At 44.7% G+C, this 115343-nt stretch carries 104 protein-coding genes, 1 tRNA gene, 1 rRNA gene and 1 pseudogene (1 of these 107 running past the window's edge); 58 read left to right on the top strand and 49 right to left on the bottom strand.

What is annotated here, in order from left to right; genetic code table 11:
- Together ppc and L3V23_RS14220 are read left to right on the top strand one after the other, a co-directional pair.
- On the top strand, window positions 1-913 hold the final stretch of the coding sequence (gene ppc, locus L3V23_RS14225; RefSeq protein ID WP_102962920.1) for a phosphoenolpyruvate carboxylase. It extends 1721 nt beyond the left edge of the window; 913 of the gene's 2634 nt are visible here — the last part of the coding sequence; its start codon lies off the left edge, out of view; its stop codon occupies window positions 911-913.
- 388 nt (window positions 914-1301) lie between these two features.
- The gene (locus tag L3V23_RS14220; RefSeq protein WP_042485053.1) at window positions 1302-1841 is read left to right on the top strand and encodes a PadR family transcriptional regulator; all 540 of its coding nucleotides are present in this window, start codon (window positions 1302-1304) and stop codon (window positions 1839-1841) included.
- Window positions 1842-1934: 93 nt separating this feature from the next.
- Here the strand turns inward: L3V23_RS14220 and cysE are convergent, their stop codons facing one another.
- From cysE to epmA, 5 genes are all read right to left on the bottom strand, one after another.
- Complete coding sequence (gene cysE, locus L3V23_RS14215) at window positions 1935-2756, bottom strand: serine O-acetyltransferase (RefSeq protein WP_102966327.1); 822 nt, start codon at window positions 2754-2756, stop codon at window positions 1935-1937.
- A gap of 84 nt (window positions 2757-2840) precedes the next feature.
- Window positions 2841-3875, bottom strand: a complete 1035-nt coding sequence (gpsA, locus tag L3V23_RS14210; protein ID WP_042485046.1) for an NAD(P)H-dependent glycerol-3-phosphate dehydrogenase — start codon at window positions 3873-3875, stop codon at window positions 2841-2843.
- A gap of 187 nt (window positions 3876-4062) precedes the next feature.
- Window positions 4063-4536, bottom strand: coding sequence for a protein-export chaperone SecB (gene secB / locus L3V23_RS14205; protein ID WP_042485043.1), 474 nt, complete (start codon window positions 4534-4536; stop codon window positions 4063-4065).
- 163 nt (window positions 4537-4699) lie between these two features.
- A complete protein-coding gene (locus L3V23_RS14200; protein ID WP_042485040.1) occupies window positions 4700-5134 on the bottom strand; it encodes a rhodanese-like domain-containing protein in 435 nt (144 codons plus the stop codon).
- Between the two features lie 161 nt (window positions 5135-5295).
- Window positions 5296-6270: an elongation factor P--(R)-beta-lysine ligase gene (gene epmA / locus L3V23_RS14195; RefSeq protein WP_102966328.1), complete on the bottom strand. Its 975-nt coding sequence runs from the start codon at window positions 6268-6270 to the stop codon at window positions 5296-5298.
- 306 nt (window positions 6271-6576) lie between these two features.
- Here epmA and frdA point away from each other — a divergent pair, with 306 nt between their 5' ends.
- Genes frdA through frdD form a run of 4 tightly spaced genes read left to right on the top strand, consistent with a single transcriptional unit; the run spans window position 6577 to window position 9914 of the window.
- On the top strand, window positions 6577-8394 hold the full coding sequence (gene frdA / locus L3V23_RS14190; RefSeq protein WP_102953960.1) for a fumarate reductase (quinol) flavoprotein subunit: 1818 nt from the start codon (window positions 6577-6579) through the stop codon (window positions 8392-8394).
- Window positions 8391-9149, top strand: coding sequence for a succinate dehydrogenase/fumarate reductase iron-sulfur subunit (locus tag L3V23_RS14185; protein ID WP_042485030.1), 759 nt, complete (start codon window positions 8391-8393; stop codon window positions 9147-9149). Before frdA ends, L3V23_RS14185 begins: the two co-directional genes overlap by 4 nt.
- A gap of 2 nt (window positions 9150-9151) precedes the next feature.
- Entirely contained in the window at window positions 9152-9535 is a 384-nt protein-coding gene (gene frdC, locus L3V23_RS14180; protein WP_042485027.1) for a fumarate reductase subunit FrdC, read from the top strand.
- Between the two features lie 10 nt (window positions 9536-9545).
- On the top strand, window positions 9546-9914 hold the full coding sequence (gene frdD, locus L3V23_RS14175; RefSeq protein WP_102953958.1) for a fumarate reductase subunit FrdD: 369 nt from the start codon (window positions 9546-9548) through the stop codon (window positions 9912-9914).
- Window positions 9915-10046: 132 nt separating this feature from the next.
- Here frdD and efp read toward each other — a convergent pair whose 3' ends face one another.
- Window positions 10047-10613 (bottom strand): elongation factor P, encoded by a 567-nt coding sequence (gene efp / locus L3V23_RS14170; protein WP_042485020.1) that lies wholly within the window; start codon window positions 10611-10613, stop codon window positions 10047-10049.
- A 31-nt stretch (window positions 10614-10644) separates the two neighbouring features.
- On the opposite strand from efp, the gene epmB reads away from it, so the two are divergent.
- Window positions 10645-11667 (top strand): EF-P beta-lysylation protein EpmB, encoded by a 1023-nt coding sequence (epmB, locus tag L3V23_RS14165; RefSeq protein WP_042485017.1) that lies wholly within the window; start codon window positions 10645-10647, stop codon window positions 11665-11667.
- A 101-nt stretch (window positions 11668-11768) separates the two neighbouring features.
- Window positions 11769-12242 carry an MgtC/SapB family protein gene (locus tag L3V23_RS14160; RefSeq protein ID WP_102941215.1) on the top strand — a complete coding sequence of 158 codons (474 nt, stop codon included), beginning with the start codon at window positions 11769-11771 and terminating at the stop codon, window positions 12240-12242.
- Between the two features lie 42 nt (window positions 12243-12284).
- Here L3V23_RS14160 and modF read toward each other — a convergent pair whose 3' ends face one another.
- From modF to L3V23_RS14145, 3 genes are all read right to left on the bottom strand, one after another.
- Window positions 12285-13736, bottom strand: a complete 1452-nt coding sequence (gene modF, locus L3V23_RS14155) for a molybdate ABC transporter ATP-binding protein ModF (protein WP_102966329.1) — start codon at window positions 13734-13736, stop codon at window positions 12285-12287.
- 222 nt (window positions 13737-13958) lie between these two features.
- Window positions 13959-15596, bottom strand: a complete 1638-nt coding sequence (groL, locus tag L3V23_RS14150; RefSeq protein WP_042485008.1) for a chaperonin GroEL — start codon at window positions 15594-15596, stop codon at window positions 13959-13961.
- Between the two features lie 85 nt (window positions 15597-15681).
- Window positions 15682-15972 (bottom strand): co-chaperone GroES, encoded by a 291-nt coding sequence (locus L3V23_RS14145; protein WP_042485006.1) that lies wholly within the window; start codon window positions 15970-15972, stop codon window positions 15682-15684.
- Window positions 15973-16326: 354 nt separating this feature from the next.
- Here L3V23_RS14145 and L3V23_RS14140 point away from each other — a divergent pair, with 354 nt between their 5' ends.
- Both L3V23_RS14140 and L3V23_RS14135 read left to right on the top strand, forming a co-directional pair.
- Window positions 16327-16944 (top strand): metalloregulator ArsR/SmtB family transcription factor, encoded by a 618-nt coding sequence (locus L3V23_RS14140; protein ID WP_042485003.1) that lies wholly within the window; start codon window positions 16327-16329, stop codon window positions 16942-16944.
- Window positions 16945-17122: 178 nt separating this feature from the next.
- Complete coding sequence (locus L3V23_RS14135) at window positions 17123-17470, top strand: DUF3135 domain-containing protein (RefSeq protein WP_042485000.1); 348 nt, start codon at window positions 17123-17125, stop codon at window positions 17468-17470.
- A 64-nt stretch (window positions 17471-17534) separates the two neighbouring features.
- Here the strand turns inward: L3V23_RS14135 and L3V23_RS14130 are convergent, their stop codons facing one another.
- Together L3V23_RS14130 and L3V23_RS14125 are read right to left on the bottom strand one after the other, a co-directional pair.
- Window positions 17535-17963, bottom strand: a complete 429-nt coding sequence (locus tag L3V23_RS14130; protein WP_102962837.1) for a DUF805 domain-containing protein — start codon at window positions 17961-17963, stop codon at window positions 17535-17537.
- Between the two features lie 5 nt (window positions 17964-17968).
- The gene (locus L3V23_RS14125; RefSeq protein WP_102953954.1) at window positions 17969-18319 is read right to left on the bottom strand and encodes a 5-carboxymethyl-2-hydroxymuconate Delta-isomerase; all 351 of its coding nucleotides are present in this window, start codon (window positions 18317-18319) and stop codon (window positions 17969-17971) included.
- A 250-nt stretch (window positions 18320-18569) separates the two neighbouring features.
- Here L3V23_RS14125 and tpiA point away from each other — a divergent pair, with 250 nt between their 5' ends.
- Together tpiA and L3V23_RS14115 are read left to right on the top strand one after the other, a co-directional pair.
- Complete coding sequence (tpiA, locus tag L3V23_RS14120) at window positions 18570-19340, top strand: triose-phosphate isomerase (protein WP_042484993.1); 771 nt, start codon at window positions 18570-18572, stop codon at window positions 19338-19340.
- Window positions 19341-19475: 135 nt separating this feature from the next.
- Window positions 19476-20840 (top strand): MATE family efflux transporter, encoded by a 1365-nt coding sequence (locus L3V23_RS14115; protein ID WP_102966331.1) that lies wholly within the window; start codon window positions 19476-19478, stop codon window positions 20838-20840.
- Window positions 20841-20923: 83 nt separating this feature from the next.
- Here the strand turns inward: L3V23_RS14115 and rraA are convergent, their stop codons facing one another.
- The 7 genes from rraA to priA form a co-directional block, all read right to left on the bottom strand.
- Window positions 20924-21451: a ribonuclease E activity regulator RraA gene (gene rraA / locus L3V23_RS14110; protein ID WP_102966332.1), complete on the bottom strand. Its 528-nt coding sequence runs from the start codon at window positions 21449-21451 to the stop codon at window positions 20924-20926.
- 75 nt (window positions 21452-21526) lie between these two features.
- A complete protein-coding gene (locus tag L3V23_RS14105) occupies window positions 21527-22444 on the bottom strand; it encodes a 1,4-dihydroxy-2-naphthoate polyprenyltransferase (RefSeq protein WP_102953951.1) in 918 nt (305 codons plus the stop codon).
- A 141-nt stretch (window positions 22445-22585) separates the two neighbouring features.
- A complete protein-coding gene (hslU, locus tag L3V23_RS14100; protein WP_102966333.1) occupies window positions 22586-23917 on the bottom strand; it encodes an HslU--HslV peptidase ATPase subunit in 1332 nt (443 codons plus the stop codon).
- Between the two features lie 31 nt (window positions 23918-23948).
- Entirely contained in the window at window positions 23949-24503 is a 555-nt protein-coding gene (hslV, locus tag L3V23_RS14095; RefSeq protein ID WP_042484980.1) for an ATP-dependent protease subunit HslV, read from the bottom strand.
- 168 nt (window positions 24504-24671) lie between these two features.
- Window positions 24672-25214: a cell division protein FtsN gene (gene ftsN, locus L3V23_RS14090; RefSeq protein WP_042484977.1), complete on the bottom strand. Its 543-nt coding sequence runs from the start codon at window positions 25212-25214 to the stop codon at window positions 24672-24674.
- Between the two features lie 112 nt (window positions 25215-25326).
- Window positions 25327-26334 (bottom strand): DNA-binding transcriptional regulator CytR, encoded by a 1008-nt coding sequence (cytR, locus tag L3V23_RS14085; protein WP_042484975.1) that lies wholly within the window; start codon window positions 26332-26334, stop codon window positions 25327-25329.
- Window positions 26335-26644: 310 nt separating this feature from the next.
- Window positions 26645-28846 carry a primosomal protein N' gene (gene priA, locus L3V23_RS14080; RefSeq protein WP_237292435.1) on the bottom strand — a complete coding sequence of 734 codons (2202 nt, stop codon included), beginning with the start codon at window positions 28844-28846 and terminating at the stop codon, window positions 26645-26647.
- A 246-nt stretch (window positions 28847-29092) separates the two neighbouring features.
- Here priA and rpmE point away from each other — a divergent pair, with 246 nt between their 5' ends.
- Window positions 29093-29311, top strand: coding sequence for a 50S ribosomal protein L31 (gene rpmE / locus L3V23_RS14075; protein ID WP_042484967.1), 219 nt, complete (start codon window positions 29093-29095; stop codon window positions 29309-29311).
- A 191-nt stretch (window positions 29312-29502) separates the two neighbouring features.
- Window positions 29503-30780 carry a malic enzyme-like NAD(P)-binding protein gene (locus tag L3V23_RS14070; RefSeq protein WP_042484965.1) on the top strand — a complete coding sequence of 426 codons (1278 nt, stop codon included), beginning with the start codon at window positions 29503-29505 and terminating at the stop codon, window positions 30778-30780.
- 132 nt (window positions 30781-30912) lie between these two features.
- Here the strand turns inward: L3V23_RS14070 and metJ are convergent, their stop codons facing one another.
- A complete protein-coding gene (gene metJ / locus L3V23_RS14065) occupies window positions 30913-31230 on the bottom strand; it encodes a met regulon transcriptional regulator MetJ (protein ID WP_042484962.1) in 318 nt (105 codons plus the stop codon).
- Between the two features lie 290 nt (window positions 31231-31520).
- Between metJ and L3V23_RS14060 the strand changes: the two genes are divergently transcribed.
- The 3 genes from L3V23_RS14060 (at window position 31521) to metF (ending at window position 36262) form a co-directional block, all read left to right on the top strand.
- The gene (locus L3V23_RS14060) at window positions 31521-32687 is read left to right on the top strand and encodes an O-succinylhomoserine (thiol)-lyase (RefSeq protein ID WP_237292433.1); all 1167 of its coding nucleotides are present in this window, start codon (window positions 31521-31523) and stop codon (window positions 32685-32687) included.
- Entirely contained in the window at window positions 32687-35098 is a 2412-nt protein-coding gene (locus L3V23_RS14055) for a bifunctional aspartate kinase/homoserine dehydrogenase II (protein WP_102987287.1), read from the top strand. The genes L3V23_RS14060 and L3V23_RS14055 overlap by 1 nt, the downstream gene beginning before the upstream one ends.
- Window positions 35099-35374: 276 nt before the next feature.
- Window positions 35375-36262 carry a methylenetetrahydrofolate reductase gene (gene metF, locus L3V23_RS14050; RefSeq protein WP_042484951.1) on the top strand — a complete coding sequence of 296 codons (888 nt, stop codon included), beginning with the start codon at window positions 35375-35377 and terminating at the stop codon, window positions 36260-36262.
- A gap of 89 nt (window positions 36263-36351) precedes the next feature.
- On the opposite strand, the gene zapB is transcribed toward metF, so the two are convergent.
- Window positions 36352-36594, bottom strand: coding sequence for a cell division protein ZapB (gene zapB / locus L3V23_RS14045; RefSeq protein ID WP_042484949.1), 243 nt, complete (start codon window positions 36592-36594; stop codon window positions 36352-36354).
- A gap of 321 nt (window positions 36595-36915) precedes the next feature.
- Here zapB and glpX point away from each other — a divergent pair, with 321 nt between their 5' ends.
- Window positions 36916-37923 (top strand): class II fructose-bisphosphatase, encoded by a 1008-nt coding sequence (glpX, locus tag L3V23_RS14040; RefSeq protein ID WP_042484947.1) that lies wholly within the window; start codon window positions 36916-36918, stop codon window positions 37921-37923.
- 67 nt (window positions 37924-37990) lie between these two features.
- Here glpX and pfkA read toward each other — a convergent pair whose 3' ends face one another.
- The 3 genes from pfkA to L3V23_RS14025 form a co-directional block, all read right to left on the bottom strand.
- Entirely contained in the window at window positions 37991-38953 is a 963-nt protein-coding gene (pfkA, locus tag L3V23_RS14035; protein ID WP_042484945.1) for a 6-phosphofructokinase, read from the bottom strand.
- A 247-nt stretch (window positions 38954-39200) separates the two neighbouring features.
- Window positions 39201-40109: a CDF family cation-efflux transporter FieF gene (gene fieF / locus L3V23_RS14030; RefSeq protein WP_042484942.1), complete on the bottom strand. Its 909-nt coding sequence runs from the start codon at window positions 40107-40109 to the stop codon at window positions 39201-39203.
- A 147-nt stretch (window positions 40110-40256) separates the two neighbouring features.
- Window positions 40257-40841: a CpxP family protein gene (locus tag L3V23_RS14025; RefSeq protein WP_237292431.1), complete on the bottom strand. Its 585-nt coding sequence runs from the start codon at window positions 40839-40841 to the stop codon at window positions 40257-40259.
- 248 nt (window positions 40842-41089) lie between these two features.
- On the opposite strand from L3V23_RS14025, the gene L3V23_RS14020 reads away from it, so the two are divergent.
- The 3 genes from L3V23_RS14020 to L3V23_RS14010 all read left to right on the top strand — a co-directional run bounded on the left by L3V23_RS14020 (window position 41090) and on the right by L3V23_RS14010 (window position 43770).
- Window positions 41090-41773, top strand: coding sequence for a response regulator (locus tag L3V23_RS14020; RefSeq protein WP_237292429.1), 684 nt, complete (start codon window positions 41090-41092; stop codon window positions 41771-41773).
- Window positions 41773-43173 (top strand): envelope stress sensor histidine kinase CpxA, encoded by a 1401-nt coding sequence (gene cpxA / locus L3V23_RS14015; protein ID WP_102966340.1) that lies wholly within the window; start codon window positions 41773-41775, stop codon window positions 43171-43173. The genes L3V23_RS14020 and cpxA overlap by 1 nt, the downstream gene beginning before the upstream one ends.
- Window positions 43174-43296: 123 nt before the next feature.
- Entirely contained in the window at window positions 43297-43770 is a 474-nt protein-coding gene (locus tag L3V23_RS14010) for a tRNA (cytidine(34)-2'-O)-methyltransferase (protein ID WP_042484930.1), read from the top strand.
- Window positions 43771-43859: 89 nt separating this feature from the next.
- Here L3V23_RS14010 and L3V23_RS14005 read toward each other — a convergent pair whose 3' ends face one another.
- Window positions 43860-44360 (bottom strand): FxsA family protein, encoded by a 501-nt coding sequence (locus L3V23_RS14005; RefSeq protein ID WP_042484927.1) that lies wholly within the window; start codon window positions 44358-44360, stop codon window positions 43860-43862.
- Between the two features lie 109 nt (window positions 44361-44469).
- On the opposite strand from L3V23_RS14005, the gene L3V23_RS14000 reads away from it, so the two are divergent.
- From L3V23_RS14000 to L3V23_RS13940, 13 genes and pseudogenes are all read left to right on the top strand, one after another.
- Window positions 44470-46380: a sensor domain-containing diguanylate cyclase gene (locus L3V23_RS14000; RefSeq protein ID WP_102966341.1), complete on the top strand. Its 1911-nt coding sequence runs from the start codon at window positions 44470-44472 to the stop codon at window positions 46378-46380.
- A 178-nt stretch (window positions 46381-46558) separates the two neighbouring features.
- Entirely contained in the window at window positions 46559-48010 is a 1452-nt protein-coding gene (gene aspA, locus L3V23_RS13995; RefSeq protein ID WP_042484923.1) for an aspartate ammonia-lyase, read from the top strand.
- Between the two features lie 503 nt (window positions 48011-48513).
- Window positions 48514-49959, top strand: a complete 1446-nt coding sequence (locus tag L3V23_RS13990) for a YfcC family protein (protein ID WP_102966342.1) — start codon at window positions 48514-48516, stop codon at window positions 49957-49959.
- A gap of 867 nt (window positions 49960-50826) precedes the next feature.
- Window positions 50827-52047 (top strand): arginine deiminase, encoded by a 1221-nt coding sequence (gene arcA / locus L3V23_RS13985; protein WP_042484918.1) that lies wholly within the window; start codon window positions 50827-50829, stop codon window positions 52045-52047.
- Window positions 52048-52110: 63 nt separating this feature from the next.
- Complete coding sequence (arcC, locus tag L3V23_RS13980; protein ID WP_042484915.1) at window positions 52111-53022, top strand: carbamate kinase; 912 nt, start codon at window positions 52111-52113, stop codon at window positions 53020-53022.
- 79 nt (window positions 53023-53101) lie between these two features.
- Window positions 53102-54112, top strand: a complete 1011-nt coding sequence (locus L3V23_RS13975) for an ornithine carbamoyltransferase (protein WP_102953940.1) — start codon at window positions 53102-53104, stop codon at window positions 54110-54112.
- 409 nt (window positions 54113-54521) lie between these two features.
- Window positions 54522-55451 (top strand): aspartate carbamoyltransferase, encoded by a 930-nt coding sequence (pyrB, locus tag L3V23_RS13970; protein ID WP_042484909.1) that lies wholly within the window; start codon window positions 54522-54524, stop codon window positions 55449-55451.
- A gap of 17 nt (window positions 55452-55468) precedes the next feature.
- Window positions 55469-55933 carry an aspartate carbamoyltransferase regulatory subunit gene (gene pyrI / locus L3V23_RS13965; RefSeq protein ID WP_042484905.1) on the top strand — a complete coding sequence of 155 codons (465 nt, stop codon included), beginning with the start codon at window positions 55469-55471 and terminating at the stop codon, window positions 55931-55933.
- A 349-nt stretch (window positions 55934-56282) separates the two neighbouring features.
- Window positions 56283-56777, top strand: coding sequence for an arginine repressor (locus L3V23_RS13960; RefSeq protein WP_042484903.1), 495 nt, complete (start codon window positions 56283-56285; stop codon window positions 56775-56777).
- Window positions 56776-56931, top strand: a pseudogene (gene aspA / locus L3V23_RS13955) (aspartate ammonia-lyase); the annotation flags it as partial. The gene L3V23_RS13960 and the pseudogene aspA (L3V23_RS13955), both read left to right, overlap by 2 nt.
- A gap of 133 nt (window positions 56932-57064) precedes the next feature.
- A complete protein-coding gene (locus L3V23_RS13950) occupies window positions 57065-58372 on the top strand; it encodes an anaerobic C4-dicarboxylate transporter (protein ID WP_042484899.1) in 1308 nt (435 codons plus the stop codon).
- A 188-nt stretch (window positions 58373-58560) separates the two neighbouring features.
- Complete coding sequence (locus L3V23_RS13945) at window positions 58561-60366, top strand: protein-disulfide reductase DsbD (RefSeq protein WP_102966343.1); 1806 nt, start codon at window positions 58561-58563, stop codon at window positions 60364-60366.
- A 175-nt stretch (window positions 60367-60541) separates the two neighbouring features.
- Window positions 60542-61171 (top strand): response regulator transcription factor, encoded by a 630-nt coding sequence (locus tag L3V23_RS13940; protein ID WP_042484894.1) that lies wholly within the window; start codon window positions 60542-60544, stop codon window positions 61169-61171.
- 14 nt (window positions 61172-61185) lie between these two features.
- Here L3V23_RS13940 and L3V23_RS13935 read toward each other — a convergent pair whose 3' ends face one another.
- Complete coding sequence (locus tag L3V23_RS13935) at window positions 61186-62931, bottom strand: potassium/proton antiporter (protein ID WP_102966344.1); 1746 nt, start codon at window positions 62929-62931, stop codon at window positions 61186-61188.
- A 389-nt stretch (window positions 62932-63320) separates the two neighbouring features.
- Between L3V23_RS13935 and L3V23_RS13930 the strand changes: the two genes are divergently transcribed.
- Window positions 63321-63587 carry a DUF4212 domain-containing protein gene (locus L3V23_RS13930; protein WP_020329362.1) on the top strand — a complete coding sequence of 89 codons (267 nt, stop codon included), beginning with the start codon at window positions 63321-63323 and terminating at the stop codon, window positions 63585-63587.
- 12 nt (window positions 63588-63599) lie between these two features.
- Window positions 63600-65303 (top strand): sodium:solute symporter family protein, encoded by a 1704-nt coding sequence (locus L3V23_RS13925; RefSeq protein ID WP_102966345.1) that lies wholly within the window; start codon window positions 63600-63602, stop codon window positions 65301-65303.
- A 95-nt stretch (window positions 65304-65398) separates the two neighbouring features.
- On the opposite strand, the gene L3V23_RS13920 is transcribed toward L3V23_RS13925, so the two are convergent.
- Window positions 65399-66070 (bottom strand): 7-cyano-7-deazaguanine/7-aminomethyl-7-deazaguanine transporter, encoded by a 672-nt coding sequence (locus L3V23_RS13920; protein WP_102966346.1) that lies wholly within the window; start codon window positions 66068-66070, stop codon window positions 65399-65401.
- Window positions 66071-66467: 397 nt separating this feature from the next.
- Between L3V23_RS13920 and gmk the strand changes: the two genes are divergently transcribed.
- From gmk to L3V23_RS13890, 6 genes are all read left to right on the top strand, one after another.
- Window positions 66468-67091, top strand: a complete 624-nt coding sequence (gene gmk, locus L3V23_RS13915; RefSeq protein WP_042484885.1) for a guanylate kinase — start codon at window positions 66468-66470, stop codon at window positions 67089-67091.
- A gap of 97 nt (window positions 67092-67188) precedes the next feature.
- Window positions 67189-67461, top strand: a complete 273-nt coding sequence (gene rpoZ, locus L3V23_RS13910) for a DNA-directed RNA polymerase subunit omega (protein ID WP_004728487.1) — start codon at window positions 67189-67191, stop codon at window positions 67459-67461.
- Window positions 67462-67502: 41 nt separating this feature from the next.
- Window positions 67503-69623 (top strand): bifunctional GTP diphosphokinase/guanosine-3',5'-bis pyrophosphate 3'-pyrophosphohydrolase, encoded by a 2121-nt coding sequence (gene spoT, locus L3V23_RS13905; RefSeq protein ID WP_102966347.1) that lies wholly within the window; start codon window positions 67503-67505, stop codon window positions 69621-69623.
- A gap of 116 nt (window positions 69624-69739) precedes the next feature.
- Window positions 69740-70426, top strand: a complete 687-nt coding sequence (gene trmH, locus L3V23_RS13900; RefSeq protein ID WP_042484880.1) for a tRNA (guanosine(18)-2'-O)-methyltransferase TrmH — start codon at window positions 69740-69742, stop codon at window positions 70424-70426.
- 67 nt (window positions 70427-70493) lie between these two features.
- Window positions 70494-72572, top strand: coding sequence for an ATP-dependent DNA helicase RecG (recG, locus tag L3V23_RS13895; RefSeq protein WP_102966348.1), 2079 nt, complete (start codon window positions 70494-70496; stop codon window positions 72570-72572).
- A gap of 221 nt (window positions 72573-72793) precedes the next feature.
- A complete protein-coding gene (locus tag L3V23_RS13890; RefSeq protein ID WP_042484872.1) occupies window positions 72794-74200 on the top strand; it encodes a uracil-xanthine permease family protein in 1407 nt (468 codons plus the stop codon).
- 70 nt (window positions 74201-74270) lie between these two features.
- On the opposite strand, the gene envZ is transcribed toward L3V23_RS13890, so the two are convergent.
- A complete protein-coding gene (gene envZ / locus L3V23_RS13885; protein WP_102953929.1) occupies window positions 74271-75575 on the bottom strand; it encodes a two-component system sensor histidine kinase EnvZ in 1305 nt (434 codons plus the stop codon).
- Window positions 75576-75768: 193 nt separating this feature from the next.
- Window positions 75769-76488 carry a two-component system response regulator OmpR gene (gene ompR, locus L3V23_RS13880; protein WP_042484867.1) on the bottom strand — a complete coding sequence of 240 codons (720 nt, stop codon included), beginning with the start codon at window positions 76486-76488 and terminating at the stop codon, window positions 75769-75771.
- Window positions 76489-76640: 152 nt separating this feature from the next.
- Here ompR and greB point away from each other — a divergent pair, with 152 nt between their 5' ends.
- Window positions 76641-77117, top strand: coding sequence for a transcription elongation factor GreB (greB, locus tag L3V23_RS13875; protein WP_042484864.1), 477 nt, complete (start codon window positions 76641-76643; stop codon window positions 77115-77117).
- Between the two features lie 101 nt (window positions 77118-77218).
- Window positions 77219-79594 (top strand): Tex family protein, encoded by a 2376-nt coding sequence (locus tag L3V23_RS13870; protein WP_102966350.1) that lies wholly within the window; start codon window positions 77219-77221, stop codon window positions 79592-79594.
- Between the two features lie 117 nt (window positions 79595-79711).
- Here the strand turns inward: L3V23_RS13870 and L3V23_RS13865 are convergent, their stop codons facing one another.
- Together L3V23_RS13865 and bioH are read right to left on the bottom strand one after the other, a co-directional pair.
- Entirely contained in the window at window positions 79712-80182 is a 471-nt protein-coding gene (locus L3V23_RS13865) for a hypothetical protein (RefSeq protein ID WP_042484858.1), read from the bottom strand.
- Window positions 80183-80330: 148 nt separating this feature from the next.
- Window positions 80331-81098 carry a pimeloyl-ACP methyl ester esterase BioH gene (gene bioH / locus L3V23_RS13860; protein WP_042484855.1) on the bottom strand — a complete coding sequence of 256 codons (768 nt, stop codon included), beginning with the start codon at window positions 81096-81098 and terminating at the stop codon, window positions 80331-80333.
- Window positions 81099-81182: 84 nt separating this feature from the next.
- On the opposite strand from bioH, the gene L3V23_RS13855 reads away from it, so the two are divergent.
- The 4 genes from L3V23_RS13855 (at window position 81183) to cysQ (ending at window position 84155) form a co-directional block, all read left to right on the top strand.
- The gene (locus L3V23_RS13855) at window positions 81183-81914 is read left to right on the top strand and encodes a ComF family protein (RefSeq protein WP_042484852.1); all 732 of its coding nucleotides are present in this window, start codon (window positions 81183-81185) and stop codon (window positions 81912-81914) included.
- 101 nt (window positions 81915-82015) lie between these two features.
- On the top strand, window positions 82016-82600 hold the full coding sequence (gene nfuA / locus L3V23_RS13850; protein WP_042485419.1) for a Fe-S biogenesis protein NfuA: 585 nt from the start codon (window positions 82016-82018) through the stop codon (window positions 82598-82600).
- 164 nt (window positions 82601-82764) lie between these two features.
- Window positions 82765-83307 carry an ADP compounds hydrolase NudE gene (gene nudE / locus L3V23_RS13845; RefSeq protein ID WP_042484849.1) on the top strand — a complete coding sequence of 181 codons (543 nt, stop codon included), beginning with the start codon at window positions 82765-82767 and terminating at the stop codon, window positions 83305-83307.
- Window positions 83308-83333: 26 nt separating this feature from the next.
- Window positions 83334-84155, top strand: coding sequence for a 3'(2'),5'-bisphosphate nucleotidase CysQ (gene cysQ, locus L3V23_RS13840; protein WP_042484848.1), 822 nt, complete (start codon window positions 83334-83336; stop codon window positions 84153-84155).
- A 78-nt stretch (window positions 84156-84233) separates the two neighbouring features.
- On the opposite strand, the gene L3V23_RS13835 is transcribed toward cysQ, so the two are convergent.
- The 12 genes from L3V23_RS13835 to gspC form a co-directional block, all read right to left on the bottom strand.
- Entirely contained in the window at window positions 84234-84992 is a 759-nt protein-coding gene (locus tag L3V23_RS13835; protein ID WP_042484845.1) for a type II secretion system protein N, read from the bottom strand.
- A 1-nt stretch (window position 84993) separates the two neighbouring features.
- Entirely contained in the window at window positions 84994-85503 is a 510-nt protein-coding gene (locus tag L3V23_RS13830) for a type II secretion system protein M (RefSeq protein WP_042484844.1), read from the bottom strand.
- Between the two features lie 9 nt (window positions 85504-85512).
- A complete protein-coding gene (gene gspL, locus L3V23_RS13825; protein WP_042484842.1) occupies window positions 85513-86724 on the bottom strand; it encodes a type II secretion system protein GspL in 1212 nt (403 codons plus the stop codon).
- On the bottom strand, window positions 86693-87784 hold the full coding sequence (gene gspK / locus L3V23_RS13820) for a type II secretion system minor pseudopilin GspK (protein ID WP_258006840.1): 1092 nt from the start codon (window positions 87782-87784) through the stop codon (window positions 86693-86695). The genes gspL and gspK overlap by 32 nt, the downstream gene beginning before the upstream one ends.
- Entirely contained in the window at window positions 87774-88415 is a 642-nt protein-coding gene (gene gspJ, locus L3V23_RS13815) for a type II secretion system minor pseudopilin GspJ (RefSeq protein WP_102966351.1), read from the bottom strand. Before gspJ ends, gspK begins: the two co-directional genes overlap by 11 nt.
- Window positions 88402-88755: a type II secretion system minor pseudopilin GspI gene (gspI, locus tag L3V23_RS13810; RefSeq protein WP_102953922.1), complete on the bottom strand. Its 354-nt coding sequence runs from the start codon at window positions 88753-88755 to the stop codon at window positions 88402-88404. The genes gspJ and gspI overlap by 14 nt, the downstream gene beginning before the upstream one ends.
- The gene (gene gspH, locus L3V23_RS13805) at window positions 88742-89311 is read right to left on the bottom strand and encodes a type II secretion system minor pseudopilin GspH (RefSeq protein WP_102966352.1); all 570 of its coding nucleotides are present in this window, start codon (window positions 89309-89311) and stop codon (window positions 88742-88744) included. The genes gspI and gspH overlap by 14 nt, the downstream gene beginning before the upstream one ends.
- 45 nt (window positions 89312-89356) lie before the next feature.
- A complete protein-coding gene (gene gspG / locus L3V23_RS13800; protein ID WP_042484831.1) occupies window positions 89357-89800 on the bottom strand; it encodes a type II secretion system major pseudopilin GspG in 444 nt (147 codons plus the stop codon).
- 80 nt (window positions 89801-89880) lie between these two features.
- Window positions 89881-91101, bottom strand: a complete 1221-nt coding sequence (gene gspF, locus L3V23_RS13795) for a type II secretion system inner membrane protein GspF (protein ID WP_102966353.1) — start codon at window positions 91099-91101, stop codon at window positions 89881-89883.
- Window positions 91101-92597 carry a type II secretion system ATPase GspE gene (gspE, locus tag L3V23_RS13790; RefSeq protein ID WP_102966354.1) on the bottom strand — a complete coding sequence of 499 codons (1497 nt, stop codon included), beginning with the start codon at window positions 92595-92597 and terminating at the stop codon, window positions 91101-91103. Before gspE ends, gspF begins: the two co-directional genes overlap by 1 nt.
- Window positions 92594-94630 carry a type II secretion system secretin GspD gene (gene gspD, locus L3V23_RS13785; RefSeq protein ID WP_102966355.1) on the bottom strand — a complete coding sequence of 679 codons (2037 nt, stop codon included), beginning with the start codon at window positions 94628-94630 and terminating at the stop codon, window positions 92594-92596. The genes gspE and gspD overlap by 4 nt, the downstream gene beginning before the upstream one ends.
- Window positions 94631-94664: 34 nt before the next feature.
- Window positions 94665-95534, bottom strand: coding sequence for a type II secretion system protein GspC (gene gspC, locus L3V23_RS13780; protein ID WP_102966356.1), 870 nt, complete (start codon window positions 95532-95534; stop codon window positions 94665-94667).
- Window positions 95535-95787: 253 nt separating this feature from the next.
- On the opposite strand from gspC, the gene hslR reads away from it, so the two are divergent.
- The 4 genes from hslR to L3V23_RS13760 all read left to right on the top strand — a co-directional run bounded on the left by hslR (window position 95788) and on the right by L3V23_RS13760 (window position 101052).
- Window positions 95788-96174, top strand: a complete 387-nt coding sequence (gene hslR / locus L3V23_RS13775) for a ribosome-associated heat shock protein Hsp15 (protein WP_042484817.1) — start codon at window positions 95788-95790, stop codon at window positions 96172-96174.
- 18 nt (window positions 96175-96192) lie between these two features.
- On the top strand, window positions 96193-97083 hold the full coding sequence (gene hslO / locus L3V23_RS13770; protein WP_042484815.1) for an Hsp33 family molecular chaperone HslO: 891 nt from the start codon (window positions 96193-96195) through the stop codon (window positions 97081-97083).
- Window positions 97084-97421: 338 nt separating this feature from the next.
- A complete protein-coding gene (gene pckA / locus L3V23_RS13765; protein ID WP_042484813.1) occupies window positions 97422-99050 on the top strand; it encodes a phosphoenolpyruvate carboxykinase (ATP) in 1629 nt (542 codons plus the stop codon).
- Window positions 99051-99174: 124 nt separating this feature from the next.
- Window positions 99175-101052, top strand: a complete 1878-nt coding sequence (locus L3V23_RS13760; protein ID WP_102966357.1) for an AsmA family protein — start codon at window positions 99175-99177, stop codon at window positions 101050-101052.
- A 9-nt stretch (window positions 101053-101061) separates the two neighbouring features.
- On the opposite strand, the gene L3V23_RS13755 is transcribed toward L3V23_RS13760, so the two are convergent.
- From L3V23_RS13755 to typA, 5 genes are all read right to left on the bottom strand, one after another.
- Window positions 101062-101991, bottom strand: coding sequence for a bifunctional GNAT family N-acetyltransferase/hotdog fold thioesterase (locus tag L3V23_RS13755; protein ID WP_102953915.1), 930 nt, complete (start codon window positions 101989-101991; stop codon window positions 101062-101064).
- An 18-nt stretch (window positions 101992-102009) separates the two neighbouring features.
- Window positions 102010-102444, bottom strand: coding sequence for a D-aminoacyl-tRNA deacylase (dtd, locus tag L3V23_RS13750; RefSeq protein ID WP_042484802.1), 435 nt, complete (start codon window positions 102442-102444; stop codon window positions 102010-102012).
- Window positions 102416-103330, bottom strand: a complete 915-nt coding sequence (locus L3V23_RS13745; RefSeq protein WP_042484798.1) for a virulence factor BrkB family protein — start codon at window positions 103328-103330, stop codon at window positions 102416-102418. Before L3V23_RS13745 ends, dtd begins: the two co-directional genes overlap by 29 nt.
- Before the next feature lie 144 nt (window positions 103331-103474).
- Window positions 103475-104002 carry an AAA family ATPase gene (locus L3V23_RS13740; RefSeq protein ID WP_102966358.1) on the bottom strand — a complete coding sequence of 176 codons (528 nt, stop codon included), beginning with the start codon at window positions 104000-104002 and terminating at the stop codon, window positions 103475-103477.
- 84 nt (window positions 104003-104086) lie between these two features.
- Window positions 104087-105910 (bottom strand): translational GTPase TypA, encoded by a 1824-nt coding sequence (typA, locus tag L3V23_RS13735; RefSeq protein ID WP_237292427.1) that lies wholly within the window; start codon window positions 105908-105910, stop codon window positions 104087-104089.
- A 503-nt stretch (window positions 105911-106413) separates the two neighbouring features.
- On the opposite strand from typA, the gene glnA reads away from it, so the two are divergent.
- From glnA to add, 6 genes are all read left to right on the top strand, one after another.
- Window positions 106414-107823 (top strand): glutamate--ammonia ligase, encoded by a 1410-nt coding sequence (gene glnA, locus L3V23_RS13730; protein ID WP_102953912.1) that lies wholly within the window; start codon window positions 106414-106416, stop codon window positions 107821-107823.
- A 120-nt stretch (window positions 107824-107943) separates the two neighbouring features.
- Window positions 107944-108456 (top strand): DUF4124 domain-containing protein, encoded by a 513-nt coding sequence (locus tag L3V23_RS13725; RefSeq protein WP_237292425.1) that lies wholly within the window; start codon window positions 107944-107946, stop codon window positions 108454-108456.
- Between the two features lie 134 nt (window positions 108457-108590).
- A complete protein-coding gene (gene glnL, locus L3V23_RS13720) occupies window positions 108591-109637 on the top strand; it encodes a nitrogen regulation protein NR(II) (protein WP_042484782.1) in 1047 nt (348 codons plus the stop codon).
- A 40-nt stretch (window positions 109638-109677) separates the two neighbouring features.
- Window positions 109678-111081, top strand: coding sequence for a nitrogen regulation protein NR(I) (glnG, locus tag L3V23_RS13715; protein WP_042484779.1), 1404 nt, complete (start codon window positions 109678-109680; stop codon window positions 111079-111081).
- Window positions 111082-111155: 74 nt separating this feature from the next.
- On the top strand, window positions 111156-113711 hold the full coding sequence (locus L3V23_RS13710) for a GGDEF and EAL domain-containing protein (RefSeq protein ID WP_237292423.1): 2556 nt from the start codon (window positions 111156-111158) through the stop codon (window positions 113709-113711).
- A gap of 79 nt (window positions 113712-113790) precedes the next feature.
- Entirely contained in the window at window positions 113791-114795 is a 1005-nt protein-coding gene (gene add, locus L3V23_RS13705) for an adenosine deaminase (protein WP_102966362.1), read from the top strand.
- A gap of 323 nt (window positions 114796-115118) precedes the next feature.
- Here the strand turns inward: add and L3V23_RS13700 are convergent.
- Together L3V23_RS13700 and rrf are read right to left on the bottom strand one after the other, a co-directional pair.
- Window positions 115119-115195: transfer RNA gene (locus L3V23_RS13700), tRNA-Asp, on the bottom strand.
- Between the two features lie 30 nt (window positions 115196-115225).
- Window positions 115226-115341: ribosomal RNA gene (rrf, locus tag L3V23_RS13695) — 5S ribosomal RNA — on the bottom strand.
- Window positions 115342-115343 lie beyond the last annotated feature (2 nt).

Here is a 115343-nt window from a genome sequence, read left to right as displayed (position 1 = left end):
TCTATTCCATGGTCGTGGCGGTACAATCGGTCGTGGTGGTGCACCTGCACACGCGGCACTGCTTTCTCAGCCACCGAAGAGTCTTAAAGGTGGTCTGCGTGTAACCGAGCAAGGTGAGATGATTCGCTTTAAGCTTGGCTTACCTGAAATTGCCGTGAATAGCTTCAACATGTACGCAAGTGCAATTCTTGAAGCAAACCTATTGCCACCACCAGAGCCAAAACAAGATTGGCGTGACTTGATGGATGCACTTTCAGAAGTTTCTTGTGAAGCCTATCGTCAAGTGGTTCGCGGTGAGCCTGATTTTGTTCCTTACTTCCGTCAAGCAACACCTGAGCTTGAGCTAGGCAAATTACCTCTGGGCTCTCGTCCTGCCAAACGTAACCCGAATGGCGGCGTAGAAAGCTTACGTGCGATTCCTTGGATCTTCTCTTGGAGTCAAAACCGTTTGATGCTTCCTGCATGGTTAGGCGCTGGTGAGGCAATTCAGTTCTCGATTGATAAAGGTCACCAAGCTCTGCTTGAAGAGATGTGTCGTGAATGGCCATTCTTCTCAACTCGCCTTGGCATGCTTGAAATGGTGTACACCAAATGTAGTGTTGATTTGGCTCGTTACTATGATGAGCGTCTGGTTGATGAGAAGCTACGCCCACTCGGTCAACGTCTGCGTGATCAGCTACAAAAAGACATCAAGACGGTGCTGAATGTAGAGAACAACGAAAACCTGATGCAAAGCGATCCTTGGGGTCAGGAATCCATTCGTCTACGCAGTATCTATGTAGAGCCATTGAACATGCTACAAGCAGAACTGCTGTACCGTACTCGTCAAACGGAAACACCTGCGACAGAGCTGGAAGAAGCTCTGATGGTAACCATTGCAGGTATCGCAGCAGGTATGCGCAACACAGGCTAATTAGCAGTATAATGTTTCATAAAAACACCAAAAGGTCGCAATTTAGCGACCTTTTATTTTGCTTGGAGATTTTATTGAGAATAATATCAGTTTTTTGTATCAAAACGTCCTTGTATTCTACTTTATGCTTATTATTTAGATATACTACTGCACCTCTGCGATACCGAGACTAATAAAAATACATCGTAGCGAGGTATGCATACGCATAACTACCTCTAGGTGATAAACGGCTTTAAAGGTGACATGAACAGCACACTTGTGCTGAATTTGCTTAAGTTTTCTAACTATTAAGTTTTTAACTATTTAAGTTAAAAAAAGCGTGCCAACAGAAGCACAAACGATAGTTAAGCAATTTTTAAACTTACTTAACCAATTTGGATAAAAAGACATGTCATTACCACACGTAATTCTCACTGTTCTTAGCACACGTGATGCGACGGGATACGACATCACTAAAGAGTTTTCAGCAAGTATTGGTTACTTCTGGAAAGCCAGTCATCAACAAGTTTACCGCGAACTAAACAAAATGGGCCAACAAGGTTTGGTCACTTGTGTTTTGGAGCCGCAAGAAGGTAAACCAGATAGAAAAGTCTATTCAATTACAGATTCTGGACGTAGCGCATTGGGCGATTGGTTTGAGCAACCAACAGCTCACCCTACGGTACGAGATGAATTTAGTGCAAAGCTTATTGCTTGCTCGGTTCAACCATCAGCACCTTTTAGATCTCAACTAGGTGAACTGGTTGAAGAGTCTCGCAAACTAGTTGCACACTATCAAGAAATCGAAGCTGCCTACTACGCTACACCTGCGGTACTAGATAAACAGCAACGTTTAGAGCGTTTGACGCTGCGTCGTAATCTACTTCTTCGTCAAACTTGGATTGAGTGGGCAGAAGAAGTCATGGCTGAGCTTGATGCTATTGGCTAATACGCCAGCGTCATACTTAATCTGCTTTACGAGATAAAGAAAAGGGATAATGCTCAGCATTATCCCTTTTTGTTTTTCTGTTTACGCCACGAGCTAAATGCCGTCGCCACCTGTAAATGTCTGCACGCGACCGTTAAACTGCTGATCCATATCGAAGGATGGTTTCTCAGAACGCGGGCGTCCTACGATACGTGCTGGAACACCAGCCACTGTCGTGTGCGGAGGAACAGCTTGCAGTACCACAGAGCACGAGCCAATTTTCGCCCCTTCGCCCACTTCAATGTTGCCCAGAATCTTGGCACCAGCACCAATCATCACACCTTCACGAATTTTCGGATGGCGGTCACCACACTCTTTACCTGTACCACCAAGGGTCACGTCTTGAAGAATAGAAACGTCGTTTTCAACCACAGCCGTTTCACCAATGACAATCCCTGTTGCGTGGTCAAGCATGATGCCTCGGCCAATACGCGCAGCCGGATGGATATCCACTTGGCAAGCAACCGAAATTTGGTTTTGCAGGTAAGTAGCCAGCGCCACACGGCCTTGTTTCCAAAGCCAGTTGGCAACGCGGTATCCTTGCAAAGCATGATAACCTTTGAGGTAAAGCAGGGGCATTGAGTACATCGACACCGCTGGGTCACGGTTAACCGTCGCGCAAATATCACACGCAGCTGCTTCCGTAATACTAGGATCCGCCGCAAAGGCTTCTTCAACTACTTCACGCACTGCCATGGCAGGCATTGAAGAAGTGTTTAATTTATTCGCAAGAATGTAGCTCAATGCAGAAGCCAAACTATCATGCTTAATGATGGTTGCATGATAGAAACTGGCGAGCATTGGCTCCTGTTCAGACTGTTCGCGAGCTTCCTTAACGATGGTCTGCCAAACTTTCTCTTTTTCGCACAATTTCATTGGTTTATGTGTCCCGGACGTTCATTCAAAGTCAGGTCTGTATTTATTGTAATATCGAGTGAGATCCTGACTTATGATACAAGGTTAACGTTCCGCTTTTTTGTCTCGCGCAAGCAAATCTTGTGCGGCTAAGCGTGCATCCTTCCCTTGATACAATACTTGATAAATTTGTTCAACTATAGGCATTTCAATACCAATACGCTGAGCTAGCGCCCACACTTCTTGGGTATTTCTATAACCTTCAACAACTTGACCTATTTCCACCTGGGCAGTATCGACATCTTTGCCTTGGCCTAAAGCCAAACCAAAGCGACGATTTCGTGACTGGTTATCAGTACAGGTCAACACTAAGTCACCTAAACCAGCCATACCCATAAAGGTTTCAGCTTCAGCGCCTAACGCAATACCTAGGCGAGTCATTTCAGCAAGGCCACGAGTAATCAGTGCTGTACGCGCATTGGCACCAAAGCCAATACCATCAGACATCCCCGCACCAATCGCAATAACGTTCTTCACTGCGCCGCCAAGCTGCATGCCAATAAAGTCGCTGTTTGCATAGACTCGGAAAGTTTTACTACAGTGGATTTTCTCTTGCAGATCTTTCACGAACTGCGCATCTGGGGACGCCACTGAAATTGCTGTCGGCATGCCCATTGCCAATTCTTTGGCAAACGTTGGCCCAGATAACACTGCCAATGAGTGAGAGTCACCAATCACATCATTAGCGACATCTTGTAGCAGTCTGCCTGTTTCTGGTTCCAAGCCTTTCGTCGCCCAACAAAGTCGAGTGTCAGGACGCAAATACGGTTTCAAACTTTTCAGTACGATACCAAACACATGGCTCGGCACAACCACCAGCAGATCACGACACGCTTCCACCGCTTTTTTCAAATCAGATTCAACAATCAAAGAGTCAGGGAAATCAATACCCGGTAAAAACGCTTGGTTAGCGCGATCAGCCTGTAATTTAGCCATATGCTCTTCTTCGTGCCCCCAAAGAACAATGTTAGCGCCATTACGTGCTAATGAAATTGCTAGCGAGGTTCCGTAAGAGCCGGCACCAATAACTGTCATGGATACCGTTTTACCGTAAGCATTATTTACTTGTGCGTCTGTCATTGTTCCGCCCGATGAATAATCGTTTGTTAACACTAATTTTATACCCAAAGTTCAATATGCCAATCCTACTTAGGAACAAGTTAATGATTTGGCTGAGTTTGGGTCAAAATAAAAATGCACATAGTACTCATTAAGTACGCTGTGCATTCATTGCCACGAATGGCTACATATTTAAACCGCTATCGCCTTAAGCTTCAGCGCTTTCTGTACCTTGACCAGCGGCTTGCTGTTGTAGGTAGTTCATGAACAATGCATCAAAGTTAACTGGTGCTAGGTTCAATTGTGGGAACGTACCTTTAACCACTAGGCTAGAGATAGTTTCACGCGCATATGGGAATAGAATGTTCGGGCAGAATGCACCTAGACAATGAGCTAGCTGACCTGCATCCATATTCTCAACAGTAAAAATACCACCCTGTTGAACTTCACATAGGAAAGCTGTTTCTTCAGCATTCTTAACGGTTACTGTTAAACGTAGAACAACTTCGTAAACGCCTTCACCCAGTTCACGGCTTTGAGTGTCTAGGTCCAGTTTTACATCTGGGTTCCACTCTTTTTGGAACATTACTGGAGAGTTTGGCGCTTCAAAAGAAACATCTTTTAGGAAAATACGTTGAATTGCGAAGTTTTGTTGTGCGTCTTGTGTTGCTGCTTCAGCCATTTTTGAATCCTTAATACTGATAAATTCCGGTCAAGGTTGATACCTTGAGACTAACCGAGAACGTTCTGAATCACGAGGCTGAGACACCAATACGTGGAAAACATCACATCTCTTTCAATCAAATGCTGCCTTTTTAGACAGCATTTCAAATCGGTTATGGGCGTTATTTCTTACCACGAACAAGCGGAAGTTTTGCATCAACCCAGCCTGTAATACCGTTTTTAAGAACACTGACGTTCTCAAAACCAGCTTTAGTAAGTAAATCTGCACTTTCACGAGCAGTTTGTCCCATCTTACATACCACAATGATTGGGTCAGATTTATGACTTTCAAGCGCACCAAAGTTATTCGCTTTGATATCAGTCGGCAAAATGTGAAGTGCGTCAGTAATGTGACCACGTTTGAATTCGTCTTTCGCACGAATATCGACAACAACACCATTCTCGCGGTTTAAAAGCTGAGTCACTTGTGGTGCTGTGAGCTCTTTGTATGTTGCTGTTGCTGATTTATAAATATTGAAAATCAATGCAACTAAAATACCGACCCAAGCTAGTGATAGGATCATATTTTGTTGGAAAAACTGAATGTATTCTTGCATGTCCTGCGCTCTTACCGTTGTATATCAAAAAATGGTGGTTCAAAATCAGACAAGGAGTATAACGAGGTTAAACGCCTGAGGCGAGTAGTTACCACGTATAATCCTTGGCATGTGTCATGGTTTCAGCTTCTTTCCCCACATTTAAGGCAATATGAAGCAAACTACGCTCGTGGGAAGGGAAATGCTGTCACTTTATCAATATGGTCTTCACCCAATGCCAACATAATCAAACGATCAATACCTAAAGCAACACCTGCGCATTCTGGCAGCCCCGACTCAAGAGCGGCTATCAAGTGATAATCGATAGGTTGTTCCTCCAGCCCCATCTGCAAACGCTTACGGTTATCTTGCTCAAAACGCGCTAACTGTTCTTTCGCGTTGTCCAGCTCATGGAATCCATTCGCCAGTTCAATCCCTTTAAAATAGACCTCAAAACGGTCTGCAACTCTAGGATCGTGCGGGTTAATTTTCGCTAATGCTGCTTGAGATGCAGGGAAGTCGTAAACAAATACTGGTACTTGCTGCCCAATGTGCGGTTCAACACCAATACTGAACAGAAGCTGCAACAAAGTGTCTCTGTCTTCTTCTGGCTCAGCGATATCACTTAAGCCTAATCGCGCAGCCACTTTTTTCAGCTCAACCATAGAACCTTCAAGCGGACAAACCTTTAACACTGTTAAAAATGCATTTTGGTATGTCATACGCTCTGCAGCGCTCACTTTTAATACCATTTGCAACAGGTCATCCATTTCATCCATCAAATCATGATGGTTAAATCCAACACGATACCACTCCAGCATAGTGAACTCAGGGTTGTGATAACGACCATTCTCTTCGTTACGGAACGCTTTGTTGATTTGATAAATAGAGCCACTTCCTGCCGCCAATAATCGCTTCATGTGGAATTCAGGACTTGTCATAAGATGCAGTCGACTTCCTTTAGCATACTCCGGACCGACGAACTCCGTTTGAAAGGTATGCAAGTGGATATCCGTCACCGTAGCGTGACTCATTGCAGGGGTGTCGACTTCCAGCACATCTCTCTGCGCAAAGAAATGACGTATTGACGTTAAGAGCTGTGCACGTTGCTTAAGTTGCTCTATTGATGCTGTTGGCATCCAATCGGACTTATTCATTTGGTTATTCACTTAATCAGGATTGAATAGATTTTACCTTTTCGGATCAAAATACAAAACCCAAACGTGATGCCAATCACACAAGATAAAATTTGTATGCTTATGTTTGCACTACCTAAGCAAAAACCCAACAGAATCAATTTTTTCCTCTCTGACCTCTCCTAAACTGGGTCTACCACTTTATAAGTGGATTTGGTTTGATTCGGAGGCGCGGCAATCCTTTAGCGTTCAACGAACAACCCCCCAATATAACGAGGAATGAGCACCATAGCTCATCATCAACATACAATACACTGGAGGATAACTGTGCAGACAATTACCACAGATATCGCAGTCATCGGCGCAGGTGGTGCGGGTCTTCGTACTGCAATTGCAGCAGCTGAAGCGAACCCGAACCTAGAAGTTGCCCTGATATCTAAAGTTTATCCGATGCGTTCTCACACGGTAGCCGCTGAGGGCGGTTCCGCAGCAGTTATCAAGGAAGAAGACAGCCTAGACAACCACTTCAACGACACCGTTGGCGGGGGCGACTGGCTATGTGAACAGGATGTTGTGGAATATTTTGTGAAAAATTCCACTCGCGAAATGATTCAAATGGAGCAATGGGGTTGCCCATGGAGCCGTAAAGAAAATGGCGAAGTTAACGTTCGTCGTTTTGGCGGTATGAAAGTCGAGCGTACTTGGTTTGCGGCCGACAAAACTGGCTTCCACATGCTACATACACTCTTCCAAACTTCAATTAAGTATCCTCAAATCAAACGATTTGATGAGTATTTTGTTGTCGATCTATTGGTTGTTGATGGTGAAGTTCAAGGGCTAGTTGCCATTCATATGTCTGAGGGTGAATTAGTCCTTATCAAAGCGAAATCAGTTGTATTAGCAACGGGTGGCGCAGGCCGTGTTTATCACTGTAACACTAATGGTGGCATTGTAACTGGCGACGGTATGGCAATGGCGTATCGCCATGGTGTGCCACTGCGTGACATGGAATTCGTTCAATACCACCCAACAGGTCTACCGGGTACTGGTATTCTAATGACCGAAGGTTGTCGTGGTGAAGGCGGTATCATCGTCAATAAGAACGGCTACCGTTACCTGCAAGATTACGGCATGGGTCCAGAGACACCTGTGGGTCAGCCGAAAAACAAATACATGGAACTGGGTCCTCGCGACAAAGTTTCACAAGCATTCTGGCACGAACAGCAAAAAGGCAACACCATCAAACACCCACTCGGTGATGTTGTGCATCTCGACTTACGCCATTTAGGCGAAGAGTACCTGCAAGAGCGTCTGCCATTCATTTGTGAACTGGCAAAAGCCTATGTAAACGTAGACCCAGCGAAAGAGCCAATTCCAATTCGCCCAACAGTGCACTACACCATGGGTGGTATTGAAACCAATGGTCAATGTGAAACTCGTATTAACGGTCTGTTTGCCGTGGGTGAGTGTGCATCTGTAGGTCTTCACGGTGCAAACCGTCTTGGTTCTAACTCACTGGCAGAATTCGTGGTATTTGGTCGAGTTGCAGGCGAACATGCTGTGAAACGCGCGCAAGAATTCAAAGGCTGGAACGACAAAGCTATCGATGAACAAGTGAAAGCCGTTGAAGCTCGTATTCAAGCACTGCTAAACCAAGAAGGCGATGAAAACTGGGCAGATATCCGCACTGAAATGGGTCATACCATGGAAGCGGGTTGTGGTATCTACCGTCAAGAAGACTTGATGCAAGAAACCATCGATAAACTTACCGAGCTTAAAGAGCGCTACAAGAAAATCAGCATCAAAGATAAAGGTAAAGTATTCAACACTGACCTGCTTTATGCGATTGAAGTTGGCTACGGTTTAGAAGTAGCAGAAGCGATGGTTCACTCAGCATTGCTGCGTAAAGAATCTCGCGGTGCCCACCAGCGTTTAGATAACGGTTGTACCGAACGTGATGATGAGAACTTCCTAAAACACTCACTTGCGTTCTATCAAAATGGCGATGCGCCGAAAATTGATTACAGCCCTGTGACCATCACTAAGTCTCAACCTAAAGCACGACTCTACGGTGAAGCTGCAGAAAAAGCCGCAGCTGCAGAAGCGGCGCAAGAAGCAGGTGCAAGTGCGGAGGATCAAGAATAATGGCGAATCGTATTCAAAAAGTAGAGATCTTACGCTACGACCCAGCGAGAGATGCTGAACCTTATCTACAAAAGTTTGAAGTGCCTTTTGACGAAACCATGTCAGTACTAGATGCTATCGGTTATGTGAAAGACAACTTAGATAAAGAGCTTTCATACCGCTGGTCTTGTCGAATGGCGATTTGTGGTTCATGCGGCATTATGGTCAACGGCGTGCCAAAACTGGCGTGTAAGAGCTTCCTTCGTGACTACCCGAATGGCTTAAAAATCGAGCCGCTAGCGAACTTCCCGATTGAAAAAGATTTGATTGTCGATATGACTCCGTTTATCGAACGTCTAGAAGCGATCAAACCTTACATTATCGGTAATGACCGTACACCTGAAGATGGTCCAAACAACCAGACACCTGAGCAGATGGCAAAATACAAACAGTTCGCTGGCTGTATTAACTGTGGTCTGTGTTATGCAGCGTGTCCACAGTTTGGTCTTAACCCAGAGTTTATCGGTCCTGCGGCGCTGACATTGGCTCATCGTTATAACCTAGATTCTCGTGACAATGGTAAAGCAGAACGTATGAAGCTTATCAATGGCGAGAATGGCGCATGGGGTTGTACTTTTGTGGGTTACTGCTCTGAAGTATGTCCTAAACATGTCGACCCTGCGGCGGCGGTAAACCAAGGTAAAGTGGAATCGTCAATGGACTTCGTGATTGCAATGTTGAAACCAGACGGTTCAACAAACAAAGTGGAGGGCTAAGGATGAGTAACCGTAAACCTTATGTTCGTCAGATGAAACGTACTTGGTGGAAAGATCATCCTTTCTATCGCTTTTACATGGTACGTGAAGCAACTGTTCTACCGCTCATTCTTTTCACCTTGTTCCTGACCGCAGGTTTGGGTGCATTAGTTAAAGGCCCTGAAGCTTGGAACACTTGGCTTGCATTTATGGCAAATCCGGTCGTTATCGCAATCAATATTGTTGCGCTGGCAGGTAGCCTATTTCATGCACAAACCTTCTTCAGCATGATGCCGCAAGTAATGCCAATTCGCATCAAAGGCAAATTGTTGGATAAGAAAATCATCGTATTGAGTCAGTGGGCCGCAGTTGCCTTCATCTCTCTCATTGTTCTGATTGTGGTGTAAGGAGCTTATTGTGATTAATACCAATCCAAAACGTTCAGATGAACCTGTATGGTGGGGACTGTTTGGTGCTGGCGGCACTTGGTTCGCTATGATTACCCCGATCACTGTGTTCGTATTAGGTATCTTGGTTCCGCTAGGCATTATTGATGCTGACGCACTGAGCTACGAACGTGTCACCGGCTTTGCGACTAATATTATTGGCGCGCTGTTCATTATTGGTACTCTAGCACTACCAATGTGGCACGCGATGCACCGTGTTCACCACGGTATGCACGACCTAAAATTCCACACTGGTATTATCGGCAAAATTGCCTGTTATGCATTTGCCGGATTCATCACACTGCTTGCAGTCGTGTTTATTGGAATGCTAATGCTGTAGTGGAAATATAGCTGACTTATTGAAACCAAGAGCCAGATATAACACATACAAAAAAAGACCAGCTGAGATAGCTGGTCTTTTTTTGTATTCAATAATTTGTACTAGAAATTTCCGTACAAACTACAGCAATACTTACTTCACGCGGCTTACGTATTCGCCACTACGAGTATCCACTTTCACTACTTCACCGATTTGGATGAATAGAGGTACACGTACAACAGCACCTGTTGCTAACGTTGCTGGTTTACCGCCAGTGCCTTGAGTATCGCCTTTCAGACCTGGATCTGTTTCAGTCACTTCTAACTCTACGAAGTTTGGTGGAGTAACAGAAATTGGGTTACCGTTCCAAAGTGTCAGAGTACAAGTATTGTTTTCTACCAACCACTTAGCGTTTTCGCCAACAGCTGCAACGTCTGCTGCAATTTGTTCGAACGTGGTGTTGTTCATAAAGTGGTAGAATTCGCCATCTGAATATAGATAATCTAGGTCGATATCTACTACGTCCGCAGTTTCTACAGAGTCACCAGACTTAAAAGTTTTCTCTAGAACTTTGCCAGAAAGCAGTTTACGGATTTTTACACGGTTGAAAGCCTGACCTTTGCCCGGTTTTACATACTCGTTTTCGAGAATGACACAAGGCTCATTATCAAGCATAATTTTAAGACCGCCTTTAAATTCATTCGTGCTAACAGTAGCCATATTTCCTCTTACATTCTTCGAGTTAAAATTAATGCCGCACATCATAACCCGAAAAGTCGATTCTGTTGAGCAAAACTGGATCAAACAACTAGCAAATGCTATCTCAGATCCCACTCAATTGCTCAACGAGCTGGGTATTGATCCTACGCCTTGGCAGGACGGGTTTGCTGCGCGCAAATTATTTGCTCAGCGTGTACCGCAAAGTTTCGTCAGCAGAATGGAAAAAGGCAACCCGCACGATCCTTTGCTGCGCCAAGTTTTGCCATTGAGCGAAGAGTTTGAAGTACACCAAGGTTATTCAAACGACCCACTTTCAGAGCAGAACAACGATATCCCCGGATTACTGCATAAATACCGGAACCGCGCGCTCATGATCGTGAAAGGCGGCTGTGCTATTAACTGTCGTTACTGTTTCCGTCGTCATTTTCCTTACGAAGATAACAAAGGCACCAAATCGGTTTGGCAGCAGAGCTTGGATTACATTGCCAAGCATCCTGAACTGAATGAAGTCATTCTCTCTGGCGGTGATCCGTTAATGGCAAAAGATCACGAACTGACTTGGCTGATCGACAAGATCGCAGCGATCTCTCACATCAAGCGTCTGCGCATCCACTCTCGCCTGCCTGTGGTTATCCCTGCGCGTATTACCGATGAGCTGGTAGACACACTGGCCCAGACCCGATTGCAAGTGATACTAGTTACTCACATCAATCACGCTAATGAAATCAACCTTGAGCTAAAGCAACAAATGGCTCGCCTGCGTGCCATTAACGTGACCCTACTCAATCAGGGAGTGATGCTAAAAGGGGTGAACGACTCGGTAGAAGCTCAGGTAAATCTCAGTGAAAGCCTGTTTGATGCTGGAATATTGCCGTACTACATCCATGTTTTGGACAAAGTGCAGGGTGCGGCTCACTTCTTTATTGATGATCACACGGCAAAAACCATCATGGCCGGAGTCATTGAACGTGTCTCGGGTTATTTAGTACCTAAGCTCACCCGTGAAATTGGTGGAAGAAGCAGTAAAACGCCGCTCGATTTGCATCTTGAGTAGTTCTATAGATATTGATTATCTAGCCCATAAAAGCTTTTGTTAGATCGCAAGCCAGATTCGCTGCATACTGCGCTTCTTCACGCCTATGCATTGAGGCTGTCATGCTAACTTTAGATTCTATTTTTGATCTTGGGCCATTCCAATGGTCCGCTTTGCTTTGCTGTATGATCAACGGCTTACTTATCGGTATTGAGCGTCAAACCCGAGGAAAGCCTGTAGGTATCCGCACCTCAATACTGATTATTTCCGGCACTTACTTTTTCATGGCGATGGCGGTATCTCTGTCCCCGAACACCCTTGACCAAGCTCGCGTGCTTGGGCAAATCATCACTGGTGTCGGCTTTTTAGGTGCGGGGGTAATGATGACGTTGGATGGAAAAATTCACGGCGTTACCTCTGCGGCAGTTATCTGGGTATTGGCAGCCTTAGGGTTAATGATCGGTTTGGGCTATTTAACACAGTCCGTCGTCATTACTTTTCTTGCACTTAGTGTGCTTTACGGCGTCGATAAGGCAGAAAACACCTTCCACAGTCTGCGTCGTGGCGTACACCAGAAACTCAGACGTCGTCACTAACCATTGAAAAGCGTTGCTCTGGCAACGCTTTTTTTCTGGGAGTTATGGCTGATTCGAGTAAATGTTGACTCGGTATCCCTCACCTTGTTGGGCAACAAAATCCACAAAGTGATGGATTGCGTCTAGCGCGTCTTCTTCATGATGAGTCACATATAGCAATTGGCTGATATTTGCAGAAGCGATGCGATTTAGCGCTCTGAACACTAACTTGCGGTTGAGGAAGTCCAACCCTTGATAAGGTTCATCCAAAATCAGCAGCGCGGGCTGCTTAATTAAGGCTCGACCAATTAACAGCAGTCGCTGCTGTCCGTAGTCCAGATTTCTAAAACCCACTTTTTCAAACTGACTCATTTCTAACAGCTGCAACCACTCGCGCGCATACAGAATCTCTTTCTTACTCGGCTGCTGATAGAGACCTATTGAGTCGTAGAATCCGGAAATCAACACTTCGAGAGCGGTACAATTGACTCGATATTGAAGATGCAAAGCTGAAGAAACCACACCAATGTGACGTTTCACATCCCAGATAGTTTCACCGCTACCTCGTTTCATGCCCAATACCGTCACATCATTGCTGTAACACTGAGGATGATCGCCAAGAATTAGTCCAAGTAGCGTGCTTTTCCCGCAGCCGTTAGGACCTCGAACTTGCCAATGCTGCCCTTGCTCAATCTGCCAATTCACGCCTGAAAAGATTTTGGCATCCACATATTCCACCGTGACGTCATTCATAATGACCAACGGATTTGGGTACTGATGCTGTGACTGGTGAGCTTGCAGAAGATCGAACATCGCATCACTCTTTTGCTCAGATAACGCCAGCATCTGCGCCATCACAGGATGGTTCAGCCACTCTTCACGACTTAATGTTTGAGCAAGTTTTTGCTCGTCGAACAAGGCTACATGCGTGATAAATGATGGTAACTCGTCTTCACGGGATGTAATGATGACCAGTTGAATATGGTTCGCACACTGTTGTAACAGCTCGGAAAGGTGCTGTCGGTGCGCAATGTCTAAGCCGGAATAAGGCTCATCTAAGATCATCATTTGTGGCTTCAACGCGAGCGCACGGGCGAGCATCACTCGGCGAGTTTCTCCTGTGGAAAGCTGACGAAACCCACGAGCTCTGATGGCTAATAAATCCGTTGTCGCTAATAACGACTCAAGTTCATCACCAGTACAACCCGCTTCTGCCACCAGCTCTTCCACCGTTGAACCGTAGTCAATACGATCCATAAAATCGGTATCATCTTTTTCCAGCTCTAAATCCAGCAATCGTTGCTGCTCATGCAAAGAGACACAGGCAACTTTTTCAGGAAGATCAGAGACCTCACCTTGCTGAGGTTGCAACTCGCCACTCAACACTCGCACCAGTAGCGACGCCGCATGACTATGAGTTGAAAACATGCCCCAATGTTCTCCGGCTTGTAACTGCCAATTATCTATAACCAAAGATACTGATTCTGTTTGATGTTTAAGCTGCTGAATTTGCATTAGTAACCTTCCATGGAAAACCAATCTTCATAGTGCATAACTTAGCGACGAATTTCTAGCTATCCGATAGTCTGAGTGAGTGAAAGCGGCAGATGCGAAGCGACTAAAACGACTGTTTAATGGAACGGAGTCCAATAAAAAAGGCAGAACATGTAAAACACGTTCTGCCTTCAAGAGGTTTATGCTCGACCTAACTATGAGGTCTCGTCAGCATAAGGGGAATTACATCATTCCACCCATACCGCCCATGCCACCCATATCTGGCATCGCTGGACCGTCTGACTTAGGCTTCTCAGTTACCATCGCTTCTGTTGTGATCATTAGACCAGCAACTGACGCTGCGAACTGTAGTGCGCTACGAGTTACTTTAGTTGGATCTAGGATACCCATTTCGATCATATCGCCGTACACGCCAGTTGCCGCGTTGTAACCGTAGTTACCTTCGCCGCCTTTAACGTTGTTCGCAACCACAGATTCTTCATCACCTGCGTTTTTCACGATTTGACGAATTGGTGCTTCCATTGCACGAAGTGCTACGCGGATACCCACGTTTTGCTCTTCGTTGTCACCAGTAAGGTCAGTTAGCATTGAAGCTGCGCGGATAAGTGCAACACCACCACCAGCTACAACACCTTCTTCAACCGCTGCACGAGTCGCGTGTAGAGCGTCTTCTACGCGGTCTTTCTTCTCTTTCATTTCAACTTCAGTTGCTGCACCAACTTTGATTACTGCAACACCGCCTGCTAGCTTAGCAACGCGCTCTTGTAGTTTCTCTTTGTCGTAGTCAGAAGTTGCTTCTTCGATTTGTTGACGAATTTGAGATACACGACCTTTGATCGCGTCTTCTTCGCCAGCACCGTCGATAATAGTAGTGTTTTCTTTAGTGATAGCGACACGCTTAGCTTGACCTAGATCTTCTAGTGTCGCTTTCTCTAGCTCAAGACCGATTTCTTCAGAAATCACAGTACCACCAGTTAGGATAGCAATGTCTTGTAGCATAGCTTTACGACGGTCACCGAAACCTGGAGCTTTAACCGCTGCCACTTTCACAATACCACGCATGTTGTTCACAACTAGCGTTGCTAGTGCTTCACCTTCAACGTCTTCCGCTACGATTAGCAGTGGACGTGAAGCTTTTGCAACACCTTCAAGAACTGGAAGAAGTTCACGGATGTTAGATACTTTCTTATCAACCAATAGGATGAATGGGTTGTCTAGGTCAACACTGCCCGATTCTTGGTTGTTGATGAAGTATGGAGATAGGTAACCACGGTCGAATTGCATGCCTTCAACAACGTCTAGTTCGTCTTGAAGAGCTTGACCTTCTTCAACAGTGATAACACCGTCGCGGCCTACTTTTTCCATTGCTTCAGCAATGATGTTACCCACACTTGAGTCTGAGTTAGCAGAGATAGTACCTACTTGTGCAATCGCCTTAGTATCAGCACATGGTACTGATAGTGCTTTAAGCTGTTCAACGGCTGCTACTACTGCTTTATCAATACCGCGTTTAAGATCCATTGGGTTCATACCCGCAGCTACTGCTTTAAGACCTTCATTAACGATAGATTGTGCTAGTACAGTTGCTGTTGTTGTACCGTCACCCGCTGCATCGTTTGCTTGAGATGCAACTTCTTTAACCATTTGTGCGCCCATGTTTTGGAACTTGTCTTCCAATTCAATTTCACGAGCAACAGATACACCATCTTTAGTGATAGTTGGTGCACCGAAAGATTTGTCTAGAACTACGTTACGACCTTTAGGGCCAAGAGTTACTTTTACAGCGTCAGCTAGAATGTTTACACCTTCCAGCATTTTTACACGTGCGTCATTGCCAAATTTTACGTCTTTAGCAGCCATGTTGTATTTCCTCTTAAGAATTCGTTTATTGATAAATGATAGAGCGAACTTTTAGTTCTTTTGGGAACATAAGAGCTCAGAGCAATTACTCAACGATTGCTAGAATGTCGCTTTCAGACAGAATAAGAACTTCTTTGCCGTCGATCTTTTCTGATTTAGTGCCGTAGCTTTCAGCAAAAATCACAGAATCGCCAACTTTTACGTCCAGTGGAAGAACTGTACCGTTTTCTAGAATGCGGCCTTTACCGACAGCAAGCACTTTACCGCGCGTTGATTTTTCCGCAGCAGAACCAGTAAGAACAATGCCACCAGCAGACTTAGATTCAACTTCTTGGCGTTCAACGATAACTCGATCATGTAATGGACGAATATTCATCGGTCGTCTCTCCTGATTAGATTTCCATTTGGTTAATAAACACTGATTAGTAAATGGGTCACCAGACCCAAACAGCTTGTGAATGATATGTGGGGGATACTCGATGATAACCCAAGGGGCAAACGCGAAAAAAATGTGACGAAATTAACGATTCAATAGAGAAGTACTCTAACTCAACTTGGTGCTGGCACCCGATAAGACATTCCCTGCGATAAAAACGGGCAGATGAAAACAACCGAGAGCAATGACCAGCCAAATCAGCCTAAGTCGAGAGCATAGAAGTCAGGAGCATAGTAAATAATTTGCTTTATTAAGAACTGAATTCATAATAAGCAGTGTCTAGAGAGGGAAATAATGAAAACTATCGATAGGATTTTGCACACCATCAAACGCGAAGGTGCCGTTACTGCCAAACAGCTTGCTGATGATCTTTCCATTACCACAATGGGCGCTCGTCAACATCTGCAAAGTTTGGAAGAAGACGGAATCTTGTCGTTTCATGATGTGAAAGTCAAAGTCGGTCGCCCCACTCGCCACTGGTCCTTAACCAAACAAGGCCACGATCAATTTGCCGACAGACACAGTGAACTCACTATTCAGGTGATGGATGCAGTCGAGCATATCTTTGGCAAAGAAGGGCTCGCTAAAGTTGCAGCAGAGCGCGAAGCTCAAACCTTATCAACGTATAAAAAAGCGCTGGCTGATCTCACGGATATCGAAGAAAAACTGAACGCTCTCGTCACCTTACGTGAGCGGGAAGGTTACATGGCTGAGCTTGAAACAACAGAGCACGGTTTTATGCTGATTGAAAACCATTGCCCTATCTGCAAAGCAGCAACTCGTTGTCCAAATCTGTGTCAATCTGAACTCAATATATTCCAGCACTTGTTAGGCCATGATTATCAGGTCGATCGCCAAGAGCATATTATCCAAGGTGAACGTCGCTGTACGTATCTCATCACCAAAGCATAGTGACTGCTCACACTGGCAAATCTGTCTTAAATTCGAGAATTGGGATTTTCCCCGCACCACGCTAAAAATCCTCGCTTAAGCTTATAGTGTTGATTATTTCATCACTAATTTGTTCTCCCTGCCCTCATATCGGTCATCACAGCGGTTCAATGGGTTGGGAATCGAAGAGGAGCCTTTTATGCCCCAACCTCAGTCGCAACCATATCAACAAGAACTTCCTCCATTTGACGAACTCGTTGCGTTGGCAAAGCAAAATCCGGAGGCTTTCTCTCAATTCAAACGCCAAATGTGTGAAGAGATGATTTCGTCAGCTTCACTGAACATGCAACAGAGATTACGGGCACAACAAAGTCACATTGATTTAGTTGTAAGCCAGTGCAAAAACCCTAATCACATTAACGTCATTTTGATGCGGGAAATGACCATTCAAATGGTGAAATTCCGTGATGCCTTAGAAGGCGAAGTTTCTCAACAACAGGCTGTTGTCATTCCTTTCAGACGCAACAGTGATGAAGAATGGCGCTAAAAACCAAACACTAAGAATATAAAAGGGAGCCTATGCTCCCTTTTGTTGTTTATTCCAGCTGAAACTAAACAGGCTCTTTGCCAAATCGGTTGTCACCATTGGTGCCTTTCATAAAGCCACACTCAATCAGAATCCAACTGCCACAAATCAATGCGGCGACAGAAATAATAGTTTCATACAACATGGGTTCATTGGCAGTTAGAGCGTTAGCGCCAACAGGCACACTCATACGGCCAATAACCAAAGGAATATTCAGCAGTAACCACCAACTATTTTTGTCTCTGTCATGCCAACGCTTCGCCGTGATCGCTAAATCAGGAATCAATATCAGCAGTAGAAAAACCGGTAAAATCAGCGAAGCCAATCCCGGAAAAAGCCGATTCACACCGACAACAAAGCCAAGAATCATGGCATAGTAGCAACAGTTCCAAATCCAATAAGTCTGGCGTCCTATTCGGCCTTGGAAGGAAAAAAGTAAAGTGGTTATTGGCATCAGTGTTACCCGTTAATGACTTTCATAAAGTAGTCTTTATCCATATCACGAACATCTACCGTCAAACTGTAGATATGACTCGCCTGAGATACCAGCACATCCATGAGTTGTTGTGATAATTCTCGTTTTTGCGCAGGAGTTCTGCCCTCAAGCAACTCAAATTGAACATGGATAAAATCTTCGCTATCCGCGACATCACCCACCAACCAATGGTGACATCGTAAAGTGCGAGATTTTACTGAGCTTGTCTCAAAAAGTCCGCTGTTTAATGCTACTTGATGTAAATCTTCAAGCAGTCCCTGAACATTTATTCGCTCTTCAGCGGAGTTGGAGTACTCCAGCACTAAATTGGGCATAGTCACTTCCTTTGTTTATCTTCCACTATAATTGACACTCAGTAATAACAAGGTAACGGGTAAAAACCGAGTATAGACCGCTGATTATGTCAGAGGGATCACGGCGAATGAGGTCTAAGCAGTTATCAAGATCCAAGAAAGTCATGACCCTAGTCATGATTTGCTAAATTTTATCTGCTATATTCTGTCGCAATCACATTTCGTTTATATTTTTATAGACTTTCATTTTTTAGATATTGGAGATCTTTCTATGCGTCGTCCTGTCGTAATGGGTAACTGGAAACTAAATGGCAGCAAAGCAATGGTAACTGAGCTGCTAAATGGCCTTAATGCTGAACTTGAAGGTGTAACGGGTGTTGACGTAGCTATCGCTCCACCAGCGCTTTACATCGATCTAGCTGAGCGTCTAATCGCTGAAGGTGGAAACAAAATCATCCTAGGTGCACAAAACACTGACCTAAACAACAGTGGTGCTTTCACTGGTGATATGTCTCCAGCGATGCTGAAAGATTTCGGTGCTACACACATCATCATCGGTCACTCAGAGCGTCGTGAATACCACAACGAATCTGATGAGTTCATCGCTAAGAAATTCGCATTCCTAAAAGAGAACGGCCTAAAACCTGTTTTCTGTATCGGTGAATCTGAAGCGCAAAACGAAGCTGGCGAAACTGAAGCTGTATGTGCTCGTCAAATCAATGCTGTTATCGATGCATACGGTGTTGAAGCGCTAAACGGTGCAATCATCGCTTACGAACCAATCTGGGCTATCGGTACTGGTAAAGCAGCAACTGCAGAAGATGCACAACGCATCCACGCTTCTATCCGCGCGCTAATCGCAGCGAAAGATGCAGCAGTAGCTGAACAAGTAATAATCCAATACGGCGGTTCTGTTAAGCCAGAAAACGCTGAAGCTTACTTCTCTCAACCAGACATCGACGGTGCTCTAGTTGGTGGTGCATCTCTAGATGCTAAGAGCTTCGCAGCAATTGCTAAAGCAGCAGCGGCAGCAAAAGCTTAATCAAAGCTTTAAAAATATCTAAGGCCAGCATTGCTGGCCTTTTTCATATCCCCGCAACACGCAACCGGACTGGGTAGTCCATAACGCCAAGATAGAGTATTCTAGCAACTACTTTATCGCCAACCTGTTGTCTTTATGCACGATAAACACGGCCTGCTTTCTGCGCCCATTCCCACTGTATTGCGTCAAATGACGGTACCGATGATATTCGGCTTAGTTGCAATACTGATGTTCAACCTGGTCGATACCTTTTTTATCTCCTTACTGGGTACAGAAGCGCTGGCTGCGATCAGCTATACCTTTCCGGTCACCTTTGTCGTCAACTGTATTACCATGGGCATCGGTATTGGCTTATCCACCAATATCGGACGATTACTCGGCCAAGGCTCTGAAAACAATGCCGCCCACTTCTCCAGTCACGGCATTTTGCTAGCTGTCGTCTTGGTTATCGTCGCCTCTTCAATTGGTTTTATCACCATAGAGCCGCTGTTCTTATTACTCGGGGCAAAGCAAGAGCTTATCCCGCTTATCGAGCAATATATGCAGGTGTGGTATCTCACGATTCCTCTTTTAGTTGTTCCTATGACAGGGAACAGCGTAATCCGAGCAACAGGTGATACCAAAACACCGGCGAAGATCATGATGTTGGCAGGCATAATCAACGGCGTATTAGACCCTATGCTTATTTTTGGCTATGGCCCGTTTCCTGAGTTAGGAATCCAAGGTGCTGCCATTTCAAGTGCGTTTTCTTGGCTGGGCGCTCTGATTTGCTCTTTCTATGTACTGATTAAACGAGTGAAATTACTCGCTGTTCCGCACTTCCCGAGTTTGTACAAGGATTGGAATCAAATCTTAAAGATAGGTACGCCTGCTGCGCTCTCAACAGCGATGAATCCAATCTCTGGGGCATTACTCATGATGATGCTTTCTAGCCATGGTACAGCGGCTGTGGCGGCTTACGGTGCAGCGCAGAGAATTGAATCGATTCTGATTCTGGTGTTGATGTCTCTGACTTCTTCTCTGACGCCTTTTATGGCGCAGAATCTAGGTGCGAATAACCCCACTCGAAGTTTCGCTGGACTATTCATCAGTCTGCGGTTTTCTCTGCTTTTCCAGTTAATGATATTTGTCATGATGGTGCCGCTAAGCATTCCACTTTCAAAACTGTTTTCTCAAGAAGCAGCGGTTCAGGATTTGCTTTGGCACTACCTGCTCGTAGTCCCTTTCAGTTACGGCTTCCAAGGGGTGGTTATGATGCTTATCTCTGCCCTCAATGCTCTTCATCTACCAATTAAAGCATTCCAGTGGAGTTTTATGCGTCTGTTTGTGTTCACACTTCCAGTAGCTTGGATAGGTTCTGAAATTTATGGCATTGAAGGGCTATTTATCGGGATTGCGGCAGGGAACATTGCGGGTGGATTACTGGGCTATCTCTACGCGCTTTGGCTGAGAAAAACGCATTGCGTTGAAGCTTCGCCAAGCGAAAACTCAGCGTCTTAAAATCTTTTATCGCCGTTAGGCTCAGCGGTAAAACAACAAAGCCGATGCATGGGCATCGGCTCTGATCTATTTATCGTTGAAGATTACAAAATATCATCTTCTTCAATAACGTCTTCTTCAGTATCAAGATCGACGTTTAGTGGCTCTTGAGAAAGGATTACGCCAGTATTGTCGGCATAAAGGTAGTCTTCAGGCAGGAAAGTTACACCGCCGAAATTCACCGGCACATCCACTTCACCAATACCTTGGTTGTTTGCGCCTACTGGAATTGCAGCCATAGCTTGAATACCGATGCTCATGTCTTCCAGTTCGTCCACTTCGCGGACACAACCGTAAACAACGATACCTTCCCACTCATTTTCTTCCGCAAGCGCTGCTAACTCAGCATCAATCAAAGCACGACGCAGTGAACCGCCACCGTCAATAAGCAGCACGCGTCCCACACCATCTTGCTCTAGTGTTTCACGAATCAGCCCATTGTCTTCAAAACACTTCACTGTTGTGATTTGGCCTGCAAACGATGCACGACCACCAAAGTTACTAAACATAGGTTCTACCACATCAACTTGATCGATGTAGATATCACATAGTGCAGAGGTGTTGTATTCCATAGCCTTGCTCTCTTTACGAAAAGTCTTCCAACGAGTATATCGGGTGATGAAGCCAATGCAATGATACAGCGCAAATTAACTTGTCAGAGTTTGAGCGATAACCACGCCAACAAACAATAAGTTAGTAATCAAAGAACACTTTACTATCACAGGTAGCATAGGTGCGATCTGTGCAGGCTTTTCACTTTGCCACACATCTCGTCCATGTTTCGCCACAAAAATCAGGCTGAGTAAGAACGGCAGGCTAATCCACAGCGGCTTACCTTGCATAAGGAGATAAGCGCCGAAAGCGATCACCGCACCGGATAAAAGCAGGAAGTGATATTTCTTTGCTCTCATCTGCCCTAAACGAACAGGAACCGTGCGTTTGCCACATTCAGCATCATTTTCGATGTCTCGCATATTGTTGACATTAAGCACCGCAACCGCCATCAAACCACAACCGAGTGACGGTAAAAACAGACTCCAGTCTATATTGCCTGTGTGAAGAAAATATGTCCCAGACACTCCCAATAAACCGAAGAACAGGAAAACCGATAAATCGCCTAGTCCCAGATAACCATAAGGTTTGTTTCCTACGGTATAAGCAATCGCCGCCAACATTGCCAACACGCCTAAACCAATAAACGCAAGAATGCTTTGCAGACTATCCAGAGCATAAAAAACCAGCATTAACCCAGCTACAACTGTCATCAATACGTTGATAGCGATCGCCTTCTTCATGTCCCTCAAACTCACAGCACCAGACTGTATTGCGCGCATCGGGCCGATACGTTTTTCGTTATCAGTCCCTTTAACAGCATCACCATAGTCGTTGGCTAAGTTCGATAAAATCTGCAATAGAGTCGCGGTCAGCAGCGCCAGAAGAGCGATCGGCAAAGAGAAGTGTCCAGAAGAAAAAGCTAAAGCACTTCCGGTAAAAATCGATACTAATGCGAGAGGAAGTGTTTTCGGTCGCGCAGCATCAAACCATATTTGCAGAGAGTTATTCATGATTATGCTAAGTAGTTCAAACAATGTTGCCAGTATATACCCAAAGCGCATACGGTGTCAGCGGGCTCAATAGCCTTGGCTCAGAACGAGAAATGGCGAAATGTAAAAAAGCCCGCTTCGACTTCAGCGGGCTTTTGAGATTTACAGGATGAAGCGACTTAAGTCTTCGTCGGCAACTAACTCACCGAGTTTGCTCTTCACGTAAGTCGAATCAATGGTTAGCGATGAACCCGACTTATCCGTTGCATCGAATGAGATTTCGTCCATCAGGCGCTCCATCACAGTATGCAGACGGCGGGCACCGATGTTCTCGGTAGTTTCATTCACTTGCCACGCAGCTTCAGCGATTTGTTTAATACCGTCTTCGGTAAACTCAACATCCACATCTTCCGTCTTCATCAGAGCAATGTATTGTTCGGTCAATGACGCTTTAGGCTCAGTAAGTATGCGTTTGAAGTCATCACTCGAAAGCGCTTCAAGTTCGACACGAATTGGCAGACGACCTTGCAACTCTGGGATCAGATCTGACGGTTTGGCCACTTGGAATGCACCTGAAGCAATGAACAGGATGTGGTCAGTTCGCACCATACCGTGCTTAGTAGACACAGTGCTACCTTCGATAAGAGGCAGTAAGTCACGTTGAACACCTTCACGAGAAACATCTGGACCAGACACTTCACCGCGTTTACAGATCTTATCGATCTCATCAATAAACACGATACCGTTGTTTTCAACGCTGTAGATCGCTTGCTCTTTCAACTCGTCTTGGTTAACCAGCTTCGACGCTTCTTCTTCCGTTAACGCTTTAAAGGCATCTTTAATTTTCAGTTTACGTTTCTTCTTAGTGTTACCCGCTAAGTTCTGGAACATACCCTGTAGCTGGTTAGTCATCTCTTCCATACCCGGAGGCGCCATGATTTCCACGCCCATTTGCGGTACAGCAACGTCTAACTCAATCTCTTTATCGTCTAACTTACCTTCGCGTAATTTCTTACGGAATACCTGACGAGTATTTGAACTCTCTTCATTTTGCTCTGCCTTGCCCCAAGCATCACGGGCAGGAGGAAGAAGAGCATCAAGGATGCGTTCTTCAGCTAACTCTTCAGCACGGAATTTGACTTTTTCGGTGGCTTGTTGATGAGTCAGTTTTACCGCCACATCCGTCAGGTCACGGATAATCGTTTCAACTTCTTTACCTACGTAACCCACTTCTGTGAATTTAGTGGCTTCTACTTTAATGAAAGGGGCATTCGCCAGCTTCGCTAAACGACGAGCAATCTCTGTTTTACCTACACCCGTAGGGCCAATCATTAAAATGTTTTTTGGTGTTACTTCTACGCGCAAGCTCTCTTCAAGCTGCATACGACGCCAGCGGTTACGAAGAGCGATCGCTACAGCGCGCTTAGCTTTATCTTGACCGATGATATGGCGGTTAAGTTCATGAACAATTTCACGAGGAGTCATTTCAGACATAATGAATTCCTTTAATTCTAATCACACGGTTTTATGCTTGGTCTTTAGCGATGAGCTCTTGAGGGATTTCTAGCTCTTCGATGGTGTGGTGATGGTTGGTGAAGACACAAATATCGCCAGCGATGTTTAACGCTTTTTCCGCAATTGAACGTGCGTCTAAGTCAGTATTTTCAATCAGTGCAATCGCAGCGGCTTGAGCGTAATTACCACCTGAACCAATGGCAATTAAATCATGCTCAGGCTGAACCACATCACCGTTACCTGTAATGATCAAAGATGCCGTTTCATCGGCAACCGCCAAAATGGCTTCTAAACGACGTAATGCACGGTCGCTACGCCAATCTTTTGCCAGCTCAACCGCAGCTTTAGTTAAATGACCTTGGTGCATTTGCAGCTTACTTTCAAAGCGTTCAAATAGCGTAAATGCATCCGCTGTACCGCCTGCAAAACCAGCTAATACTTTGTTGTTGTACAAACGACGAACTTTCTTCGCGTTGCCTTTCATTACTGTATTGCCGAGCGATACTTGCCCGTCACCTGCGATGACAACTTTATTGTTACGACGTACAGATACGATGGTAGTCACGAGAGGGCCTCTTAATTATTTTCACGATGGAGATGCAAGTTATATGAGGATAAGAGGAAAAAAAATCAAGGGAGAGAGAAAGCAAAACGCCCAGAACATTGTTAACTTTTGTCGCTAACTGACTGGGCGTCTTCTAAATTTTTACAGGTCAAATTTCAGTGAAAGAATTTACTGCCGCTCTTTCCAGATTGCGCAAGGCTCGATTTTCGCTCGCTGCAGTTTGTGTTTATCACGTTCAGCATCACGCTTAAATTTGTAAGGACCTAATACAACTCGGAACCAACTGCTGTCTTCTTTCTTACGAATTTTACTGTTGATACCCTGGAATGCGATATCCAGCTTCCGTGATTCTGCTTGCTGCATATTCTTGTATGCGCCGCACTGCATGATATATGGAATGTCTGAGACTTCTTGTTCTTTCGGTATCACTTCAATTTCGCGTTTTGGCAGAGTATCCACATAATCCCACTTCTCGGTTGGAGGTGGTGGAATGGTCTCCGTTTTCTTTGGTTTTGGCTTAGGTTCAGTTTTCACCGCAACTGGTTTCTTCGGCTCAGGATCATTACTTAAGGTATATAAACCGTAACCGAGAAGTCCAACTAACACGATTGCAATAAGTCCACTACGCCAAGGTTTACGACGAGATGTTGTTTTCTTAGGGGCCGGCTTTTTCTGACTACGACCGCGTCTTACATAATCTTTATTAGCCACTGGAAAAGTTCAATAGTTATAAAATCTGCCCACATGTTAAAGCAGTTTAAAGCGAGTTAACAGAGTATTCAGGGCAGTACTGTCTTTCGTACTGCCATTCATCTTATTAATTTCAGTGAGAACGAGGAGGTGCAGCACTCTCACGCACAATCAAATGCGTTTCTAATAGGCGAGAACCTGCTTGCACGTCATGACCACGCAATAGCTCCAGCATCATTAACATGGCTTGTCGGCCAATTTCATAACGAGGCTGAGAAATCGTCGTCAACGGTGGATCGCAGTATTGTGAGAACTGAATGTCATCAAATCCAACAACCGAAAGATCACGAGGAATACGTAAACCTAAACGCTTTGCTTCCTGCATGGCACCAATTGCCATAGTATCGTTGTGACAGAAGATGGCAGTTGGAGCGTCTGGTAATGAAAGTAACTGACGTACAGCCTTCACCCCTGACTCAAAAGTGAAATCACCATAAGTTGTATAAGTCGGATTCATAGTGATACCCGCTCTACGCAGTGCTTGTTGGTAACCTTGATGACGGAATTGGCAAAGTGTCGCACTTTCTGGACCAGAGATTTGAGCAATTCGCTTATGTCCAAGCTGAGTCAAATAATTTACAGCTTCAAATGCAGAGGTTAGGTTATCAATGTGAACCGTTGGTAACTCCAGTTCCGGAGCAAATTCACAAGCCATCACCATTGGTGGAAGATTTTTCTGTTCAGGCTTACTCACATCAAATGGTAAATCTGTACCTAGTAACAGCATTCCGTCCGCTTGTTTGGTGAAAACTAGATTAACAAATGAGCTTTCACGTTTCTTTTGCTGACCACTATCCCCCAGCAAAACAAGATATCCGTGCTCCATTGCCGCATCTTCAATACCACGAATAATTTCTGTGAAATAAGGATCACAAATATCCGGGACAATCGCTACGATCGTTTTCGACTCATTTCGACGCAGATTTCTCGCCAAAGAATTCGGTGAATAGCCAGCTTCTAAAACCGCTTCTTCTACGCGTTTGCGAGTCGAAGACGATACTTTCTCAGGATTCATCAGAGCCCGCGACACCGTCGCGGTCGATACGCCAGCAAGCTGGGCAACATCCTTCATTGTCGCCATGTTAAATAGCCCTCTTTTCTATTCCTTTGTGATGCTTAAGCAAACTACGCTTAAAACACCTTTTGTAATTATGTTAATGGCGTATAAGTTGTGGGATACACACCTAGCCTTCCAGTGAGAAAAATACATTTCACAAAACGAAAACGATTCACTGAGGAAATTGTACCGTTAGTCTATTCATTTCTAAGCAGAAAGTTACGGTCAAATTAACAAATATTGCACTACAAGCGTGATTTTTATCACATTAGAGAATCTTTATATAGTACAGCATATTCAGCTCACTATTTTAAGCCATTATAAACTGCCGAAATTAGCTTAAATCTTGAGGCTCTATGTCCAGAGTCCAACGAACTTTGCTCGCCAACGGCAGCATTGAAATAGCAGGTTTAGCGCTCATCAACAATTTTTGCATCACCGATCGAGCTTCCGTTTGCAAAAGAAGTTGCCAGCGATATTTCCCTGCACGTTTGGCCAAAGGCGCGGGGGTTGGCCCTAACACCATACAGTGTTGATCAAACAATGGATGTGCTTCCAACGTTTGCCGCACCTGACGCAAGAAATCTTCCACTATTTGCGATTGATTCGCTTCCGCTCGGAACAAGGTTAAATACGTGTATGGAGGTAGCATTGCCAGTTTGCGCTCAGCCAAAGCAGTCAAAGCGAAATGGTGATAGTCACGTTGCAGAAGATCCTGCAAAAGACTGTGTTCAGGATGGTGCGTTTGCAATATCACTTCACCGGGTTTACTTGCTCGTCCTGCTCGTCCTGCTACCTGAATAAATAACTGAGCGAGTCTCTCAGACGCTCGAAAATCGCTGCTGTAAAGAGAACCGTCCACATCCAGCAACGCCACTAAAGTCACATCCGGAAAGTGATGACCTTTCGCCAGCATTTGAGTGCCAATTAAAATCTTATACTCGCCTTTACGTATCGACTGTAATGCCGACTCTAAACTACCTTTGCGACGAGTACTGTCTCGGTCAATGCGAATGGTTTTGTAATCAGGAAATAGCTCCGCCAGTTGCTTTTCTAGCTGCTCCGTACCAACTCCAACGGTTACTAACTGGGTTGAACCACAACTTTGACACTGATGCACAACGGGTCGCTGTGAGCCGCAATGGTGACAGCGCATTTCATTGCTGTACTGATGGAAGGTGTAATAAGCATCACAACGCTGACAATCTGCAATCCAGCCACATTCGTGACACATCAAAGCGGGTGAAAAACCACGACGATTGAGAAAGAGCAGAACTTGGTTACCCGCCGACAAATGACGACGCATATCGGCAATCAAAGGAGCCGATAAGCCGCTTTCCAGATATAAACCTTTTACATCCAGTACACGGTTGCGAGTGGGTACAGCCACCCCTGCTCGTTCAGTCAGTTGCAAATGATGATATTTACCCGTTAACGCATTATGTAATGTTTCTAACGCTGGCGTTGCAGAGCCTAATACAATCGGAATCTGTTCTTGGTTAGCACGCATCACTGCGACATCGCGAGCATGGTAACGCAGGCTATCCTGCTGCTTATACGAGCTGTCATGCTCTTCATCAACAATGATAATGCCAAGTGAAGCGAACGGCGTTAACAGCGCTGAGCGTGTACCTATCACAATCCCAGCGACCTTATCCCGCGCCGATAACCACGCATTCAAACGCTCAGTATCATTAAGCCCTGAGTGCACCACCTCAACCGGCACATTAAAACGCTTTCTAAAGCGGTTGATGGTTTGTGGTGTTAAACCGATCTCCGGCACAAGCACTAGAGCCTGTTTTCCTTGTTCCAGTACAGGTTTAATCAAATTGAGGTAAACCTCTGTTTTACCTGAACCAGTAACCCCTTCCAACAGATAGCAGCCAAAACCTTTATAACTATTAACTGAAGCAATCGCGATAGCTTGTTCTTGGTTTAATTTCGGCTTTTCAACATCCGCTTCAATCTGCTTAGGCCAGGCTTTGAATTGCGGCTTATGCTCACTAACCTCTATCCACCCCTTCTCTTGCAAAGTTTTAAGCGTGGTTGCACTGACTTCTTCTTCCAGCAGTAAAGAGTGAGATACTGGACCAGATGCAAGAAGATTCATCACCTGAGCCTGTTTGAAGGCTCGGCCAAAGCCTTGCATCATTTTATCTCGACCGCTAGGGGTTATCTGCCACTCTTTACTACTGGCAAAATCTGCGGGCTTTCCTTTTCGTAACGCGCTCGGCATCGCATTAGCAAGAGTGTCGCCCAGAGGAAACTGATAAAACTGACTACACCACTTTAAGAGTGAATAGAGTGTATCTGACCACAGCGGTTGAGAATCTAAGACTTCTTTGATCGATTTAAGCTGATCTGCTGAGAACTCCGACTCCTGCGCGAATTCCGTTACAACCCCCACCAATGTTTGACGGCCGAAAGGCACAGATACTCGCCCACCAATAATCGGAAACAGATGACTTGGAATGAGATAATCAAACTGTTTGTCTAACGGTACAGGTAGTGCAACACGAGCTATCGTTGGGCGCATAATTACTTTAGAGGGTAAAAATCAGAGAAAATACAGTCTACTGGATGACGCCATTAAATTCGAGCAACTAAAGTGGTGAAAATAACAGCGAAAGCGGTTGATCAGTAACTCAGGATTCATTAATATATCGCGCCTTGACGAGACGCTTGTAAGAACGCTCTTCAAGTGTCACCAATTATTTATTAATTTACGTGTGGTGTCCGGCTCAGATTCGGATAGCGACACGGCCTAATTTGAGGTTATCCCATGAAAACTGGTATCCACCCAGAATACAAAGAAGTAAACGCGACTTGCTCTTGTGGCAACTCTTTCGTTTTCAAATCTACTCTAGGTAAAGATTCAATGCACCTAGACGTATGTGACAAATGCCACCCATTCTACTCTGGTAAGCAACGTATCGTTGATACTGGTGGTCGTGTTGATCGCTTCAACAAGCGTTTCGGCGCTCTATCTAGCAAGAAGTAATTTTACTTTACGCAAAGATTTAAAAAAGGACGCTACGGCGTCCTTTTTAGTTTTCGCTTTCTTCAACCAGACACATGTCGAACTCAATAATCTGGTCTTAGGAGCTATATTTCTCACTTATCATAACTATGAAGATCCATTGACATACTCTAGAATGAGTGGCCTTAACAAAAACAATAAGGCTCCACCAAATGTCCAATAATGATCGCCATGAACTCAACGAGGAAGAAGCTTTTCGTCAGCAAGCCCTCGACTACCACGCTCTGCCAATTCCAGGCAAAATTGCCATCGCTCTCACAAAACCAGCAGATTCAGCAAAAGACTTAGCACTCGCCTACAGCCCTGGTGTTGCAGAACCTGTTCGCGAAATCGCACAGAACGTTGATAACGTTTATAAATACACAGCAAAAGGCAATACCGTCGCCGTTATTTCTAACGGTACCGCCATTCTTGGTTTAGGTAATCTTGGACCGATGGCTTCAAAGCCTGTTATGGAAGGTAAAGCTTTGCTGTTCAAACGTTTTGCAAACCTAGATTCCATCGATATCCAAGTAAAACACCGCACTATCGATGAGTTTGTTGATACCGTAGCCAACATTGCCGATACCTTTGGCGGTATCAACCTAGAAGATATTAAAGCACCTGACTGTTTTGAAATTGAACGTCGCCTGATTGAACGTTGTGATGTCCCCGTTTTCCACGATGACCAACACGGTACTGCGATTGTTACGGCCGCAGGTATGCTTAACGCGATTGAACTGCAAGGCAAAGAACTCAACGAATGTACTATTGTTTGTCTAGGCGCAGGTGCAGCGGCCGTCGCGTGTATGGAGCTGCTGATTAAATGTGGTGCTATGCGTGAAAAGATCTACATGCTTGACCGTAAAGGTGTCATTCACACTCGTCGTGATGACATCAATGAATACAAACAGTTATTTGCTAATAACACAGACAAACGCACGCTTGAAGATGTGATTAAAGGCGCAGATCTGTTCTTAGGCGTTTCTGGCCCTAACCTACTGACGGCTGATGAACTCAAATTGATGGCGGATAAACCTGTAGTGTTTGCTTGTTCAAACCCAGATCCAGAAATCAAACCTGCACTGGCCCATGCTGTGCGTGACGATTTGATTATGGGTACAGGCCGAAGCGACTATCCAAACCAAGTTAACAACGTGCTTTGTTTCCCATTTATTTTCCGTGGTGCGTTAGACGTGCGCGCGAAAGTGATCAACGATGAAATGAAACTGGCAGCAGTTGCAGCCATTCGCGAGTTAGCGAAAGAGCCTGTACCTGAAGAAGTGTTAAAAGCCGCTGGTGTTGATACATTAAGTTTTGGCACAGAATACATTATTCCTAAACCAATGGACCCACGCTTGCTTCCTCGTGTGGCAAGAGCTGTGGCTCAAGCGGCTATTGATTCTGGTGTTGCACGTATCGAGATGCCAGAAAACTACATGGCGAACTAGTTTTGAGCCTAGTGGTTTAATTACTCGCTAATGCCACTTGCTAATGCATTGCATCAAAAAAGCCCTGATTCGTATCAGGGCTTTTTATATCTATCTGCACAATTAGGCGTAAAAACAGATTATCGACAACAATTAGTCGTCGTAAGCCTCGAATTCGATACCCATTTCAGTCATTAACGCTTTCACTTCAGCTGGAATATCATCCGGACGGTCTTTACGCAGGTCTTCATCCGTTGGCAGCGGCTGACCGGTATACGCGTGCAAAAACGCCTCACATAAAAGCTCACTGTTGGTCGCATGACGCAGGTTATTGATCTGGCGGCGAGTACGCTCATCTGTGAGTATTTTCAACACCTTAAGAGGAATTGATACGGTAATTTTTTTCACCTGCTCACTTTTCTTCCCATGCTCTGCATAGGGGCTAATATATTCACCGTTCCAGTCTGCCATTGCGCACCTTCATTGTTCGAATTCGAGTAATAATTCCAAAGGCTAGATTTTAGCGGGATTTACCGCCATAAGCAAAGACATATAGACGTCTAGAAGTGTTGACGTCTTTAAATAAGATAAGTAAAGTATGATGCAATTCCCCAATATAGACGAACACATGTATTCTTACTGTAAATTTGGATGTCTATACACAAACTAATTGTAGTTGCAGTTAAGTGACAAGCGAGTCAGCAACAATGCAGCTTCAAATAGGACGGGTATATTTAAGAGTCTTAGGAAAGGAAACACTCATGACCAAACGTAAGTCAGCTACCATCGCAGTTCGTACCGGAATCGAATCAGATACTCAATACCACGCGGTCGTTCCACCCATTTATCTCTCGACTAACTACGGCTTTCCTGCGTTTGGCGAAGTTCCACAATATGACTATACCCGCTCTGGCAACCCTAACAGAGGTCTGCTAGAAAAAGCGTTATACGAATTAGAGAGCGGTGAAGGTGCAGTGGTGACCAACTGCGGCACTTCAGCTTTAAACCTGCTTGCGTCAACGTTTCTTAGTCCTAACGACTTAATTATCGCTCCTCATGATTGCTATGGCGGAACTTACCGTTTATTCAACACCCGTTCTAATAAAGGCGACTTCAAAGTTCAGTTTGTTGATCAATCGGATCAGCAAGCACTTGCAGCAGCATTGGCGAAAAAACCAAAACTGGTGTTGTTAGAAACACCTTCTAACCCACTAGTGCGAGTGGTTGATATCGCACAAATCTGCCAGCAAGCAAAAGCGGTTGGTGCTTTAGTGGCGGTAGACAATACTTTCTTAACCCCTATATACCAACAGCCTCTGACACTGGGCGCTGATTTTGTCATTCACTCTACGACTAAATTTATCAATGGTCACTCAGATGTGATTGGTGGTGTCGTGATCAGTAAAACCAAGGCTCATGCTGAAGAGCTTGCTTGGTGGGGGAACTGTATTGGCGCTACAGGAACACCGTTTGACAGCTATATGACACTGCGTGGTATTCGCACCCTAGGTGCACGCATGCGTGTGCATGAAGAAAGTTCTCTGCAAATTTTGGATTATTTGAAATCTCAATCATTGATTAAAACCATATACCACCCTAGCCTGCCAGAGCACCCAGGGCATGAGATTGCGAAGAAACAGCAGCTTGGTTTTGGTTCAATGCTCAGTTTTGAATTTGCAGGTAGCTTCGATCAACTAAAATTCTTTGTGGGAGAGTTAAAACTCTTCTCACTCGCTGAATCTCTTGGTGGTGTGGAAAGTTTAATTTGTCACCCAGCGAGTATGACTCATCGCGCTATGGGCGAAGCTGCTCTTGCTGAAGCAGGTATTTCGCATCTGTTATTGCGTTTATCGATTGGCTTAGAAGATGCTTCTGATCTTATCGCTGATTTGGATCAGGCCTTTACCAAAGCTAAGGAGAAGTTTTAATGACGGTTTCACGCCAACTACATAAATTTGGTGGCAGCAGCTTAGCGGATCCTGAATGTTATTTACGCGTAGCGAACATTCTTAAAGAGTACTCACAACCTGAAGATTTAGTGGTTGTTTCAGCGGCAGGCAAAACAACCAACCGCTTGATTGCATTTTTAGAAGCATTGAACAAAGACGGCCGTGTGGCCCATGAAACATTGCAATCACTGCGTCAGTTTCAATGCAAATTGGTTGAAGACTTACTGGAAGGTGAAGTCGCAGATAACTTGTTGACGCAAGTGAATGGCGAATTCATTCGCTTAGGCGAACTGACGGCTCCGTTGTCAAAAGCGGAGCAAGCCGCTGTTCTCGGCCACGGTGAAGTATGGTCTGCTCGTCTGTTAGCGGCGTTACTCAACCAAAACAGCTTACCTGCAGTTTCTCAAGACGCTCGTGAATTTCTTCGTGCAGAAGCAGGTACGCAACCAGAAGTGGATCGCTCACGCTCTTATCCACTTATTAAGAAAGTACTGGCGCAGCATGCACATCATCGTATCGTGATTACCGGTTTTATGGCGCAGAATGACAATGGCGATACTGTACTGCTTGGACGTAATGGCTCTGACTACTCAGCAACAGTTATTGGTGCTTTAGCCGATGTTTCTCGTGTCACAATTTGGAGTGACGTTGCCGGTGTTTATAGCGCAGACCCTCGCATCGTAGCGAATGCTTGTCTGCTGCCTCTGCTGCGTTTAGATGAAGCGAATGAACTGGCTCGCCTTGCCGCTCCTGTGTTACACAGCCGCACATTACAACCCGTAGCTCAAAGTGCAATGGATCTTCAACTGCGCTGTAGCCATAAGCCAGAGTCCGGTTCAACCAAAATTGAACGTGTATTAGCCTCTGGCCGTGGTGCTAAAATCATCACCTCATTGGATGAAGTGCTGCTGATTGAACTGGAATTCGGTCACGGACATGATTTCGCCCGCATTTACGATGAGACACTTGAGAAGCTAAAACGCGAGCAACTTGAACCTCTCGCATTTGAAGCCCAAGCAGACCAGCACAAACTCCGTTTGGCTTATACCGCAGAGATCGCGTCAGGTGCTTTGTCATACCTGCAAGACATTGCGACTGCTGCAGATATAAAACTGAGAGAAGGCTACACCTTAGTCGGTGCTGTCGGTGCTGGCGTCACCAAAAATCCAAATCACAGTTACGGTTTCTACCAACAGTTGAAAAATGCACCCGTTGAATTTATCTGCGAAGCCGAGTCAGAACTGAGCTTAGTGGCGGTACTCCGCCAAGCGCCAGTAGAGAAACTCGTCGTCGGTGTACACAATCAGATTTTCCAAGCTCAGAAACGCGTAGCACTTGTTCTATGCGGGAAAGGCAACATCGGTTCTAGCTGGCTGAAGCTGTTTGCAGAACAGAAAGAAGAACTCGAAAAGCGTCGCGGAATGAACTTTGAACTGGTCGCGGTCGTGGACAGTCAGACTTACTGGTTTGACCCACAAGGTATAGACCCTGAGACAGTGCTGAATCGTTACCACGATGAAGCGATCCCGAATGAGGACAATAGCTGGCTGTACAAAGTTGGCAAACTGCAAGGCTACGACGATGCTATTGTGCTGGATGTGACTGCAAGTAAAGTTCTGGCTAACCAGTATCTGGATATCGCAGAGCAAGGCATGCACCTTATCTCCGCCAATAAGGTAGCGGGCTCCGCATCGACTGAATACTACAACCAAGTGAAAGATGCCTTTGCAAAGATCAGCCGTCACTGGTTGTACAACGCAACGGTAGGCGCTGGTTTGCCTATTAACCACACTGTTCGTGATTTACGAGAGAGTGGCGATGACATTACTGCCTTGTCAGGTATTTTCTCTGGCACTTTGTCTTGGCTGTTTCAACAATACGATGGCTCAATTCCGTTTAGTGAGCTGGTTGATCTCGCATGGCAGCAAGGACTGACTGAACCGGACCCACGTAACGACTTAGACGGTTCAGACGTCATGCGTAAGCTGGTTATCCTTGCCCGAGAATCCGGTCTAGACGTTGAGCCTCAGAGCATTCGCGTTGAGTCTTTGGTTCCAGAAGAACTGCGCGATATCTCGTTGGATGATTTCCTCGACAACAGTCAGTTACTCAATGAACGATTAGCTGAGCGTCTGGCTAAAGCGCAAAAACAGGACAAAGTGCTTCGCTATGTTGCTCGTCTGGAAAAAAACGGTAAAGCAAGCGTCGGCGTTGAAGCTCTGGAAAAAGATCACCCACTGGCGAACTTATTGCCTTGTGACAACATCTTCGCTATCGAAAGCCGATGGTATAAAGACAATCCACTGGTCATTCGCGGGCCTGGGGCAGGTCGAGAAGTGACTGCTGGAGCAATTCAGTCTGACCTCAACCTACTTTCCAGCTTCTTATAACTTTATAAAACTCGCCGTAACTGGCGAGTTTTATTGTTTATAGCTAGCAAACTATCTCAAGCCAGAATATCACTCGAAGTTGTCGGCTTTTGATATGAAATATCACCTTTTGGAGTTTAAAAGAGTTGAATTGGCTTCACGATCAACATGAGAAAAATTCATAATAGTTAAGTTGACATTAAAACGTATTCAATACATTCTGTAGCCATATAGACGTCTAAACGTCAATTTAAACGAATATCAGCGTTTGTAGTGCAAGCTACAAGGAGAAAAAAGATGGGATACACACACGCAGGCCATATCGACGCTTTAAATCAGAATATTTCTGAACTTTCTAACATTAATGTGTCTTTTGAGTTTTTTCCGCCTAGTTCAGAAAAAATGGAAGAAACCTTGTGGAACTCTGTACACCGTCTAAAAACTCTTCAACCAAAGTTTGTCTCTGTTACCTATGGTGCAAACTCTGGTGAACGTGACCGTACCCACTCGATCATCAAAGCAATCAAGGAGCAAACTGGCCTTGTTTCTGCGCCACACCTGACCTGTATTGACGCTTCTCGTGAAGAACTGATCAACATCGCTGATGATTACTGGGCAAACGGCATTCAAAACATTGTAGCCCTGCGAGGTGACATTCCTCCTGGCGGTGGCAAACCTGAAATGTACGCATCCGATCTGGTTGAGTTACTGAAATCTCGCCACGATTTTGATATCTCAGTAGCGGCATTTCCAGAGGTACACCCTGAAGCAAAAAGTGCTCAAGCGGATTTACTGAACCTGAAACGCAAAGTCGATGCAGGTGCGAACCGTGCCATTACTCAGTTCTTCTTCGATGTAGAAAGCTACCTGCGTTTTCGTGACCGCTGTGTAGCGGCAGGCATTGATGTGGAAATCGTACCGGGTATTCTGCCAGTATCTAACTTTGCTCAAGCATCTCGCTTTGCTGCACAAAACAATGTGAAAGTACCAAGCTGGATGGCAAAACAATTCGAAGGTTTGGAAGATGATCCTGTGACACGCCAGCTAGTAGGTGCAAGTCAGGCAATTGATATGGTTCGTGTTCTTTCACGCGAAGGCGTAAAGGACTTCCATTTCTATACGCTAAACCGTGCAGAAATGACTTATGCGCTTTGCCATACTTTAGGTGTTCGCCCTACTCGCTAACATCAAACAAAGCTGTTCTAACTGGATATTCGAAACATAAAAAAACGCCGATAATCTTCGGCGTTTTTTTGTTTGTGAAAAGCGTAGGCTTATTCCACATCATCCATTTTGCCAAGCAGGTTACGGATGCGTTCTTGCCATTGGTCGTGCTCTTGTTGAATTTGTTGTGCTTTTTGAATAGAAGCTTCGTGGTTTGCTTTTAACTCATTCGCTTCTTCTACTAGCTTTTGCTTCTCTTCTTTAAGCTCTTCAACTTCCATTTGCAGTAGAGCGATTGTGTCAACCGCAGTTTGAATTTTTGCTTCTAGTTGTTCTAGTACTTCAAAAGACATGGTACTTACCCTTTATTGATTCGGTTGCAATGGACAAAACGTCACTGATTGCCCCATTCTACTCAGCCCAGCCCAGAGAAACACTCACTATATTCGATCTTTTTCGCTATTCGCTTAAAAAAACAGCGCAATTTTACCTAACGCTAACTTTCATCTAAGAAAGTGACTACAGCTCGATCGGAATACGCCCAGTAACGTGTTAAATCTCACTATCTTTTGATCCAATACAACTCTCTGCTAGGCTAATTAGCAAACGTTTTCCTACTATTATGTTAGAATGCCGCCCAAAATTATCCCCTATCGTTCTGAGTTGGAGTGAAAATGAAACGTGATTTAGCAATGGCTTTTTCCCGAGTCACAGAAGGTGCTGCACTAGCCGGTTATAAATGGCTTGGTCGCGGCGATAAAAACGCTGCTGATGGCGCAGCCGTAGAAGTCATGCGTACACTACTGAATCAAACAGAAATCCAAGGCGAAATTGTTATTGGTGAGGGGGAAATCGACGATGCTCCTATGTTGTTCATCGGTGAAAAAGTTGGTTTAGGTGGTGATGAAGTCGATATCGCCGTTGACCCAATCGAAGGCACTCGTATGACGGCGATGGGACAATCGAATGCACTAGCGGTACTTGCGGCTGGCGAAAAAGGCAGTTTCTTGAAAGCACCAGATATGTACATGGAAAAACTGGTTGTTGGTCCGGGTGCGAAAGGCTGTATCGATCTGAATAAACCGCTAAAAGAAAACTTAGAAAACATTGCTCAAGCTTTAGGTAAATCACTTGATACGCTTGTTGTTACAACACTTGCAAAACCTCGTCACGACGCGGTAATAGCGGAAATGCAGCAAATGGGTGTTCGTGTATTTGCTGTGCCAGACGGCGATGTAGCAGCTTCTATTTTGACATGTATGCCAGATAGCGAAGTGGATGCAATGTACTGCATCGGCGGTGCACCTGAAGGTGTGGTTTCGGCTGCTGTTATTCGTGCTCTTGACGGCGATATGCATGGTCGTCTGCTTCCTCGTCATCAGGTGAAAGGCGATACCGAAGATAACCGTATTTGGGGTGCAAGCGAACTTGAGCGCTGCAAACAAATGGGGGTTGAAGCAAACGTGGTTCTAAAGATGGAAGATATGGCGCGCAGTGACAATATTATCTTCTCAGCGACAGGTATCACTAAAGGTGATCTGCTAGAAGGTATTTCGCGTAAAGGCCATATTGCAACAACCGAAACTCTGTTGGTTCGTGGGCGTTGCCGTACTATTCGTCGTATCAAATCGATTCACTACTTAGAACGTAAAGACGCAGAAATTCGCGATATTATTCTCTAAAAATTAAGCATAAAAAAAGACCGCACTAGCGGTCTTTTTGTGTTTAATCTTTGTCTTCAAACGTTGCTTAGAATAACTCTTCAGCCACTTTGTAAAGATCTGTACGAACTGGACGACGCATGTTTTCAATCGCATCGATGATGTCATGGTGAACCAATTCTTCTTTTTGGATACCAACACAACGACCACCGTGGCCTTCCATTAATAGGTGAACAGCATAGTTACCCATACGAGAAGCCAATACGCGGTCAAACGCTGTTGGTTTACCACCACGTTGGATGTGACCAAGAATTGTTGCGCGAGTTTCACGCTTAGTTGCTTTCTCGATCTCTTTCGCCAGCACATTTGCATCCACCATCAACTCAGTAAGAGCAATGATTGCGTGCTTCTTACCTTTTTTGATGCCGTCTTGAATGTTTGAAATCAGGCTATCCATATCTAAGCCTGTTTCAGGAGTAATGATGTACTCACAACCACCCGCAATTGCAGATGTCAGAGTTAAATCACCACAATGACGACCCATGATTTCTACGATAGAAATACGTTGGTGAGATGAAGAAGTATCACGTAAACGGTCAATAGATTCGATAACAGTATTAAGTGCTGTTAAGTAACCGATAGTGTAATCAGTACCTGCGATATCGTTATCAATTGTGCCCGGAAGACCGATACATGGGTAACCCATTTCAGTCAGTTTCTTAGCACCCATGTACGAACCATCACCACCGATAACAACAAGCGCTTCGATACCGTGCTTATTCAAGTTTTCGATAGCTTTTTCACGTACTGCGACTTCTTTGAACTCAGGGAAGCGAGCTGAACCTAAGAAAGTACCACCACGGTTGATTACATCAGAAACACTTGAACGGTCAAGTTTCTTAATGCGGTCTTCATATAGACCGTGGTAACCGTCATAGATACCATAGACTTCAATGCCTGCGCTTAACGCTGTACGTACTACACCGCGAATTGCCGCGTTCATACCCGGAGCATCGCCACCACTAGTCAAAACACCGATCTTTTTTATCATGATCACCCTCAATTTTTTGAAATTTGTATAGCTATTTTTGGCGCTGCCCGAAATTGTATTCGAACAGCAGAATCTTGTAATTATGTTTGTATGTTAGAAGAACTAACTTGCTTAGCATGCGCTGCTATAAAGCTTTTTACCCAGAAACAGTATTACAGTTTTGCACTATCCCATCGTTGATTCACATCAGATTCATGCATTTTATTCATACCGCAAAAAAATATAGTCGATCTGACAAGCTTTGTCGCTACCACGGTTGAAGTTTTTGTTTCCTCTCAGGGCCAAACATTAACGAGTACGGATCTTGGTGAATCAAGACATCCGCCCCCGGAAAAGCCTTACATAATTTGTCATCGACAACGTCTGCAATCCGATGCGCTTCAATCAAAGGCATCTTGTCATCCAGTTCTAAGTGTAGCTGAATAAATCTCACTGGCCCTGACATGCGAGTTCGCAGATCATGAACCCCCATAACACCTTCTACAGACAGAGAAATCTGACGTATCTGTTCCCTTTCCTCTTCAGGAAGTTGCCTATCGAGTAACGTTTGAATGGCTTCTTGCACCATTTTGTAAGCACTGAATAGGATAAAACAGCCGATACCAATTGCAAACACCGCATCTGCTTGTGTCACACCAAACCAGCTTAGGCCTAATGCAATCATAATAGCGCCATTCATGTATAAGTCTGACTGATAATGCAGTGAATCCGCAGCAATGGCCTGACTGCCTGTCTTCTTAACCACATGACGCTGAAAAAGCACCAGACCAAAGGTCACGATGATCGCCAATAAGCTGACATAAATACCGTACTCAGGAGTTTGCAGTTCATGCGGGCGGAAAAATCGATCAACACCATTCAGAATGAGGAAACAAGCAGAACCGGAAATAAACATAGCTTGAGCAAGTGCAGCCAACGATTCCGCTTTACCATGACCAAATGCATGTTCTCTGTCTGCCGGCTGAAGGGAATAGCGCAACACCACAAGGTTTACCACAGAAGCTGCGATATCCAACATTGAGTCGATGAGAGATGCCAGTAAACTGACCGACCCGGTTACCCACCAAGCCGCAACTTTAATGATCAAAAGTAAGGTAGCAACACAGGTTGCTGTCCACGCAGCAATGGTGACTAAACGTGCGTATTCCTTTTTCATAACGTCTTACCTTAACAAACAATGCATTGATTATACCTAAAAGCTCTCAGGATGCTTGTTTGAGAATAAAATTAGTCACAGGTTTAACCAGACAAGAAAAGGCAGCCGAAGCTGCCTTTTAATCACTGCACGCTTTGAATGCGTGACTTATTGCATCATAGGTGCCATGGATTGGCCTTGAGGGCCTCCACGCATCATGCCTTGGCCGCGTGGACCTTGACCACCTTTTCCACCTTGACCGTTAGGACCACCTTGTCCAAACAACACACATTCGTTCATACGGTCTTGTTGAATAGATGCCAGTTTTGTTTTTTGATCTGCAGTTAACACGTTCATCATCTCGTTGCGGTGCTGCATCATAGCCACACGCTGCTCTGCGCGAAGTTGAACCATTTGTTCTGCCAGTTTTTTCGCTGCGGCTTCATCGAAGTTTGATGACATCACCAAATCGCGTTCTTGCTGTTTCAAAGCGCGCATTTCAGAGTGTTTGCCACTGCGTTGTGCATGCATCGCATCACGTTGTTTTAGGCGAAGCTCTGCCATTTTTGCTTTCTGCTCAGGAGTGACATTTAATTGAGAAAACATTTCTGGGTTCATCATGCTACCACGTCCACAGTCACCACCAAAATCGCGACCCGGACCTTTACCGCCACCAGCTGCAAATACAGCGGCTGAGCCTAAAGTAATTGGTAGAACAATAGCTGCAAGGATCATTCTTTTTGCCAGTTTCATAATCTTTTCCTTCTCGTTGGGACTTGAATCGGCTGCCTGTGCAGCGCTTAAATTTATAATACGACTTGGCATGTAAAGCTGTGTTTAAGAAGCGTAAATAATCGTAAAGGGCGAGTTTAGCTATGATCCCAAAGCTTAATTCACAGTACACTATATTCAGCAACCACCGTTTTGATTGAACGGTTTATATTGAACGACGGTTGGCTGTAAACGATGGATTGGCAGTTCGTAATGTTTTTGAGGTAACCATGGCACACATCCTACTGATTGATGACGACACAGAATTAACCGGCTTGCTGAAAGAAGTTTTAAGCTATGAAGGGTTTGACGTATCCGAAGCTAACGATGGAGAAGCTGGGCTACACGCGGTCAATGACAGTGTCGATTTAATTTTGCTCGATGTCATGATGCCTAAGCTCAACGGCATGGAAACGCTGAAAAAAATACGCGAAAAATGGCAGACACCCGTGCTGATGCTCACCGCCAAAGGTGAAGAAATTGATCGCGTGATAGGTTTAGAACTGGGGGCTGATGACTATCTTCCAAAACCGTTCAGTGACCGAGAATTATTGGCAAGAATTCGTGCAGTACTGCGCCGTACTCAGCAACATCAAAACAAACATTCAGACATGATTGAATGCCAAGACATTCAGGTTTTTCCAGGTAAGCAAGAAGCTTACTGCCAAGATGAATTGCTCGATCTCACGTCCACAGAGTTCGCCCTATTAACCCACTTTGTTCAAAACCCGGGCAACACCATCACCAAAGAAGATCTGAGCCTTGATGTACTGGGCAAAAGGTTAGCCGCTTTTGACCGCGCCATAGACATGCATGTTTCAAACCTTCGTAAAAAACTGCCTGAACGCGCAGATGGAAAAGCGAGAATCAAAACGCTTCGAGGGAGAGGTTACCTAATGGTGTTGGAGGATTAATGCGTTTACCAACATTCAACAATCTCTATGGGCGCATCTTTGCCATATTCTGGCTCACCATGTTTTTGGTGCTGCTGGCAGTATTGGCCATTCCCCATTTAGATCCACGAAAATCTCGCGACTTACCGCCAGAGATGCATCAACGCATCATCGTGCAGAAAGAGATGCTTGAAGAGCATTTTAGAGACGAAACCAATCTCACGCGTATTCTGATGTTCCTTGAGGGAAATGGAAACCGTGGTTTCGGGCCGATGAAGCATAATGAAGACCGAGATGAGCGGCCACGTTTCTTTGTCACTGATTTAGACGGTAACGTGTTAACCGCCCGCGAACGTCCAGATTTCAAATACAAGGCACTGCAAAACTTTGCGACCAGTATTGAATCCATCGATAAGCCGCAGCAACGCCTATATGGTCGATACATGATTGCTGGGCCTGTGCCTGTTGTTTTAGCCAAACGAAACCTGTTGCTCTATGTCGGTTTCCGCTGGGATCTACCACCACCTTTGTTACTTCAGTTGTTTGATAAACCAGTACAACTGCTGTTAGCCGTTATGTTAGTCAGTACTCCGCTTCTGTTATGGCTTGCCTGGGCACTGAGTAAGCCAGCACAACGTCTGGCACAAGCCGCTCAGCGCGTGGCGCGTGGACAATTTGAAGCAGACCCAGATCTTGAGAAAGGTACTATGGAGTTTCGTCAGGCTGGCCGTAGCTTCAACCAAATGGTTGAAGCCGTAAACCTAATGATCTCTGGCCAGCAGAGACTACTGTCTGATATCTCCCACGAGCTGCGTTCTCCACTTACCCGCTTACGTATGGCTAACGCACTGGCAACCCGCAAACAAGGTACCAGTAGCGAACTTGAGCGAATAGACACCGAAGCTCAGCGCTTAGAACAGATGATTGGTGAATTGCTCGAACTGTCGAGAATGCAGACGAATAGTCACCTGAGTAGTGAAGAGCAACCTCTGCGTAGCCTCTGGGAAGAATTGCTTAGCGATGCTCAGTTTGAAGCAGAGCAAATGAATAAAAAGCTGCATTTTGATGATATTCCTAATGTCACTATTTCTGGTAACCCAAAACTATTAATGAGTGCCTTAGAAAACATCGTTCGTAATGCTATTTATTACAGTAAAGACAACATCGTTGTGCACTTTTCTGCCACTGATAATCAGTTGACAGTATCGGTAGAAGATGACGGAGATGGCGTACCCGACGACGAGTTGTCGCAAATTTTTCGCCCGTTTTATCGCGTTTCAACAGCGAGAGACAGACACAGTGGCGGCACAGGTTTAGGTTTAGCCATCACCGAAAGTGCGATTCGTCAGCACAATGGCGTGATTGAAGCTAGCCGCAGCTCACTCAATGGCTTAAAAGTTCAGTTCACCTTGCCAATCTAATCAAGATTCACTGTAACTTGTGATTTATGGGGCGAGAGATTTATACTCGCCCCTTATTTAACAGTCCCACCACAAAAGATTAGGTCTTGTGATTTCACAAACCTGGTAAGGAAATTAACCGTTATGTTTGATATTGCTCTGTACGAGCCAGAAATCGCCCCTAACACAGGAAACATTATTCGTTTATCCGCAAACTGTGGTGCGAACCTTCATTTAATCGAACCGCTTGGCTTTGATTTAGAAGAAAAAAAAGTACGCCGCGCCGGTCTGGATTACCACGACTTAGCACGAGTGACTCGCCATAAAGACTATAACGCCTTTCTGAACTACCTAGCTGAGCGTGGCGACTACCGCATTTTCGCCTGTACTACCAAAACAACAGGGCATCATGTGGATGCCAAATTCCAAAAAGGTGATGTGCTGCTTTTCGGTCCTGAAACACGCGGCCTTCCAGCCGAAGTTATCGAGAGCTTACCGATGGAACAGCGCATCCGTATTCCAATGATGCCAGATGCGCGCAGCCTGAACCTGTCTAACGCTGTTGCCATTATTGCGTTTGAAGCGTGGCGACAAATGGGATTTGAAGGAGCGTTGTAATCTCTGTGTACTCTGCTCATAGCGGTAAAAAATGATAGATCAAAAAAGCTCTGGCACAGACCAGAGCTTTTTTATTGGGGATTCAATACTCAGTGAAGGCGATGATTTGAATTCTGATCATCATCATCGTCTTTTTTCTCGAATTCACCATCAAAGGTCTGTCCCTGATGGGAATCATGCGGACGGTGAGGATCACGCTCAAAATGGCTGGAATGAAAACCACCTGACAGATTTGACACCACCACTTTGCTCATTAGGTATTTAGCAATCATCGCACGCGGCGCTGGTAATAGAACCAACATACCCATCGCATCTGTCATAAAGCCTGGGGTGAGAAGTAAAACACCCGCAACCGCAAGCATCACACCTTCAACAATTTGCTGTGCTGGCATTTCACCGCGTTGCATGCGTTGTTGAACAGTAAGCAGCGTTTGCAAACCTTGACTTCTGACTAAGGAAGCCCCGACAAACGCGGTAATCAAAACCAAAGCAATCGTCGGCCACAAGCCCAACATACCGCCGACTTGAATAAACAAGCCAATCTCGATAATAGGCACAGCAATAAATAGAATTAGTAAAATCGGAAACACGGCTCCTCCTTATTTTGCTACACCTTAGCGCCAACAATTCGCCAGCGCAATGGAAAAGCGTCTTAGGCTCAACTACCTTTTAAGTAGATTTTGAGCCAGAACTATAACTATGAAGCGAATTTCCAGCACTATCAAAACCGGTATTGTGTTGTGGCTTGTGTTGTCACTCGTTCCGCTCGCCTATTACTTTCATCTTAAAGACAAAGCTCATCAGTTTTTTATCGCTCACTTAGAAGCACAAGGGCTGCAGTTCCTCTCGTATGTAGACTCCAAAGCTCGACGTACACACTCGCAAATTCAACAGACTTTTTATGAATTAAGCCATTCGTCTCTGCTCAATGATTTTGCCGTGAACAGAAATCCTCAATTTCGTCATTATCTTGAAAGCCAGTGGTATCTGGCAGCCTTCAACTCAACGCTTTTTTACCAATTGCGTTTTATCGATAACCGAGGCTACGAGGTAATTCGGGTTGATTACATGCCCAACATGTCCCATCCCTATGTGGTACCCAATGACCGACTACAAAACAAAAGCAATCGCGACTATTTCCTTTACGCCCAAAAACTGGCGAATGGAGAGCAAGGGCATTTCGGTATTGACTTAGAATTTGAGAACGATAAACCCATCATTCCCTACAAACCCGGATACAGAATCATTTACCCAATTATTGCCAACTCAGTCAGACAAGGGTACTTCGTTGCCAATCTAGATGTTATGACCATCATCGAACAAATCACCAGCAACACCCAAAACCTGAATGTCGATTTCATCGATAATCACGGTTACTACATCATTAGCAGCGACAAAAATAAATTGTTTGGTGATCTAATTCAGTCTCGCTCAGATAACAATTTATCCTTAAAAAACGGAGAGGTTTGGCGAGCCATTCAACAGAACCAAAGTTCCGGTAATAGCGTCTTAACAGACAGAGGGTTATATATTTTCCAGCGCTTTAGCAGTCCCTTATTTGGTTCACAGAATAGTTTAACCATGCTGACCATGTATCCACCGTCTGCCATTTCTGGGCTACTTTCAGAAAGAACCAAACAGCTCAAAATTGAAGCCACGGTTATTTGGTTATTTCTGGGGCTTCTCTCAATTATAATTGCGATGTTTATGGATGCGTTTCGACGCATTAAGGCAGACCAAACCTATGCTGAATATGCGATAGAAAACAGTATGGCAGTGGTGGTCACCGATAAGAATATGAGAATACTGAGGGTTAATACTGGCTTTTGTAACTTGGTAAACAGCGATGTAAGTTTATTGCATGGTGGCAACATCATCGATTTCTTTCAGTCTCAAACGAAACAAAGTCTGATTCAAAGGCAGCTTTCGATTCGCGGGATGTGGCAAGGACACCTATCCTTACACACGACTGATAATAAAGAAGTCATTTGCCAAACTGAAATACATGCGATTTTGGGGAAACTGAAAAACATTCAATACTATGTCTATTCCTTTACCGACATTTCCGAACATCACAACACCATTATCACACTCAAGGAACGTACAGAGCGCGACCCTGCGACGTCTTTGTGGAACAAGAAGAAATTCGACCAGAACCTCCAATATCAAAGTCGCTTAAAACAACGCTATGCCAATCATCCGACTTGCTGCCTTGCTGTGCTGGATATAGATTCGTTCAAGCAAATTAACGACACATTTGGGCACACCGTTGGCGATGAGGTCATTTTGTATATCGCCAATCAACTGCGCATGGTACTGCGCGATACCGATTTTATTGCACGAATTGGCGGTGATGAGTTTGCGGTACTGATCCAACATACCGATCTTGCACAAGCGAAAGCGCTCATGCAGCGTGTCACTACAGATATTAGAAACTGGACACTTTATGATGTGACAATCAGCGTTGGGTTGGCCGAAGTGACATCCGATGCAAACCAGACTTTCTCAAACGCAGACCAAGCCATGTACCGCTCTAAACGCAAAGGAAAGAATTGTGTTTCTATTCACGGCCAAGAAACTTTGAACGTTTTAGAGTCACACTCTCCATAAACTTGATTTTTACTGACATAAAAGGTGACGAAGTTACTATTTTTTAATTACAACTTAAGTATCATACGTTGCTATATCAGGACGGTTTTCCAGCCAATTATTCTGATGAATGGATTCTTAATACAGATACGGCTTACTGTAATCAATATCAATAGAATTATTCTCTAAGGATCCAACTATGGCTACTCTATTTGAAGCTACACAAACAGCTCAACCAGCCAATCGTATTGAAGAAGATCTACTAGGTCAACGTCACGTCCCTGCTGATGCCTACTACGGTATCCATACACTTCGAGCAATTGAAAACTTTAACATTTCCAGTGCAACGATATCTGATGTTCCTGAGTTCATTCGTGGCATGGTAATGACCAAGAAAGCGGCCGCTCTTGCAAACAAAGAGTTAGCCGTTATTCCAAAAGATGTCGCAAACTACATCATTCAAGCGTGTGATGTGATCCTTGAAACAGGTAAGTGCATGGATCAATTCCCGACAGATGTATTCCAAGGCGGCGCTGGTACTTCAGTCAACATGAATACCAACGAAGTCATTGCCAACTTAGCGCTAGAGCTAATGGGCAAAGAAAAAGGCCAATACCAGTTCATTAACCCGAATGACCACGTAAACCGCAGCCAATCTACCAACTGTGCTTACCCAACGGGTTTCCGCATTTCTGTATACAACAGCGTGCTAAAACTGATTGAAGCGATTGAGTATTTGAAAGGTGCGTTCGAGCTTAAGAGCCAAGAATTCACCACTGTAATCAAGATGGGTCGTACACAGCTGCAAGATGCTGTACCAATGACTGTGGGCCAAGAGTTTCACGCTTGGGCGGTAACATTGAACGAAGAAATTCGTGCTCTGGAATACACCTCTAAGCTACTGCTTGAAATTAACCTAGGTGCAACCGCAATCGGTACTGGCTTAAACGCAGCACCGGGTTACCAAGCTTTGGCAGTAAAACACTTAGCAGAAGTAACAGGTTTAGAAGTTGTACCGGCTGAAGATCTTATCGAAGCAACGTCAGACTGTGGTGCATACGTAATGGCTCACGGTGCGTTAAAACGCCTAGCAGTGAAACTGTCTAAAATTTGTAATGACCTACGTCTGCTTTCTTCAGGGCCTCGCGCAGGCTTAAATGAGATAAACCTTCCTGAACTTCAAGCAGGTTCTTCTATTATGCCGGCGAAAGTAAACCCTGTTGTTCCAGAAGTGGTAAACCAAGTGTGCTTTAAAGTACTTGGTAACGACAACACTGTGTCTTTTGCAGCTGAAGGCGGTCAATTACAGTTGAACGTAATGGAGCCAGTAATTGCTCAAGCGATGTTTGAATCGATCTCACTGCTTTCAAATGCGTGTGTAAACCTTCGCGACAAATGTATTGACGGTATTACAGTCAATAAAGAAGTTTGCGAAAACTACGTGTTTAACTCTATCGGTATCGTGACCTACTTGAACCCATACATCGGTCACCACGAAGGTGACATTGTAGGTAAAATCTGTGCCGAAACAGGTAAAAGCGTACGAGAAGTGGTTTTAGAGCGTGGACTACTTACGGAAGATGAGCTTGATGACATTTTCTCTGTAGAGAACTTAATGCGCCCGCAATATAAAGCTAAACGCTACGAGTAATTCTCTGTTCATTGTTAATATAAAAGGAGCTTAGGCTCCTTTTTTCTCTTCTATAACAATTAAATTGATTCATATCAAAAAAATCACTAATAACTTTAACTACATACTCTTGAATAAAATTCCATAAAAACCTTAAAAGAAAACAATAACAGCCAAAAGAAAAAGAGAGCAAGCAAAACTAAAGAATAGAATTTCATTAAATATAACAAAATACCCCGAAATTATTTTTCAATTATTCTCTCCAAAATCCCCCCTCCATTGTTTTGTGAGGAAATGCAAAGTTAGTTATATCTAGCCAAATTAAAATCCCAATAAGAATTAAATCGAAAGCCTAACAACTAAATAAACTTATTATTTTTATAATGAAAAATAATACTTTTCTAATGCGTAGTAATTAATTCACTACTTCATAAGATTTTAATATCCAATTTATTGAAATAGGGAATAATAATTTTAGCCACTGAAAACATTGGGATTATAGGTCCAAATGTAAGGAGATAGCTATGACAACCCAAACAGTATCTACGGAACCTAAAGGTGGATTCTTTTCTAACTTTAAATTTCCTTCTGCTTATACAATCTTATTTTTATTAATTGCTCTCGTAGCTGCCCTAACTTGGGTTGTTCCCGCCGGACAATACGAGCGCACAATGAACGAAGATTTAGGCCGAGAAGTGCCTATTGCTGGTACATATCAGCCAACCGAAGGAAACCCTCAAGGAATCATTGATGTTTTAATGGCACCGATTGATGGCTTCTACAATCATAACAGCTACGAAGCAGCGGCTATTGACGTATCACTGTTCATTTTGGTTATTGGCGGTTTTCTAGGCCTTGTGACAAAGACAGGGGCTATAGATGCGGGCATCGCACGAGTAACAGCGCGCCTTGAAGGCAGAGAAGAACTGATGATTCCAATCCTAATGGCCCTATTTGCCACAGGAGGAACTGTCTATGGCATGGCAGAAGAGTCACTACCGTTTTATACCCTGTTAGTACCTGTCATGATGGCTGCAAGATTTGACCCCGTTGTCGCTGCAGCAACAGTGCTACTTGGCGCGGGCATTGGTACTCTCGGTTCAACCATTAATCCATTTGCAACGGTTATTGCAGCTAATGCGGCTGGAATCCCGTTTACTGACGGCATTTTGTTAAGAGTAGCTATGCTTGTCATTGGCTGGGTTGTTTGCGTGCTCTACGTTATGCGTTACGCAAAAATGGTTCGAGCTGACCAAACAAAATCCATTGTGTTTGACAAGTTTGAGGAAAACAAAGCGCACTTCCTCGGAAGCCAAAGCGATGAGTCTATCGAATTCACTGGCACTCGAAAGCTTATCCTAACGATATTTGCCGCTGCATTCGGTGTGATGATTTATGGTGTTTCCGTTGCAGGTTGGTGGATGGCAGAAATATCAGCCATGTTCTTAGGTGCAACTATCATCATTGGTTTGGTAGCACGCATGAGTGAAGAAGAGTTCACTAGTAGCTTTATAGACGGAGCTCGAGATTTACTAGGCGTTGCATTAATTATTGGGATCGCTCGAGGGATAGTCGTAGTAATGGATCAGGGAATGATTACCGATACTATCCTAAACTCTGCTGAACAAGCAGTGACTGGGCTTTCTTCAGTAATTTTCATCAACGTAATGTATTTATTAGAAATTCTACTCTCTTTCCTCGTCCCGTCATCTTCAGGCTTAGCGGTGCTAACCATGCCTATCATGGCTCCACTAGCCGATTTTGCTGGAGTAGGAAGAGAGCTGGTAGTCACTGCTTACCAATCAGCATCGGGTATTGTGAACCTCATAACTCCAACTTCAGCTGTTGTTATGGGTGGTTTAGCAATTGCGCGTGTTCCTTATGTTCGTTGGATAAAATGGGTTGCACCTTTATTGGGTATTCTGTGTATTTTAATTATGGCTACACTAAGCATTGGTGTTTTCCTGTAGAACTTTCCTGCCCCATCAGCCGCGCTAAGCGCGGCTTTTTATTGCCGAATGTAGACTTCACGTCAATGCGTTAGCGCCCTCCTCCAACACTCCCACTTATATTTATTGCCGCAATTTCTCTTAAACAAGGCGGCTCAAATAAATACGACTCCTGTCGTTCAGATATCAAGCATGCTGATAGCCCCTTTTCCAACGAGGCAGCTTCCATCTGCCCAACAACGTCGCTCATTCACTTCCATCCTTTTTTAAAAGAAAATTTGATATTCGGGATAATTAGCACACATATCGGAAATATTATTCTAACTATATTTATCACAATAATTGTGAGATTACTTTTTATAATTAATAGAATACAAAATGTAATCCGAAGATAGAAACCACTCTAAAACACACCTAAAAAACAACTTGCTTTAGATCAAATTTCATCAATTTATTTTGTTAACAAACACAAAATAAAGACTAAAGAAGTAACTAGCTACTCTGATTTCCTGCATATAAAAATAAAAAAACCATGCAAAAGACGTCTAGAACAGTGAATAAAATTCCCATTGATTCACCGCACGCATATACACAATAGATAAATACATGTGTTCGCCAATGAGTAAATCGACTTATTTTTCATTAAATCACTTCATTTACCCAAACAAAAATAGAAAAACAAAATGAATAATTTTTGTTAAAAACACCTTTCAACCACAATAAATCCATAAATAACAATTTGTGATTAATATCCAAGAAAGGTAGGAAACCCACCGTAATATAAATATCAGAACAAAGAAAAAACTAATTATAAAACACCCTATAAACGCTATTAAATAATTATGTATTTAATAGGATTGGAAACAAAGAATATAGAGAGATACGATTATGAGTAAGTTATATGTAGGTTCAGAAATCGGTCAGCTACGTCGTGTTTTAATTCACCGCCCAAGACGTGCGCTCTGTCATTTAACTCCATCAAACTGCCATGATTTATTGTTTGATGATGTATTGGATATCGAACGTGCGGGCAAAGAACACGATATTTTTGCCAATACTCTACGTAACGAAGGTGTTGAAGTACTGCTACTCACTAATTTGCTCGCTGAAACATTGGACGTTCCTGAAGCCAAAGAATGGCTACTCAACACGCAAATTTCTGACTATCGCTTCGGTCCAACGTTTGCCAACGACCTTCGCTGTTATCTAAATGATCTTCCAACTATCGAATTAGCCAAAATACTCACGGGTGGGCTTTCATTCGGTGAAATGCCTATGAAGTCATCTTCCTTTATTCAGCAAATGAACAAAACCAATGACTTCATTATTAAGCCATTGCCAAATCACTTGTTTACCCGTGATACCTCTTGCTGGGTTTATGGCGGTGTTTCAATCAACCCGATGGCTAAAGTCGCTCGTCAAAGAGAAACGAATCACTTACGCGCAATTTATCGCTGGCATCCAACTTTCGCAGGTCAAGATTTTGTTAAGTACTTCGGTGATGAAGAACATAGCTACGACAAATCTACAATTGAAGGCGGTGATGTTCTGGTTATTGGTCGTGGCGCTGTTTTGATTGGTATGTCAGAACGCACGACACCTCAAGGGGTTGAACAACTAGCATCATCCCTATTTAAACACGGACAAGCGAAAGAAGTGATTGCTCTAGAACTGCCAAAAGATCGCTCATGCATGCACTTGGATACGGTAATGACACACATGCGTGAAGATACATTCTCTGTGTATCCCAATGTAATTCCTGATGATGTGAATTGCTGGAGCTTAACAGGCGATGAATCAGGAAGAGTAAAAGCAACTCAGAAAGACTCCTACATTCACACCATTGAAATTGCGTTAGGCATCGACAAGTTAAACATGATCACTACAGGTGGCGACAGTTTTGAAGCAGAACGTGAACAGTGGAACGATGCGAACAATGTTCTAACCGTGCGTCCTGGTGTTGTGATTGGTTACGAACGAAATACCTATACCAATGAGAAATACGATAAAGCAGGTATCACAGTGTTGCCTATTCCTGGAGATGAGTTAGGCCGTGGTCGTGGCGGCGCTCGCTGTATGAGCTGCCCAATTGAACGTGACGATATCTAATCATTAAATTCGGGTTGTGGTGCGTTTATCCCTACCACAACCTAAGCACAAGGATAATAACTCATGACTAAACAAACAGTCGTCGTCGCTTTAGGTGGCAATGCCTTACTCCGTCGGGGTGAGCCTTTAGAAGCAGACATTCAACGCCACAATATTGAAATCGCCGTCAAAACGATTTCTGAAATAGCTCAGGAATATAACGTGGTATTAGTGCATGGCAATGGCCCTCAGGTTGGGCTCCTAGCGCTACAGGGACTGGAATACAAGAAAGTAAACCCTTATCCACTTGATGTTTTAGGTAGTGAAACACAAGGCATGATTGGCTACATGCTAATGCAGGAGTTCAAAAATCGGTTACCAGAGAGAAATGTCACTTGCATGCTTACTCAGATGACAGTTGATCCCAAAGATCCTGCATTTATTAACCCAACGAAGCCTATTGGCCCTATTTACCAAGAAGCGGAAGCCCGTGAATTAGCAGAAAAATACTGTTGGACAGTGAAACCTGATGGTAGCCACTTTCGCAGAGTGGTTCCAAGTCCAAAACCAACTGGAATCATTGAACATGAAGCCATCACTCAATTAATTAACCAAGGCCACTTAGTAATCTGCACTGGCGGCGGCGGTATTCCGGTCAAACGAGAGAACGGAAAGCTGATAGGAGTGGAGGCCGTCATTGATAAAGATATGTCTGCTGCATTCCTTGCGAAACAGATTGGCGCTGATGCGCTGTTAATTCTGACCGATGCAGATGCTGTCTATTTGAATTGGGGGACGCCAACTCAAACAGCCTTACGCAGTACAACACCAAGTGAGCTATCTCATTACCAATTTGATGAAGGTTCAATGGGTCCCAAAATTGAAGCCTCTTGTGAATTCATCAAACAAGGTGGCACCGTCGTAGGTATTGGCGCTTTAGAAGATGGCCTTCGAATTTTACAAGGTGAAGCGGGAACCAATATTACTCGCGACTAAAAACAAATTAACAAGATAACTTAATGATTATTCGAGCGGTTACTTCAATCAAGTAACCGCCGAACAAGAGGATAACATCATGGCTTTTAACCTACGTAATCGTAACTTCCTAAAATTACTCGACTTCACTCCACGCGAAATTCAACACATGTTGGATTTAGCCGTGGAACTCAAAAAAGCCAAATATAACGGCTATGAACAACCGCGTTTAAAAGGAAAAAATATCGCTCTGATCTTTGAAAAAACCTCAACCAGAACGCGATGTGCATTCGAAGTCGCCGCGTTCGATCAAGGCGCGCAAGTCTCTTATCTTGGTCCTTCAGGCTCACAAATTGGTCATAAAGAGTCAATGAAAGACACAGCTCGAGTACTGGGCCGTATGTACGACGGTATTGAATACAGAGGCTTTGGCCAAAGTATTGTGGAAGAACTTGGCAAATATGCCGGTGTTCCAGTGTGGAACGGGCTAACTGATGAATTCCATCCGACCCAAATCCTTGCTGATTTTATGACCATGCTAGAACATGGACGCGGTAAACAGCTTCATGAAATTAAGTTCGCTTATCTTGGTGATGCTAGAAACAATATGGGTAACTCTCTCATGGTTGGTGCGGCCAAAATGGGTATGGATATTCGCCTTGTCGCACCAAAACAGTTCTGGCCAACGGCAGAACTTGTTGAAACCTGCCGTTCTATTGCTAAAGACACCGGTGCAAAAATTACATTAACAGACGATGTTAATGAAGGCGTTATGGGATGTGATTTCCTTTACACAGATGTTTGGGTCTCTATGGGTGAAGCCAAAGAAGCATGGGCTGAACGTATTGACCTTATGCTCCCTTATCAAGTCAATATGGGAATGCTTAAAGCAACGGGTAACCCACATGTGAAATTTATGCATTGTTTACCAGCATTTCACGGTGAAGACACAACGGTCGGCAAAGAGCTAGCGCGTGAATACCCTGTTTTAAAAGATGGTGTTGAAGTCACCAACGAGGTCATTGAATCTGATCATTCTATTGTGTTTGACGAAGCGGAAAACCGCATGCACACCATAAAAGCCGTGATGGTTTCAACTTTGGGTGATTAATGCCCAAGTGAGCCATTTCACTTATCCCAATGCGAGCTGAATAAAGCTCGCATTATTTTCCAAAGCCTAAATAAAAATTTTTATTCGAGAGGCTAGTAGCATCAATGTGCGCCCATATGTTTCAAACATGAAGGCATTTTCGCATAAAAATCCATTTTCTGGATATTTTAGCCAAAACATTGAAAGCGCTATTTTTGTCCGTATAATCCTCAAAAATTTTTAATCGGAGGCATGACATGAGCAACTTTTTCTTACCATCGCGTTGCAAGTCTCGTCTGAATCAGACGGGATATCCTGTTTTGTTTTTCCGTTTTTATCCAATTTCTAGCCTCCTATTTTAGGGGGCTTTTTTTTACTTAAATTTCGCTCTCATGATGAAGCGTATAAAACACAAAAAGGAACAAACGTTATGGCGCATTCGTTATTTAACCGACACATCATCTCGATTCCAGAGCTTACTCGAAGTGAACTGGAACTCATCGTGGACACAGCAGCAAGATTAAAAGCTGAGCCCAATCCTACATTGTTAAAGAATAAAGTCGTCGCGAGCTGTTTTTTTGAGCCATCAACTCGTACACGCCTCTCTTTTGAGACAGCAGTTGAGCGCTTGGGAGGAAGTGTGATTGGTTTCGACAATGGAGGGAATACTTCTTTGGCCAAGAAAGGGGAAACGCTTGCAGATTCAGTACGAGTCATTTCTTCTTATGTGGACGCATTTGTTATGCGTCATCCCCAGGAGGGTGCTGCACGCTTAGCTGCAGAGTTTTCTAACGGTGTGCCAATCGTAAATGGTGGTGATGGAGCAAACCAACACCCGACTCAAACACTGTTAGACCTGTTTTCTATTTATGAAACCCAAGGGCATCTGGACAACCTAAATATCGCTCTTGTTGGGGACCTAAAGTACGGACGTACCGTTCACTCTCTAACCCAAGCCCTAGCGAAGTTTAATAACGTAAGGTTCTTCTTCATCGCACCAGAAGTACTTGCGATGCCTGAATACATCTGTCAGGAGTTGGAAGAACAAGGAATACAGTTCAGCTTGCATAACAGTATTGAAGACGTCGTTCCGGAGCTAGACATCCTATATATGACCCGCGTGCAAAAAGAGCGTTTTGACGAGTCTGAATACGCACACATCAAGTCCGCGTTTATTTTGACGGCTGATACGTTAGCAGAAGCTCGTGATAACTTGAAAGTTCTGCATCCGCTTCCACGCGTCGACGAAATTACTACCGATGTCGATAAAACACCTTACGCCTACTACTTTCAGCAAGCAGAAAACGGTGTCTACGCTCGCGAAGCCCTTTTAGCTCTAGTTCTCAACGAAACGATTTAAATGCAGGAGACACCATCATGACTAAAAAACATCAATTGCAAGTTGAAGCCATTCGCAACGGCTCTGTCATCGACCATATCCCTGCAAATCTGGGAATCAAAATATTATCTCTGTTCAAGATAAATGAAACAAATCAACGTATTACTATTGGTTTAAACCTGCCTTCATCAGAGCTTGTACAAAAAGACCTGATAAAGATTGAAAATGTTTACCTTAGCAAAAGTCAGGCAAATCAATTGGCTCTTTATGCCCCTAATGCCACCGTCAATCAAATTGAGAACTATATGGTGGTCAATAAACTAAAGTTGACTCTACCTGAACAGATTACGGGAATATTTAGCTGCCCAAACAGTAACTGTATCTCGCATGGAGAGCCGGTCGATAGTCAATTTAACGTCTTTAAAAAAGAAAAAAATGTGCAGTTAAAATGCCATTATTGTGAAAAAGTATTCTCTCGCGAAATAATGACTGAATCAAAATAGTACCCACAACCACACAGTGTTCAGTCCGACGCTAAACACTGTGTGGTTTTTCGCTTTTCCCTAATATGCATAATCTTTCAAAATCAACATAATTATCCAAAATATTATTAAATTAATAGTTTTTTATTTGGTGATCTTATTCAAAAACCCAATTATTTATCGATGCTATTCTGCTCATCGATTAGTTTTCAAAATAATATGCGAAAGCAATTTTCTTTGAATTAGGATACATCTGGTCCTAATGAATCTCTCGTTAGATGCCATCGTCACTCTAAGGATCTGAGTGTGTAACAGAAAAGGGATGACCACTATTTTTCACGCAAGAGCGTAGTTAGATGAGGAGTTACCCGTGAATAGACACATTCCACTCGTTACTTTTGAATCCGAAGATGACTCATTAGCTAATGCTTGTAAGCGTTTATTACATCAACAAAGCTTCACCAACCAGAATGAGTTACGTGAGAAGCTTGTCGAAATCGGTTACACAGGTATCAGCCAATCTACGGTATCTCGTCTGCTATCACAGTTAGGTGTTGTAAAGGTACAAAACGCCTGCGGTAAAAAGGTCTACTGTATTACCGTTGAAACCGCTCCTGTTCGCATCGAATCTTCTATCTCCTCGCAAATCGAGTTAATTACACATAATCAATCTAACGTCATTGTCAAAACGCATCCCGGCAGTGCTCAACTGGTCGCTCGTCTTGTTGATATAGATCCTCATAACGAAATACTAGGCACAATAGGTGGAAACGATACGGTACTGATTATTCCCAGAGACGTAACACAAATAGAGAAATGCGAAACGGTTGTTAGAGAACGTTTGGGATTACTTTCCGCGTCTTAACGACGAGAGTGTTGTAGGAAAAGTCTGCGCCGAAACAGGTAAGAGTGCCCAATAAGTTGTACTAGATTGCGGATTACTGACAGTTAAAGAGCTAGATAGCATATTCTTTATTGAAAACCTGATGCGTCCACAGTATAAAGCGAAGCGCTACGAGTCAGTGATTCAAACAAAGGGTTCTGATAAAGAACCTTTTATAGTAAAAAAAACTGTAAAAACAAATTGATAAAAATAACTGCAACGGACTGCAAACCAATATTTCTTTTTCATTTACTAAACGAGGTATCACTATGGTTTGGGTCGAGCTATTAGTCGTTCTTCTCTTCATCTTTGTAGGGGCACGCATTGGCGGCATTGGTATTGGCTTAGCAGGTGGTGCAGGTGTTATTGCACTTTCTCTGGGTCTTGGTGTACCAACTAGCCAAGCATATATTCCTGTTGATGTAATTCTTATCATCATGTCTGTAATCACAGCGATTGCTGCGATGCAGGTGGCTGGTGGTATGGATTGGCTGGTACAGATTGCAGAAAACTTCCTGCGCAAAAATCCACAACGTATTACGTTTTATGCGCCAATTGTAACGTTCATCATGACTTTGATGGCTGGTACAGGTCATACCGCGTTCTCAACTCTTCCAGTGATTGCTGAAGTTGCAAAAGGACAAGGGGTTCGTCCATCACGCCCTCTTTCTATTGCAGTTGTTGCATCACAAATCGCGATCACAGCTTCACCAATCTCTGCGGCTGTTGTTGCTTTTGCAGCAATGCTTACTCCGTTTGGCGTTGATTACTTAACGCTTTTAGCTGTGTGTATTCCAACGACGTTTGCGGCTTGTATGGTTGGTGCGCTTGTTTCTAACTTCATGGGCGGTGAGTTGAAAAATGATCCTGTTTACCAAGACCGTTTAGAGAAAGGCTTGATTAAACTTGCCGACAAACAGCAACGTACTATTTTGCCAACAGCGAAAACAGCGACTTATATTTTCCTAGCGGCTATTGGTTTCGTTGTTTGCTACGCAGCAGCAATCTCTAAATCTGTTGGTTTGATTGAAAACCCAGCTTTAGGCCGTAACGAAGCAATTATGACAGTAATGCTGGCAGCAGCGGCACTGATCGTATTAGTCACTAAGATTGATGCAGCGAAAATTTCAAGTGCACCAACATTTCGTTCAGGTATGACTGCATGTGTGTGTGTACTGGGTGTGGCTTGGTTAGGTTCAACCTTCGTAAATGCTCACGTTGCAGACATCAAAGATGTGGCTGGCGCACTATTGGCTGAAAATCCATGGATGCTGGCTATCGTATTGTTCTTTGCTTCTATGCTGCTTTACTCACAAGGTGCAACCACAGTGGCACTAATGCCTGCGGCTCTAGCAATCGGTGTGGCTCCTCTTACAGCCGTCGCATCTTTCGCAGCGGTTAGTGCTCTGTTTGTTCTGCCAACTTACCCAACGCTACTTGCTGCGGTTGAGATGGATGACACGGGTTCAACGCGCATTGGTAAATATGTGTTCAACCACCCATTCTTCATTCCAGGTGTGGCGACAATTGCTTCAGCAGTAACATTCGGCTTCCTATTTGGCGGACTATTCATCTAGTTCTGATTAATCCATTAAAAGCCAGATAAGAAATAACCCGCGAGATTCGAACGACCTAAAGTTGGATGAATTCGCGGGTTTTGTTTTACTTCGATGAAACTTATTCGCTCTAATCTCGGTCTGATTGAGTTAATATGGCACAATAAGTTGTCGCCTGTGCCATTCACTCTCAACCAGAAATTGATTAGATGATACGTAAATTTTTCTATTTTTTGCTACTGACACTATCTGTATTTAGCCATTCAGCATTTGCTGTATTCGGTAACAACAATACACTTTCGGTGAGTAATGACGGCAATAAGTTTGTCCCTATTGATCAAGCTTTCCCGTTTAATACCTTCCAGCAAGGCGATCGCCTTTTCGTTGACTGGCAAGTAAAAGATGGCTACTACTTATATCAAGATCGCATCACAATCAGTGCTGAAAACGTCATATTAGGTGACTATGAACTGGTTGATGGCGAGCCTTATCATGATGAATTCTTTGGTGATGTCACCATCTACACCACTCCGCTTTCTATTGAGCTGCCACTGAGTGACTACCAACTTGGTGCGCGTATTATCGTTCAATATCAGGGATGTGCTAAAGCAGGTTTCTGCTATCCACCAGAAACACGAGTGGTGGAAATCAGTAAGTTCGACTTTTCACAACCTAGTGATTCTGAGAAAACTGCCGCCGGGCAAAATAACAATACACAAAATGAGTCACAGCCTGCGAGCATTAAAAATGCACCGATTTCAGAACAAGACTCGTTAGCAGGCAAACTGTCACAAAACTGGTGGACACCATTACTGTTCTTAGCATTAGGCGTTGGTTTGGCTTTCACACCATGTGTTCTGCCTATGTATCCGATTTTGACGGGTATCGTTTTAGGTAATGGGCAGTTAACTCATAAGCGAACCTTGTTATTGAGCGTAGTTTACGTTCAAGGTATGGCGCTGACTTACACTCTATTAGGTTTGATTGTTGCTTCTGCTGGTTTGCAGTTTCAGGCTGCGCTCCAACACCCTTATGTTTTGGTTGGCCTGAGCGTAATGTTTGTGTTACTCGCACTGTCAATGTTTGGCTTGTACACACTTCAATTACCAAGCTCATTGCAAACTTGGTTAAGCAATCTGAGCAATCAACAACGAGGTGGCCGTCTTGCAGGCGTTTTTGCTATGGGCGCAATTTCTGGCTTAGTGTGTTCACCATGCACAACCGCACCGCTCTCTGGTGCTTTACTCTATGTGGCGCAAAGTGGTGATTTACTTACCGGTGGTGTCGCGCTTTATGCACTGGCTATTGGGATGGGTATTCCACTGATTCTGGTCGCCGTCTTTGGTAACCGCTTGTTGCCGAAAGCAGGCGCTTGGATGGGCAAAGTAAAAACCGCGTTTGGTTTCATTCTTCTTGCTGCACCGATCTTCCTGCTGGAACGATTACTGCCAGAAATCTGGGCAACAGCACTTTGGTCTGCTCTGGGCTTCACAGCTTTTGCTTGGCTATATCATGTTAAAAACAGCTTACCTTTTGGTGGCTGGAAACAGAGTACGCTCGGTATCATTGCGATTCTTGGATTACTGGCCTCAGCTCAGCCTGCTTTGAATTACTGGTTTAATGGTGCTCAGACAGAGCAGCAGCAATCAACCATCAGCTTCAAGCGCATTGCGAATGTGGATGAACTGAACGCTGAACTGGAAAAAGCCAAATTAGCGGGTAAGACAGTGATGCTCGACTTCTACGCCGATTGGTGTGTGGCGTGTAAAGAGTTCGAAAAATACACCTTCCACCAGCCAGATGTTGAACAAAAACTGAAAGATGTCGTGCTACTGCAGGCAGACGTCACTCGCAATCAGCCACAAGATATCGAATTACTTAAACAGATGGATGTACTTGGCTTACCCACCATCGAGTTTTGGAACGATAAGGGCGAGAGAGTACCAAATGCGCGAATAACAGGTTTCATGCAAGCAGAGCGTTTTTTACAACACCTAAAAGACCATCAGATCTAAATTTTCATCTCCTCACGCGACAAGGTTTGACCCTATACGTCAAACCTTGTTGTGGTATTCATCTTCATGCAGATAAAAACTGGATATAGTTCAGACTTTTAGTCTATGGACATTGTTCCAAACCTCAAACCAGACAATAATTTATTTAACGTAATTGTTAAAAGTGTTTAACGTCATGGATTCGACATACACCATCATCATCGCTGATGATCACCCGCTGTTTCGAAACGCATTGTTTCAATCCGTCCATATGGCGATAAGCGGTGCAAATTTGCTTGAAGCAGACTCTTTAGATGCTTTACTCAAACTACTTGAAAAAGATCCTGAACCGGACTTGCTGCTACTGGACCTTAAAATGCCCGGCGCTAACGGCATGTCTGGCCTTATTCAATTACGTGCGGAATATCCGGATTTACCGATTGTCGTGATCTCTGCCAGCGAAGAGTCTTCTGTGGTATCACAGGTGAAGAGCCATGGTGCGTTCGGTTTTATTCCTAAATCCAGTGACATGCGCGCTTTGATCAGCGCTTTAAATCAGGTACTTAACGGTGAACCCTACTTCCCTGAAGGCCTGATTACCAACAACGAAGCCTGTGATGATCTGGCGGGTAAAATTGCCACCTTAACACCTCAGCAGTACAAGGTGCTTGGTATGCTTTCTGACGGCTTGCTGAATAAGCAAATTGCCTATGAGTTGAATGTTTCGGAAGCCACTATCAAAGCTCATATGACAGCGATCTTCCGAAAACTTGGGGTAAAAAGTAGGACTCAGGCGGTTATTTTACTCAAAGAGCTGAACAACTAATCACGTGTCCAACGTTACTCGCTTGACTCAACAACGTCTTCCTCGGCTGGCAAACGCAAACCTACTTTAGTTACTTGCCAGTCGACAACATCTGCAACCACCCAATGTAATCCATACCACTCAAAGTGGTCACCCAGTACTGGGGTTGTACCCAGATGTTCTGTCACTAAGTCCTTTAACGTCATATCGGCGCGGAATGGGCCTAATTCCAGACCGTAAATCATAGCAACATCAACCAGTTTCGATTCTACATCGAGGAAGAAATCACCAAAGAAGCGAGCAAACGACTCTTTCACTGGCGCTTCACTAAACAGCTGGCTCAGCGCCGCCAAATCTTTCTCTTGGGCAACAACACAAAGAATATCGCCAGATTCTAGTCGGGTACTTCCCGAAGGATGAAGTAAGGCTTTGTCGCGGAACAGGGCTGCAATACGTGTTCCTTCAGGCATAAAGAGATTACGAATTGGCTCGCCAATACACCACTTCTCTTTCTGTAGCTGATAAACAAACAGCTCCCACTCACTGGTTGGGAAAATCTCAAGCCCAGAGCGTGAAATAGGTTCAGGCTTGGAAGGCAGTTCCACTTTCGCCAGGCTCATTGCCTTAGTCAAAGAGCCGCCTTGAACAATCAGCGATACCATCACCACGAAGAAAGCCAGATTGAAATAAAGCTGCGCGTCAGGCAAACCTGCCATCATAGGGAACACCGCCAGAATGATCGGTACGGCACCGCGCAATCCTACCCATGAAATGAACCATTTCTCTCTTGAAGTGAAGCTTTTAAACGGCAGCAAACTTATCCAGACCGAAATCGGTCGGGCAAACAGAATCATACCAAACGCTAATGCGAGGCCCGGCAATGCAATGGTTAACAAGTTTGTCGGAGTAACCAACAAACCCAGCACTAGGAACATGCCGATTTGTGCTAGCCATGTCATGCCATCCAATACGTTTAAAATTGAATGACGGCTGCGAGTTGGACGGTTACCTAACAGTAACCCCACCAAGTAAATGGATAGAATCCCACTGCCACCAAGTGCATTCGCCAGAGCAAAAATGATCAGTCCACCGCTCACGGTAAGAATGGAATACAAACCTTCTGGTAGCTTAGTCGTGTTGATAACTTTCCACAGTAACCAGCCACCGGATAGTCCTAATAGCGCCCCCACACCAAACTGCTGAACGAAATTAATTGCTAAGAAACTGACACTGAAGTCACCGCTGGCACTACCAAGAATGGCAATCATAGTAACGGTTAAAAACACCGCCATCGGGTCGTTAGTTCCCGACTCTATCTCTAAAGTCGCCCCAACACGTTCATTGAGGCTACGTCCTTTGAGCAAGGAGAATACAGCTGCGGCATCAGTCGAGCCGACGATAGCGCCAACCAGAATGCCCTGCATCAGCGACAGATCAAACAACCAAGTGGCTAACGCCCCCGTAATTAAAGTGGTCAAAGCGACACCGAAGGTCGCTAACGACACTGAGGGCCAAAAGGCAACTTTAAAGCTCGCCACTCGCGTTCTCATACCACCATCAAGGAGGATAATGGCAAGAGCTAAGTTACTGACCAAATACGCTAACGGATAATTATCAAACAGAATTCCGCCCGGTCCGTCTTCACCCGCTAGCATGCCAACGGCAAGAAACACCAACAAAATCGGAATACCTAATTTTGAAGATACAGGGCTGAGCAGCACACTCAATGCAATCAGCAGTGCACCAACCAGAAAAAAGCCGTTTATCGTTATCGCATCCAATCTTTCACCTTTCCAACTGACTCAAATGTTTATAAATACATATTTATTATGCTCTCCATTGTGCACATTTTTATTACCTACGTCAGAAAAGTCTGTGTAAATAATTGCAACCTTTTGCCCGCCAAACAAAAAGCTAAGCGTTTGACATAAATAGTGGTTACTCAAACGGCTAATTTTCATACTTCAATGCTCTGACCTTATACTTTTGGCTAATTTAACAGTTAATTAACATTAAAAATAAATTCACAAACCAGACAAAACTCAATAATTACAACACCTTAAAAATAAAAAATCACAGACTAAAGTTGCACAGATCTCTTGCCTTAACACTGCTAATGTATAAATCGTAACATTACGTTAACACAACACTTAACAGGAAGGAGAAGGCCATGGCGTTCGAATCTACAGAACATGCTCAAGCCTACTGGAAAGAAAACTTGGGGATTATGGGATCACTGCTCGCAGTGTGGTTCTTGGTGTCTTATGGCGCAGGCGTTTTATTCGTTGACGCGCTAAACAGCATTCATTTAGGCGGCTTTAAGCTTGGATTCTGGTTTGCACAACAGGGCTCAATCTACACATTCGTCGCTTTAATCTTTATTTACGTTGCGCGCATGAACTCGCTCGACAAGAAATATAACGTGCATGAAGACTAAGAGGTTTTAGAAATGGATATTCAAACTTGGACGTTTATTCTTGTTGGTCTCTCTTTTGCTCTCTACATTGGCATCGCCATTTGGGCTCGAGCGGGATCAACCAGTGAATTCTATGTCGCTGGCGGTGGTGTACACCCTGTAGCGAACGGTATGGCAACAGCAGCAGACTGGATGTCAGCAGCATCTTTCATCTCAATGGCAGGTATCATTTCGTTCATCGGTTACGATGGTACTGTTTACCTAATGGGTTGGACAGGCGGCTACGTTCTGTTGGCTCTATGTTTAGCACCTTACCTACGTAAATTTGGTCAGTTCACTGTTCCAGATTTCATTGGTGAACGTTACTACTCGAAAACAGCTCGTATGGTTGCAGTATTCTGTGCGATCTTCATTTCGTTTACTTACGTTGCAGGCCAAATGCGCGGTGTAGGTGTAGTGTTCTCTCGCTTCCTAGAAGTAGACATTAACGTTGGTATCGTTATCGGTATGGCGATTGTGTTCTTCTACGCTGTACTTGGTGGTATGAAAGGCATCACTTATACGCAGGTAGCTCAGTTCTGTGTTCTCATTTTCGCCTTCCTTGTACCTGCAATCTTTACGTCAATCATGATGACAGGCAATCCACTACCACAAATTGGTATGGGTTCAACCATCGCGGGAACGGACGTTTATCTGCTTGATAAACTAGATGGTCTAACGCAAGAACTTGGCTTTACTCAGTACACTGAAGGCAGTAAGAGCATGGTGGATGTATTCTTCATCTGTGCTGCACTGATGGTGGGTACTGCGGGTCTTCCACACGTAATCATTCGCTTCTTCACAGTACCAAAAGTACGTGATGCGCGTATCTCTGCGGGTTGGGCGCTACTATTTATCTCGCTACTTTATACTACTGCACCAGGCGTTGCTGCGTTTGCTCGCGTGAACCTAATCGAAACGATTAACGGCCCTGATATGCAAGGTGTTCCTGCTGAACAAGCACCAAGCTGGTATAAAAACTGGGAAAGCACTGGTCTAGTTAAATGGGAAGATAAAAACGCCGATGGTCGTATGTTCTACTCTGGTGACGCTCGTAACGAGATGAACATCAACCGCGACATCATCGTACTGGCTTCTCCTGAGTTAGCTAAACTTCCTAACTGGGTTGTTGGTCTACTAGCAGCAGGTGGCTTAGCGGCAGCACTATCTACAGCGGCAGGTCTACTACTAGTAATCTCTACCTCTATCTCTCATGACTTGTTGAAGAAAGGCTTCAAGCCAAATATGACCGATAGACAAGAACTGCTCGCTGCTCGTCTGGCTGCGATTGTGGCAATCGTTGGTGCAGGTTACTTGGGCATTAACCCTCCGGGCTTCGTAGCACAGGTGGTCGCCTTCGCCTTCGGCTTGGCCGCGGCATCCTTCTTCCCTGCCATCATCTTGGGTATTTTCTACAAGAAGATGAACAAAGAAGGTGCTATCGCAGGTATGGTTGCAGGTATCGTATTTACAGCAGCATACATCATCTACTTCAAGTTCATTAACCCAGCAGCAAGCACACCTGACAACTGGTTCTTCGGCATCAGCCCAGAAGGTATCGGTACTCTAGGTATGTGTTTGAACTTTGTGGTCTCTATCGTAGTGAACAAGTTCACTGCAGAAGTACCAACTGAAGTACAAGACATGGTTGAGTCAATCCGCTTCCCTAAAGGTGCAGGCGCAGCTCACGACCATTAATACGCAAAAAGGTTGGGCGAAAGCGTCTCGACTCTAGCGATAACAAAAAAGCCCAAAGCATTGCTTTGGGCTTTCTCTTTTTCGTTCGGTGCAAATTAAGCTTTAGCATCCACCGCAGTAAAACTTGGATTTACTGTAGTCAGTTTGCGGATCAGGTAGTTCAGCAAGACACCATACATAGGCACAAACAAACCAAGGCTAATCACCAGTTTAAAGCCGTAATCGACTAAAGCGATTTCCGTCCAGTGCTCTGCCATAAATGGATCTGGGCTTTGGTAGAATGCGATACCAAAGAAAGCAATAGTATCTAAAGCGTTACCAAACAGCGTTGATGCGGTTGGTGCCACCCACCACTGCTTCATTTGACGCAGTCGGTTAAACACATGCACGTCCATGATCTGGCCAAGCAGATAAGCCATGAAACTTGCAATCGCGATACGCGCGACAAACATGTTTAACTCGCTTAATGGGGCAAAGCCTTGGAACTGACCTTCATAAAACACAACCGAAAGCAGATACGAAACCACGAGAGCAGGCAGCATCACGTAAAAAATGATTTTACGCGCAAGTCCAGCACCAAAAATACGTACCGTTAAGTCAGTCGCTAAGAAGATAAATGGAAAAGTGAAAGCGCCCCAAGTGGTATGTAAACCGAATACGGTAAACGGGATTTGTACCAGATAATTGCTTGATGCAATGATCACTAAGTGGAACAGAACCAGAAATGTCAGGGCTTTGCGCTGTTGCGCAGGGGTAAAGTTACTCATATTGTACCTTTTTAGTTTGATTTGGGGGCGAGGGAACCCAAATGAAGCTTTCGCTTCTCACTGATTGTCATTCGGAAGATTTGCCTCTCCCGAGCTAAGGGCGGCGATTATACATTAATCAATTTTGCCTGCAATAGCTGGCAAAATAGCAAACGTTTTCCAGATCATGTTAAATATAGAAGCTTGGTTTGGTTAGAAATAATGACGTTGACGGGTCAAAATTTGCGCCACTTTTGACCTTTTCCTTGAGAAGATCCTCAAGATCATGCTAATCTTCCGCTCCATTTTTCTAGCCTAAATTTCGTCAATTCGATGAAATAATTGAGCTAGTGCTATCTTTAAGAGTGTCGGAGCACTATCCGATCACGCAATCCCAAACCAAAGTGGAACCAAATAAATGGGCAAAGGTACTCTGTATATTGTCTCTGCACCAAGCGGCGCAGGTAAATCAAGCTTGATCGCAGAAATGTTGGAACACAACCCAGCCTATGCGATGAAGGTATCCGTGTCTCACACCACTCGTGGTATGCGCCCGGGTGAGCAAGATGGTGTTCACTACCATTTTGTACAGAAGGAACACTTTGAAGCGCTGATCGAAAAAGGCGAATTTCTAGAATACGCAGAAGTCTTTGGTAACTACTACGGTACTTCACGTGTCTGGATTGAAGAGACGCTTAATAAAGGTATTGATGTCTTCTTAGATATCGACTGGCAAGGTGCTCGCCAAATCCGTGAGCAAATGCCAAAAGCGAAGAGTGTCTTTATTCTTCCACCTTCAAACGGTGAGTTAGAACGTCGTTTGAATGCACGTGGTCAAGACAGCGAAGCTGTTATTGCTAAGCGTATGGCAGAAGCTAAATCTGAAATTTCTCACTACCACGAATACGACTACATCATCATAAATGATGACTTCGATACCGCCCTAACCGATTTTAGAGCGATCATTCGTGCCGAGCGATTAAAACAAGATAAGCAGGCTGAAAAATACAAAGGCATGCTTAAAGCACTACTCGCAGAGTAATTAAACGTATTATTAACAACCCTACTAGCTAGAAACCGCTACCGTAAGGTTGTATACTTTCTCGTCATTCAACATTTTTGTTTATATTGGAGTTCTCATGGCACGCGTAACTGTTCAAGACGCTGTTGAAAAAGTTGGCAACCGTTTCGACCTAGTTCTGATTGCGGCTCGCCGCGCTCGTCAAATGCAAACTGGTGGTAAAGATTCACTTGTGCCTGAAGAGAACGATAAGCCAACGGTTATCGCTCTTCGCGAAATCGAAGAAGGTCTTATCACTAAAGACGTACTTGACGCACGTGAGCGTCAAGAGCAGCAAGAGCAAGAAGCAGCTGAATTAGCAGCAGTGAGCAGCATTGTTCACAACCGTTAATCCCTGCAAGTAAGACAATAGACAACTCTCGGGCCTATAATTTGTATCTATTCGATAGCCTCAAAGACGTTGCCCAGGAATATCTCACAGAGCCTCAACTTGAGGCTCTGCGCCAATCTTATATAGTGGCAAGAGATGCCCACGAAGGGCAAACCCGCTCAAGCGGCGAACCTTATATTATCCACCCAGTGGCAGTAGCTCGAATTCTGGCTGAAATGCGCTTGGATTTGGAAACACTTCAAGCAGCCCTCCTTCACGACGTTATCGAAGACTGTGACGTCACCAAAGAAGATTTAGAAGCTCAATTTGGTCAAGCAGTGGCTGAACTGGTTGACGGTGTATCTAAGCTCGACAAACTAAAATTCCGCGACCGTAAAGAAGCTCAAGCAGAGAACTTCCGCAAAATGGTTCTTGCTATGGTGCAAGACATCCGCGTGATTCTTATTAAGCTCTCCGACCGTACGCACAACATGCGCACGCTAGGTGCTCTTCGTCCGGATAAAAAACGTCGTATTGCCCGAGAAACCCTAGAGATTTACGCACCACTCGCCCACCGTTTAGGTATTCACAACATCAAAACCGAGTTAGAAGAGCTAGGTTTTGAAGCGTTATATCCAAACCGTTATCGAGTTCTGAAAGAAGTCGTGAAAGCAGCGCGTGGTAACCGCAAAGAGATGATCCAACGCATCCACAGCGAGATCGAAGGCCGCTTACATGAAGTTGGCCTACCGGCTCGCGTGTTTGGTCGTGAGAAAAACCTTTTCTCCATCTATAACAAGATGAAGACCAAAGAGCAGCGTTTCCACACCATTATGGATATCTATGCGTTTCGTGTTGTGGTTGATACGGCTGACACCTGTTACCGAGCTCTCGGCCAAGTGCACAGCTTGTACAAACCACGTCCGGGTCGTATGAAAGACTATATTGCGGTTCCGAAAGCGAACGGCTATCAGTCTCTGCATACCTCAATGGTTGGCCCACACGGTGTGCCTGTTGAAGTTCAAATCCGAACTGAAGATATGGACCAAATGGCAGACAAAGGTGTGGCAGCACACTGGTCATATAAAGCCAATGGTGACCGTACCGGCACAACAGCACAGATCAAAGCTCAGCGCTGGATGCAAAGCTTACTTGAGCTACAACAAAGCGCAGGTAACTCTTTCGAATTTATCGAAAACGTTAAATCTGATCTATTCCCAGATGAGATTTACGTCTTCACTCCTAAAGGTCGTATCGTTGAACTGCCTGTTGGCGCAACCGCGGTAGACTTCGCGTATGCGGTACATACCGACGTGGGTAACACCTGTGTGGGTACTCGCGTTGACCGCAATCCGTACCCATTAAGCAAGCCTCTGAAAAACGGACAAACTGTTGAAATTATCAGTGCTCCGGGTGCGCGTCCAAATGCAGCCTGGCTTAACTACGTAGTGACTTCACGTGCTCGTACTAAGATCCGTCAGGTTCTGAAAACCATGCGTCGTGAAGAATCGGTCAGCTTGGGTCGTCGCCTGCTTAATCATGCCTTGGGTGAAGAGTCAATCACTACTATCAGCCAAGAGAGCATTCAGCATGTTCTCAGCGATCTGAAACTTTCCAGCGTTGATGATTTGTTAGCCGCGATTGGTCTTGGCGAACTGATGAGTATCGTGATTGCCCGTCGTCTGCTAGGCAATGCTGATGAATTAACAGAAGTAGAAAGCAAAGACGGTCAACCTAAGAAGAAACTGCCTATCCGAGGTGCAGAGGGTATTCTGTTAACCTTCGCTAACTGTTGTCACCCTATTCCGGATGACCACATTATTGCGCACGTTTCTCCGGGGCGTGGACTTGTCGTGCACCGTGAAACCTGTCCTAACGTACGCGGGCATCAGAAAGAGCCTGATAAGTACATGGCAGTGGAATGGACCAAAGATTACGATCAGGACTTCATCACTGAACTGAAAGTCGATATGCAAAACCGCCAAGGCGCGCTAGCTGAATTGACCAATGTAATTTCCAAGACAGGCTCCAATATTCATGGTCTGTCGACAGAAGAACGTGATGGTCGTCTGTACACAGTAACTGTGGTACTTACCACCAAAGATCGTGTTCATCTTGCTGGCATTATGAAGAAAATTCGTGCAATGCCAAACGCACCGAAGGTGAGACGCAGAAGGCACTAATAGCGCCGATGCTCAAGTAACCTAACGATGTAGCCCTTGATATGGCCTATCAAGGGCTTTTTTATTTTATGTGGTAAGCCTTTTCTAACCACAGACTAAAGCATAGAAAATTTGTTATGAACTTAGAACGTTACACTCGAATTCAAGAAGTGCTCAAAGCACGCCAACCTGATCTGACCGTATGTTTAGAAGAAGTACACAAGCCGAATAACGTCTCCGCGGTCATTCGTACTGCCGATGCAATTGGATTGCACAAAATCCATGCGGTTTGGCCGAGCAAACAAATGCGTACTCTTGGTCATACCTCAGCAGGCGCTCGTAACTGGGTCGAAGTGGACACTCATGACAATATTCAAGATGCAGTAAAAGCGCTAAAAGCACAGAACATGCAGGTATTAGTCACCAACCTTTCAGAAACTGCCATAGACTTTCGTGAAATTGACTACACCAAACCGACAGCAATTATCGTGGGTAGTGAAAAAGTGGGTATATCAAAGCAAGCTCTTGAGCTGGCCGATCAAGACATCGTTATCCCTATGGTTGGAATGGTGCAATCACTCAATGTTTCTGTTGCTAGCGCACTGATTCTGTATGAAGCACAACGTCAACGCCAAGCTGCGGGCATGTATCAGCAAGAAAAAAGCCCGCTTCCTGAAGAAACCATTCACCGAATTCTATTTGAACGTGGCCACCCTGTATTAGCCAAAGTGGCTAAACGCAAAAAGCTGCCTTACCCACCTCTGGATGACGAAGGTCAAATTGTTGCGAATGAATCTTGGTGGAAAGCGATGCAGAGCAAATAATTCCCCTGTACAAAAACACAGCTTAATGTTTGAATAACCCTTATTTCAAACAGCTAAATGGTTGATTATGTCCCAGCTTTTATCTGCAATTCCATTAACCTCACTTTCCGGAGTGGGCGCAAAAGTGGCCGAAAAACTGGAGAAAGTTGGGCTTACTACAGTACAAGATTTACTGTTCCACCTGCCGCTACGTTATGAAGATCGCACTCGAATCTACCCGATTGTAAAACTGCACCCAGGCCTTTGGGCAGCGGTGCAAGGTAAAGTGATGGCGGTCGATACCACCTTCGGCCGTCGCAAAATGCTGACTGTAAAAATAAGCGACGGAAACGGCACACTTACTCTGCGCTTCTTCAACTTTACCGCTGGGATAAAAAACAACTTTACCGAAGGTAAGTTAGTACACGCTTACGGCGAAATAAAGCGTGGCAATACAGGGTTGGAAATCATCCATCCTGAATATAAGTTTTACTTTCCAGAACAGAAACCCGATGTCGAAGCCAATCTAACTCCGGTCTACCCAACCACTGAAGGTCTGCGTCAGCTCACTCTGCGCAACCTGACTGATCAGGCGCTATCTCTACTTGATAAGGCAGCAGTGCAAGAACTGCTTCCATCCGGTTTATACGATCATCAAATAACTCTGGCGCAAGCGCTGCATACCATTCATCGCCCGCCATCGGATATCGATTTAAGTCTTTTTGATGATGGTCGCCATCCAGCGCAGATTCGTTTAATTATGGAAGAACTACTGGCACAGAACCTTTCAATGTTGGCAGTTCGCAGTAAAGGACAGCAAGATGTTGCCCTTCCTCTTAAAGCCTCTGACACGCTGAAAAATCAATTGCTGGAACAATTACCTTTTTCACCAACCAATGCCCAGACTCGCGTGGTTAACGAGATAGAAGCAGACCTTGCGAAACCTCACCCAATGATGCGTTTAGTCCAAGGGGATGTAGGTTCAGGTAAAACACTGGTTGCGGTACTGGCAGCAGCAAGAGCGATTGAAAACGGCTACCAAGTCGCTTTGATGGCACCAACAGAGTTGCTCGCAGAGCAGCACGCCATTAATTTCAGCCAGTGGTTTGAAGCTATGGGTATCAAGGTTGGCTGGTTAGCAGGCAAACTCAAAGGCAAAGCCAAAGAAGCCGAGCTCGCGCGTATTGCCAGTGGCGAAGTAAAAATGGTAGTGGGTACTCACGCACTGTTTCAAGAGCACGTGGTATTCGATCATTTAGCCTTGGTGATTATCGATGAGCAGCACCGTTTTGGTGTCCACCAGCGTTTGGAACTACGCGAAAAAGGCGCTAAACAAGGCGCGTATCCGCATCAATTGATCATGACAGCAACCCCTATTCCTCGAACGCTGGCGATGACAGCGTATGCGGATTTGGAAACCTCAATTATCGATGAACTTCCTCCGGGCAGAACACCGATTCAAACCGTCGCAATTCCGGATACCAAACGCGGTGATATCGTTGAACGAGTACGTAATGCTTGTCTGAATGAAGGTAAGCAAGCTTATTGGGTATGTACTCTGATTGATGAATCAGAAGTCTTGGAGGCGCAAGCCGCAGCAGACACTGCGGAAGAGCTGCAACGCAAACTGCCTAATGTCAAAATCGGTTTAGTTCACGGCAGAATGAGACCTGCCGAGAAGCAACAGGTCATGCAGGCATTCAAAAATAATGAGCTGCATCTTCTGGTCGCCACCACAGTGATTGAAGTGGGTGTTGATGTTCCCAACTCAAGCTTGATGATCATCGAAAACCCAGAGAGACTTGGTTTAGCCCAGCTCCACCAGCTGCGTGGTCGTGTTGGCCGAGGCTCTGTTGCCAGTCATTGTGTACTTCTGTACCACGCGCCACTTTCAAAAACAGCGCAAAAACGCCTAGGTGTACTGCGCGAAAGTAACGATGGATTTGTTATCGCGCAACGAGATTTGGAAATTCGTGGTCCCGGTGAACTACTCGGTACCAAGCAAACCGGTTTGGCTGACTTCAAAATTGCAGATTTAGTGCGAGATCAACGCTTAATTCCAGAAGTTCAGCGCATAGCTCGTCATATTCACGATAACTATCCAACAAACGCAACCGCAATTATTGATCGTTGGCTTGGCGAACGAGACGTTTACGCGAAAGCTTAGCCCTTGAATTTATTCATCATATTTTCCTTTGCACCAACTTAAAGCAAACGTTTGCTTTTTACAGTTATTACTCTATAATCGCCGCAAAATTTAGCCTTATATTTTTTAAGACTAATTTCCAGAGCGGAATCTGATTAACAGCAATCACAGACAACCATTCTGCTCCACAAGCAATGCCCATTCAGCGCATTTTTGTGTACGACTCAATTAGGAAAATAAAAATGACAACCGAAAACGCGGCTCGTAAGTCCGATCTTGTCTATCAACTCAATGACAGACCACCTTTGCCACACACTTTATTCGCTGCTCTTCAGCACCTGCTAGCTATGTTTGTAGCTGTTATCACGCCATCCCTTATTATTTGCCAAAGTTTGGGCGTACCAGCAGCAGAAACAAACACCATCATCAGCATGTCACTGTTTGCCTCAGGTGTGTCTTCTTTCATTCAGATTCGAACCATTGGTCCTATCGGCTCTGGCTTGTTATCCATTCAAGGCACCAGCTTTAACTTCTTAGGTCCAATTATTGGTGCTGGCTTAGCGCTTAAAGCTGGCGGCGCAGATATTCAAACTATGATGGCCGCTATTTTCGGTACCATCCTTGTTGCTTCCTCTGCTGAAATTCTGCTTTCTCGTGTATTGGAATTCGCTCAGCGCGTTATCACTCCGCTAGTATCAGGCATTGTGGTGACATTGATCGGTTTGACACTGATTCAAGTAGGCTTAGTCTCTATGGGTGGTGGTTACGCAGCGATGGGTGACGGCACTTTTGGCAGCCTAGATAAACTTGCACTTGCGGGAACCGTTCTTGCCATCATCGTTCTGCTTAACCGCGCTCGCAACCCATACATTCGCGTAGCGTCTATTGTGATTGCGATGGTTGTTGGCCTCGCCTTGGCTTATTTCATGGGTATGGTTGATACCAGCAAAATGAGTGACACAGCGCTTATCGCTCTGCCTGTACCAATGCAATATGGCTTAAGTTTCGACTGGTCGCTGTTTATTCCATTGGTGCTGATTTTCCTAATCACGGCATTGGAAGCGATCGGAGATATTACCGCTACATCTGAAGTTTCTGGTGAACCAGTGAAAGGTCCGGTTTACATGAAGCGTATCAAAGGTGGTGTATTGGCAGATGGTCTCAACTCTGCACTTGCTGCGGTATTCAACAGCTTTCCGAACTCAACCTTTAGTCAGAACAATGGTGTGATTCTACTGACTGGCGTTGCTAGCCGCTACGTAGGTTACTTTATCGCTGGTATGTTAGTGCTGCTAGGTTTGTTCCCAGGAGTGGCTAGCTTTGTACAGCTGATTCCAGAACCGGTATTAGGCGGAGCGACCATCGTAATGTTCGGGACTATCGCCGCAGCGGGTATTCGCATCATCGCTCGTGTGGATTTAGATCGCCGAGCAATTCTGATCATGGCTCTGTCATTTTCTATGGGTCTTGGCATTGCTCAGAAACCAGAAATTCTGCAGTTCATGCCTGACTTTGTGAAAAGCATTTTCTCGACAGGTGTTGCCGCTGGCGGTATCACAGCAATTTTGTTGAACCTTTTGCTACCAGAAACGAAACCAGCAAGAAAAGAACAGCCAGAACAAGAGCTTGAACAAGCTTTAGATTCGTAATCTGTAATCTTGAAATAAGAAAAAGGCTCGCATTTATACGAGCCTTTTTCTTTCGTATTCAGTTGATTAGTTACTTAGTTGGAAAACTAATCTGAGCACGTAGGCCACCTTCGCTGCGATTACTCACCACAACTGAGCCACTGTGCTGGCTGATAATACGTTTAACAATGGCTAACCCCAAACCAGTGCCTTCACTACCCCGAGCCGTATCGCCACGAGTAAAAGGTTCAAACACCTTATTCACCTGACTTGGTTCAATACCAGGGCCGTTATCCTCAACGCACACCCAAACCATACTGTTGTCCGCAGTCACGCCAGAGCTGACTCTCACCCAGCCGTTACCGTAACGAACGGCATTCACCACCAAGTTACTGACCGCACGCTTAATCGCGATGGGGTTACCAAACGCATTCGCTTTGCCTTTGTGCAGTTCGACTTCGATTTGAACTTCGTATCCCCCTTCAGAGCTTGCCACGTCCTGCGCAATATCATTCACGTTGACGACTTCGAAGGTCTGCTTATTCACTGGCTTTAAATAATCCATAAACTGGCTGATAATCTCATTGCACTCTTCAGTGTCACTGATGATCCCTTCTGCCAGATAGCTGTCTTCCGGTGACATCATTTCTGTGGCAAGACGAATACGAGTGAGCGGTGTACGCAAGTCGTGACTGATACCCGCCATCAACAAGGCTCTATCTTCTTCCAAAGCCTGAATGCCTTTTGACATCTGATTGAATGCTCTCGTTACTGAGCGAATTTCAGAAGCGCCTCTTTCAGGCAATGGCGGCGGAACCTCCCCGCGGCCAACAGCTTGTGCCACTTTTTCCAAAGCGATTAGCGGCCTGTTCTGCATCCGGATAAACAACCAGCCGCCAAAAATAATCATTAATGCCATGATAATGCTGTTACGGAATAGAGGAGAAAAATCTTTTTCACGTAACTCAGATAAAGGAATTCGAAGTAATTGTCCCGGTATCGCCTCGATTTTCATCCACAAAACATAACTTTCTGCACCAGACATCATACGAACTTCCGTGGGCGAACCCAGTTCCAGACTCATATCTTCGCTCATTAGATCAATACTAACTGCATGCTCAAATTCACTGGCAATTGGGCTGTCTTCAGGATGAATGGTCACCCCAAGTTGTTCGAGAACACGACGACGTAAAAGTGCATCCATCGGCACGCCCGTATCTTGATTGACCGTATCATCAAGCATCAGGTTGATTTCATGACTGAGGATTTTGTTGAACTGCTTTAAGCTTGGCATCAGCGCGTAATTAAAAACGGCGTAATACGAGTAAACCTGACTGGCAATGAGCAGGCTTAAAAAGAGAAGAATGGATTGAGTAAACGAGCTACGAATACGCATATTTTGCCTATGTTTTTATCGACGAGTTGTTCAAACTGCTTTGACAGACCGGTGTGACATACAGCCCGAAGTCACATACTGATTGTTGCAGACAGAGGTTTACCGTCAGGCGCGCCTAGAGAAGAGAGATAACACGCGCCATTGAGTTTAATCAGCCGACGCGTGGATACAGCAGCATAAGTTAAACTTACGCTTAGTTTAATTTACCGTCGGGAACGAATACATAACCTAAGCCCCACACAGTCTGAATGTAGCGTGGTTTGCTTGGGTCAACTTCCAGCATACGTCGTAAACGTGAAATTTGTACGTCAATTGAGCGTTCCATTGCTGAATATTCACGACCACGAGCCATGTTCATCAACTTATCACGAGATAACGGCTCACGCGCATTCATTACCAGCGCTTTCAGTACGGCGAATTCACCTGAGGTCAAAGGCATTGGCTCTTCACCACGGAACATTTCACGGGTACCTAGGTTCAGACGGAATTCACCGAACTCGACCAACGACTCTTCAGAGCTTGGCGCTCCCGGCGCTTCAATAGTCTGACGACGCAATACCGCTTTAAGGCGCGCTAATAGCTCACGCGGGTTAAAAGGCTTGGTCAGGTAATCATCCGCACCAATTTCTAAACCAACGATACGGTCGATCTCATCGCCTTTTGCAGTCAGCATCAGAATAGGAATCATATTGTTTGAATTGCGCAGACGACGACAGATAGATAATCCGTCTTCCCCAGGCAACATCAGATCAAGCACCATGATATGGAAGGTTTCACGAGTTAATAGGCGGTCCATTTGCTCACTGTTCGCAACACTTCTAACTTGGAAGCCTTGCTCAGATAAGTAACGTTCCAACAGCGCACGCAGACGTGCATCGTCATCGACCACTAAGACTTTAAAGTTTTCTTGCATTTACGCCCTACCTATTTCGTTATTCGACCCCATACACTTCTGGGATAGTGAAATGTAACACCGTTCTGACGAAAGTAATTCAAAGAATTGTTAACGTTTATTTCTTTTTTAGCTAATGTAGCAGCCAGTTGCAATTACCATAAGTCAGGAACATGAAGACAAACCTTATTACACGTGAAGGCTTTGATCGTCTAAAAAAAGAACTGGATACATTATGGCGCGAAGAACGCCCTGAAGTAACAAAAAAAGTGACTTGGGCAGCCAGCCTAGGTGACCGCAGCGAGAACGCTGACTACCAGTACAACAAGAAACGATTGCGTGAAATAGACCGTCGTGTTCGATACCTGCGCAAACGTCTTGAGCAGGTGAAAGTCGTCGACTACTCACCTCAACAGGAAGGCAAAGTGTTCTTTGGCGCTTGGGTAGAGATTGAAAATGAGAATGGCGATTCAAAAGCATTTCGTATAGTCGGTCCTGATGAAATCTACGGCGATGCGAAAGGTTATATTTCCATTGATTCGCCTATGGCTCGTGCACTGCTGAAAAAAGAGGTGGACGATGAGTTTGTTGTTCACACACCTGAAGGACCGAAAGAGTGGTTTGTAAACTCTATTCGCTACCAAGATTAATATTTTCAAACAGTGAAGCCGCATATAGTTCAAGACTGGAAATTTCGGCTTCACAGCCCCATATAGCCCTATTAGTACCAATGAATTAAAGAGATCTACGGATGAGCAAAGCTATCTGCCAATTGATTGCCAATGAGCTAAACGTTCGCTCAGAGCAAGTCATCGCAGCCGTCAACCTAATTGATGATGGCAACACAGTTCCTTTTATCGCTCGTTACCGTAAGGAAGTGACTGGTGGTCTGGATGATACCCAACTGCGTACTCTGGATAGTCGCCTCTCTTATTTGCGTGAACTTGAAGACCGCCGTCAAACCATTCTTAAATCGATTCAGGATCAGGGTAAACTGACACCTGAATTAGAGAAAGCCATTTCTGAAACCGACAGCAAAACCCGCCTTGAAGATCTGTATCTGCCATACAAACCAAAACGTCGAACCAAAGGTCAGATCGCGATCGAAGCAGGTTTAGAACCTTTAGCAGACAAGCTTTGGAATGAGCCACAGACAGACCCAGAATCTGAAGCTGCGCGCTATATTGCCGTAGATAAAGGTATCGAAGACACCAAAGCGGCTCTGGACGGTGCTCGCGCCATCATCATGGAACGTATTGCTGAAGATGCTGACTTGCTGGAGAAAATCCGCCGTCACTTGACTCGTAATGCTGAGCTGGTTTCTCGCGTGGTTGCAGGAAAAGAGCAAGAAGGTGAGAAATTCAAAGACTACTTTGAGCACCAAGAGCCTGTGAGCAAAGTGCCGTCTCACCGCGCGTTGGCAATGCTTCGAGGACGTAACGAAGGTTTCTTAACTCTGACTCTAAATGCAGATCCAGAGCTTGAAGAAACCGCACGTCAGTCTCATTGTGAAACCATTATTGCGGAACATTACGGCATTCATTTGAGCCAAGCACCAGCAGACACATGGCGCAAGCAAGTCATTAGCTGGGCATGGCGTATCAAGGTTTCTATGCATATGGAAACCGAGCTAATGGGCACAATGAAAGAGCGTGCTGAGATCGAAGCAATCAACGTCTTCGCAACTAACCTGAAAGACCTGCTCATGGCGGCACCTGCTGGCCCTCGCGCTACCTTAGGTTTAGACCCGGGTTTACGAACTGGCTGTAAAGTGGCGGTGGTTGATTCAACCGGTAAAGTGCTTGCGACCGATACCATTTACCCGCACCAACCGCAAAACCAATATGACCGTGCAATGCAGACTGTGTCGGCATTAGTCAAAAAACATAACGTAGATTTGATTGCGATTGGTAACGGTACTGCTTCTCGTGAAACCGATGCCTTTGCGGCTGAGATGATCAAACGTGATGGTCTGAAAGTGCAAAAAATCATGGTCAGCGAAGCGGGCGCTTCGGTTTATTCTGCCTCTGAGTTAGCAGCAAAAGAATTTCCGAATATGGATGTGTCTTTGCGCGGTGCAGTATCAATTGCTCGTCGTCTACAAGACCCTCTGGCTGAGTTGGTGAAAATTGATCCGAAATCAATCGGTGTCGGTCAATATCAGCACGATGTGAGCCAATCTCTATTGGCAAAACGTCTGGACGCGGTTGTTGAAGACTGTGTAAACGCCGTCGGCGTAGATGTGAATACCGCTTCTCCAGCTCTGTTAACTCGTGTTGCTGGCCTTTCAACTGTGCTAGCGCAGAACATTGTCGACTACCGTGATGAAAATGGTCGTTTCAATGCCCGTACTGATCTTAAGAAGGTCGCACGTTTAGGACCTAAAGCTTATGAGCAGTGTGCTGGCTTCTTGCGCATTATGAATGGCAAGAACCCGCTTGATGCATCAGCAGTGCACCCTGAAGCCTATCCTGTGGTGAAAAACATTGCTGAAAAAAACAAGCAAGACATTAAAGCTTTGATTGGTAACAGTGATTTCCTCAGTCGTTTACGTGCCGTGGATTACACCGATGAAAACTTTGGTGTGCCAACCGTTAGCGACATCATTAAAGAGCTTGATAAGCCGGGACGCGACCCTCGTCCTGAGTTTAAAACAGCCACTTTTGCTGATGGTGTTACCAAAGTTTCTGATCTTGAACCGGGTATGGTGCTGGAAGGCGTCGTGTCTAACGTGGCGAACTTTGGTGCCTTTGTGGACATTGGTGTTCACCAAGATGGCTTAGTGCATATCTCTGCGCTGACCGATCGTTATGTATCCGATCCACGTGAAGTGGTGAAAGCTGGCGATATCGTTAAAGTCAAAGTGATGGAAGTAGATGTCCAGCGTAAACGTATCGCGCTTTCTATGCGCCTGAACGATGAACCGGGTCAAGACAGTCGTCCAGCTCGATCTGACAACGCTCAGCCAAGGAACGATCAACCTAAGGGGAATCAACCTAGAGGCAATCAACCACGCGGAAACAACCGTTCTTCCCAAGGGAATGGATCTGTTCGTGGTCGTAATGAATCTCAAGGTGGTGGATATAATAGCGCCTTTGCAGACGCTTTTGCTAAAGCGAAGCGCTAACACTGATAGGTGAACACGTAGCGCGAATTCGAATCAAAAGAGTTAAGCTCTACAAATAAAAATCCCCATCGCATTTGCTATGGGGATTTTATTTTGTCTGCTGAGAAATGACGATATTCATAATATCGCGATCACTTCTGACGGAATATTTGGCGCTACAGCGTGACCATAGTGATACTTAATTACAGTACGCCTTCGAGCCATTTTTCCAGCAGTTACCGCATCATCAATGACACGTTTCGGTAAACGAAACCGCATTGCATAGCCTTTACCCTGCTCTTCACTATATGTGGCGAGTGCTAACAGCTCAAATAGCCTATCTAGTTCGCTGTGTCGCTCTTCTTGATAAGAGGATTGTGCTTCATGTTCAGTCACCACATCATAATCTGGATGCTCTGACGGATCCCACGACGCCCGCTTTCGCCTTTTATCATCAGCTCTTACATTACGTTCCGAGTTGGTTTTAACCAGCTCAACGGTCGGCATCACAGGCTCTCGAACTTTATTATCTCGAGCAACCTGTTCAGTCTGAACGTTCACTGATGGGGCGATAAGTGGCACACTAACGTTAGTCGGTGACACAATCATAGCCGAAACCTCCTCAGTATCGCCCAGCCCAATAAAACAGAGCTCTACTTTGTTTCATCGGGTTAGCTTATTTATCGACCAATCCGTGTAAATATTTAGCACAAAAAGAAAACATATTCATATCAGACAGCTAGCTTCTTTTTAACTATTAACTACGGGCAAATGTGATCAACTGCTGACAGAAAGCATCCAGTTCGGTCATAAATGGTGCGTGGGAAGATTCGGTGAAAATGTATTGTTCGCTGTGTGGTACAACTTGCTGCAAGTCTTGAGCGACTTTAATTGGTACCAGACCGTCTAAACGCCCGTATAAGCGCAACATAGGAACAGAAATATGAGGCAGTTGTTCACGTAAATCGACATCAGCCAGCATCTTGAGCCCTGCAAGCAAAGCGTTAGGGTTAGGAGTAGGACGAGACAACACCGCTTGCTTCAGCGTCTTTACATCTTGTCTTGCGGAAGGGCTACCCATTGCCTGCAAAGCCATAAAGCGCTCAATGGTGAGTTGGAAATCTTCAACCAACTGATCCGTAAATGCCGCAAGCACATTGGGTTGAATGCCTCGCCATGGTTTTTCTGCTGCAAACTTTGGTGAAGAGGCAACTGTCACCAGCTTGCTGACGTAATCGCTATGATGAAGCGCCATATGGGTCGCGACGAGTCCACCAAGTGACCAACCAATCCAAATCGCACTTTTAGGTGCCTGAACCATCAGAGCCTGAGCGATCTCTTCAAGGTTTTCAGCATGACAATTTGCACTGTGACCATATCCCGGTAGATCGACAACGTGAACACGAAACTGAGTCTCAAGAACATCTACTGTTTGTTGCCAAACTGCGCCATTCATTCCCCAGCCATGCACTAATACGATGTCTGTCCCACTACCACTGACTTGCCAGTACAACTCTGAAGTCATAGTCACACTCTCTCCTACTTTATTCATTCAATCCATTTTACAGAAGGCACAAGGTATTTATTCCTTCTTTTTGAGGCAAAAAGCATGTTATCCGATTGGTTTCAAAAAGCTACGCTGTTGAAATTCAAGAGCAAGACCGCCCATTGGCTATTTCCGCAATGCCCCATTTGTAAGTTGCCATTAAATAACGAAGATCCTTACGGTGTCTGTTCTGCCTGTGAGGTTTGGTATGCCTCTACACCTCGCTGCCAACGTTGCGGTTTAGCGACGCTGACACCCGTAGACATGTGTGGTCAATGCCTTTCAAAACCACCACCTTGGCACAGATTGTATTGTATCGGTGATTATCAGTTCCCGTTAAGCAATAGTATCCATCAGCTCAAATATCAGCGTCAGTTCTGGCAAGCGCAACCGCTCGCGAAACGTCTCTCAGAATGTATTGATACTCCGGCTCCCGTGATAACCAGTGTCCCCTTGCATTGGCAGCGATATCTGCGCAGAGGGTTTAATCAAAGTGACCTGATTGCCAAACACTTGGCAGCATATCTGGGAGTTAAACATCAAACGAAACTGTTTTGCCGAGAACTCAACACCCAATCACAGCAGGGACTAAGCAAGGCTCAACGTAAACGTAATTTAACTAAAGCCTTTCGTCTCAACGCTCATCCCAACAGCCTTCATGTTGGAATCGTAGACGATGTTGTCACCACAGGGAGTACTGTGCAGCATTTATGTCAACTGCTACTTGAAGTGGGCGTCGAAAGGATTGATATTTACTGCATATGCCGCACTCCAGAGCCAGAAGATCATAAGTAAAGCCCTCGCTTGAAATCAAAAGGGCTGGATTCTTCTAATCACAGGAGTAGAATGGTGACCAAATAACCTACAAATGCACTCAGGTATTCGTCGTGTCAAATATTAACACTATAACTATCACTGAATCAGCTCAGTCTCACTTTGCAAAACTGCTTTCTCAGCAACCTGAAGGCACAAACATTCGTGTTTTTGTCGTAAACCCAGGAACACAAAACGCTGAATGTGGCGTTTCTTACTGCCCACCAGAAGCGGTTGAAGCTACTGATACTGAGATTCCATTTAACGAGTTCTCTGCTTATGTTGACGAGCTAAGCCTACCTTTCCTTGAAGATGCGCTGATTGATTTTGTTACCGACAAAATGGGATCACAGCTAACGCTGAAAGCACCAAACGCGAAAATGCGTAAAGTGTCTGACGATGCAAGTCTGATTGAGCGTGTTGAATATGCGATTCAAACTCAAGTGAACCCACAACTTGCAGGTCACGGCGGCCACGTTAGCCTAGTTGAAATCACCGATGAAGGCGTTGCAATTGTTGCCTTTGGTGGCGGCTGTAACGGCTGTTCAATGGTCGATGTCACCTTAAAAGAAGGTATTGAGAAAGAGCTACTGGCTCAGTTCGAAGGTGAACTTACTGCCGTTCGCGACGCAACAGAGCATGACCGTGGTGACCACTCATACTACTAATGAGTCACGACAGAAAAGCTGATGCCAACAAGCATCAGCTTTTTTTATTTCCAGCGGTTTCTTCTTTCCAACAGGTTTTATTTCTGTCAGCGATGAAAGTGATATTTTAAGTTGAGACATTTTCTCATATAGTAAGAAAACTAATGCAGTGAAGGAGTAAGTGAATGTCATCCAAATTACCGGAGATTCTCGCCAAGAACGTAGTGGCTAAGTCAAAGCTATTTTCTATCGAAGCACTCGATCTTCGTTTTTCAAATGGAGAACAACGCACTTACGAACGAATGAAGCCCAGCGGCCGGAATGCCGTGATGATGGTTCCTGTGACCGAGCAAGGTGACCTGTTATTAGTCCGCGAATACTGTGCCGGAACAGAGCGCTATGAATTAGGCTTTCCAAAAGGTCTGATTGATCCGGGAGAAACTGCCGAAGCAGCAGCAAACCGTGAAATGAAAGAAGAAGTTGGCGTCGGCGCACACAAACTTACCGCGTTAAAAGAAGTGGTACTGGCTCCCTCTTATTTTTCGAGCAAAATGACGCTCTTTATTGCACAAGATCTATACTCTGAACAATTGGAAGGTGATGAACCCGAGCCTCTTCAAGTGGTTCGCTGGCCTTTAGCCCAAGCTGAAGAGCTGCTTACTCATATAGATTTCTGTGAAGCTCGCAGTATCACCGCCCTGATGCTTACTCTGCGTTACTTACAATAATTACCGCCAGAGTTATAGGAAAGATTATGCCAACAGCCAAAGATCTCTCTCATCTATTACCAGACGTCATCGAAATTGCTCGCTCTGCCGGTCAACTGATCCTCGATATCTACGAGAAAAAATCTTACCAAGCCTTTACGAAGAAAGACGAAACCCCTGTCACCAGCGCAGACCTAGCTGCACACAAACTGGTGATGGAACGTTTGAAAGAGTTAACACCGGATATTCCAATTCTCTCTGAAGAAGACGCAGATATCAGTTTGCAAACTCGTGAGACTTGGCAGAGATACTGGCTGGTAGATCCGTTAGATGGTACTCAAGAGTTCATCGCTCGCAGCGGCGATTTCGCTACGATTATTGCTTTAGTTGAACACAACAAACCAGTGATGGGTGTGGTCTATGGCCCAGTGTCAGGCGTGACTTATTACGCTTATGCTGGCAAAGGGGCATGGAAAATTCCTGATATGTCTGAAAGCCTGCGCATCCGTACTCACACCCATGAACTGCCTAACCAGTCGATTGCGATTGCGATTAGTCGTCGCCAGGACATCAACCGCATCACCAGCAAACTCAGCAGTGCTTGGAACTATGATTTAGTACCTTTGGGTTCTGCCGCGCTAAAAGCGTGCTTAGTGGCGGAAGGCGCGGTGGACTGTTACTTACGCTTGGGTCCAACCGGTGAGTGGGATACCGCAGCGACACAATGTATTGTTGAAGAAGCTGGCGGACGTATTTTAAATACCAACCTAAAACCGCTTTCATACAATGAGAGAGAAACCTTGGAGAATCCGAATTTCATCGTGTTAGGCGATGCGGACCTTCCTTGGGATAAAATATTGAAATGCTAATCAAGCGAGTTTGAAGTTAAAAAGGCGAGAACCCAGTTCTCGCCTTTTGCACATTTGCCACAATACATTTTAGGTTAGCTATAAGCGACCTTGACGCTTAAACGCATAACGACCTTGTGCATCAGGCTTAGGCAACCATTTAAGTTGCTGTGCTAACTGCTGAGGAAATTCTGCACCCACCTTAAACCAGCCATCAGACTGATAAGTTCGGTCAGGATTCAACTGAGCTGAAAATTCGCTGTTCACTTGAGCACTCTCTTGGCTGCCCTTGAGCTTCAACGTATTCCCACTGCACTCTAAATCCGCAATCACTTGTGCCAACTCTAACGAGCCTAGTGGCGACTCCACATTGGCGGAACTCCACGCGATTGCGCCCTGAGCAGTTGAACAAAATGGCGCTTGATAAAGGTACTCTTTGATCGATAGTTCCAACTGGCCTTGAGCGACAATAGGAACAGCCATCGGCATTTGTTGAAGAGCCACATCCGCTGGAATAGAAACCAGTGTATTCTCAGCATAAAGACCCGCTAAGCCATAACCAATCGTACCTTTTCCACGTAAACTCAGTTCACTGCCACGGCCAAAGCGGACCTCCGCTTCAGCTTTTGCCTCAAGCAAAGCCGAAGGTTTAAACTGCCAACTCACCTCACCGAAGTTGCGATTCTGCCAACGTACTTGCTCCGCTCGACCTTGCCATATAGAACCTTGAACTCCAGTTACCTGCATTTGCGAAGGTAATGGCAGGTGCTTAAACACAAACTGTGCAGGAAGGTGAACGAAAGCACTGGTGACGAATACCGCAACAAACACCATCCCGTAGCCAACAACTTTTTTCAACTTAACCGCCTCGTTTTAACTGTAAGCGCTGCACTTCAACCACACCGGCTTGTTTGCCGCGTTTGATATCCATAAAATCCACATCCACACCTTGCTGCTCTTTAAGGTAAGCAACCCAAGCAACCAGTTGAGTAAACGGAACAGGTTGTATCCACACCTGCATCATCTCTCCGCGAGGCTGCATGCGAATTAGCTCAATCTTAAATTGACGAGTAGAGGTCGTGATCACTTGATTCAGCGGCGTAGAAGTTCGCACCACACCACCTTGTTTACGCAAAGCCGTTATTTTATCTGCACTGTCAGTAACCCAAGTCAGCAGTTGCTTCTCAGTTTGAATTCGGTTTTGGGCTTGTACACTTCGCTCGTTGAGCGGCTGTAATACTCCCCAAAAAATAATCGCAACGGTCACTAAAAATCCGCAGATCGATACCATCACCTTTTCACGATGATTAATGCTTTGCCACCAATGTTGAAGTGGCGCTATTACTTTATTCGCTATTTGCTCACTCATTGCCAACACCTACTTCTGCTTCAACACAAATGAACCCGCAACCACATCGCCATTTTTGTTCACTTGACCTTGTTCAACAACAAACTGCTCTGCCAATTTCACTCTCGCTTGTTCAAAGCTTTGGAAATCTTTACTGGTGGCTTCTAGTCGAACTTCACCACGATTGCTATCGAACTTAATACTTTGCAGTTCCATGCCCTGAATACTTCTCAGCGTTGCTGGCAGTGGTGTCAACCATTGCAAAACAGAACCCTGAGCGCTTCCACCTTGCAGAGCATTCAGCTCTTCATTCATAAGGCGCTTCAGATAGCTCACTGTGGGGATTTTCTCTCGCTCAGGAAACACAACACGGAATATGCGTTCACTTTCCGCACGATAAGTCTGAACTTGTTGCTCAAGGCGGTGAGTTTCTAAAAGCTTATAGCCAATAAGCACAGCAAGGAACACAAGCGCAGCGTACGCCGCTTTCCGCCAAATACGCCAATACTTCATAGAGGAAGATTTCACTCTAAAGCTGCCCGTTAACATATTCACTTTGCTTTGCAGAGCCTGCTCAGTCAGTAATTGCATGACTAATGGCGAAGGTGTGAAATGCCAATCTTGACCATCAGCTAAGCCAAGTTCTGGTAGAGGCGTATAAGCAGTTAAAGGTAAAAAGTTGTCACCCTCTTTGACCCAGTCAGATTGACTAAATAACTCCAGCCACTCGCTATCAACGCAAATCCCCTGAGAGTCACCTTTGCGGATCAGCCACTCTTTTCCCAACTGTACTGCTGCTAACCCTTGCTGGACAGGCACGGTAAGTACATCAGGAATTACGCGTTTGACCGTCATGCCCAACGAAGCAAGTTCATCAATACAAGATTGTAAGAAATCGCGGTCAATACCAGCCACTTCGACGATATTTCCTGTCTTTTTCAGGATACTAAAGTGCATATCGTCAACATCTTGAGCCACTTCATCTTCAATCAGATAAGGCAGCATGGATTCAATTTTGCGATTTGCACCAGCGGGAATTTCCACTTGGCTCAGAACCACATCACTAGCCGACATCAAGACAATGATTGAACGCTGTTCAGCGTATGAACTCAGTTGTTCAAGTTGTTCCCAACCTGAAATTTCTCCGCTCGCAATCACTTCTTGCTGTACTGAAGACCACACCAACCAAGGGATAATGGCTTCTTTTTGACTACTCAGCCGAACGGTCAGAAACTCGCTCACTGATCCCTCCAAAGCGACGGCGAACCACCGTTGCAGTTTCTCGATTATCACTAAAAAACAGGCTGCGAAGTCTCACGCGCGCCTCATCCACTAACACTTGTACATCTAATTCAAAATACTGACTATCGACGGTTAAATAACCTTTAGCCTGATCGATGACACTCTCGCCTGTCGCAACGATTTGAGCCTCAGCTAAAAATGCATCAACACTGGCCCATCCATCAAAAGGACGATTTTTCAGCACCGCTTCCGCATTCGATTCAGATAAATTCGGACTGAACATCGCCGTTAATAACTGAGCATGTTCAGGAGCCAATGTATTCACATTTAATCGCCAGTCATCACTGGGTAATGCGCACACATAAGGAGCCACTTTCAGCATCACATCTCCACTGACTTGTTGAATAGCACGTAACTCGCTGCTATCGGCAATCAAGCTGTTGGCACTCATGTAAGCCGGTGACATTGACTCATAGTAGCTGTCTTCTACGCCGTAAGTGGTTTGTACTCGGTTATCGCTGTCAACGAACTCTCTTGTGGAATCTGCGATTACTTCCGCCGAATAATTATCCACTTCTAGCGTCTCAAGCAGTGTCTGCCAAACACGCAGAGGATAGGGCTTAGTGTTGGCACCTGAGCTGGATTCAATCGAACCCAACACATTGAGATTGAAGCAGGCTTGTTTATCGTAAATGCGCCCGCGCAACTGACCATAATCCAACGGATAAGTTTGCTCTTCTAACGCCCATACCTGACTCAAGTTAATCGTATCGCTATCCTTGTAACTCTGTTCAATCGCGACACTCGCCAAACCTTCTGCGCCTACACTATACCAATAGGCTTGCTGGTAGCTCACTTGATGGCTAGCACGTTGAAACTGAGTAAACAATCTCTCTGACATGGTCGCCGCAATAGAAACCATAATAACCAGCAGTAGCAATACAACAATCAGTGCAACGCCGTGTTGAGAGCGACGATGTTTAGAAGAACCTCGGTGCGCTCGATTTTGCTGCACATGGGTTTGTGGTGCACGGGCTTGCGGCATACCGTTACGAAGCATCTTCGCCCCCTAGCACAACGCCGCCAGCCACTAAATAGATACGCTCAATCTCACCGTAATCTTTTAATGTCAATTTCACTGCGATGGCATTCGGTAACACCATTTTCTGCTCCCAAATGTCGCTCCATTTGCCGTCGTAATAGAAACGCATGCTCCAGCTATCTACTTGGGTCAGTATTGGCGTAACAATACCTTCTTGTCCTACTGGCGAATCCGGATAACGCCACCAAATTTTTTCCAGTACTCCGTCTCTGATGCGATAAGCAACTTTAGCTACTTCACCACGGGGAAACTGTTGCTGTGGGTTACTCCAACCTAAACGGGTAAATATGATTCCCTTTTGATCCGATCCCAATAGGGCATCTTGCCAAATCAAAAACTGCTTACTTGGTTCATCACCTTGAGTACGAAATTGACGCGCCGCAATTTGGCGAAAATCTGCATCCATAAGCACAACAGCTCGATTGATTTCATTCAGCCGTGTTGTTCGCTGTTGTGAAAGCTCATTGCTGCGTTGTACCTGATTTAAAACCTGGTAAGCACCGACACTCAAACTGGCAAAAATAGCGATAGCCACCAACACTTCAATCAGCGTAAAACCGTTATTTCGCATTCTTCTACTTCGCGACATAACTTCTCACCGTTGTTATAGGGCTTGCGGTTTCTTCTGCCGATACACTGATATCAAAAGCTCGTAAGTAGCCGCTGGAAGTATCGATAGGAGTGACTTTCCAATACCAAGTTCGTCCCGCCAGAGACTCTGTGCCTTTTTTTGCTCGCAGTTCGTTTGGAGCCAGCATCACCAAAGCCATCTGATTGTCTATCACCATGGAAGCAAACGTCTTTTCTTCCAGATATTGAACCGTATTAATGTGTTGACTCACCGCTCTTATCACACTGACCGCCGCGGTAGCAAAAATGGCTAACGCAACTAACACCTCAAGCAAAGTAAAGCCTTTATGCTTTTTCATCTTGCTCTCCCGGTGCAAATAAACGTATTTGCCCATTTTCTTCAACGACAATACGCCAGCTCTCAGTAGGTGACTGCTTTGGATGAATACTGACCACAAATGGCGTCACTTCACCGCTCGATAAAATGAAGACTTGTGGCGGCGGAAGCTGCTTTTTCTCGGCAAACATCTCTTGATCAAACAAAGGTTCCGGATCAAACATTTGCTCATCCTTAACCCAAGCATTACCACCCAGCTGAAAATCGATCACTAACTCAGAAGGGAGCTTCAACTCGGAACCAAACTTGCGTTTTTCAAGCATCTTCCAGCCATCCTCAGATAACTCAACAAAGAGAAAAGCACGGTTTAGATCATCGACTCTCAAACCAAAATCACGGCCACTTAAAATAGCTTCTTCATTGATAAGCTGAATTCGCTGAAACAGACTCTGCGCTGCCAGCTTGGCTTCATCTTTGTGCGAAACCGGAAATGTGGCAATAACGGCAACGGTACTGACCGATATCAGTACGAGCACCAACAGTATTTCCAGTAATGTAAAGCCGCGAGATTGCTTCATGAAAGAAAAGCGGGGGCTACCGCCCCCTGTCCTTAGTTATCGGTGTTATTGAAAATCCTGAATATTCCAGTTACCAATATCGGCGTTTGCGCCTTCTCCGCCTTCCTGACCGTCGGCACCTAGAGAGAAAATATCAATAGCACCATTGTCACCTGGGCTTAAATATTGATAGTCGTTACCCCAAGCGTCTTTTGGTAAACGACGAATATAGCCACCATCACGATAGTTACGAGGCTCAGGGCTAGATGGTTTGGTCACCAACGCCTCTAAACCTTGGTCTGTAGTTGGATAAACGCTGTTATCGAGTTTATACATATCCAGAGCATTCTCTAATGCGACAATATCCGTCACAGCTTTTTGCTGATCCGCTTTTTCTTTATTGCCCATTAAGTTGGGTACCACAAGGCTTGCCAAAATACCCAAGATCACAATAACCACCATGATTTCTAAAAGAGTGAAACCAGCCTGCGTTTTATTACGTTTTTTCATTTCTGCTCCGTTTCGCAAATTTGTATTTCTTGTATTTGCTAAAAATAACACTCAGCTACTCATCAAAAGCCAAGAAAGTGTTATCTCGTCATTAAATTGTTCATTTCTAGGATAGGCATTAATGTCGCCATAACGATAAACAGCACCATCCCTGCCATCACCGCAATCAGCGCTGGTGTAAATATGCCTAATGCAATGTTCACCGTTGATTCGAAATTGGCATCTTGGTTATCAGCAGCCCGAGTCAGCATGCTCTCCAACTCACCACTTTGTTCACCACTGGCAATCATATGCAGCATCATTGGCGGGAAAAGTTTGCTTTCCGTTAGTGCCCTTCTAAGGCTAATACCTTCTCGAACCTTGTCTGCTGCAATAGTGACCTGGTGCTTAGCATAGTGGTTTGGCATCACATCCACCGCGATTCTCATACCGTCTAAAATGGGAATGGCACTGGAAGCGCATATCGACAAGGTGCGAGAAAAACGGGAGGCATTTAAACCTCGAACAATCTTGCCAATCACTGGCCAATGCATCTGTTTTTTGTCCCAACCCATGCGTACATCCGGCTTACGCAGCATCCACTTGCACAGAGAGAAGATCGCAATTCCACCGAACAGTACTGCTAGCCCCCAGTTTTGTACGAACTCGCTCGCTGAGAGCAAAAACTGAGTCGACGCTGGCAATTGTTGATTCATCTGAACAAATTGGCCGACAATTTTCGGTACTACCGACGCTAAAAGGAAGGCAACAATACCTACTGCAAACACAACCAACACAATTGGATAAATCATGGCTTGCAGAAGTTTCGACTGCAATTTTTGGCGGTTTTCGGCGTAGTCCGCCAAGCGTTCTAGAACTGAATCTAAATGACCTGATTTTTCTCCGGCCGCTACCATAGAGCGGAACAGATCATCAAACACGTGAGGATAGTCGCTGAAACTATCTGCCAATGTATGGCCTTCGGTCACTTTTGAGCGAACAGCCAAAAGCATGTTTCGAATATGCGGCTTTTCGGCTTGCTCTGACACAGCCATCAAACAGTCAGCCAATGGCATTCCAGACTGAACCAGAGTTGAAAGCTGGCGGGTAATCAACGCTAAACCGGCAGTGCTTATGCCTTTTTTAAAGCTGAAAGAAGAGGCTCGTGCACGCTGTGATTTCACTTTGGTTTCAACCACTTCCACGGGCACTAAGTTTTGTTCTTTCAGACGTTGGCGAACCTGACGAGCACTGTCACCTTCAATGACTCCGGCTTTGTTTCGCCCTTTCTCATCAAGAGCTTTATATTCAAACGCCGCCATTATGACTCCTTGGTCACTCTCATCACTTCTTCCAGTGATGTGATGCCTTGAATCACTTTATCCAAACCATCTTGACGAATACTTGGCGTGTAATCGCGAATGTGTTTTTCTATCGCTTGTTCACCCACCTCGTCGTGTATTAGAGCCTGCACTTTGTCATCCACCAGCAACAACTCGTGAATGCCAGTTCTTCCGCGATATCCCTTGTAATTACAATGTGAGCAGCCAGTAGCTCGATAGAGTGTCAGTTGAGACTTTTTCTTCACGCCACACAGTTTTTTCTGTGACTCATCCGCTTCATAAGCTTGTTTACAGTCAGGGCACAATGTACGCACCAAACGTTGTGCAAGTACACCCAGCAACGAAGAAGAGAGTAAGAATGGCTCAATACCCATATCACGTAAGCGCGTAACAGCACCGATTGCGGTATTGGTATGCAAAGTGGACATCACTAAGTGACCGGTTAACGAGGCTTGAACAGCAATTTGGGCTGTTTCTAGGTCACGAATTTCTCCGACCATCACCACATCGGGGTCTTGTCGTAAAATTGCCCTTAAGCCACGAGCAAAAGTCATATCGACTCTAGGGTTTACCTGTGTCTGCCCAATGCCGTCAATATCGAATTCAATCGGATCTTCTACGGTAAGGATATTGCGCTCATTTGAGTTAATCTCCTGCAAACCTGCATACAAGGTCGTCGATTTACCAGAGCCAGTAGGACCAGTGACCAGCAAGATGCCATGCGGCCTTTCTATCAGTTTGCGGAAACTCTCTTGGATGGTTTGTGTCATGCCCAAGCTATGCAGATCCAAACGCGTAGCGTTCTTATCCAACAAACGCATCACCACACGTTCTCCGTGGGAAGACGGCATAGTCGAAACACGAACATCCACAGCTCTGCCGCCGATACGTAAGGAAATGCGACCATCCTGAGGAACACGTTTTTCGGCAATGTCGAGTTTCGCCATGACCTTGACACGGGAAACCAACAGTGGTGCTAATTTACGGCTCGGACTTAATACTTCACGCAGCACACCATCCACACGGAAACGAATCGATAATGATTTTTCAAACGTTTCGATATGGATATCGGATGCGCCTTCTTTGATTGCCTCACCCAGCATAGCGTTAATCAATTTAATGATAGGCGCATCATCGTCCGACTCGAGCAAGTCTTCACTTTGAGGAAGCTCTTCCGCCAATGAGAAGAAATCGTCACTGTCGGCACCGATATCTTCCATCAACTGACGAGCTTCAGAAGAGTCACGCTGATATACCTGAGTGAGTTTGCTTTCAAACTCGCTGGCATTCAGTTCTACTAACTGAAAATGACCACGCACAACACGCTTCACTTCCGCGAGAGCAGAGATCGAAACTGGCGCGACGTAATAGACTGAAACCGAAGTCTGGCTCCACTCCAAAACCATCTTGAAGCGGTTGGCAAAGCTAAACGGCAATCGTCGAACAATGGATGTGGACGCCACTACCTCTGTCATTGCTTCGCTTCCATCTGACCGGAATTGATTTGATCAAGAAATGCTTGGATTTCCGCTGGATGGCGGCGATCTTCACCAAACTTAGGCAATACTGGAATATTATTGTTATCCATCAGTTTTAAGCCTTCTTCGGCTTTAAATAGCTGTTCGGCACGGATGTAATTGTATTTACGCTGAGTAATACCATCCGCCGTCATACCATCGCGGATGATGGTTGGCTTGATAAACACCATCAGGTTTTTCTTTTCAACCTGAGTACTGGTTGATTTAAACAAATAGCCCAGCACTGGAATATCTCCCAGAAATGGCACTTTGGATTCACTTTCCAAGGCTCTTTCGTCAATCAGACCGCCCAGTACCAACATCTGACCATCTTGAACCATTACTGAGGTATTTAACTGACGTTTTGCAAAACGTACGTCTACAGCGCCATTCGCACCTAAAACGTTAGAGACTTCTTGTTCAATCTTCAGTTGGACCGAATCCCCTTCGTTAATCTGAGGAACGACTTTAAGCTTGATACCGACTTCTTTACGATCAACCGTCTGAAATGGGTTATCGTTATTTGAACCAGATGTCGAGCCTGTTAATACCGGAACTTCTTCACCAACGATAAAAGAAGCTTCACCGTTGTCCATCACGGTAATACTTGGTGATGACAGAATGTTGGAGTTGGAATCGCTTGATACTGCACTGAGTAAAGCCGTCCAATCGCCCATCATAATGCTGACGGCAGCACCGTTAATTCCCGACAGAGCTGAAGCCAATGTGCTGTAATCGCCAGAAGTTGTTGAATCATAAGGACGACGATTACCCGCTGAATCGTAATAGTATTCGGTAGTTGTCTTATCTTTCGCTTCTTCCAGACCAACCATTACATTACCGATTGAAGCACCAGTGTTGCCATACTGAATAACAGAACCGCTTTCCAGCGAACCCCATTGAACACCAAGGTTGATGCCGTCACCTTCTGACATTTCAACGATCAAAGCTTCAATAAGTACCTGAGCACGACGAATATCTAGCTGAGCAATCACATCCAGCATCGCATTCATAATGTCTTGCGGTGCAGTAATCACCAGTGAGTTGGTGCCAGCATGAGCCGAGATCATAACATCTTTGTTTTTTGAACTGCTGCTATTGCCAGTTTGATCTTTCGCTTGAAGGTTATCGGAAACACCTTTAAGAACATCAACCAACTCTTCCGCTTTCGCGTATTTCAAATACACAACGCGGTTGTTGCCTTTGGTTGCCATCTCAACATCAAGCTGCTTGATTAATTGTCTTAGGCGTTGACGAACTTTAGGGTCGCCAGAAATGAGAATCGAGTTGGTACGATCGTCAGCCACCAGCTTAGGCTGTAAAAATTCAGGTGTGTTTTTCGCATCGGTGGTTTTATTCAACGCTTCGACAATACGAACCATTTCAGCCGCTGAAGCGTTTTTGAGTTCAACCACTTCAATGTCTTTATCTCCCGCTTGGTCAACACGGCGCACTATCTCAGCCAGACGATTCACCACCGCAGCACGACCTGTAATCAAAATGATATTCGCAGGATCATAATGCACTACGTTGCCAGCACCTGCGTTATCAATCAGCTGACGCAGTAATGGCGAAAGCTCTCGAACGGATACGTTTTTAACCGCAACCACTTGAGTCACAACACTATCGCCAGATGCTCGGTCATTATCCCCTAAAACCGGAACTGGCGATGTTTTGGCATCTTTTGCTTTGACGATTTTAAGGACACCGTTATCCATTTCGATCACGGCGAAACCATACACCTCAAGGACATTTAAAAAGAAGCTGTAATATTGTTCTTCATTGAGTGTGTCATAGCTGCGCACATCGATTTTCCCTCGCACCGAAGGATCAACAATGATGGTTTTTTCAAGGTTACGACCAACGATGTTGACGAACTCTTGAATATCAGTGCCTTTAAAGCTCGCACTAAATTCACTGGCTAATACTGCAGGTGAAATCAATAAGCTGCTGGCAATCAGCCACGCACTTTTTTTAAGCCAATGTTTCACAAATACTCCCTAGGCTGAAGCTGATGCATCAGTCTTACAATTGTATATAGATATCATGCTGTTGACCGTCACGAAGAACTGACAGATTAATCTCTGTCATCTCTGACACCGCAGATGCTAATTCATTCATTACTTCTGGTTTGGTTAGGTCAAACCCGTTAAATTCAATCGCTATATCACCATCTTGCAGGCCAACAGACTCAAATAACGCCGTGTCTCTACCCGGACTAACTCGGTACCCGACGATGGTATCGTCTTCTTTTACTTGAGAAAGACGAACATATTGGAAAATTTCTTGTGGATTCTTGAGAATGGCTTCACGAATCGCATCCAGTTTGTCTTCACTTTGTCTAACATCATTGGTTGCCGGACGTTGAGCTCTAGGTTGGTTAGTACTGGAAGCTGAATTTCTCGCTGAGTAATCAATACCATCCAACATCAGAGTTTCATCTCGACCTGAATTGTCGATAATGACGCGATCAACAAATACTGCTTTCAGCTTTGCCCTTGTGCCTTCTATAACTTCGTTGATTCCGTAGGTCGACTGAGAACCTCGGTTTGCAATAACAGCCAAATTTTTGTTTACATCGCTGCTTGCCACAACACCAACAAGGACTAGGTTTAAACGAGTTTTTGGTGCATCGACAACTTTCGGCGTATCAACCACAGGTGTTGATTCTGAATACTGGCCAAACAGGCTGCCAGTTTGCAAAGTGCTAATATCAATAGTGCTAGATTTGGTTTGAGCGGAACCGACATTGGAAGGATTCCAAGCAGAGATAAGAGCTGGCTCGCTTTGAAGCGTCCAGACCATTTTTCCCAGCATCCATGCAGAAGCAGAAAGCAATACAAGAGTGAAGAAGACACTGGCTGGGTTCTGCCATTGAGAGATATTTTTCAACATATTAATTTGCCACGCAGTCGAAAATTAATTTGCTTAACTGCATTCTTCTCGCTTTCCTTGATTAATCATTTGATTTTATTAAATCCCTACCCGCTACCGCCGAATAAACAGCAGTCGAACAATATAACATTAAACAACAGAGCATGTTTTTTTCTATTATTAAATTTTCGATTCGGTTGAAAATATGATGCTTAAGCACCACTTTATTCCCAATCGAAGAGTAAAGAGCATTGATTAGAGGTCATTAAACGAAATGAGTTCCACTAACGAAGAAGTTCGGCTCGATAAATGGCTTTGGGCCGCGAGATTTTATAAAACTCGTTCAGTTGCACGAAATATGGTCGATGGTGGCAAAGTTCATTATAATGGCCAACGTTCAAAACCAAGCAAGATTGTCGAGCTTGGTGCAGTGATAACCCTGCGCCAAGGTCAAGAAGAAAAAACCGTTACCATTGACAGGATTTCGGATCAAAGGCGCGGTGCACCGGAAGCGCAAACCCTCTATTCAGAAACGCCTGAGAGTATAGAAAAACGTGAGCGTCAAGCGTTAGCACGCAAGCTAAATGCTCACAACCCAAGCCCAGATCGCCGCCCAGATAAAAAACAGCGTCGAGATCTTCTAAAATTTAAACATCAGTAAATAGCCGGATTATTCCTTATGACTACAAGCGCAAAGGCGACCAACGTATTAAATCGCTACCTATTTGAAGACTTATCAGTACGCGGTGAGCTCGTACAGCTAGATAAAGCGTACCAACAAATTATCACTAGCAAGGAATACCCAGCGCCTATCCAAACTCTGTTGGGCGAGCTACTGGTAGCAACTACTCTGTTAACCGCAACACTAAAATTTGAAGGCTCAATTACCATGCAACTGCAAGGTAATGGTCCAGTATCTTTAGCGGTAATCAATGGCGACAATAACCAACGCATCCGTGGTGTTGCGCGCTGGGAAGGCGACATCGCCGACGACGCTGGTTTACACGATTTGATGGGTAAAGGTCATCTGGTCATTACCATCGAACCGAAAAAAGGCGAACGTTACCAAGGTGTGGTAGGCCTTGAAGGTGACAACATCGCTCAAGTGATTGAGAACTACTTCTTGCGCTCTGAGCAGTTAAAAACACGTTTGTGGATTCGCACGGGCGAGCATGAAGGCAAACGTCATGCTGCAGGTATGCTGCTGCAAGTCGTTCCAGATGGCACTGGTTCACCAGAAGATTTTGAGCACTTAGAGCAGCTAACAAATACAGTGAAAAACGAAGAGCTTTTCACTCTTGAAGCAAACGAACTTCTGTACCGCTTATACAACCAAGAACAAGTGAAATTGTTTGAACCTCAAGAAGTTGAGTTCCTTTGTGGTTGTTCGCGTGATCGTAGCGGTGCGGCTATTGTGACTATCTCCCGAGATGAAATAAACGACATTTTGGCAGAAGAAGGATCGGTTTCTTTACATTGTGATTACTGTGGTACAACGTATTCTTTCGATTCAGCGCAAGTCGCTGAGTTGTACTCACAAGCACAAAGTGACTCAAAAACGCTGCATTAATTCACTAGGATTAACAAGCACATCATTCTCCCGCAAGAGCCAGCCTAATGCTGGCTTTTTTTGTGATCAAAACCCAATAAAATCAAGGCTCGCAAGCGCCGTACAGCATACTTAATTTCTAAAAATTATTAACGATTTCCTCTGGTATCTCTTGCCAACTACAAGATAAAATACTCTGGCTAAGATATGTGACGAGTTACCTAAAACCATAGGAAATAAGTGGGTATTTTTTGAACTATCTCCCTGTTTTCCCCCCAGCCCGTTGATAGCATGGTTAGCAGATAACAATTAAAAACATTATTACAAAATCCCTACAAAAATCCTTATAAGGAGCACCTATGACCGTTATGGAACATACAAAGGCTGCACAATTAGACCTAACCCAATACGGAATTACCAACGTAACTGAAGTCATACACAACCCAAGTTATGAAACGTTATTCGCTGAAGAAACACGCTCAGATTTAGAAGGCTACGAGAAAGGCGTAGTTACTGAACTGGGAGCAGTCGCAGTAGACACTGGTATCTTTACTGGTCGTTCACCTAAAGATAAGTTTATCGTTAAAGATGACACCACGCGTGACACGCTATGGTGGACATCAGAACAAGCGAAAAACGATAACAAACCAATCAGCCAAGAAATTTGGAATGACTTGAAAGCTCAAGTAAACCAACAGCTTTCTGGCAAACGTCTATTCGTATTTGACGGTTATTGTGGCGCTAACGCTGATACGCGTTTATGTGTGCGCTTTATTACCGAAGTAGCTTGGCAAGCACACTTCGTGAAAAACATGTTCATCCGCCCAAGCGATGAAGAATTAGCGAACTTCAAACCTGATTTCGTTGTTATGAACGGTGCTAAGTGCACCAACACCAAATGGCAAGAACATGGTCTGAACTCTGAAAACTTCACTGTGTTTAACCTGACTGAGAAAATGCAACTTATCGGCGGTACTTGGTACGGCGGTGAGATGAAGAAAGGTATGTTCGCAATGATGAACTATTTCCTTCCTCTTCAAGGCATCGCGTCTATGCACTGTTCTGCGAACATGGGTAAAGACGGCGACGTAGCGATTTTCTTTGGTCTATCTGGCACAGGTAAAACCACGCTTTCTACCGACCCTAAACGTGCATTGATTGGTGATGACGAACACGGCTGGGATGATGACGGTGTCTTCAACTTCGAAGGCGGCTGCTACGCGAAAACTATCAAGCTTTCTAAAGAAGCAGAACCAGATATCTACAACGCAATTCGTCGTGACGCTCTACTAGAAAACGTGACGGTTCGTGCCGATGGCTCTATTGACTTTGATGACGGTTCGAAAACCGAAAATACTCGAGTTTCTTACCCTATCTATCATATTGATAACATCGTTAAGCCAGTTTCAAAAGGCGGCCATGCGAATAAAGTTATCTTCTTGTCAGCGGATGCGTTCGGTGTACTACCACCTGTATCTAAATTGACTCCAGAACAAACCAAATACCACTTCTTGTCAGGCTTCACTGCGAAACTAGCAGGTACTGAACGTGGTATTACCGAACCAACACCAACGTTCTCTGCTTGTTTCGGCGCGGCGTTCCTAACGCTACATCCAACTAAGTATGCAGAAGTACTGGTAAAACGTATGGAAGCGGTAGGCGCTGAAGCTTACCTCGTGAATACAGGTTGGAACGGTTCAGGCAAACGTATCTCAATTCAAGATACTCGCGGCATTATTGATGCTATTTTGGATGGTTCTATTGAAGAGGCAGAAACTAAACATGTGCCGATTTTCAATTTAGAAATTCCAACCGCACTGCCTGGCGTTGATCCTTCAATTTTAGATCCGCGTGATACTTACGTTGACCCTCTACAATGGGAAAGCAAAGCAAAAGATCTTGCTACTCGCTTCATCAACAACTTCGATAAGTACACAGACAATGCAGAAGGTAAATCACTAGTCGCAGCGGGTCCGCAACTAGACTAAAACGGTCACCTCAGCATTTGACGTTTAAAAACTTAGCAAGCCCCTATTTTTAGGGGCTTTTTTGTTGAAGCGAATCGATATTTGATCAAAGCTGTTAGCTTGTTCCGTTTAGCCGATACAAACCATGAAAAAGCTGTTAGCACTAGGGATTGGAGTTATAGCCTTACTACTTACGTTAACGTTGGTGGTATTTGGTGTTATGCACACTCGCTATTTCACCCCTTCAGCGCAATGGTTAACTCAACAGTTATGGCCGGACAAGCTCTCATTTTCTGAGCTCGATTACGCATATCCAGCTCACTTCACCTTACACAACGTCAGTATTGAGACGAAAGAACAACCACTCTCATTTTCCAAAGTTGATATCTGGTTAAACCAAAAGCTGATCAAACAAGACAAGCTCGTTATTGATAGTTTGTTGCTCGATGGCGCGAACTTTTCTCAAGGTCTGCCGTCTTCAGACTTCCTTCAAAACTTACAGTTGAACCAACTTGCTCTGCACAATGTGGATTTCTCGCACCAAGGGCTAATTGCCCGAGGTGTCAACCTTCAAGTGAAGCACCCTCAATGGAAAGACAACGAACAGCTACTGCCTTATGGTGAACTTCAGCTTTCAGCAGACCAGTTTTATTGGGATGGTGAAGCTTTCGACAAAGTTTTGATTGATGCAGATTACAAAGCGAATGACAGCACAATTTATGGAGCATCATTTAAATGGCGAGGCGCGGATTTTTCCGGTCAGGCAGAACAGTTCGCTTCGGGATGGTCACTGATTAACACCACCATCAGCCACTTAAAGCTACCAGAGTCATTAAGCAGCACGGCCGATAAACTGTGGCAACAAGCGATCAAATACATCACACATATCAACAGTCTGGATATTCTTAACAGCCAGATCACGGTCGCTGGCTTTGAACTTGAAAACACTGCCGCTTCGTTGGAGAACTTCTCTCTCACTCAATCTGTCTGGCAACAAGATAAAGGTTACTTATCATTAAACGCGGACTCGATTTCATGGAGAGGCCTACAATGGGTAGAACCAAGCATTAAGCTCGATTTTTCTGACCAAGCCATTTCTATCAGTGATTTTTCAACCGAAGTTTTGCAAGGTAGTGTTCAGTTATCAGGCACCGTGACACCAACCAGCATCCACTTGAAACAGCTTAATGCGAGAGGCATTAAATGGTTTGCTGAAACACAGCAAGATTTAGCTTGGATACCAGAACAATGGCCGCAGCTCAATGAGCTTGCCATCGATAGCTTGGCTATCAATAATCTGCAACTGATTCAACTGATCAACAAACCTTTCTGGCAACTGTCAGGATTAACCATTGAAGGAACAAATACTCATCTGGTTAAAAACGCTCAGTGGGGCTTGTGGGACGGAAAACTATCTGTCAGCGCTAACAGTGCAAGTGTCGGAGAGCTAATCAGCACTCAAGGGGTCATTGAAATGCACAGTGACAAAGGTAACTGGCAACTCAACAGAGCCTTTATCCCGCTTGAAAAAGGTTATCTAGAAGCAAACGCTAATTGGAATTTCAATCAACCCAGCGCACCTTGGTCTCTGACGGCGCATGCTGATGGTTTGCCATTTCCTGTTATAAACCACTTCGTCAAACTGCCAGTAAAAATCGACGCAATTACTGAGTTTGACATCAATGCTGAAGGGTTGGCAGGTGACTATTCCATGCTTTCCCACTCTATCACTGGGGAACTGAATGGTAGTATGCGTGACGGCATTATCGTTCTGAAAACTCCAGACTCACTGGTTGTTCAGCCGTTTGACGTTGATAACCTTAAACTGACTGCCGACAGAGGCCGTATCAGCCTCGCGAAAACGCCGTTGAAAGGATTTGGTCTGAAAGCAGATATTGTTGCCCAACTTGATTTGGTTTCACCTCAAGAAGGGCAATTTAGCATTGATGTAACTCAGGGATGTGAGAAAGTCAGCTACGATTTGATCAGAAATACACAACAACGACTGCCTTGCCCCAACTAAAGCACGGCGTTAACTCGCACCCGCTTTTGTTAGGATCTCTTGATAGTTCGGGATAAGCATGTAGGTTCCAACGAAAGCTACAGCGTCAACATCACCACTTGATATGTTCACATTCACCACGATTCGGGCTTTACGGCCAGACGCTAAACGGTCCAAGTCACCACTGATGCCGTCTAAGGATGTGGAAGCAACTGGATTATGCACCACGGGGTGACGATAGCGAATATTGCTATCTACCAGCACAATATCACCTTCTAGGCCACGTTCACGCATCAACAACCACGCCATTCCCCAGCCAGTCAGCGTTGCCAACGTAAAGGCAGAACCAGCAAACATAGTATTGTGTGGATTGAGATTCGGGTTTATCTGCGCGCAGCATTGAAACTGATAGCCAGTATATTGCTGAATTTTGATGCCCATTTTATCGCTGATCGGAATTTGCGTCGCCCAGCGTTCCTGTAGCTCTGTACACCATTCAGGCTTGCGTAACACATTCGCCATTGGATCAAGATGTTTCACCATCTGTTGATGGCGGACAGGCCCTCGCTCATCACTCAGCTCACCACGACGTTCAAAGTCGTTTCTTTCATAAAATGAAATTGCGTCCTCACGAGCATTACATACCAGACGCTTTGCCCCTTCCTGACGCGCGAGCGACTCTAGAGCGACTAATACTAGTGAGCCCATCCCCTTGTTGCGGCGACTCGCTTTCACTGCCATATAGCGAATCTGACCTTCACTGTCAGGAGTAATGTATAAACGGCCGATTGCGATAGGTCTTCCTCTACCATCAACAATCATGCGGTGATGACTCATAGGATCATATTCATCGCGCTCTGAGCCGATAGGCATTCGCCAAGGCTCACGCAACATCTGCCAGCGGAAGTGGTAATACTTATTGAGCTGATTATCCGTAGTCGGCGTAATAAGTTTAAACATAGATTCCGTTCCTAAACATTATACCTGCAACCAGAATGTCACAGGACCATCGTTGACCAGTGAGACTTTCATGTCTGCCGCAAAGCGTCCTCGCTCCGTTGGCAATACTTCTTCACATAAGTCAGAAAAGTAATTATACAGACGCTCTGCATCTTGTGGATGAGCACCACGAGAAAACCCCGCTCGCGTCCCTTTTTTTGTATCAGCGGGCAGAGTGAATTGAGAAACAACCAACACGCTGCCACCCACATCTTTCACACTTAAATTCATTTTGCCAGCTTGGTCTTCGAATACTCGGTAGGAAGTCACGCGCTCCATCAAACGCTTAGCTTTTGCTTCGTCATCTTCACGTTCAACACCAAGTAATACCAATAAACCTTTTTCAATTTCACCGACGACTTCACCGTCGACGCGTACTGCAGCCTCACTTACTCGTTGAATCAACGCTATCACTGGAATTCTCTTCCTTGTCACTCTTTGAAAGGGCATTCGAGTTTATCACGTCTTCTTCCTCACTCCAGCACTCACGCTCACCCAAAGCTGCCGTGACTTCTGCACCAATCAAGACAATCATCCAACACAGGTATATCCAGACAAACAGAATGGGTATCGCTGCCAACGCCCCATAAATAAGCTGATATGAGGGGAAATGGGTAATATAGGCGGCAAAGGCTTTCTTACTCAGTTCAAAGAGAATGGCAGCGGCCAACGCTCCAACAAGAGAATGATAAATATAGACCTTTTTATTCGGAACCAGTAAGTACAAGCCAGCAAAAGCGAAAAAAGAAAGCAGGAACGGCAGCCAACGCAAAAACAGGTTGTAAACGCCAACCAGAGCCTCGCTATCAATAATTTTCAACGAAGTGATATAAGACGTCATCGCAATACTCGCGCCCAGTAGAAGAGGCCCCAGCGTCAAAATCATCCAGTACATAGAAAAAGAAAAAACGACACGTCGTTTATTTCTCACCCGCCATATGTAGTTCAAGTTTTTATCTATGTTGGAAATCAGCATTAAAGCAGCCACAAACAGAAATACACCACCAACAGCTGTCATTTTCGCCGTATTGGTAATGAACTCTGATAGCGCAGTGCGTACCGCTAAGCCAGCAGCGGGAACAAAGTGTTCAATCACAAAATCTTGCAGAGTTTCACCCACATTAGAGAAGATCTCAAATGACGACATGATAGAGAGTGAAACTGTGAACATCGGCACGATGGAAAGCAAAGTGATATACGCCAGATACCCTGCGTTAACATTCACACGGTCATGTTTCATTCTTAAAACTAAATATCGGCCAAATGCATAGGTTTGTTTGACCGAGTGCTGTAAGTCCAATTGCACTCTCCTGACTATTTTTACCCGGACAAACTCACGATGTGAGAGTTTGTATGTCTGTAACGTACTAATTTTAATAGAGTGGAACTCAACTTGCTTAGTTCAAGATTAACTTTGATAGATAAACCAAACAATGTTCCCTGATCAGGTTGTTGAAATATTATTCAAGACAAATTCAACTCGTTCGTTGACCGTCTTAAACGGAACTTCAATACAGCAGTAACCAAACTGTTGATAAATGTCCACCAGCCTGTAATGAATATCTAAAGCCTCCTCAAAAGGATAAGGACGAATTTCATCCTGAACATAAATATCTTGGTGAGGGCAACAAACAAAAACCTTACGGAAGTATCCCTTGCTTTCCAATAAATACTGTTTGTCAGGCTCTATTCCAGCACCTTTCAAATATCCACATATATCCGGTATTGCTCTATCCAAGAAGGCGATGGAATGTTCACTCGCTTTACTCTTTTGCTGTTTCATAACTTCAAAACATAAAGCGGCGAACCCAGACATATTTTCCCATGGAAGAATGCCATCTTTTAACTGGCTTTGCTGCTCAATCAAATCACGAGAAGATTCCTGAAAAGTTGTAAATCCTCTATCTGACAAAGCGTTGATCAGCGTTGTCTTACCTGCGCCGGGACCGCCCGTGATAATCACTGGAAACATAATAAATGCCTCACTATTTAGATACAAAAAACCCCTAGCTTACACAGCTAGGGGCCTTTAAAAACGTTAACCGAATAGGGTTAATTAACCGCGAGATGCACGTTTACGATCGTTTTCCGTTAGGTGACGCTTACGGATACGGATGCTCTCTGGTGTTACTTCCACTAGTTCATCATCATCAATGAATTCTAGAGCTTGTTCTAGAGTAAACTTGATAGCTGGAGTCAGAACTTGAGCTTCATCAGTACCAGATGCACGTACGTTAGTTAGCTGTTTACCTTTCAAACAGTTAACTGTCAGGTCATTTGAACGGTTATGGATACCAATTACTTGACCTTCGTACACTTCGTCAGCGTGCTCTGTAAATAGACGACCACGCTCTTGAAGGTTAAATAGCGCATAAGTCAATGCTTTACCAGTAGCATTTGAAATCAATACACCGTTTACACGCTGACCAATTTCGCCGCCTTTGTGCGGTGCGTAATGATCAAACGTATGGTAAAGAAGACCTGAACCAGATGTTAGCGTTAGAAACTCTGTTTGGAAACCAATCAGACCACGAGAAGGCATCATGAAGTCAAGACGCACACGGCCTTTACCGTCTGGAGACATGTCTTTCAGTTCGCCTTTACGCATACCGATTTTCTCCATGATACCGCCTTGGTGTTCTTCTTGAACGTCGATAGTCACAGTTTCAAACGGTTCCATTAGCTGACCACTTTCTTCTTTCAGAATTACTTCTGGACGAGATACAGCAAGCTCAAAACCTTCACGACGCATGTTCTCGATAAGAATTGACAGGTGAAGCTCACCACGGCCAGAAACACGGAATTTATCTGGATCGTCTGTTTGCTCAACACGTAGTGCTACGTTGTGAACCAATTCTTTTTCAAGACGCTCAAGAATGTTACGTGAAGTTACGAACTTACCTTCTTTACCAGCAAACGGAGAAGTGTTTACTTGGAAAGTCATCGTTACCGTTGGTTCGTCAACACTTAGCGGTGGAAGTGCTTCTACCGTGTTCATGTCACAAATGGTATCTGAAATCTTAAGTTCGCCAAGACCAGTGATCGCAACGATGTCACCAGCAGTTGCTTGCTCAGTTTCAGAACGTTGTAGACCTAGGTAGCCAAGAACTGTACCTACTTTACCGTTACGTTTCTTACCATCAGCACCAACTACTGTTACTTGTTGGTTTGGTTTTACCGTACCGCGAGTTACACGACCAACACCGATTACACCTACGTATGAGCTGTAATCAAGCTGAGAGATCTGCATTTGCAATGCGCCATCAGGGTCAACTTGTGGTGGTTCTACGTTGTCTACGATAGCTTGGAACAATGGTTCCATGTTCTCGCCAGTTACGCCTTCTTCCAGAGTCGCCCAACCATTAAGAGCTGAAGCGTAAACCACTTGGAAATCTAGCTGCTCATCACTTGCACCTAGGTTATCAAATAGGTCAAAAACTTGGTCCATTACCCAATCAGGACGAGCACCTGGACGGTCGATTTTGTTGATAACAACGATTGGCTTCAAACCGTGAGCAAACGCTTTTTGCGTTACGAAACGAGTTTGTGGCATAGGGCCGTCAACAGCGTCAACGATCAAACATACGCAGTCAACCATTGACATAATACGTTCAACTTCACCGCCGAAGTCCGCGTGTCCCGGAGTATCTACGATGTTGATACGGTAGTCGTTCCAGTTAATTGCTGTGTTCTTAGCAAGAATTGTAATACCGCGTTCTTTTTCGATATCGTTCGAGTCCATGACTCGCTCTTCGATGTCACCGCGTGATTCTAACGTACCCGATTGTTGGAGTAGTTTATCAACAAGAGTCGTTTTACCGTGGTCAACGTGCGCGATGATCGCGATATTTCTTAATTTATCTATCTGTGGAGTAGCCATGGAGTTTGCTTCACTTATATACACAAAATAGCCCGCCTTTATGGGATATAAAAACGTAGCCTTAATTTGGTTCAAAAAACGGGCAATAATGTACCAGATTTTGACGAAAAACCTAGGAATATGTGATCTATCACGCTGATTTTCACTCTATAGAGCCTAGTCGTTAATCTGATTTAAAACAAACAGTGACAAATTATAGTTAATTACACTTAAAAAAATTGAGTGAATCATTGTGTGAATAGTGTACGCTTTGATAGAAATTGGTGCACTGCACAAGCAGTTGCACCATTTCAGTTCATTAAAGGATCTTTTTGGTGCAACAGTAAGCACCAAAAAAAACATAATGCAAGTAATGCATTGATTTATATAGGCCAAAATGTTTGGCACGAATATCGCAAGCATGTGACCAACATCGATTAAGATGGGTTTAAGCACTGATTGATGCAAGAAACTAATTTTGATTCGAGCCCAAATCGCTTTATTAACACTGGAGGTTATCCGAGATGTCAGTAGAAAACGTACTATCGCTGATTCAAGAAAACGAAGTTAAGTTTGTGGACCTACGTTTCACAGATACAAAAGGTAAAGAGCAACACATTTCGATTCCTGCTCACCAAATCGATGCAGACTTCTTCGAAGATGGCAAAATGTTCGATGGTTCATCAGTTGCTGGCTGGAAAGGCATCAATGAATCTGACATGGTGATGATGCCTGATGCTGCATCTGCTGTGTTAGACCCATTTACAGAAGAATCAACGCTAAACATCCGTTGTGACATCCTAGAACCTGCAACAATGCAAGGTTACGACCGCGACCCTCGTTCTATCGCTAAACGCGCTGAAGAGTACATGCGTTCAACTGGTATCGCAGACACAGTTCTTGTTGGTCCAGAGCCAGAATTCTTCCTATTTGACGATGTTAAGTTCTCAACTGACATGTCTGGTTCTTTCTTCAAGATCGATGACGTAGAAGCTGCGTGGAACACTGGTTCTGATTACGAAGATGGTAACAAAGGTCACCGTCCAGGCGTTAAAGGTGGTTACTTCCCAGTAGCTCCAGTGGATTCATCTCAAGACCTTCGTTCTGCTATGTGTCTCATCATGGAAGAAATGGGCCTTGTTGTTGAAGCTCACCACCATGAAGTTGCAACCGCGGGTCAGAACGAAATCGCAACTCGTTTCAACACGCTAACAGCAAAAGCTGACGAAATTCAAATCTACAAATACGTTGTTCACAACGTAGCTCACGCGTTTGGTAAAACAGCGACTTTCATGCCTAAACCATTAGTTGGCGACAACGGTTCTGGTATGCACGTTCACCAATCTCTAGCGAAAGACGGTGTTAACCTATTCGCAGGCGACAAGTACGGCGGCCTATCTGAAATGGCGCTTTACTACATCGGTGGTATCATCAAACACGCTCGTGCACTGAACGCGTTGACTAACCCAGCAACTAACTCGTATAAACGTTTGGTTCCTCACTACGAAGCGCCAGTTATGCTTGCTTACTCAGCTCGTAACCGTTCTGCGTCTATCCGTATCCCTGTGGTACCAAGCCCTAAAGCTCGTCGTATCGAAGTTCGCTTCCCAGATCCAGCGGCAAACCCATACCTAGCATTCGCAGCTATGCTAATGGCTGGCCTTGACGGTATTAAGAACAAGATCCACCCAGGCGAAGCTATGGATAAAGACTTGTACGACCTACCAGCAGAAGAAGAAGCAGAGATTCCAAAAGTTGCAGAGTCTCTACAACAAGCTCTGCAATGTCTAGATCAAGACCGTGAGTTCCTAACTGCTGGCGGCGTATTCTCTGATGACTTCATCAACTCTTACATCGAGCTGAAGACTAAAGACGTACAACGTGTGAACGTAGCCGTTCACCCACTAGAGTTCGAACTATACTACTCAGTATAAGAATTCGCTTTAACGATATATCAGGCTCGCCTCGCAGGCGGGCCTTTTTTATATTCTCAGATGCGAAATTCTCTTTAGCATAACCAGTACCATTCGTACTACTTCGTATCGGAGATCACATTGAAAAACGCTCTACTTCTATTCTTTCTGCTGAGCCTAAGTGACTCAGCAACAAGCAAAGAGATCTACACTTGGTTAGACGACAAGGGTGTACAGCATTTCAGTGATACCCCAGAACCAAAAGCAACGCCTCTCGCAATATCGAGTTTCAAAGCTCCCAATAACGCCCCCTTACTAACCGCGGCTAAACCACCAAAACCTCAAAGCATTGAGAAAACCTTAACACCACTCAGTATCAGTATCTTGTCGCCCAGTGATGGTGAAACCATTCGCAGCAATGAAGGCAACATAAGCATCACTATCGGCTTAAACAGAGAACTAATTGACCCCGAAAAGCTACAATTGTTGATGAATGGACAGCCAATTAGTGCACCTAGCACCAAAACAGTGTGGCATCTAAAAAACATTGAGCGAGGCACTCATCACTTTTCAATTCAGGCAGTTGGAAGCGGCAAGGTTATTGCATCTAACTCTGGAGTAACGGTGTATCTTCATCGGGCGTCCGTGAATTAGTCGATAAGCCACTAATTAGCCTGATATCACAAAGAGTTTTTCTTTTTCTTTGCATACCGTTGCGCCATACTTGACATCTCAATGCACCAAAAAGGTGCGTTGCATTATTTTGGAACACGGACAAGGAAAAAACTGTGAATGCAGAACTGAGTCACACCATTTTAAACAACGTCGTTACGGCCACTTTAATGTTGGACGAATTGTTGTGCGTACGTTATGCAAACCCAGCAGCCGAGCAACTGTTCTCACAAAGCGCCAAACGTATTACCAACCAACCACTTTCCAAGCTGATTCAACACGCATCAATGGATTTAGCATTACTGACTCAACCTTTGCAAAGTGGCCAGAGCATTACTGATAGTGACGTGACTTTTGTTGTCGACGGTAAACCTTTGATGCTTGAAGTGACGGTTAGCCCAATGTCGTGGGAAAAAGAGTTGTATTTGTTAGTCGAAATGCGCCGTATTGGTCAACAAAGACGCCTAACTCAAGAACTCAACCAACATGCACAGCAACAAGCCGCCAAATTACTGGTTCGCGGATTGGCTCATGAAATTAAGAACCCTCTAGGCGGGTTACGAGGCGCTGCGCAGCTTTTAGAGCGAATGCTTCCCGATCAAAGCCTTACCGAATACACCCAAATTATTATTGAACAAGCTGATCGCCTAAGGGCTCTGGTAGACCGATTACTGGGTCCGCAAAAACCGGGCAAAAAGAAATCGGAAAACCTGCACCTTATTTTGGAAAAGGTTCGTCAACTTGTTGAACTCGAAGGTGGGCCTGAATTAGTCATCGAACGTGACTATGACCCAAGCCTACCTGACATCGTGATGGACACAGACCAAATTGAACAAGCACTGCTTAATATCGTCAGTAATGCAGCACAAATCTTATCTAATCAAAAACATCAACAAATCACGCTGCGTACCAGAACCGTTCATCAAGCAACCATTCAAGGCCAACGACATAAGTTAGTGGCCAGAATAGAGATTACAGACAATGGTCCGGGCATTCCTATGGAACTGCAAGACACCTTGTTCTACCCGATGGTCAGTGGACGCGAAGGCGGTACCGGTCTAGGGCTATCAATCTCTCAAAACCTGATCGACCAGCATAATGGAAAAATCGAAGTAGAAAGCTGGCCAGGCAGAACCACATTCACCATTTATTTACCTATTTAGACACATTAGTCACAAGATTTGCTGCTAAGGAATTAAAACTATGAGTAAAGGATACGTATGGGTTGTCGATGACGACAGTTCTATCCGCTGGGTTATGGAGAAGACTCTTTCATCAGCCAATATCAAATGTGAAACTTTTTCCGATGCCGAAAGCGTTTTAATGGCATTAGAGCGAGAAACGCCTGATGTGTTAGTTTCCGATATTCGTATGCCGGGTATTGACGGCATCGAGTTACTTAACCAAGTACACTCGCGTTCACCAGAACTGCCCGTCATCATCATGACCGCTCACTCTGATTTGGACGCGGCGGTTAACGCCTACCAAAAAGGCGCATTTGAATATTTACCAAAACCGTTTGATGTGGATGAAACGCTTACTCTGGTTGAACGAGCCATTGCGCACGGCCAAGAGCAACGTAAAGAACAATCAAAACAACTAGAGCAGTCCTATGATTCACCAGAAATCATTGGTGAAGCTCCGGCTATGCAGGAAGTGTTTCGCGCTATCGGTCGCTTGTCCCGTTCTTCCATCTCCGTATTAATTAATGGTGAATCCGGTACGGGTAAAGAGCTGGTCGCACATGCTCTGCATCGTCACAGCCCTCGCGCTCAAAAACCGTTTATCGCTCTAAACATGGCTGCGATTCCTAAAGATCTGATTGAGTCGGAGCTATTTGGCCACGAAAAAGGGGCTTTTACAGGGGCAAACAACGTTCGCCAAGGTCGATTTGAGCAAGCAAACGGCGGTACATTGTTCCTTGATGAAATTGGCGATATGCCACTCGATATTCAAACTCGTTTATTACGAGTATTGGCAGATGGTCAGTTCTACCGTGTGGGTGGTCACTCAGCGATAAAGGTTGATGTACGTATCGTAGCTGCGACTCACCAGAACTTAGAAAAACTGGTTCACCAAGGTAAGTTTCGTGAAGACTTGTTCCATCGTTTGAATGTAATACGTATTCAAATTCCATCTTTACGTGAACGTCGTCAAGATATCGAAAAGCTGACTCAACATTTCCTCGCACTTGCCGCTAAAGAACTAGGTGTCGAGATGAAAACTCTTCATCCTAAAGCTGTAGAAATTCTTAACCGTCTAGATTGGCCGGGTAACGTTCGCCAACTAGAAAACATGTGTCGTTGGTTAACGGTCATGGCAAGCGGTTCAGAGGTTCTGCCAAGTGATCTTCCATCAGAATTGATTTCAGAGAAGAAGAGTGTCGATTTTGAAAATGACACCAGTTGGCAAAAGCAGTTGGAGTCGTGGGCTAAATCAGCATTGGCATCGGGAGAAACGGAAATTCTTTCGTACGCATTACCTGAATTCGAACGTATACTTCTAGAAGCAGCGCTACATCATACGAATGGTCATAAACAAGATGCTGCAAAAGTACTAGGCTGGGGTCGTAACACGCTTACAAGGAAACTCAAAGAACTGTACTGATTTTATTTTTATCAGGCATTTGAAGGATCCTTTCCTGTAAGCATAGGGATAGTGCTTTTATTAAGATCAGGGATATGCCTTTTAAAAAGCAAATAAAATTAAAAACCGCTGTATTGCTACCGTTCGTGATCATCTTCTCGGTCACGTTCGGAGTCATTGCTTTTGTCCAAAAAGCCAACTACGAACAAATGGTTCAGGATATCAGTAGCAAACAACTGACCTACCTCACCAATAATGTGGAGCAGCGCCTCTATAATTTTCTTGAAGAACCTTTTTTAGCGAACTTAAGTCTGAGCCACAACCTTGGCTTCAGTCACCTCTTTCAAAAAGGTGATACGCAAAAAATAGAGGACTTCTTCAGATTCAATTTTTCCCAGATCTACAAATCTATCCCGCAAATAGATTCTGCTGGTTTTGGCGGAATAAACGCGGAGTATGTCGGGTTCAGGAAAGAGAACGATCACAACTACACATTGATGGTTCAAGACAAGAGAACCCAAAATAAGCTCGTTATTTATCAAAATGATATCATCAGCAATAATATTCGAACTGTCATTGAAAACTACGATCCAAGAGAGCGACCTTGGTATGTTCCTGTCGCTGAACACCATAAACCAATGTGGTCTTCAATTTATACCAACGCCGATGAACGACAAGAAATCACTCTTTCTTCATTAAGCCCGGTTTTCCAAGATAAACAGTTTGTCGGTGTATCCGTTACCGATGTCAAAATCGATACCTTTAATGCTTTTCTACGCGAAATGAAGCTTCAGACTGAAGCTGATGTCTATATTTTTGATCATGAGCATCGATTAGTTGCTCACTCAAGTGCTGGAGGCGTGGTTTCTTGGGGAACCAGCTTATCACCAAAAGGAACGCGTCTCATGGCTACAGAGAACGCCAGCCCTGTTATTAAAGCCAGCGCGGAACACTTCAAACAGCTTGATGTGCCTACAAGTATTGCGACTAAAAACTTTGTCACATATGTCAACAGTGATCGCTATTTCAACAAAGTCACTCCTTTTGAAGACGAGTTTGGATTGCATTGGTTTATCGGCGTCTCAATTTCAGAGCCGAACTTATTAGGTGAAGTACCTTACAATCAACGTAATGCTTGGTATATCGGCCTATTAATCAGCTTGTTTGGCATTGGCATCGGCTACATCGCATTTAATCGTATTACCGCGCCAATTACATCCACAGCTTCCGCAGCTCAGCATTTGGCACGTAGTGACTGGGCAACACCGATGCCAAAATCCGGCAACATCTATGAAACCAGCTTACTGGTTCACGCCTTTAATGAAATGGCCAACAACCTGAAAGCGTCATTTAAAGCTCTGCGAACTCAGTTGGTGTATGACTCTCTCACTAAACTATATAGTCGCGAAGGTTTAGTTGAAAGTTGCAGTAACCTGAAAAAACTCAACGGCTGTTTGTTCCTTATTGGTATTGATAAATTCAGGGATATCAACGATAGCTTGGGTCACCAATTGGCAGACCAACTGCTTATCGCTATCGCACAACGGCTTAAAAACATTTATGCATCCGATGCCTATATCGCTCGAATTGGTGGCGACGAATTTGCGCTATATCTTCCTCTCGTAAAAGACGAGCAGGAAATTCAAGATGAAGCGAACCGTATTCTGCAACTATTTGCGACACCTTACTCAATGCCAAACGAACCTATAGCCGTCAACGTATCTATCGGCATCGTGCATAACTCTGACTCAACCAATATGACCGTTTGGCTGAGAAATGGCAGTATCGCTTTAAGCAATGCCAAATCTGATTCAACACGAATCAGTTACTATGCGCCGGAAATGGCGGGAATATCTCGTAAAAGAACGCAGATGGTTACCCTGTTAAAAGTCGCCATCGAGAAGCATGAATTTGTTCCGTTCTATCAGCCGATCGTTGACTTAAACAGTGGTGAAGTTCTAGGCGCAGAAGCTCTTGCTCGTTGGATTTCACCTGAACTTGGCTTGGTTCCGCCAACCGAATTCATTCCTGTGGCTGAAGAGAGTGGGCTGATCAACACCATTGGTGAACAGATACTCCTTCAAGCTTGCATCGACACAGTAAAAGGGATTGAAGAAGGGAAATGGGCATGCGATTTTCGTATGCACGTCAATTTGTCCGTAAGTCAACTTTCCAGCTATCTCTTCCTACCGCAACTTGAAGAAATACTACGTATCACCAAACTAAGCCCAAGCAATCTAGCGTTAGAGATTACCGAATCTAAAATCGTGGATAACGACCCTATTATTTTGAGCAACATGCTTGCGTTGAAAAAGCTTGGGATACACATTGCTATCGATGATTTTGGTACTGGTTACAGCTCATTATCTTACCTTCATAAACTGCCCTTTGATTGCTTAAAAATAGATAGGGCCTTTGTTACTCAGCTTAATCATGATCATCTTGAAGAAAGTATCGTTGCGGCCATTATCAACATGATGAAAGGTTTTAAAGTACAGCTTGTCGCAGAAGGGATAGAAACTCAGGAGCAAGTAGACTTGCTTCATCAGCTAAACTGCCCACAAGGCCAAGGCTTTCTATTCAGTAAACCAATCCCTTACCAAGAATGGCCAACAAACTTAGTTAACATGAGGCAAAAAACAGCAAATTAGGCTTATTTTGCCTCGTTCAGCTACTGACAGGTGCGACATTGGTTCTTATACTTCACCCAGATAACAATGGGGATAGATAATGATAACCAAGAACTTACCATTAACGGATTTACACCGTCATTTAGATGGCAATATACGCACTCAAACTATCCTAGATTTAGGCACAAAGTTTGGTGTGAAATTACCCGCGAATAACATTATCGATTTAACACCTCATGTGCAGATAGTAGAAGCAGAACCCTCATTGGTCGCATTCCTATCAAAACTCGATTGGGGTGTAGCGGTATTAGGCGATTTAGATGCGTGCAAACGCGTAGCCTATGAAAACGTAGAAGATGCACTGAACGCTCAGATTGACTACGCTGAACTTCGCTTCTCTCCTTATTACATGGCGATGAAGCACAACTTACCGGTTGAAGGTGTCGTAGAAGCCGTCGTTGATGGCGTGAAAGCTGGTATTCGTGACTTTGGCATCAAGGCTAACCTTATAGGCATCATGAGCCGTACGTTTGGCACAGAGGCCTGCCAGCAAGAACTCAACGCAATCCTGTCTCAACGAGATAACATTATTGCAGTGGACTTAGCGGGTGACGAACTGGGTCAACCAGGTAAGCTTTTCACTAGCCACTTTAAGCAAGTTCGTGACTCAGGCTTAAATATCACAGTTCATGCTGGTGAAGCGGCTGGTCCAGAAAGTATGTGGCAGGCAATCCAAGATCTTGGTGCTACACGTATTGGACATGGTGTGAAAGCTATTCAAGATCCAAAATTGATGGGCTACCTTGCGGAGCATAAGATTGGTATTGAATCTTGCTTAACATCAAACATACAGACAAGTACGGTAGAAAGCTTACATAGCCACCCTCTTAAACAATTCTTAGAGCATGGTGTGCTTGCTTGCCTAAATACCGATGACCCAGCAGTAGAAGGTATAGAACTGCCACACGAGTATGAAGTCGCAGCGCCTCAAGCGGGTCTGTCTCAAGAGCAAATTCGCCAAGCTCAGATAAACGGATTAGAACTGGCATTTTTATCTGACTCAGAAAAAGAAGCGCTTAAACTAAAAGCAGCCAAAAGAGCTTAAGCATAATACGTTCGAAGCCGATGCATCTGCATCGGCTTTTTTATATCTGTTTTTTTGAGATGGTGAAACATTTGAAGAGTGGGATGAAAAGGATACAAAGAATTCCGTCGATATTGACTAGCCCTGCTAAAACGATGTCTTAAAACGTAACAAGCTCGTCATTCCACAAAAGTACCGTAACTTCCACACCTTCTTTGTCATCCCCGTAGTGACAGGTCGGCTTTCTGTTAAACAAAGAGCAACCCACTGAACTGCCGCTTCACATTGGTCACTTTCCTTCAGACGTAAAAAAGCCCCGTCATTTCTGACGAGGCTTCAAATAGTGGCGGAGCGGACGGGACTCGAACCCGCGACCCCCGGCGTGACAGGCCGGTATTCTAACCAACTGAACTACCGCTCCGCATTGGTTAGCGCTTGGTGCTAAATAAAAGCCTGGCGATGTCCTACTCTCACATGGGGAGACCCCACACTACCATCGGCGCTAATTCGTTTCACTTCTGAGTTCGGCATGGAATCAGGTGGGTCCAAATCGCTATGGTCGCCAAGCA

It is taken from the genome of Vibrio sp. A1-b2 (genome assembly GCF_021726015.1).
Lineage (GTDB): Bacteria > Pseudomonadota > Gammaproteobacteria > Enterobacterales > Vibrionaceae > Vibrio > Vibrio diazotrophicus.
Note: the sequence above shows the minus strand (reverse complement) of the source record. Positions and strands in the feature narration are given on the sequence as shown.

Excerpts from the sequence above, each read along its gene's own strand:
- L3V23_RS14220 (WP_042485053.1), top strand. The coding sequence starts at position 1,302 with ATGTCATTACCACACGTAATTCTCACTGTTCTTAGCACACGTGATGCG.
- cysE (WP_102966327.1), bottom strand. The coding sequence starts at position 2,756 with ATGAAATTGTGCGAAAAAGAGAAAGTTTGGCAGACCATCGTTAAGGAA.
- gpsA (WP_042485046.1), bottom strand. The coding sequence starts at position 3,875 with ATGACAGACGCACAAGTAAATAATGCTTACGGTAAAACGGTATCCATG.
- secB (WP_042485043.1), bottom strand. The coding sequence starts at position 4,536 with ATGGCTGAAGCAGCAACACAAGACGCACAACAAAACTTCGCAATTCAA.
- L3V23_RS14200 (WP_042485040.1), bottom strand. The coding sequence starts at position 5,134 with ATGCAAGAATACATTCAGTTTTTCCAACAAAATATGATCCTATCACTA.
- epmA (WP_102966328.1), bottom strand. The coding sequence starts at position 6,270 with ATGAATAAGTCCGATTGGATGCCAACAGCATCAATAGAGCAACTTAAG.
- frdC (WP_042485027.1), top strand. The coding sequence starts at position 9,152 with ATGAGTAACCGTAAACCTTATGTTCGTCAGATGAAACGTACTTGGTGG.
- efp (WP_042485020.1), bottom strand. The coding sequence starts at position 10,613 with ATGGCTACTGTTAGCACGAATGAATTTAAAGGCGGTCTTAAAATTATG.
- epmB (WP_042485017.1), top strand. The coding sequence starts at position 10,645 with ATGCCGCACATCATAACCCGAAAAGTCGATTCTGTTGAGCAAAACTGG.
- L3V23_RS14160 (WP_102941215.1), top strand. The coding sequence starts at position 11,769 with ATGCTAACTTTAGATTCTATTTTTGATCTTGGGCCATTCCAATGGTCC.
- modF (WP_102966329.1), bottom strand. The coding sequence starts at position 13,736 with ATGCAAATTCAGCAGCTTAAACATCAAACAGAATCAGTATCTTTGGTT.
- groL (WP_042485008.1), bottom strand. The coding sequence starts at position 15,596 with ATGGCTGCTAAAGACGTAAAATTTGGCAATGACGCACGTGTAAAAATG.
- L3V23_RS14145 (WP_042485006.1), bottom strand. The coding sequence starts at position 15,972 with ATGAATATTCGTCCATTACATGATCGAGTTATCGTTGAACGCCAAGAA.
- L3V23_RS14140 (WP_042485003.1), top strand. The coding sequence starts at position 16,327 with ATGAAAACTATCGATAGGATTTTGCACACCATCAAACGCGAAGGTGCC.
- L3V23_RS14135 (WP_042485000.1), top strand. The coding sequence starts at position 17,123 with ATGCCCCAACCTCAGTCGCAACCATATCAACAAGAACTTCCTCCATTT.
- L3V23_RS14130 (WP_102962837.1), bottom strand. The coding sequence starts at position 17,963 with ATGCCAATAACCACTTTACTTTTTTCCTTCCAAGGCCGAATAGGACGC.
- L3V23_RS14125 (WP_102953954.1), bottom strand. The coding sequence starts at position 18,319 with ATGCCCAATTTAGTGCTGGAGTACTCCAACTCCGCTGAAGAGCGAATA.
- tpiA (WP_042484993.1), top strand. The coding sequence starts at position 18,570 with ATGCGTCGTCCTGTCGTAATGGGTAACTGGAAACTAAATGGCAGCAAA.
- L3V23_RS14115 (WP_102966331.1), top strand. The coding sequence starts at position 19,476 with ATGCACGATAAACACGGCCTGCTTTCTGCGCCCATTCCCACTGTATTG.
- rraA (WP_102966332.1), bottom strand. The coding sequence starts at position 21,451 with ATGGAATACAACACCTCTGCACTATGTGATATCTACATCGATCAAGTT.
- L3V23_RS14105 (WP_102953951.1), bottom strand. The coding sequence starts at position 22,444 with ATGAATAACTCTCTGCAAATATGGTTTGATGCTGCGCGACCGAAAACA.
- hslU (WP_102966333.1), bottom strand. The coding sequence starts at position 23,917 with ATGTCTGAAATGACTCCTCGTGAAATTGTTCATGAACTTAACCGCCAT.
- cytR (WP_042484975.1), bottom strand. The coding sequence starts at position 26,334 with ATGGCGACAATGAAGGATGTTGCCCAGCTTGCTGGCGTATCGACCGCG.
- priA (WP_237292435.1), bottom strand. The coding sequence starts at position 28,846 with ATGCGCCCAACGATAGCTCGTGTTGCACTACCTGTACCGTTAGACAAA.
- rpmE (WP_042484967.1), top strand. The coding sequence starts at position 29,093 with ATGAAAACTGGTATCCACCCAGAATACAAAGAAGTAAACGCGACTTGC.
- L3V23_RS14070 (WP_042484965.1), top strand. The coding sequence starts at position 29,503 with ATGTCCAATAATGATCGCCATGAACTCAACGAGGAAGAAGCTTTTCGT.
- metJ (WP_042484962.1), bottom strand. The coding sequence starts at position 31,230 with ATGGCAGACTGGAACGGTGAATATATTAGCCCCTATGCAGAGCATGGG.
- L3V23_RS14060 (WP_237292433.1), top strand. The coding sequence starts at position 31,521 with ATGACCAAACGTAAGTCAGCTACCATCGCAGTTCGTACCGGAATCGAA.
- L3V23_RS14055 (WP_102987287.1), top strand. The coding sequence starts at position 32,687 with ATGACGGTTTCACGCCAACTACATAAATTTGGTGGCAGCAGCTTAGCG.
- metF (WP_042484951.1), top strand. The coding sequence starts at position 35,375 with ATGGGATACACACACGCAGGCCATATCGACGCTTTAAATCAGAATATT.
- zapB (WP_042484949.1), bottom strand. The coding sequence starts at position 36,594 with ATGTCTTTTGAAGTACTAGAACAACTAGAAGCAAAAATTCAAACTGCG.
- glpX (WP_042484947.1), top strand. The coding sequence starts at position 36,916 with ATGAAACGTGATTTAGCAATGGCTTTTTCCCGAGTCACAGAAGGTGCT.
- pfkA (WP_042484945.1), bottom strand. The coding sequence starts at position 38,953 with ATGATAAAAAAGATCGGTGTTTTGACTAGTGGTGGCGATGCTCCGGGT.
- fieF (WP_042484942.1), bottom strand. The coding sequence starts at position 40,109 with ATGAAAAAGGAATACGCACGTTTAGTCACCATTGCTGCGTGGACAGCA.
- L3V23_RS14025 (WP_237292431.1), bottom strand. The coding sequence starts at position 40,841 with ATGAAACTGGCAAAAAGAATGATCCTTGCAGCTATTGTTCTACCAATT.
- L3V23_RS14020 (WP_237292429.1), top strand. The coding sequence starts at position 41,090 with ATGGCACACATCCTACTGATTGATGACGACACAGAATTAACCGGCTTG.
- cpxA (WP_102966340.1), top strand. The coding sequence starts at position 41,773 with ATGCGTTTACCAACATTCAACAATCTCTATGGGCGCATCTTTGCCATA.
- L3V23_RS14010 (WP_042484930.1), top strand. The coding sequence starts at position 43,297 with ATGTTTGATATTGCTCTGTACGAGCCAGAAATCGCCCCTAACACAGGA.
- L3V23_RS14000 (WP_102966341.1), top strand. The coding sequence starts at position 44,470 with ATGAAGCGAATTTCCAGCACTATCAAAACCGGTATTGTGTTGTGGCTT.
- aspA (WP_042484923.1), top strand. The coding sequence starts at position 46,559 with ATGGCTACTCTATTTGAAGCTACACAAACAGCTCAACCAGCCAATCGT.
- L3V23_RS13990 (WP_102966342.1), top strand. The coding sequence starts at position 48,514 with ATGACAACCCAAACAGTATCTACGGAACCTAAAGGTGGATTCTTTTCT.
- arcA (WP_042484918.1), top strand. The coding sequence starts at position 50,827 with ATGAGTAAGTTATATGTAGGTTCAGAAATCGGTCAGCTACGTCGTGTT.
- arcC (WP_042484915.1), top strand. The coding sequence starts at position 52,111 with ATGACTAAACAAACAGTCGTCGTCGCTTTAGGTGGCAATGCCTTACTC.
- L3V23_RS13975 (WP_102953940.1), top strand. The coding sequence starts at position 53,102 with ATGGCTTTTAACCTACGTAATCGTAACTTCCTAAAATTACTCGACTTC.
- pyrB (WP_042484909.1), top strand. The coding sequence starts at position 54,522 with ATGGCGCATTCGTTATTTAACCGACACATCATCTCGATTCCAGAGCTT.
- pyrI (WP_042484905.1), top strand. The coding sequence starts at position 55,469 with ATGACTAAAAAACATCAATTGCAAGTTGAAGCCATTCGCAACGGCTCT.
- L3V23_RS13950 (WP_042484899.1), top strand. The coding sequence starts at position 57,065 with ATGGTTTGGGTCGAGCTATTAGTCGTTCTTCTCTTCATCTTTGTAGGG.
- L3V23_RS13945 (WP_102966343.1), top strand. The coding sequence starts at position 58,561 with ATGATACGTAAATTTTTCTATTTTTTGCTACTGACACTATCTGTATTT.
- L3V23_RS13940 (WP_042484894.1), top strand. The coding sequence starts at position 60,542 with ATGGATTCGACATACACCATCATCATCGCTGATGATCACCCGCTGTTT.
- L3V23_RS13930 (WP_020329362.1), top strand. The coding sequence starts at position 63,321 with ATGGCGTTCGAATCTACAGAACATGCTCAAGCCTACTGGAAAGAAAAC.
- L3V23_RS13925 (WP_102966345.1), top strand. The coding sequence starts at position 63,600 with ATGGATATTCAAACTTGGACGTTTATTCTTGTTGGTCTCTCTTTTGCT.
- L3V23_RS13920 (WP_102966346.1), bottom strand. The coding sequence starts at position 66,070 with ATGAGTAACTTTACCCCTGCGCAACAGCGCAAAGCCCTGACATTTCTG.
- gmk (WP_042484885.1), top strand. The coding sequence starts at position 66,468 with ATGGGCAAAGGTACTCTGTATATTGTCTCTGCACCAAGCGGCGCAGGT.
- rpoZ (WP_004728487.1), top strand. The coding sequence starts at position 67,189 with ATGGCACGCGTAACTGTTCAAGACGCTGTTGAAAAAGTTGGCAACCGT.
- trmH (WP_042484880.1), top strand. The coding sequence starts at position 69,740 with ATGAACTTAGAACGTTACACTCGAATTCAAGAAGTGCTCAAAGCACGC.
- recG (WP_102966348.1), top strand. The coding sequence starts at position 70,494 with ATGTCCCAGCTTTTATCTGCAATTCCATTAACCTCACTTTCCGGAGTG.
- L3V23_RS13890 (WP_042484872.1), top strand. The coding sequence starts at position 72,794 with ATGACAACCGAAAACGCGGCTCGTAAGTCCGATCTTGTCTATCAACTC.
- envZ (WP_102953929.1), bottom strand. The coding sequence starts at position 75,575 with ATGCGTATTCGTAGCTCGTTTACTCAATCCATTCTTCTCTTTTTAAGC.
- ompR (WP_042484867.1), bottom strand. The coding sequence starts at position 76,488 with ATGCAAGAAAACTTTAAAGTCTTAGTGGTCGATGACGATGCACGTCTG.
- greB (WP_042484864.1), top strand. The coding sequence starts at position 76,641 with ATGAAGACAAACCTTATTACACGTGAAGGCTTTGATCGTCTAAAAAAA.
- L3V23_RS13870 (WP_102966350.1), top strand. The coding sequence starts at position 77,219 with ATGAGCAAAGCTATCTGCCAATTGATTGCCAATGAGCTAAACGTTCGC.
- L3V23_RS13865 (WP_042484858.1), bottom strand. The coding sequence starts at position 80,182 with ATGATTGTGTCACCGACTAACGTTAGTGTGCCACTTATCGCCCCATCA.
- bioH (WP_042484855.1), bottom strand. The coding sequence starts at position 81,098 with ATGACTTCAGAGTTGTACTGGCAAGTCAGTGGTAGTGGGACAGACATC.
- L3V23_RS13855 (WP_042484852.1), top strand. The coding sequence starts at position 81,183 with ATGTTATCCGATTGGTTTCAAAAAGCTACGCTGTTGAAATTCAAGAGC.
- nudE (WP_042484849.1), top strand. The coding sequence starts at position 82,765 with ATGTCATCCAAATTACCGGAGATTCTCGCCAAGAACGTAGTGGCTAAG.
- cysQ (WP_042484848.1), top strand. The coding sequence starts at position 83,334 with ATGCCAACAGCCAAAGATCTCTCTCATCTATTACCAGACGTCATCGAA.
- L3V23_RS13830 (WP_042484844.1), bottom strand. The coding sequence starts at position 85,503 with ATGAGTGAGCAAATAGCGAATAAAGTAATAGCGCCACTTCAACATTGG.
- gspK (WP_258006840.1), bottom strand. The coding sequence starts at position 87,784 with ATGCTTCGTAACGGTATGCCGCAAGCCCGTGCACCACAAACCCATGTG.
- gspJ (WP_102966351.1), bottom strand. The coding sequence starts at position 88,415 with ATGTCGCGAAGTAGAAGAATGCGAAATAACGGTTTTACGCTGATTGAA.
- gspI (WP_102953922.1), bottom strand. The coding sequence starts at position 88,755 with ATGAAAAAGCATAAAGGCTTTACTTTGCTTGAGGTGTTAGTTGCGTTA.
- gspH (WP_102966352.1), bottom strand. The coding sequence starts at position 89,311 with ATGAAGCAATCTCGCGGCTTTACATTACTGGAAATACTGTTGGTGCTC.
- gspG (WP_042484831.1), bottom strand. The coding sequence starts at position 89,800 with ATGAAAAAACGTAATAAAACGCAGGCTGGTTTCACTCTTTTAGAAATC.
- gspF (WP_102966353.1), bottom strand. The coding sequence starts at position 91,101 with ATGGCGGCGTTTGAATATAAAGCTCTTGATGAGAAAGGGCGAAACAAA.
- gspE (WP_102966354.1), bottom strand. The coding sequence starts at position 92,597 with ATGACAGAGGTAGTGGCGTCCACATCCATTGTTCGACGATTGCCGTTT.
- gspC (WP_102966356.1), bottom strand. The coding sequence starts at position 95,534 with ATGTTGAAAAATATCTCTCAATGGCAGAACCCAGCCAGTGTCTTCTTC.
- hslR (WP_042484817.1), top strand. The coding sequence starts at position 95,788 with ATGAGTTCCACTAACGAAGAAGTTCGGCTCGATAAATGGCTTTGGGCC.
- hslO (WP_042484815.1), top strand. The coding sequence starts at position 96,193 with ATGACTACAAGCGCAAAGGCGACCAACGTATTAAATCGCTACCTATTT.
- pckA (WP_042484813.1), top strand. The coding sequence starts at position 97,422 with ATGACCGTTATGGAACATACAAAGGCTGCACAATTAGACCTAACCCAA.
- L3V23_RS13760 (WP_102966357.1), top strand. The coding sequence starts at position 99,175 with ATGAAAAAGCTGTTAGCACTAGGGATTGGAGTTATAGCCTTACTACTT.
- L3V23_RS13755 (WP_102953915.1), bottom strand. The coding sequence starts at position 101,991 with ATGTTTAAACTTATTACGCCGACTACGGATAATCAGCTCAATAAGTAT.
- L3V23_RS13740 (WP_102966358.1), bottom strand. The coding sequence starts at position 104,002 with ATGTTTCCAGTGATTATCACGGGCGGTCCCGGCGCAGGTAAGACAACG.
- typA (WP_237292427.1), bottom strand. The coding sequence starts at position 105,910 with ATGGCTACTCCACAGATAGATAAATTAAGAAATATCGCGATCATCGCG.
- glnA (WP_102953912.1), top strand. The coding sequence starts at position 106,414 with ATGTCAGTAGAAAACGTACTATCGCTGATTCAAGAAAACGAAGTTAAG.
- glnG (WP_042484779.1), top strand. The coding sequence starts at position 109,678 with ATGAGTAAAGGATACGTATGGGTTGTCGATGACGACAGTTCTATCCGC.
- L3V23_RS13710 (WP_237292423.1), top strand. The coding sequence starts at position 111,156 with ATGCCTTTTAAAAAGCAAATAAAATTAAAAACCGCTGTATTGCTACCG.
- add (WP_102966362.1), top strand. The coding sequence starts at position 113,791 with ATGATAACCAAGAACTTACCATTAACGGATTTACACCGTCATTTAGAT.